The organism is Peterkaempfera bronchialis (assembly GCF_003258605.2).
In the GTDB taxonomy this organism is placed as follows: Bacteria; Actinomycetota; Actinomycetes; order Streptomycetales; family Streptomycetaceae; genus Peterkaempfera; species Peterkaempfera bronchialis.
In genome coordinates, this window is the sequence record NZ_CP031264.1 from 1,308,401 (window position 1) to 1,423,743 (window position 115,343).

The 115,343-nt window shown below is 73.4% G+C and carries 99 protein-coding genes, 1 tRNA gene and 1 pseudogene (2 of these 101 running past the window's edge); 30 read left to right on the top strand and 71 right to left on the bottom strand.

Annotation, left to right across the window (positions count from 1 at the left end):
- Together C7M71_RS05715 and rpsA are read right to left on the bottom strand one after the other, a co-directional pair.
- On the bottom strand, positions 1-734 hold the start of the coding sequence (locus C7M71_RS05715) for an MMPL family transporter (protein ID WP_111493054.1). The gene continues 1,693 nt to the left of window position 1, outside the view; the window shows 734 of its 2,427 coding nt (coding positions 1-734); it begins with the start codon at positions 732-734; its stop codon lies off the left edge, out of view.
- A gap of 219 nt (positions 735-953) precedes the next feature.
- Positions 954-2,441 carry a 30S ribosomal protein S1 gene (rpsA, locus tag C7M71_RS05720; RefSeq protein WP_111493055.1) on the bottom strand — a complete coding sequence of 496 codons (1,488 nt, stop codon included), beginning with the start codon at positions 2,439-2,441 and terminating at the stop codon, positions 954-956.
- A 443-nt stretch (positions 2,442-2,884) separates the two neighbouring features.
- Between rpsA and C7M71_RS05725 the strand changes: the two genes are divergently transcribed.
- Together C7M71_RS05725 and hrpB are read left to right on the top strand one after the other, a co-directional pair.
- Complete coding sequence (locus C7M71_RS05725) at positions 2,885-3,796, top strand: class I SAM-dependent methyltransferase (protein WP_111493056.1); 912 nt, start codon at positions 2,885-2,887, stop codon at positions 3,794-3,796.
- Positions 3,797-3,848: 52 nt separating this feature from the next.
- Positions 3,849-6,548 carry an ATP-dependent helicase HrpB gene (gene hrpB, locus C7M71_RS05730; RefSeq protein ID WP_114914208.1) on the top strand — a complete coding sequence of 900 codons (2,700 nt, stop codon included), beginning with the start codon at positions 3,849-3,851 and terminating at the stop codon, positions 6,546-6,548.
- Between the two features lie 89 nt (positions 6,549-6,637).
- Here the strand turns inward: hrpB and polA are convergent, their stop codons facing one another.
- Positions 6,638-9,391, bottom strand: a complete 2,754-nt coding sequence (polA, locus tag C7M71_RS05735) for a DNA polymerase I (RefSeq protein ID WP_114914209.1) — start codon at positions 9,389-9,391, stop codon at positions 6,638-6,640.
- A 182-nt stretch (positions 9,392-9,573) separates the two neighbouring features.
- Here polA and C7M71_RS05740 point away from each other — a divergent pair, with 182 nt between their 5' ends.
- Positions 9,574-10,068: a PaaI family thioesterase gene (locus C7M71_RS05740; RefSeq protein ID WP_111492609.1), complete on the top strand. Its 495-nt coding sequence runs from the start codon at positions 9,574-9,576 to the stop codon at positions 10,066-10,068.
- A 47-nt stretch (positions 10,069-10,115) separates the two neighbouring features.
- On the opposite strand, the gene C7M71_RS05745 is transcribed toward C7M71_RS05740, so the two are convergent.
- A complete protein-coding gene (locus C7M71_RS05745) occupies positions 10,116-10,718 on the bottom strand; it encodes a GNAT family N-acetyltransferase (RefSeq protein WP_111492608.1) in 603 nt (200 codons plus the stop codon).
- A gap of 777 nt (positions 10,719-11,495) precedes the next feature.
- On the opposite strand from C7M71_RS05745, the gene C7M71_RS05750 reads away from it, so the two are divergent.
- The 5 genes from C7M71_RS05750 (at position 11,496) to C7M71_RS05770 (ending at position 17,216) form a co-directional block, all read left to right on the top strand.
- Positions 11,496-12,734, top strand: a complete 1,239-nt coding sequence (locus C7M71_RS05750) for a branched-chain amino acid ABC transporter substrate-binding protein (protein ID WP_111492607.1) — start codon at positions 11,496-11,498, stop codon at positions 12,732-12,734.
- 105 nt (positions 12,735-12,839) lie between these two features.
- Positions 12,840-13,772, top strand: coding sequence for a branched-chain amino acid ABC transporter permease (locus tag C7M71_RS05755; RefSeq protein ID WP_111492606.1), 933 nt, complete (start codon positions 12,840-12,842; stop codon positions 13,770-13,772).
- 5 nt (positions 13,773-13,777) lie between these two features.
- Positions 13,778-15,592, top strand: a complete 1,815-nt coding sequence (locus C7M71_RS05760; RefSeq protein ID WP_111492605.1) for a branched-chain amino acid ABC transporter permease — start codon at positions 13,778-13,780, stop codon at positions 15,590-15,592.
- A 5-nt stretch (positions 15,593-15,597) separates the two neighbouring features.
- Positions 15,598-16,503, top strand: coding sequence for an ABC transporter ATP-binding protein (locus tag C7M71_RS05765; protein WP_111492610.1), 906 nt, complete (start codon positions 15,598-15,600; stop codon positions 16,501-16,503).
- Entirely contained in the window at positions 16,500-17,216 is a 717-nt protein-coding gene (locus tag C7M71_RS05770) for an ABC transporter ATP-binding protein (RefSeq protein ID WP_111492604.1), read from the top strand. Before C7M71_RS05765 ends, C7M71_RS05770 begins: the two co-directional genes overlap by 4 nt.
- Positions 17,217-17,320: 104 nt before the next feature.
- Here the strand turns inward: C7M71_RS05770 and C7M71_RS05775 are convergent, their stop codons facing one another.
- Positions 17,321-17,962, bottom strand: a complete 642-nt coding sequence (locus C7M71_RS05775; RefSeq protein WP_229758559.1) for an ANTAR domain-containing response regulator — start codon at positions 17,960-17,962, stop codon at positions 17,321-17,323.
- 93 nt (positions 17,963-18,055) lie between these two features.
- Between C7M71_RS05775 and C7M71_RS05780 the strand changes: the two genes are divergently transcribed.
- Positions 18,056-18,141, top strand: a tRNA-Leu gene (locus tag C7M71_RS05780).
- 47 nt (positions 18,142-18,188) lie between these two features.
- Here the strand turns inward: C7M71_RS05780 and pyk are convergent.
- The 3 genes from pyk to C7M71_RS05795 form a co-directional block, all read right to left on the bottom strand.
- Positions 18,189-19,631: a pyruvate kinase gene (pyk, locus tag C7M71_RS05785; RefSeq protein WP_111492602.1), complete on the bottom strand. Its 1,443-nt coding sequence runs from the start codon at positions 19,629-19,631 to the stop codon at positions 18,189-18,191.
- A 117-nt stretch (positions 19,632-19,748) separates the two neighbouring features.
- Positions 19,749-20,408 carry a hypothetical protein gene (locus tag C7M71_RS05790; RefSeq protein WP_114914210.1) on the bottom strand — a complete coding sequence of 220 codons (660 nt, stop codon included), beginning with the start codon at positions 20,406-20,408 and terminating at the stop codon, positions 19,749-19,751.
- On the bottom strand, positions 20,312-20,854 hold the full coding sequence (locus C7M71_RS05795) for an N-acetylmuramoyl-L-alanine amidase (protein WP_162824148.1): 543 nt from the start codon (positions 20,852-20,854) through the stop codon (positions 20,312-20,314). The genes C7M71_RS05790 and C7M71_RS05795 overlap by 97 nt, the downstream gene beginning before the upstream one ends.
- Before the next feature lie 182 nt (positions 20,855-21,036).
- Here C7M71_RS05795 and C7M71_RS05800 point away from each other — a divergent pair, with 182 nt between their 5' ends.
- Positions 21,037-22,851: a bifunctional metallophosphatase/5'-nucleotidase gene (locus C7M71_RS05800; protein WP_111492436.1), complete on the top strand. Its 1,815-nt coding sequence runs from the start codon at positions 21,037-21,039 to the stop codon at positions 22,849-22,851.
- Positions 22,852-22,982: 131 nt separating this feature from the next.
- Here C7M71_RS05800 and C7M71_RS05805 read toward each other — a convergent pair whose 3' ends face one another.
- The 16 genes from C7M71_RS05805 to hisI all read right to left on the bottom strand — a co-directional run bounded on the left by C7M71_RS05805 (position 22,983) and on the right by hisI (position 41,672).
- The gene (locus C7M71_RS05805; RefSeq protein ID WP_111492437.1) at positions 22,983-24,443 is read right to left on the bottom strand and encodes a glutamate synthase subunit beta; all 1,461 of its coding nucleotides are present in this window, start codon (positions 24,441-24,443) and stop codon (positions 22,983-22,985) included.
- A complete protein-coding gene (gene gltB / locus C7M71_RS05810; RefSeq protein ID WP_407675867.1) occupies positions 24,436-29,028 on the bottom strand; it encodes a glutamate synthase large subunit in 4,593 nt (1,530 codons plus the stop codon). Before gltB ends, C7M71_RS05805 begins: the two co-directional genes overlap by 8 nt.
- Before the next feature lie 416 nt (positions 29,029-29,444).
- Positions 29,445-30,182 carry a VIT1/CCC1 transporter family protein gene (locus tag C7M71_RS05815; RefSeq protein ID WP_111492439.1) on the bottom strand — a complete coding sequence of 246 codons (738 nt, stop codon included), beginning with the start codon at positions 30,180-30,182 and terminating at the stop codon, positions 29,445-29,447.
- Between the two features lie 214 nt (positions 30,183-30,396).
- Positions 30,397-31,407, bottom strand: a complete 1,011-nt coding sequence (gene lgt / locus C7M71_RS05820) for a prolipoprotein diacylglyceryl transferase (protein ID WP_111492440.1) — start codon at positions 31,405-31,407, stop codon at positions 30,397-30,399.
- A 127-nt stretch (positions 31,408-31,534) separates the two neighbouring features.
- Complete coding sequence (locus C7M71_RS05825) at positions 31,535-32,383, bottom strand: DsbA family protein (protein WP_111492442.1); 849 nt, start codon at positions 32,381-32,383, stop codon at positions 31,535-31,537.
- 117 nt (positions 32,384-32,500) lie between these two features.
- Positions 32,501-33,043 (bottom strand): MauE/DoxX family redox-associated membrane protein, encoded by a 543-nt coding sequence (locus C7M71_RS05830; protein WP_229758560.1) that lies wholly within the window; start codon positions 33,041-33,043, stop codon positions 32,501-32,503.
- 131 nt (positions 33,044-33,174) lie between these two features.
- Positions 33,175-34,089: a DsbA family protein gene (locus C7M71_RS05835; protein ID WP_114914212.1), complete on the bottom strand. Its 915-nt coding sequence runs from the start codon at positions 34,087-34,089 to the stop codon at positions 33,175-33,177.
- A gap of 242 nt (positions 34,090-34,331) precedes the next feature.
- Positions 34,332-35,156, bottom strand: coding sequence for a tryptophan synthase subunit alpha (gene trpA, locus C7M71_RS05840; protein WP_111495300.1), 825 nt, complete (start codon positions 35,154-35,156; stop codon positions 34,332-34,334).
- 2 nt (positions 35,157-35,158) lie between these two features.
- Positions 35,159-36,415, bottom strand: coding sequence for a tryptophan synthase subunit beta (trpB, locus tag C7M71_RS05845; protein ID WP_111495302.1), 1,257 nt, complete (start codon positions 36,413-36,415; stop codon positions 35,159-35,161).
- A 95-nt stretch (positions 36,416-36,510) separates the two neighbouring features.
- Positions 36,511-36,705 carry a tryptophan biosynthesis modulator TrpM gene (gene trpM, locus C7M71_RS31485; RefSeq protein WP_114914668.1) on the bottom strand — a complete coding sequence of 65 codons (195 nt, stop codon included), beginning with the start codon at positions 36,703-36,705 and terminating at the stop codon, positions 36,511-36,513.
- Between the two features lie 412 nt (positions 36,706-37,117).
- Positions 37,118-37,927, bottom strand: coding sequence for an indole-3-glycerol phosphate synthase TrpC (gene trpC / locus C7M71_RS05855; RefSeq protein ID WP_111495273.1), 810 nt, complete (start codon positions 37,925-37,927; stop codon positions 37,118-37,120).
- Positions 37,928-38,136: 209 nt separating this feature from the next.
- Entirely contained in the window at positions 38,137-38,565 is a 429-nt protein-coding gene (locus C7M71_RS05860) for a DUF2752 domain-containing protein (RefSeq protein ID WP_111495271.1), read from the bottom strand.
- Positions 38,566-38,638: 73 nt separating this feature from the next.
- Positions 38,639-38,848, bottom strand: coding sequence for an HGxxPAAW family protein (locus tag C7M71_RS05865; RefSeq protein WP_111495269.1), 210 nt, complete (start codon positions 38,846-38,848; stop codon positions 38,639-38,641).
- Positions 38,849-39,002: 154 nt separating this feature from the next.
- Positions 39,003-39,656 carry a TIGR02234 family membrane protein gene (locus tag C7M71_RS05870; protein WP_114914213.1) on the bottom strand — a complete coding sequence of 218 codons (654 nt, stop codon included), beginning with the start codon at positions 39,654-39,656 and terminating at the stop codon, positions 39,003-39,005.
- 34 nt (positions 39,657-39,690) lie between these two features.
- Positions 39,691-41,235 carry an anthranilate synthase component I gene (locus C7M71_RS05875; RefSeq protein ID WP_111495451.1) on the bottom strand — a complete coding sequence of 515 codons (1,545 nt, stop codon included), beginning with the start codon at positions 41,233-41,235 and terminating at the stop codon, positions 39,691-39,693.
- Positions 41,236-41,246: 11 nt separating this feature from the next.
- Positions 41,247-41,672, bottom strand: a complete 426-nt coding sequence (gene hisI, locus C7M71_RS05880) for a phosphoribosyl-AMP cyclohydrolase (protein ID WP_111495449.1) — start codon at positions 41,670-41,672, stop codon at positions 41,247-41,249.
- A gap of 180 nt (positions 41,673-41,852) precedes the next feature.
- Here hisI and C7M71_RS05885 point away from each other — a divergent pair, with 180 nt between their 5' ends.
- Together C7M71_RS05885 and C7M71_RS05890 are read left to right on the top strand one after the other, a co-directional pair.
- On the top strand, positions 41,853-42,467 hold the full coding sequence (locus tag C7M71_RS05885) for a septum formation family protein (RefSeq protein WP_114914214.1): 615 nt from the start codon (positions 41,853-41,855) through the stop codon (positions 42,465-42,467).
- A 32-nt stretch (positions 42,468-42,499) separates the two neighbouring features.
- Positions 42,500-43,138 (top strand): TIGR03085 family metal-binding protein, encoded by a 639-nt coding sequence (locus tag C7M71_RS05890; RefSeq protein ID WP_111492177.1) that lies wholly within the window; start codon positions 42,500-42,502, stop codon positions 43,136-43,138.
- A 147-nt stretch (positions 43,139-43,285) separates the two neighbouring features.
- On the opposite strand, the gene C7M71_RS05895 is transcribed toward C7M71_RS05890, so the two are convergent.
- Positions 43,286-43,978, bottom strand: a complete 693-nt coding sequence (locus C7M71_RS05895; protein ID WP_111492176.1) for a TetR/AcrR family transcriptional regulator — start codon at positions 43,976-43,978, stop codon at positions 43,286-43,288.
- A 53-nt stretch (positions 43,979-44,031) separates the two neighbouring features.
- Between C7M71_RS05895 and C7M71_RS05900 the strand changes: the two genes are divergently transcribed.
- A complete protein-coding gene (locus tag C7M71_RS05900; RefSeq protein ID WP_111492175.1) occupies positions 44,032-45,150 on the top strand; it encodes an FAD-dependent oxidoreductase in 1,119 nt (372 codons plus the stop codon).
- Between the two features lie 60 nt (positions 45,151-45,210).
- Here the strand turns inward: C7M71_RS05900 and hisF are convergent, their stop codons facing one another.
- From hisF to hisD, 8 genes are read right to left on the bottom strand one after another with little or no spacing between them, the layout of a single operon-like run.
- The gene (gene hisF, locus C7M71_RS05905; RefSeq protein WP_111492174.1) at positions 45,211-45,981 is read right to left on the bottom strand and encodes an imidazole glycerol phosphate synthase subunit HisF; all 771 of its coding nucleotides are present in this window, start codon (positions 45,979-45,981) and stop codon (positions 45,211-45,213) included.
- Positions 45,978-46,415: a RidA family protein gene (locus tag C7M71_RS05910; RefSeq protein ID WP_111492173.1), complete on the bottom strand. Its 438-nt coding sequence runs from the start codon at positions 46,413-46,415 to the stop codon at positions 45,978-45,980. Before C7M71_RS05910 ends, hisF begins: the two co-directional genes overlap by 4 nt.
- On the bottom strand, positions 46,412-47,143 hold the full coding sequence (gene priA, locus C7M71_RS05915; RefSeq protein ID WP_111492172.1) for a bifunctional 1-(5-phosphoribosyl)-5-((5-phosphoribosylamino)methylideneamino)imidazole-4-carboxamide isomerase/phosphoribosylanthranilate isomerase PriA: 732 nt from the start codon (positions 47,141-47,143) through the stop codon (positions 46,412-46,414). Before priA ends, C7M71_RS05910 begins: the two co-directional genes overlap by 4 nt.
- Before the next feature lie 52 nt (positions 47,144-47,195).
- Entirely contained in the window at positions 47,196-47,831 is a 636-nt protein-coding gene (hisH, locus tag C7M71_RS05920) for an imidazole glycerol phosphate synthase subunit HisH (RefSeq protein ID WP_111492171.1), read from the bottom strand.
- A gap of 21 nt (positions 47,832-47,852) precedes the next feature.
- The gene (locus C7M71_RS30985) at positions 47,853-48,005 is read right to left on the bottom strand and encodes a hypothetical protein (protein ID WP_175607640.1); all 153 of its coding nucleotides are present in this window, start codon (positions 48,003-48,005) and stop codon (positions 47,853-47,855) included.
- Positions 48,002-48,595 carry an imidazoleglycerol-phosphate dehydratase HisB gene (gene hisB, locus C7M71_RS05925; RefSeq protein ID WP_111492170.1) on the bottom strand — a complete coding sequence of 198 codons (594 nt, stop codon included), beginning with the start codon at positions 48,593-48,595 and terminating at the stop codon, positions 48,002-48,004. Before hisB ends, C7M71_RS30985 begins: the two co-directional genes overlap by 4 nt.
- A gap of 24 nt (positions 48,596-48,619) precedes the next feature.
- The gene (locus tag C7M71_RS05930) at positions 48,620-49,720 is read right to left on the bottom strand and encodes a histidinol-phosphate transaminase (RefSeq protein WP_111492179.1); all 1,101 of its coding nucleotides are present in this window, start codon (positions 49,718-49,720) and stop codon (positions 48,620-48,622) included.
- 32 nt (positions 49,721-49,752) lie between these two features.
- Complete coding sequence (hisD, locus tag C7M71_RS05935; protein WP_111492169.1) at positions 49,753-51,060, bottom strand: histidinol dehydrogenase; 1,308 nt, start codon at positions 51,058-51,060, stop codon at positions 49,753-49,755.
- A 97-nt stretch (positions 51,061-51,157) separates the two neighbouring features.
- On the opposite strand from hisD, the gene C7M71_RS05940 reads away from it, so the two are divergent.
- The gene (locus C7M71_RS05940) at positions 51,158-52,744 is read left to right on the top strand and encodes an oxidoreductase (protein WP_111492168.1); all 1,587 of its coding nucleotides are present in this window, start codon (positions 51,158-51,160) and stop codon (positions 52,742-52,744) included.
- 62 nt (positions 52,745-52,806) lie between these two features.
- Here the strand turns inward: C7M71_RS05940 and C7M71_RS05945 are convergent, their stop codons facing one another.
- Together C7M71_RS05945 and C7M71_RS05950 are read right to left on the bottom strand one after the other, a co-directional pair.
- Positions 52,807-53,394 carry a TetR/AcrR family transcriptional regulator gene (locus tag C7M71_RS05945; protein ID WP_111492167.1) on the bottom strand — a complete coding sequence of 196 codons (588 nt, stop codon included), beginning with the start codon at positions 53,392-53,394 and terminating at the stop codon, positions 52,807-52,809.
- A gap of 3 nt (positions 53,395-53,397) precedes the next feature.
- Complete coding sequence (locus tag C7M71_RS05950) at positions 53,398-53,760, bottom strand: DUF1304 domain-containing protein (protein WP_111492166.1); 363 nt, start codon at positions 53,758-53,760, stop codon at positions 53,398-53,400.
- Positions 53,761-54,069: 309 nt separating this feature from the next.
- Here C7M71_RS05950 and C7M71_RS05955 point away from each other — a divergent pair, with 309 nt between their 5' ends.
- The gene (locus C7M71_RS05955; RefSeq protein ID WP_111492165.1) at positions 54,070-54,789 is read left to right on the top strand and encodes an LON peptidase substrate-binding domain-containing protein; all 720 of its coding nucleotides are present in this window, start codon (positions 54,070-54,072) and stop codon (positions 54,787-54,789) included.
- A gap of 35 nt (positions 54,790-54,824) precedes the next feature.
- Positions 54,825-55,322 (top strand): Cys-tRNA(Pro) deacylase, encoded by a 498-nt coding sequence (gene ybaK, locus C7M71_RS05960; RefSeq protein ID WP_111492164.1) that lies wholly within the window; start codon positions 54,825-54,827, stop codon positions 55,320-55,322.
- A gap of 10 nt (positions 55,323-55,332) precedes the next feature.
- Here the strand turns inward: ybaK and C7M71_RS05965 are convergent, their stop codons facing one another.
- From C7M71_RS05965 to C7M71_RS05980, 4 genes are all read right to left on the bottom strand, one after another.
- Positions 55,333-55,950, bottom strand: coding sequence for a hypothetical protein (locus C7M71_RS05965; RefSeq protein WP_111492163.1), 618 nt, complete (start codon positions 55,948-55,950; stop codon positions 55,333-55,335).
- Between the two features lie 231 nt (positions 55,951-56,181).
- Positions 56,182-57,015: an ABC transporter permease gene (locus tag C7M71_RS05970; RefSeq protein ID WP_114914669.1), complete on the bottom strand. Its 834-nt coding sequence runs from the start codon at positions 57,013-57,015 to the stop codon at positions 56,182-56,184.
- A gap of 8 nt (positions 57,016-57,023) precedes the next feature.
- A complete protein-coding gene (locus tag C7M71_RS05975) occupies positions 57,024-57,992 on the bottom strand; it encodes an ABC transporter ATP-binding protein (protein WP_111495555.1) in 969 nt (322 codons plus the stop codon).
- Positions 57,993-58,127: 135 nt separating this feature from the next.
- On the bottom strand, positions 58,128-59,336 hold the full coding sequence (locus tag C7M71_RS05980) for an NYN domain-containing protein (protein ID WP_114914215.1): 1,209 nt from the start codon (positions 59,334-59,336) through the stop codon (positions 58,128-58,130).
- A gap of 288 nt (positions 59,337-59,624) precedes the next feature.
- Here C7M71_RS05980 and C7M71_RS05985 point away from each other — a divergent pair, with 288 nt between their 5' ends.
- Complete coding sequence (locus C7M71_RS05985) at positions 59,625-60,407, top strand: DUF5707 domain-containing protein (RefSeq protein WP_162824149.1); 783 nt, start codon at positions 59,625-59,627, stop codon at positions 60,405-60,407.
- 109 nt (positions 60,408-60,516) lie between these two features.
- Here C7M71_RS05985 and dnaE read toward each other — a convergent pair whose 3' ends face one another.
- Positions 60,517-64,050 (bottom strand): DNA polymerase III subunit alpha, encoded by a 3,534-nt coding sequence (gene dnaE, locus C7M71_RS05990; RefSeq protein ID WP_111494286.1) that lies wholly within the window; start codon positions 64,048-64,050, stop codon positions 60,517-60,519.
- A gap of 439 nt (positions 64,051-64,489) precedes the next feature.
- Between dnaE and C7M71_RS05995 the strand changes: the two genes are divergently transcribed.
- Together C7M71_RS05995 and C7M71_RS06000 are read left to right on the top strand one after the other, a co-directional pair.
- The gene (locus C7M71_RS05995) at positions 64,490-65,215 is read left to right on the top strand and encodes a hypothetical protein (RefSeq protein ID WP_229758561.1); all 726 of its coding nucleotides are present in this window, start codon (positions 64,490-64,492) and stop codon (positions 65,213-65,215) included.
- A 78-nt stretch (positions 65,216-65,293) separates the two neighbouring features.
- A complete protein-coding gene (locus C7M71_RS06000; RefSeq protein WP_111490017.1) occupies positions 65,294-66,073 on the top strand; it encodes a DsbA family protein in 780 nt (259 codons plus the stop codon).
- Here C7M71_RS06000 and C7M71_RS06005 read toward each other — a convergent pair.
- Positions 66,039-66,593 carry a hypothetical protein gene (locus C7M71_RS06005; RefSeq protein ID WP_111490018.1) on the bottom strand — a complete coding sequence of 185 codons (555 nt, stop codon included), beginning with the start codon at positions 66,591-66,593 and terminating at the stop codon, positions 66,039-66,041. The genes C7M71_RS06000 and C7M71_RS06005 overlap by 35 nt on opposite strands.
- 160 nt (positions 66,594-66,753) lie before the next feature.
- On the opposite strand from C7M71_RS06005, the gene C7M71_RS06010 reads away from it, so the two are divergent.
- A complete protein-coding gene (locus C7M71_RS06010; RefSeq protein WP_111490019.1) occupies positions 66,754-67,281 on the top strand; it encodes a hypothetical protein in 528 nt (175 codons plus the stop codon).
- A 73-nt stretch (positions 67,282-67,354) separates the two neighbouring features.
- On the opposite strand, the gene C7M71_RS06015 is transcribed toward C7M71_RS06010, so the two are convergent.
- Positions 67,355-67,975 carry a dienelactone hydrolase family protein gene (locus tag C7M71_RS06015; RefSeq protein WP_265737642.1) on the bottom strand — a complete coding sequence of 207 codons (621 nt, stop codon included), beginning with the start codon at positions 67,973-67,975 and terminating at the stop codon, positions 67,355-67,357.
- 127 nt (positions 67,976-68,102) lie between these two features.
- Here C7M71_RS06015 and C7M71_RS06020 point away from each other — a divergent pair, with 127 nt between their 5' ends.
- On the top strand, positions 68,103-69,224 hold the full coding sequence (locus tag C7M71_RS06020; protein ID WP_111490021.1) for a mechanosensitive ion channel family protein: 1,122 nt from the start codon (positions 68,103-68,105) through the stop codon (positions 69,222-69,224).
- Positions 69,225-69,231: 7 nt separating this feature from the next.
- On the opposite strand, the gene C7M71_RS06025 is transcribed toward C7M71_RS06020, so the two are convergent.
- The 6 genes from C7M71_RS06025 to C7M71_RS31490 all read right to left on the bottom strand — a co-directional run bounded on the left by C7M71_RS06025 (position 69,232) and on the right by C7M71_RS31490 (position 75,842).
- Complete coding sequence (locus C7M71_RS06025; RefSeq protein ID WP_175607775.1) at positions 69,232-70,107, bottom strand: ABC transporter permease; 876 nt, start codon at positions 70,105-70,107, stop codon at positions 69,232-69,234.
- A gap of 32 nt (positions 70,108-70,139) precedes the next feature.
- Entirely contained in the window at positions 70,140-72,941 is a 2,802-nt protein-coding gene (locus C7M71_RS06030) for a CocE/NonD family hydrolase (protein ID WP_229758563.1), read from the bottom strand.
- A gap of 231 nt (positions 72,942-73,172) precedes the next feature.
- Positions 73,173-73,385, bottom strand: a complete 213-nt coding sequence (locus C7M71_RS06035; protein ID WP_322975147.1) for a GNAT family N-acetyltransferase — start codon at positions 73,383-73,385, stop codon at positions 73,173-73,175.
- Between the two features lie 27 nt (positions 73,386-73,412).
- Positions 73,413-74,351 carry an RluA family pseudouridine synthase gene (locus C7M71_RS06040; RefSeq protein ID WP_111490765.1) on the bottom strand — a complete coding sequence of 313 codons (939 nt, stop codon included), beginning with the start codon at positions 74,349-74,351 and terminating at the stop codon, positions 73,413-73,415.
- A 69-nt stretch (positions 74,352-74,420) separates the two neighbouring features.
- Positions 74,421-75,128 (bottom strand): signal peptidase II, encoded by a 708-nt coding sequence (gene lspA, locus C7M71_RS06045; RefSeq protein WP_111490764.1) that lies wholly within the window; start codon positions 75,126-75,128, stop codon positions 74,421-74,423.
- A 105-nt stretch (positions 75,129-75,233) separates the two neighbouring features.
- A complete protein-coding gene (locus tag C7M71_RS31490; protein ID WP_407675868.1) occupies positions 75,234-75,842 on the bottom strand; it encodes a TraR/DksA family transcriptional regulator in 609 nt (202 codons plus the stop codon).
- Between the two features lie 511 nt (positions 75,843-76,353).
- Between C7M71_RS31490 and ileS the strand changes: the two genes are divergently transcribed.
- Positions 76,354-79,497 carry an isoleucine--tRNA ligase gene (gene ileS, locus C7M71_RS06055; RefSeq protein WP_111490762.1) on the top strand — a complete coding sequence of 1,048 codons (3,144 nt, stop codon included), beginning with the start codon at positions 76,354-76,356 and terminating at the stop codon, positions 79,495-79,497.
- 191 nt (positions 79,498-79,688) lie between these two features.
- Here the strand turns inward: ileS and C7M71_RS06060 are convergent, their stop codons facing one another.
- From C7M71_RS06060 to rsmH, 16 genes are all read right to left on the bottom strand, one after another.
- Complete coding sequence (locus C7M71_RS06060; protein ID WP_111490761.1) at positions 79,689-80,954, bottom strand: DivIVA domain-containing protein; 1,266 nt, start codon at positions 80,952-80,954, stop codon at positions 79,689-79,691.
- 48 nt (positions 80,955-81,002) lie between these two features.
- Complete coding sequence (locus C7M71_RS06065) at positions 81,003-81,293, bottom strand: YggT family protein (protein WP_111490760.1); 291 nt, start codon at positions 81,291-81,293, stop codon at positions 81,003-81,005.
- 66 nt (positions 81,294-81,359) lie between these two features.
- Positions 81,360-81,959: a cell division protein SepF gene (locus C7M71_RS06070; RefSeq protein WP_111490759.1), complete on the bottom strand. Its 600-nt coding sequence runs from the start codon at positions 81,957-81,959 to the stop codon at positions 81,360-81,362.
- A gap of 217 nt (positions 81,960-82,176) precedes the next feature.
- Complete coding sequence (locus tag C7M71_RS06075; RefSeq protein ID WP_111490758.1) at positions 82,177-82,980, bottom strand: YggS family pyridoxal phosphate-dependent enzyme; 804 nt, start codon at positions 82,978-82,980, stop codon at positions 82,177-82,179.
- Positions 82,981-82,983: 3 nt separating this feature from the next.
- Complete coding sequence (gene pgeF / locus C7M71_RS06080) at positions 82,984-83,724, bottom strand: peptidoglycan editing factor PgeF (protein WP_111490757.1); 741 nt, start codon at positions 83,722-83,724, stop codon at positions 82,984-82,986.
- A 34-nt stretch (positions 83,725-83,758) separates the two neighbouring features.
- Complete coding sequence (gene ftsZ / locus C7M71_RS06085; RefSeq protein ID WP_111490756.1) at positions 83,759-84,961, bottom strand: cell division protein FtsZ; 1,203 nt, start codon at positions 84,959-84,961, stop codon at positions 83,759-83,761.
- Between the two features lie 342 nt (positions 84,962-85,303).
- A complete protein-coding gene (locus tag C7M71_RS06090) occupies positions 85,304-86,077 on the bottom strand; it encodes a cell division protein FtsQ/DivIB (RefSeq protein WP_111490755.1) in 774 nt (257 codons plus the stop codon).
- On the bottom strand, positions 86,070-87,179 hold the full coding sequence (gene murG, locus C7M71_RS06095) for an undecaprenyldiphospho-muramoylpentapeptide beta-N-acetylglucosaminyltransferase (RefSeq protein ID WP_111490754.1): 1,110 nt from the start codon (positions 87,177-87,179) through the stop codon (positions 86,070-86,072). The genes C7M71_RS06090 and murG overlap by 8 nt, the downstream gene beginning before the upstream one ends.
- Before the next feature lie 6 nt (positions 87,180-87,185).
- The gene (ftsW, locus tag C7M71_RS06100) at positions 87,186-88,553 is read right to left on the bottom strand and encodes a putative lipid II flippase FtsW (RefSeq protein ID WP_111490753.1); all 1,368 of its coding nucleotides are present in this window, start codon (positions 88,551-88,553) and stop codon (positions 87,186-87,188) included.
- Between the two features lie 26 nt (positions 88,554-88,579).
- Positions 88,580-90,055 (bottom strand): UDP-N-acetylmuramoyl-L-alanine--D-glutamate ligase, encoded by a 1,476-nt coding sequence (gene murD / locus C7M71_RS06105; RefSeq protein ID WP_111490752.1) that lies wholly within the window; start codon positions 90,053-90,055, stop codon positions 88,580-88,582.
- On the bottom strand, positions 90,052-91,113 hold the full coding sequence (mraY, locus tag C7M71_RS06110; RefSeq protein WP_111490751.1) for a phospho-N-acetylmuramoyl-pentapeptide-transferase: 1,062 nt from the start codon (positions 91,111-91,113) through the stop codon (positions 90,052-90,054). Before mraY ends, murD begins: the two co-directional genes overlap by 4 nt.
- Positions 91,110-92,537 (bottom strand): UDP-N-acetylmuramoyl-tripeptide--D-alanyl-D-alanine ligase, encoded by a 1,428-nt coding sequence (locus C7M71_RS06115; protein WP_111490750.1) that lies wholly within the window; start codon positions 92,535-92,537, stop codon positions 91,110-91,112. The genes mraY and C7M71_RS06115 overlap by 4 nt, the downstream gene beginning before the upstream one ends.
- 6 nt (positions 92,538-92,543) lie before the next feature.
- A complete protein-coding gene (locus C7M71_RS06120) occupies positions 92,544-94,304 on the bottom strand; it encodes a UDP-N-acetylmuramoyl-L-alanyl-D-glutamate--2,6-diaminopimelate ligase (RefSeq protein ID WP_229758564.1) in 1,761 nt (586 codons plus the stop codon).
- A 20-nt stretch (positions 94,305-94,324) separates the two neighbouring features.
- Positions 94,325-96,385, bottom strand: a complete 2,061-nt coding sequence (locus C7M71_RS06125; protein WP_162824150.1) for a peptidoglycan D,D-transpeptidase FtsI family protein — start codon at positions 96,383-96,385, stop codon at positions 94,325-94,327.
- Positions 96,382-96,921 (bottom strand): FtsB family cell division protein, encoded by a 540-nt coding sequence (locus C7M71_RS06130; RefSeq protein ID WP_229759063.1) that lies wholly within the window; start codon positions 96,919-96,921, stop codon positions 96,382-96,384. Before C7M71_RS06130 ends, C7M71_RS06125 begins: the two co-directional genes overlap by 4 nt.
- A 58-nt stretch (positions 96,922-96,979) precedes the next feature.
- Positions 96,980-97,951: a 16S rRNA (cytosine(1402)-N(4))-methyltransferase RsmH gene (gene rsmH, locus C7M71_RS06135; RefSeq protein ID WP_265737643.1), complete on the bottom strand. Its 972-nt coding sequence runs from the start codon at positions 97,949-97,951 to the stop codon at positions 96,980-96,982.
- Positions 97,952-98,584: 633 nt separating this feature from the next.
- Here rsmH and C7M71_RS06140 point away from each other — a divergent pair.
- The 6 genes from C7M71_RS06140 to C7M71_RS31495 all read left to right on the top strand — a co-directional run bounded on the left by C7M71_RS06140 (position 98,585) and on the right by C7M71_RS31495 (position 104,943).
- Positions 98,585-99,121: a beta-class carbonic anhydrase gene (locus C7M71_RS06140; protein WP_111493807.1), complete on the top strand. Its 537-nt coding sequence runs from the start codon at positions 98,585-98,587 to the stop codon at positions 99,119-99,121.
- A 151-nt stretch (positions 99,122-99,272) separates the two neighbouring features.
- Positions 99,273-99,767, top strand: coding sequence for a CAP domain-containing protein (locus C7M71_RS06145; protein ID WP_229758565.1), 495 nt, complete (start codon positions 99,273-99,275; stop codon positions 99,765-99,767).
- 389 nt (positions 99,768-100,156) lie between these two features.
- A complete protein-coding gene (locus tag C7M71_RS06150; protein ID WP_111493809.1) occupies positions 100,157-101,128 on the top strand; it encodes an AAA family ATPase in 972 nt (323 codons plus the stop codon).
- Between the two features lies 1 nt (position 101,129).
- Positions 101,130-102,512, top strand: a complete 1,383-nt coding sequence (locus C7M71_RS06155) for a DUF58 domain-containing protein (RefSeq protein WP_111493803.1) — start codon at positions 101,130-101,132, stop codon at positions 102,510-102,512.
- Positions 102,509-104,503: a transglutaminase family protein gene (locus C7M71_RS06160; RefSeq protein ID WP_229758566.1), complete on the top strand. Its 1,995-nt coding sequence runs from the start codon at positions 102,509-102,511 to the stop codon at positions 104,501-104,503. Before C7M71_RS06155 ends, C7M71_RS06160 begins: the two co-directional genes overlap by 4 nt.
- Before the next feature lie 11 nt (positions 104,504-104,514).
- Entirely contained in the window at positions 104,515-104,943 is a 429-nt protein-coding gene (locus C7M71_RS31495) for a hypothetical protein (RefSeq protein WP_229758567.1), read from the top strand.
- Between the two features lie 111 nt (positions 104,944-105,054).
- On the opposite strand, the gene C7M71_RS06165 is transcribed toward C7M71_RS31495, so the two are convergent.
- The 7 genes and pseudogenes from C7M71_RS06165 to C7M71_RS06190 all read right to left on the bottom strand — a co-directional run bounded on the left by C7M71_RS06165 (position 105,055) and on the right by C7M71_RS06190 (position 112,721).
- On the bottom strand, positions 105,055-105,438 hold the full coding sequence (locus C7M71_RS06165) for a DUF3040 domain-containing protein (RefSeq protein WP_111494179.1): 384 nt from the start codon (positions 105,436-105,438) through the stop codon (positions 105,055-105,057).
- Between the two features lie 221 nt (positions 105,439-105,659).
- Positions 105,660-106,991 carry a DNA polymerase IV gene (gene dinB, locus C7M71_RS06170; protein ID WP_111494181.1) on the bottom strand — a complete coding sequence of 444 codons (1,332 nt, stop codon included), beginning with the start codon at positions 106,989-106,991 and terminating at the stop codon, positions 105,660-105,662.
- A gap of 162 nt (positions 106,992-107,153) precedes the next feature.
- Positions 107,154-107,906: a methyltransferase domain-containing protein gene (locus C7M71_RS06175; protein ID WP_162824151.1), complete on the bottom strand. Its 753-nt coding sequence runs from the start codon at positions 107,904-107,906 to the stop codon at positions 107,154-107,156.
- Positions 107,907-108,015: 109 nt separating this feature from the next.
- Positions 108,016-111,267 (bottom strand): DNA polymerase III subunit alpha, encoded by a 3,252-nt coding sequence (locus C7M71_RS06180; protein ID WP_407675869.1) that lies wholly within the window; start codon positions 111,265-111,267, stop codon positions 108,016-108,018.
- A 35-nt stretch (positions 111,268-111,302) separates the two neighbouring features.
- Positions 111,303-111,575: pseudogene (locus C7M71_RS33130) on the bottom strand (PHP domain-containing protein); the annotation flags it as partial.
- A gap of 67 nt (positions 111,576-111,642) precedes the next feature.
- Positions 111,643-112,281 carry an SAV_6107 family HEPN domain-containing protein gene (locus C7M71_RS06185; protein ID WP_407675972.1) on the bottom strand — a complete coding sequence of 213 codons (639 nt, stop codon included), beginning with the start codon at positions 112,279-112,281 and terminating at the stop codon, positions 111,643-111,645.
- A gap of 92 nt (positions 112,282-112,373) precedes the next feature.
- Positions 112,374-112,721: a DUF6504 family protein gene (locus C7M71_RS06190; RefSeq protein WP_111494221.1), complete on the bottom strand. Its 348-nt coding sequence runs from the start codon at positions 112,719-112,721 to the stop codon at positions 112,374-112,376.
- Positions 112,722-112,953: 232 nt separating this feature from the next.
- Between C7M71_RS06190 and C7M71_RS06195 the strand changes: the two genes are divergently transcribed.
- Positions 112,954-113,685 (top strand): ATP-binding cassette domain-containing protein, encoded by a 732-nt coding sequence (locus tag C7M71_RS06195; RefSeq protein WP_111494223.1) that lies wholly within the window; start codon positions 112,954-112,956, stop codon positions 113,683-113,685.
- A protein-coding gene (locus tag C7M71_RS06200) for a YhgE/Pip domain-containing protein (RefSeq protein ID WP_111494225.1) crosses the window boundary here: on the top strand, positions 113,672-115,343 show its 5' portion. Its footprint extends 563 nt past the window's final position; only the first 1,672 of its 2,235 coding nucleotides appear in the window; its start codon is at positions 113,672-113,674; its stop codon lies off the right edge, out of view. Before C7M71_RS06195 ends, C7M71_RS06200 begins: the two co-directional genes overlap by 14 nt.

Sequence of the window (115,343 nt, forward strand, 5' to 3'; positions counted from 1 at the left end):
AAGGTGGTGTCCTGGGCGGTCTGCTGCTTGACCTCCTGGGAGAGCACCAGGTCGCCGCCGACGGTGACCCTGGCGCCGGAGGCGGCCTGCCCGATCCCGTCCAGCCGCGCGGAGACCGCGTTGACCTCGCGGTCCACGGTGCCGTCGGCCATCCGGACGACGACCAGGCTCGCCCGGCCGTCCTGGGCACGCAGCGCGGACGCCCCGGCGGTCCCGGCCGTGGAGCCGTCGTAGGCGTCGGAGACGGAGACCACGCCGGGCAGGGCGGCGACGGCCCGGGCGGCGGAGGTGACGGCGGAGCGGACCGCCGGGTCGTCCACCCGGGGGCCGTCGACCACGGCGGTGACCGTACCGGCGGCGGGGTCGGCGGCGGCCACCAGCGCGCTGCCGCGAGCGGACTCCGACCCGGCGGCCGGGGTGCCGGTACCGGCGCTGTCGAAGACCCGTCCGCCGATCAGCACTCCGGCCACCAGCACCACGCCCCACACCGCGAGCACCCAGCGGCGGTGGCGGAAGCAGACCCGACCGACGGCGGCGAGCACGCCGCCGCACCGTGGCGGGACCCCTGCGGGCTGCGCGGTACCGGTGTCCTGCTGCTCTGGAGTGCGCTTCGGCCGGGACCGACGCAGCGAACGCCCACCGAACGCGGCGCCTCCGGCCAGGGCGAGGAGGGGGATGAGCAGGAGCAGGATGCGGCGCGGACGCGGCAGCAGCCCCAGAAGGGTGAGGAGCATAGGGGGAGACCTTGCTTCCGGGGCCGGCTGGGGCCCGTCAGGTGTCGCCCCTTCAACCTAGGCAGAACGCGCAAAGGTTCCCATACTCATCCTCTTTGAAACACATCACACCTTAAGGATGATCTTCTTACCTTCACCCCAAACAGGACAAGACCCCCGAACCGGATATCCGGTTCGGGGGTCTTGTTCAGCGCGCTACGGCGTGGTCAGCCCGTGCGATCAGCTCTGGCCGCCGGCCAGCTTCTCGCGGAGCGCGGCCAGCGCCTCGTCCGAGGCGAGAGCGCCGGAGCCCTCGTCGCTGGAGGACGAGTACGAGCCACCGGCAGCCGCGGCCACCGCGTCGCCGCCCTCGGCCGCAGCCTCGGCGTCGGCCTCGCGGCTCTTGATGACCTGGGCCTGGTGCTGCTCGAAGCGGGACTGCGCCTCGGCGTACTGGCGCTCCCACTCCTCCCGCTGCTTCTCGTAGCCGGGCAGCCAGTCGTTGGCCTCCGGGTCGAAGCCCTCGGGGTAGATGTAGTTGCCCTGGTCGTCGTAGGACGCAGCCATGCCGTACAGGGTCGGGTCGAACTCGACCGCCGACGGGTCGGCACCGAAGGACTCGTTGGCCTGCTTCAGCGAGAGGCTGATGCGGCGACGCTCCAGGTCGATGTCGATGACCTTGACGAAGATCTCGTCGCCGACCTGGACGACCTGCTCCGGGATCTCCACGTGGCGCTCGGCCAGCTCGGAGATGTGGACCAGGCCCTCGATACCCTCGTCCACCCGGACGAACGCACCGAACGGAACCAGCTTGGTGACCTTGCCGGGGACGACCTGGCCGATCTGGTGCGTCCGGGCGAACTGCTGCCACGGGTCCTCCTGGGTCGCCTTCAGCGACAGGGAGACACGCTCGCGGTCCATGTCCACGTCGAGAACCTCGACGGTGACCTCCTGGCCGACCTCGACAACCTCGGACGGGTGGTCGATGTGCTTCCAGGACAGCTCGGAGACGTGCACCAGGCCGTCGACGCCACCCAGGTCCACGAAGGCACCGAAGTTGACGATCGAGGAGACGACGCCGGAGCGCACCTGACCCTTCTGGAGGGTGGTGAGGAAGGTCTGGCGGACCTCGCTCTGGGTCTGCTCCAGCCAGGCACGGCGGGACAGGACCACGTTGTTGCGGTTCTTGTCCAGCTCGATGATCTTGGCCTCGAGCTCCTTGCCCACGTAGGGCTGAAGGTCGCGGACGCGGCGCATCTCGACCAGGGAGGCGGGGAGGAAGCCGCGAAGGCCGATGTCGAGGATGAGACCACCCTTGACGACCTCGATGACGGTACCGGTGACGATCCCGTCCTCTTCCTTGATCTTCTCGATGGTGCCCCAGGCGCGCTCGTACTGGGCGCGCTTCTTCGAGAGGATCAGGCGGCCCTCCTTGTCCTCCTTCTGGAGAACCAGGGCCTCGATGTTGTCGCCCACGGCGACGACCTCGTGCGGGTCGACGTCGTGCTTGATCGACAGCTCGCGGGAGGGGATGACACCTTCGGTCTTGTAACCGATGTCGAGCAGGACCTCGTCCCGGTCGACCTTCACGATGACGCCGTCGACGATGTCGCCGTCGTTGAAGTACTTGATCGTCTCGTCGATCGCGGCGAGGAAGTCTTCCTCGGAACCGATGTCGTTGACCGCCACCTGCGGGGTGGTGCGGGAAGAGTCGGTGCTGCTCGTCATTAGGAAAAGGGCTCCGGTACGGACATGAAGTCGTAGGTACTGCCACGCGGAGGGCCCGTATCGCTCCTACCGAGGGCCGGACAGCCAAGACGCGGAGCACCGGGGCTCCCTGAAACGAAGGGAACCGGCACCCCGGCTTGCGACCGTGGGGTCTTCGACAGATGCGAGCGCGACCTGCTCCGTCCGAGGCGCGCAGGCCCGCAGCGCAACTTGTAGCATACGGGGACAGCCAGGCACGGTCAACGCCGGATGGCGCAGGTTGGCCGAGGCCGGGATGGACCAGGCCATATCCTCCATCTGCCGCACTCCCGTAGGCACCTTCCGGTGCACGGGCGCGGCAGCCGCAGGGGCCCGCTCCCCGGATGCCGCAGCCGGCCGTGCTCGTGGACGAGCCTGACCGGCGAGTGGCGCTTTCCGCACCCCAACCCTACGCGATGGGCAGGATGACGCACCCGACCACCCCCGCAGAGAAGCCGTTCGAGGCAGATTTCGCCCTGCCGGACGACACCGACGACCACGATGACACCGACGGTTCCGACGACACCGACGACGACACCGACGCCGTCCGCCGCGCCTCCGGCATCGGCGAGAGCAGCCGGGCCAGCCGCCACTGGTGGGACCGCAACGCCGACGAGTACCAGGACGAGCACGGCGCCTTCCTCGGCGACGACCGCTTCGTCTGGGGCCCCGAGGGTCTGGACGAGGCGGCGGCGCGGCTGCTCGGCGACCCCGCCGGGCTGGCCGGGCGCCGGGTGCTGGAGATCGGCGCCGGCGCCGCCCAGTGCTCCCGCTGGCTCGCCGGGCAGGGCGCCCACCCGGTCGCCCTGGACATCTCGCTGCGCCAGCTCCAGCACTCCCGCCGGATCGACGACGCGCATGGCCGCCGCCCGGTCCCGGTGGTGCAGGCGGACGCCGCCGTACTGCCGTTCGCCGACGGCTCCTTCGACCTGGCCTGCTCGGCGTACGGCGCGGTGCCGTTCAGCGCCGACACGGCGCGGCTGATGCGCGAGGTGCACCGGGTGCTGCGGCCCGGCGGGCGGTGGGTCTTCTCGGTCACCCACCCGATCCGCTGGGCCTTCCCCGACGAGCCCGGGCCGGAGGGGCTGACCGCGATCTCGTCCTACTTCGACCGCCGCCCCTACGTCGAGCAGGACGAGCAGGGCCGCGCCGTCTATGTGGAGCACCACCGCACCCTGGGCGACCGGGTCAGGGAACTGGTCGCGGCGGGCTTCCGGCTGGTGGACCTGGTGGAGCCCGAGTGGCCGGACGGCCTGGAGCAGGAGTGGGGCGGCTGGAGCCCGCTCCGGGGGCGGCTGCTGCCGGGTACGGCGGTCTTCGTCTCGGTACGGGACTGACCCGCACCCGCCGCCCCGCAGCGGCCGGCGGCGGTCCGGGAGACTGGGCCCCATGCGACCGTCCGCCACCGACCGACGCCCGCCCGCCGGGGAGCAGCCGTGGGAGGGCCTGCCCGTGCGGCAGGCCCTCCCCGGGCTGCTCGCCGCCCTCGACCGGCGGGGGACGGCGGTGCTCGCCGCCCCGCCCGGCACCGGCAAGACCACCCTGGTGCCGCTGGCGCTGGCCGGGCTGGTGCCCATCGCCCGGGAGAGCACGCCGGACAGCGGACCGGACGGCGGACCGGGCGGGCCGCCCCGCCGGGTGGTCGTCGCCGAGCCCCGGCGGCTCGCGGTACGGGCCGCCGCCCGGCGGATGGCCTGGCTGCTGGGCGAGCAGCCGGGCGGCCGGGTGGGCTTCAGCATGCGGGGCGAGCGCCGGGCCGGACCGGGGACGCTGGTCGAGGTGGTCACCACCGGGGTGCTGCTGCAACGGCTGCAACGCGACCCGGAGCTGACCGGCGTCGACACCGTGCTGCTGGACGAGTGCCATGAACGGCACCTGGACGCGGACACCGCCCTGGCCTTCCTGCTGGACGTCCGCGCGGCGCTCCGCCCCGAGCTGCGGCTGGTGACCGCCTCCGCCACCTCGGACACCGCCGCCTGGGCGCGGCTGCTCGGCGGCGAGGACGGCCCCGCGCCGGTGGTCGAGGCACAGGGCACCGCCCATGAGGTGGCGGTGGTGTGGGCGCCGCCGCCCCGGCCGGTGCGCCCGCCGCAGGGCACCCGGGTCGACCCGGCGCTGCTGGACCATGTGGCGGCCACCGTGCGGCGGGCGCTCGCCGAGTGCGGCGGCGATGTGCTCTGCTTCCTGCCCGGCGTGGGCGAGATCGCCCGGGTGGCTGGACTGCTCGGCGGGGCGGACGGCGTCGATGTGCTCCAGGTCCACGGCGGGGCGCCGCAGGCCGTACAGGACGCGGTGCTCGCGCCCGGGGAGCGGCGCCGGGTCGTGCTGGCCACCTCGGTCGCCGAGTCCAGCCTCACCGTGCCGGGGGTGCGGGCGGTGGTCGACTGCGGGCTGGCCCGGGAACCGCGCACCGACCATGCCCGGGGCCTCTCCAGCCTGGTCACGGTACGGGCGTCGCTGGCCGCCGCCCGGCAGCGGGCGGGGCGGGCCGGGCGGGAGGCCCCCGGCACCGTGTACCGCTGCTGGCAGCAGGCCGAGGACGCCCGTACCGCGCCCTACCCGGCGCCGGAGATCGCCCTTGCCGATCTGACCTCCTTCGCACTTCAGGCGGCCTGCTGGGGCGACCCCGACGCCGCCGGGCTGGCTCTGCCGGACCCGCCGCCGTCCGGTGCGCTGGCCGCCGCCCGGGAGGCGCTGCGCGCGGTGGGCGCGGTGGACGGGTCCGGCCGGGTGACCGCGCGCGGCCGGTCGATGGCCGCCGTGGGGGTCCATCCCCGGCTGGCCAGGGCGCTGCTGGACGGCGCCGCGCGGGTCGGGGCGCGGCGGGCGGCCGAGGTGGTGGCGCTGCTCTCCGAGGAGCCGCCGCGCGCCCTGGGCGACGATCTGGCGGCGGTGTGGCGGCAGGCCCGGGCGGGCGGCGGCGGCCACCCGGGGTGGGCGGCCCGCTGGCGCGACGAGGTCGGCCGGCTGCGGCGGGGGCTGGACGGGGCGGCGGCGCCCGACGAGGGGCCCGAGGTGTCCGACGGAGCGTCCGACGCGGTGCCGGACAGGGTGTCGGACGGGGCGGCGGCCGGGCTGGTGGTGGCGCTGGCCTTCCCGGAGCGGGTGGCCCGGATGCGCGGGGACCGCACGCGCGGCGACCGGCCGGAGCCGGGCGCGGCACGGGTGCCGTATCTGATGGCGTCGGGCACCGCCGCCGAGGTGGCCGGCGGGTCGCCGCTGGCGGGCGAGCCATGGCTGGCGGTGGCTGTGGCGGACCGGCCCGCCGGGTCGCCCTCGGCCCGGGTGCTGCGGGCGGCGGCGATCGGCGAGGACGCCGCGCGGTGGGCGGCGGCGCCGCTGCTCGCGGTGCGCGAGGAGGTGGTCTGGGCGGTGCCGGACGGGGGTCGGCGCGGTGAGGTGGCGGCCCGGCGGGTGGAGGCGCTGGGCGCGGTCGAACTGGCCGCCGTACCGCTGCGGTCGCCCGAGCCGGGCCTGCTGCGGGCGGCGCTGCTGGACGGCCTGGCCCGCGAGGGGGTGTCGGCGCTGCTGACCTGGCGGGAGGCCGCGGTGGGGCTGCGCGAGCGGCTGGCGTTTCTGCACCGGGCGCTGGGCGGGCCCTGGCCGGAGGTCTCGGACGGCGCGCTGCTGGCGCGGGCCGAGGAGTGGTTGGGGCCGGAGTTGGCCCGGGCCCGGCGCCGCGCCGACCTGGAGCGGATCGACACGGCGGAGGCGCTGCGGCGGCTGCTGCCGTGGGCTGGCGGCGAGGCGCTGCGGCTGGATGCGCTCGCCCCGGAGCGGATCGAGGTGCCGAGCGGGTCGCGGATCCGGGTGGACTACTCGGGGGAGCGGCCGGTGCTGGCGGTGAAGCTCCAGGAGCTCTTCGGGTGGGATGCCGCCCCGGCGCTGGCGGGCGGGCGGGTGCCGCTCACCGTGCATCTGCTGTCGCCGGCGGGGCGGCCGGCGGCGGTCACCGGCGATCTGGCGTCCTTCTGGCGGGACGGCTACCGGGCGGTCCGCGCCGAGCTGCGCGGCCGCTACCCGCGCCACCCCTGGCCGGAGGACCCCACCAGGGCCGAGCCGACCCGCCGCACCCGGCCGCGCCGGTAGCCGACCCGACCCGACCCGGCCTGACCCGGCCCGGCGACCCGGGCGACCCGGGAGCCGCCGTCGGCCTCTCCCGGGCCGCCCGGGAGGTGTCAGTGCGCGGCGTCCTCCCAGTTGGGGCCGACGCCGACGGAGACGTCCAGCCGGGCGTCCAGCGGGTAGGCGGCGGCCATCTCGCGCCGCACCAGCTCCTCCACCCGCTCCCGCTCCCCCGGGGCCAGCTCCAGCACGATCTCGTCATGCACCTGGAGCAGCATCCGGGACCGCAGCTGCTCCTTGGCCAGCCCCTCGTCCACCCGCAGCATGGCGATCTTGACGATGTCGGCGGCGGAGCCCTGGATCGGCGCATTGAGCGCCATCCGCTCGGCCATCTCGCGGCGCTGCCGGTTGTCGCTGGTGAGGTCCGGCAGATAGCGGCGGCGGCCCAGCAGCGTCTCGGTGTAGCCGGTGACCCGGGCCTCCTCGACCACCCGGCGCAGGTAGTCCCGTACCCCGCCGAACCGCTCGAAGTAGTTCTCCATCAGCCGCCGCGCCTCGGCGGCCTCGATGCCCAGCTGCTGGGAGAGCCCGAAGGCGGAGAGGCCGTACGCCAGCCCGTAGGACATGGCCTTGATCTTGCGGCGCATCTCGGCGTCGACGGCGGTCTTCGCCACCTCGAAGACCTGCGAGGCGACCGTGGTGTGCAGGTCCTCGCCGGAGGCGAACGCCTCGATCAGCGCCTCGTCCTGGGACAGATGGGCCATGATCCGCAGCTCGATCTGCGCGTAGTCGGCGGTCAGCAGCGACTCATAGCCGTCGCCGACCACGAAGGCGCGGCGGATGGAGCGGCCCTCCTCGGTGCGGACCGGGATGTTCTGGAGGTTGGGGTCCTGGGAGGAGAGCCGGCCGGTGGCGGCCACCATCTGGTTGAAGGTGGTGTGGATGCGGCCGTCGTCGGCGACCGTCTTGATCAGGCCCTCGACGGTGGTGCGCAGCTTGGCCTGGTCGCGGTGGCGCAGCAGGATGACCGGCAGCTCGTTGTCGGTCTGAGCGGCCAGCCAGAGCAGGGCGTCCGCGTCGGTGGTGTAGCCGGTCTTGATCTTCTTGGTCTTGGGCAGGCCCAGCTCTCCGAAGAGGATCTCCTGGAGCTGCTTGGGGGAGCCCAGGTTGAAGGGGTGCCCCACCACCGCGTGGGCCTCCTCCACGGCCTGCTGCACGGCTGCGGCGAACTGCGCCTCCAGGGTGGAGAGCCAGGTCCGGTCGGCGGCGATGCCGGTCCGCTCCATCCGGGCCAGCAGGGCGGCCATCGGCAGCTCCACGTCGCGCATCAGCTCCACGGCGCCGGCGCCGGGCCCGGGGGCGGTGAGGCGGTCCTCGAAGGCCCCGGCGAGGTCCAGCACGGTGCGGGCCTGGACCATCAGGGCCTGGGCGGCGGCCTCGGCGTCGTCCTCGTCGTCGCCGGAGGTGTCGAAGGAGAGCTGGCCGCTCTCGGTCTCGGCGGCGGGTTGCAGGGAGCGGCCCAGGTACTCCTCGGCGAGGGTCTCCAGGGCGAAGGAGCGGCGGCCCGGCTTCTCCAGGTACGCCGCCAGCGCGGAGTCGGCGGTGACCCCGGCGATCTCCCAGCCGTGCTCGGCGAAGGCCCGCATCACCTGCTTGGCGATGTGCAGCGCCTTGGGCCGGGCCGGGTCGGCCAGCCAGGCCGCGAACGCCCGCTCGTCCTCCTCGGCGAGCTGCACCGGGTCGAACCAGCCGGCCGGGCCGCTGGCGGTGGCCAGCGCCACCTCGCGCACCCGGCCCGCGCCCAGCGCCCAGTCGTAGACGGCGGCCAGCCCGACCCGCTCGGCGCCGGAGGCGTGCGCGGCCAGCCAGGCCGCGACCGCGCCGGGGGCGGAGAGCACCGCGCCGTCCACCTCGACGCCGGGGCCGGCCGCAGCGGCGGCCTCCTCCTCGCCGGCGGCCGGGTCGACCGCGAAGAGCCGCTCCCGGAAGTTGGGGTTGCGGAACTCCAGCGCCTCCAGCACGGTCGCCAGCGCGTCCCGGTCGTAGGGGCCGCGCTCCAGGTCGGGGACGCCGAGCGGCAGCTCGACATCGCGTACCAGCTCGGTGAGGTCGCGGTTGCGCCGGACCGACTCCAGGTGCTCGCGCAGCTTCTCGCCGATCTTGCCCTTGACCTCGTCGACCCGCTCGACCAGGGCGTCGAAGGAGCCGAACTGGTTGATCCACTTGGCGGCGGTCTTCTCGCCGACGCCGGGGATGCCGGGCAGGTTGTCGGACGGGTCGCCGCGCAGCGCCGCCAGGTCGGGGTACTGCGTGGGGGTCACGCCGTACTTCTCGGCGACCTTCTCCGGGGTGTAGCGGGTCAGCTCGGAGACGCCCTTGGTGGGGTAGAGCACCGTGACGTGCTCGGAGACCAGTTGCAGCGCGTCCCGGTCGCCGGTGACGATCAGCACCTCGAACCCCTCGGCGGCGGCGGCCGTCGCCAGGGTGGCGATGATGTCGTCGGCCTCGAAGCCCTCCAGGGACATCCGGGAGAGCCGCATGGCGTCCAGCAGCTCGCCGATCAGGCCGACCTGGCTGCGGAACTCGTCCGGAGTGGCCGACCGGTTGGCCTTGTACTCCGGGAACCGCTCCGAGCGGAAGGTCTTCCGGGAGACGTCGAAGGCCACCGCGGCATGCGTCGGCGCCTCGTCCCGCAGGGTGTTGGCCAGCATCGAGGCGAAGCCGTACACCGCGTTGGTCGGCTGCCCGGTGGTGGTGTTGAAGTTCTCCACCGGCAGCGCGTAGAACGCCCGGTACGCCAGCGAATGCCCGTCCAGCAGCAGCAGCCGGGGCCGGCCCTTCCGACCGTCCGAACCCTTGTGCGCCACGCCTTGACCCGCCACTTGTCCGTCCGATCCTGCCGACTCCGCTGACACCCGAATCCTAGGGGTCGCCACCGACACCGGACACGGCGCGACAAAGCGGGCGCCCGCCTGCCGGGCCTCCGAGGGCCGCAAGTACGATCGCCAGCAGCCACCCCGACCACCGGGACGACGACGCAGGGAGCACCATGGCCGAGCCCGCCACCACGCCCGCCACGCCCGCCGAGCCGGCCACCCCGCAGGACGCGCGGCTGAACATCCCGCAGGACGTGGTCGACCACTTCGCCAAGCTCGGCGTGGACCCGTCCACCTTCTCCGGCGGCGATCTGGGCCGCCGGATGGGCATCCGGGTCGTGGAGGCGTCACCCGAGCGGGTCGTCGGCACCATGCCGGTGGACGGCAACCGGCAGCCGTACGGGCTGCTGCACGGCGGCGCCTCGGCCGCCCTGGCCGAGACCCTGGGCTCGGTCGGCGCCATGCTGCACGCCGGCCCCGGCCGCTACGCCGTCGGCGTCGACCTCAACGCCACCCACCACCGCTCGGCGACCTCCGGCATCGTCACCGGCGTCGCCACCGCCGTCTACCGGGGCCGCACCGCCGCCACCTATGAGATCGCCATCACCGACGACCAGGGCCGCCGCATCACCAGCTGCCGGCTGACCTGCATGCTGCGCGACACCTGAGACACCCGCGACACCCGCGACTCCCAAGACGCCTGAGCCCCACTCGGCTACCCGGCCCGCTCCGCGCCCTCGGGCAGCGGCGCGGGCCGCCGCAGCTGGAGCACCCGCCGCGCGGCCTCCCGGCGGCGTGACGTCCCCCGCCCGCCCCCGCCGTCCCCGAGCAGCATCCGCCGCAGTACCGGGGTGGGCACCGCGCGCCGCACCGAGACCGCGGCGAAGCCCCAGCGGGCGAAGAACCGGTTGGCGTCCCGCAGCCCCGGGTGGATGTTGACCGCCACCTGCGCCGCCCCGCACTCCTCGGCGTAGCTGGCGGCGGCGGCCAGCAGCGCCCGGCCCACCCCGCCGCGCCGGAAGCCGTCGCGGACGTACATATAGTCGACATGCGCCGCCCGCACCCCGTGCAGCGGCGACAGCGGACGGTACGTCAGATAGGCCATCCCGGCGATCGCTCCGCCGACCGACGCCACCAGGAAGCGGGTGTCGGGCGTGGCCTGCGCCTGACGCAGCACCACCGCCAGCTCCTCGGCCGTCGGCCCGGGCAGGCCGCGCGACCAGGGGCCCAGCACCCCGTGCACCCGGGCCCAGCTCTCCGCCAGCTCCGGCAGATCCGCCGAGCGCGCCTCGCGCACCGAGATCACGGCCCGCGCCATGGTGCACGCACCTCCCACCGCCAGCGGGCGCCCTGGAGCGCCCGGCCACCGCACCTCCACCGGTGCGGCCGACCCCGCCGACGACGCCGTACGCGGCCGTTCGCTGCGGAGCGTACGTCACCCGCCCGACGCCGGTACAGCCCTCTTCGGCGGCGGGGCGGAGGCTCCGGCGCACACCCGGGTGCGGAGCCGTTTCACCGCGGGCGTACCTGGGCATGCCCCAGCAGCGGAGGGGGACGTGCGGTGAGCGGACAGCAGGCTGCGTGGTGCGGTGCGCCGGCGCGGGCCCCGACCGCGCCCTCCCCGGTCCGGGCCATCCCCAAGGAACTCACTCCTTCCCTCATGTTTGTAACGCTGCGTAATACGCATGCAATACAGTCGGCGCACGATTCTCGGGGCACGGTATGCATACGACCCGCCCCACACCCTCCGGCAGCCCTGCGCTCCGTCCGCAGATCGGAGCGGTAAGACTCCGTGAGCGAACTGAATGCAGCGTCCGATATCCGGACACCCATGCCCCGACCTGCGGATATATGTCCAAGATCATTCCAGGACCCGGACAACGCCGCTCAACTGCGGCTGCGGCGCCACCATGCGAGACAACGACTCGGTGTGCTCATAACAAGACAATCACAGCCTGAGGACACCACTGCCCGTTCCCTCCGGGGGCCTCTAGAGTCACGGCCAGTCACCGCGCCACCGGCTGCTCACGCCCCGAACCGGCGCGCGACTCGGCACCTCGCCTGGAGGAGCCTCCTGAAGAGGAAAGGACTGAACGTGCGTCATCGTTCCCTCGTGGTGCTGAGCGCCACCGTCGCCGCAGGGGCCCTCACCCTGACCGCCTGCGGATCCCGCGGTTCGGACGGCAAATCCGGCGCGGACAGCTCCTCCGGGAGCACCGTCGTCACCATCGGCGTCGACGCCCCCATCTCCGGCGACCTCTCCGCCCTCGGTCTCGGCATCAGGAACTCGGTCGACCTCGCCGTCAGGCAGGCCAACGAGCAGAAGGTCGTCCCCGGCGTCACCTTCAAGATCAAGGCCCTGGACGACCAGGCCCAGCCCTCCTCCGGCCAGCAGAACGCCACCCAGCTCGTCGGTGACAAGACCGTGCTCGGCGTCGTCGGCCCGCTCAACTCCGGTGTGGCGCAGTCGATGCAGAAGGTCTTCGACAACGCCCACCTGGTCGAGATCTCCCCCGCCAACACCAGCCCCGACCTCACCCAGGGCGACAAGTGGGCCTCCGGGGAGAAGGTGCGCAAGTTCAAGTCCTACTTCCGCACCGCCACCACCGACGCCATCCAGGGCCCCTTCGGCGCCCAGTACGCCTACAACGACGCCAAGAAGACCAAGGTCTTCCTCGTCGACGACAAGCAGACCTACGGCGCCGGCCTGGTCGCCGCCTTCAAGGACGAGTTCACCAAGCTCGGCGGCAAGGTGGTCGGCCAGGACCACGTCAACACCAAGCAGAAGGACTTCTCCTCGGTCGTCACCAAGATCAAGTCCTCCGGCGCCGACATCGTCTACTACGGCGGCCAGTACCCCGAGAGCGGCCCGCTCAGCGGCCAGCTCAAGAAGGCCGGCGCCAAGATCCCCGTCATGGGCGGCGACGGCATCTACGACCCCAAGTACATCGAGCTGGCCACCAACCTCGCCGACGGCGACCTGGCCACCTCGGTCGGCGCCCCGGTGGAGAGCCTGGACTCCGCCAAGAAGTTCGTCGCCGACTACAAGGCCCAGGGCTACAGCGAGCCCTACGCGGCCTACGGCGGCTACTCCTACGACTCCGCCTGGGCCATCGTCGAGGCCGTCAAGGCCGTGGTCGACGCCAACGGCGGCAAGCTCCCCGCCGACGCCCGCGCCAAGGTCGTCGACGCCATGAGCACCATCTCCTTCGACGGTGTGACCGGCAAGGTCTCCTTCGACGAGTTCGGCGACGCCACCAACAAGCAGCTCACCGTGTACGTCGTCAAGGACAACGCCTGGACCGTCGCCAAGACCGGCACCTTCACCGGCTGATCCCGCACCGCCCCACCCGCGCGCGGGGGCGCCACCCAGCGCCCCCGCGCGCCGCCACATCCGTCCCCCACCCGGCACAACCGGAAGCAACACGGAGGCCCTGCGGTGCACGAACTGCCGCAACAGCTGGCCAACGGCCTGATCCTCGGCTCGATGTACGGGCTGATCGCCATCGGGTACACGATGGTCTACGGCATCGTCCAGCTCATCAACTTCGCCCACGGCGAGATCTTCATGACCGGCGGCTTCGGCGCCCTCACCACCTGGCTCGCCCTGCCCAGCGGCACCTCGATCTGGCTCGCCCTGCCGCTGATGCTGATCGGCGGCATGATCACCGCCGTACTGATCGCCATGGCGGCCGAACGGTTCGCCTACCGCCCGCTGCGCGGCGCCCCCCGCCTCGCCCCGCTGATCACCGCCATCGGGCTCTCCATCGCCCTCCAGCAGGCGGTGTGGGCCTGGTACCCCCAGGCCAAGGACGCCCGCACCTTCCCGCAGATCTCCGGCGGCCCGTTCAGCATCACCTCGTACATATCCGTGCAGCCCGCCGACCTCTTCGTGCTGCTCGCGGCGCCGCTCTGCATGCTCATCCTCGGCACCTTCGTCCGCAAGACCCGCACCGGCCGCGCCATGCAGGCCACCGCGCAGGACCCGGACACCGCCAAGCTGATGGGCATCAACACCGACCGCATCATCGTGGTCGCCTTCGCCCTCGGCGCCGTCTTCGCCGCCGTCGCCGCCGTCGCGCACGGCCTCCGCTACGGCCAGGTCGACTACCAGATGGGCTTCATCGCCGGCGTCAAGGCGTTCACCGCAGCCGTCCTCGGCGGCATCGGCAACATCTACGGAGCCATGCTCGGCGGACTCGTCCTCGGCGTCGCCGAAGCGCTGGCCACCGCCTACATCGCCGACATCCCCGGCATGCAGCAGCTCGGCAGCAACTCCTGGGCCGACGTCTGGGCCTTTGTCCTCCTCATCGTCGTCCTCCTCGTCCGGCCCCAGGGGCTGCTCGGGGAGCGCGTCGCGGATCGAGCGTGAAACCGATGACCACTCAGAACCCCGGCGCCATCGAGCGCACCCCCGTCATCCCCCTCCCGTCCGGCGCCGCCCGCCCGGCCACCGCCGTCGGGGCCCTCGCCACCGCGGCCTCCGCCTTCCTCGCCTGGACCTGGACCTCCGAGTTCCCCGGCGACCTCACCATCAGCGGCTACCCCGGCGGCCTGCAGATCCTCACCCTGGTCGGCGCGGTGCTCACGCTGCTCTTCACCGCCGCCTCCTACCGCCCCCGGGGCCTGCGCTGGCTCATCCCCACCGGCTCCGACAACGCTGTCGCGCTGCTCGCCCTCGGCACCTTCGCCACCACCTGGTTCACGCTGATCGCCATCAGCACCGAACTCGGCGGCGTCGCCAACCTCGAACCCGGCGGCTATGTCGCCGGCGCGGCCTCGCTGATCTGCCTCGCCGCCGCCCTCGGCCTGCCGCTCGACCGGCGTGCCAAGGACCACCCGCACACCAACCCGGCCGCCGTCCTGCTGCTGCGCGTCTCCTTCGCCAAGCGGCCGCTCAAGGCCCCGGCGCCGCTTCCCGGTTGGGGCGAGATCCTCATCGTCATCGCCGCCTACGCGACCGCGCTCGGCGTCTTCACATACGGCATCGACACCTCCTACGCGGAACTCTTCGCCGGGTTCCTGATCATCGCCGTCTTCGCCGTCACCGCCCTCGGCCAGGCAGGCATCCTCGCCCGGCTCTCCGCCATCGCCATCCGCCAGCGGCCGGTCGCGGTCGCCGCCGCCTTCGCCGCCGCCGCGGCGTTCCCCTTCACCCAGACCGACGACCAGTACGCCACCATCGGCGTCAACATCCTGATCTTCGCCACCGTCGCCCTCGGCCTCAATGTGGTGGTCGGCCTGGCCGGTCTGCTCGACCTCGGCTATGTCGCCTTCCTCGGCGTCGGCGCCTACGCCGCGGCGCTGGTCTCCGGCTCCGCCTCGTCCCGCTTCAGCAGCGTCCACTTCCCCTTCTGGGCCGCCATGCTGACCGGCGCCGCCGCCGCCATGGTCTTCGGCGTGCTGATCGGCGCCCCCACCCTGCGGCTGCGCGGCGACTACCTGGCCATCGTCACCCTCGGCTTCGGAGAGATCTTCCGGCTGGGCGTCCTCAACTCGGACGGCACCTCAGGGCCCAACATCACCGGCGGCCCCAACGGCATCCACGACATCCCCGACCTGAAGGTCTTCGGCTTCGACTTCGGCGACTCCCACGACCTCGGCGGCCTCAGCCTCGGCCGGTTCTCCAACTACTACCTGCTGATGCTGGTGGTCACCGCCATCGTGGTGATCGTCTTCAGCCGGGCCAGCAACTCCCGGATCGGCCGCGCCTGGATCGCCATCCGCGAGGACGAGACGGCCGCCCTCGCCATGGGCATCAACGGCTTCCGGCTCAAGCTGCTCGCCTTCGCCCTCGGCGCCGGACTCGCCGGTCTGGCCGGCACCGTCCAGGCCCATGTCACCTTCACCGTCGTCCCCGAGCAGTACCAGTTCGCCGGCCCGGTGCCGCCCAACTCGGCCTTCCTGCTCGCCGCCGTGGTCCTCGGCGGCATGGGCACCATCAGCGGCCCGCTGATCGGCGCCAGCCTGCTCTACCTCATCCCCGCCAAGTTCCAGTTCCTCCAGAACTACCAACTCCTGGGCTTCGGCGTCGCGCTGGTCCTGCTGATGCGCTTCCGGCCCGAGGGCCTGATCCCCAACCGCAGGCAGCAGCTGGAGTACCACGAGGGCGACCTTCCCGGCGACATCGGCGGCCCCACCGCCGCCACCCCCGCCAAGGACGTCGCCGGCCTCACCCAGGCAGGGGCGTGACCACCATGACCACCGACACCATCGCCACCCCCGCCGGGGCCGCCGCTCCCGCCCCCGGCACCCCGCTCCTCCAGGCCAGCGGCGTCACCATGAGGTTCGGCGGCCTCACCGCCGTCAACAATGTCGACCTCACCGTCAACACCGGTGAGATCATCGGCCTCATCGGCCCCAACGGAGCCGGCAAGACCACCTTCTTCAACTGCCTCACCGGGCTGTACGTCCCCACCGAGGGCACCGTCCGCTACCAGGGCACCGTACTGCCTGCCAAACCGTTCAAGGTCACCCAGGCCGGGATCGCCCGCACCTTCCAGAACATCCGGCTCTTCGCCAATATGACGGTGCTGGAGAACGTCATCGTCGGCCGCCACTGCCGCACCAAGCAGAACATCTTCTCCGCCCTGCTGCGCGGCCCCGGCTTCCACCGGGGCGAGCGGGAGTCCCGCGAGAAGGCCATGGAACTCCTCGCCTTCGTCGGCCTGGACGCCAAGGCCGACCACCTGGCCCGCAACCTCCCCTACGGCGAGCAGCGCAAGCTGGAGATCGCCCGCGCGCTGGCCAGCGAGCCCGGTCTGGTCCTGCTCGACGAGCCCACCGCCGGGATGAACCCCCAGGAGACCCGGGTCACCGAGGAGCTCATCTTCGCCATCCGGGACAAGGGCATCGCCGTCCTGGTCATCGAGCACGACATGCGGTTCATCTTCAACCTCTGCGACCGCACCGCCGTCCTCGTCCAGGGTCAGAAGCTGGTCGAGGGCGACTCCGCCACCGTCCAGAGCGACGAACGGGTCATCGCCGCCTACCTCGGCACCCCCTTCGAAGGCGCCCCCGGCGCCGAGGAGGCCGCCGAGGTCGAGGCGGCGGAGGAGCATGCCGCAGAGGCGCCCGAGGAGTCCGAGGAGAACGACAAGTGACCGCCCTGCTCGAAGTCGAGGACCTGCGCGTCGCCTACGGCAAGATCGAAGCCGTCAAGGGCATCAGCTTCACCGTGGACGTCGGCCAGGTGGTCACCCTGATCGGCACCAACGGCGCCGGCAAGACCACCACCCTGCGCACCCTCTCCGGACTGCTCAAGCCCATCGGCGGCCAGGTGCGGTTCGAGGGCAAGCCGCTCTCCGGAGTGCCCGCCCACCGGATCGTGTCGCTCGGACTCGCCCACTCCCCCGAGGGCCGCCATATCTTCCCCCGGATGTCCATCGAGGAGAACCTGCTCCTCGGGGCCTTCCTCCGCCGCGACAGCGCGGGCATCCAGCGGGACGTGGAGAAGGCGTACACCCTCTTCCCCATCCTCGGCGAGCGCCGCAAGCAGGCGGCCGGCACCCTCTCCGGCGGCGAGCAGCAGATGCTCGCCATGGGCAGGGCCCTGATGTCCCAGCCCAAACTGCTCATGCTGGACGAGCCCTCCATGGGCCTCTCCCCCATCATGATGCAGAAGATCATGTCCACCATCACCGAGCTGCGCGCCACCGGGACCACCATCCTGCTCGTCGAGCAGAACGCCCAGGCCGCCCTCTCCCTCGCCGACCAGGGCCACGTCATGGAGACCGGCCGGATCGTCCTCTCCGGCACCGGCCCCGACCTGCTCCACGACGAGTCCGTCCGCAAGGCGTACCTCGGCGAGGACTGACCCGCCCCACCCGTGCCGGAGGGCCCGGCCGCCCCGCTCCGGGGTGGCCGGGCCCTCCGCCGTCTCCGCCGCCGTCTCCGCCGGCCTCTCCGAGACCGTCTCCGCTACGCCTCGCCGTCCGCCTTCTTGCGGTCCTGGGCGTCGCCCTCCTCGATCACGGCCTCGGCCACCGCCCGCATCGTCATCCGCCGGTCCATCGAGGTCTTCTGTATCCAGCGGAACGCGGCCGGCTCGCTCAGCCCGAACTTGGTCTGGAGCACGCTCTTCGCCCGGTCGACCAGCTTCCGCGTCTCCAGCCGCTGGTTGAGGTCGGCGACCTCGCTCTCCAGCGCCCGCATCTCGGTGTACCGGGAGACCGCCATCTCGATCGCCGGCACCAGGTCGCTCTTGCTGAAGGGCTTCACGATGTACGCCATCGCACCGGCATCGCGGGCCCGGTCCACCAGCTCCCGCTGCGAGAACGCGGTAAGCATCAGCACCGGGGCGATATGCGCCTGGTGGATCTGCTCGGCGGCGGACAACCCGTCCAGCACCGGCATCTTCACATCCAGGATCACCAGGTCCGGCCGCAACTCCTCGGCCAGCTTCACCGCCGTCGCCCCGTCCCCGGCCTCACCGACGACGGTGTACCCCTCCTCCTCCAGCATCTCCTTGAGGTCCAGACGGATCAGCGCCTCGTCCTCCGCGATGACAATCCGGGTGATCTCGGGCGACACGGGCTCGTTCTGCTCGTCGGCGGTGCTCACAGGGCTCCTCGTTCCGGCCGGGTACTGCATGCACGAGAGTATCCAGGCACGCCCGCCGACACACACACGGTAGGCTGCTCACCGACACCCCCGGCCGGGTTGGTGGAATGGCATACACGGATGTCTCAAACACATCTGCCCGAGAGGGCTTGCGGGTTCGAATCCCGCACCCGGCACCAGATAGGCCCGGGCGCCGCCGGGATGGTGGGGCGCCCGGGCGGGTGGGTCAGTGGCGGCGGGGGGCGTCGTCCTCGCCCACATGATGGACGCGGACCAGGTTGGTGGAACCGGCCAGACCGGGCGGCGAACCGGCCGTGATGACCACCACGTCCCCCTTCTTGCAGCGGCCGATCTTCAGCAGCTGGGCGTCCACCTGCTGGACCATCTCGTCGGTGTTCGCGGCGAGCGGCCCGAGGAAGGTCTCCACTCCCCAGGTGAGCGAGAGCCGGCTGCGGACGGCGGGCTCATAGGTGAAGGCCAGCACGGGGATGGGCGAGCGGTAGCGGGTGAGGCGTCGGGCGGTGTCGCCGCTCTGGGTGAAGGCGACCAGGAACCTGGCCCCGAGGAAGTCGCCGATCTCGGCGGCGGCCCGGGCGACGGCGCCGCCCTGGGTGCGCGGCTTGCTGGTGGGGGTGAGCGGCGGGAGGCCCTTGGCGAGGACGTCCTCCTCGGCGGCGGTGATGATGCGGGCCATGGTCTTGACGGTCTCGACGGGGTGCTTGCCGACGCTGGTCTCGCCGGAGAGCATCACGGCGTCGGTACCGTCCAGGACCGCATTGGCGACGTCGCTGGCCTCGGCGCGGGTGGGCCGGGAGGCGTTGATCATCGAGTCGAGCATCTGGGTGGCGACGATCACCGGCTTGGCGTTGCGCTTGGCCAGTTGGATGACGCGCTTCTGGACGAGCGGCACCCGCTCCAGGGGCATCTCCACACCGAGGTCGCCACGGGCGACCATGAAGCCGTCGAAGGCGTCGATGATGGAGTCGAGGTTCTCGACGGCCTGCGGCTTCTCGATCTTGGCGATGATGGGGACGCGGCGGCCTTCCTCCGCCATGATGCGGCGGACGTCATCGGCGTCGCTGCCGCTGCGGACGAAGGAGAGGGCGATGATGTCGGCCCCGATGTCCAGTGCCCAGCGCAGGTCTGCGACGTCCTTGTCGGAGAGTGCGGGGACGCTGACGGCGACACCGGGGAGGTTGAGCCCCTTGTGGTCGGAGACCATGCCGCCTTCGATGACGATGCAGTGCACGCGGGGTCCGTCGACGTCGGTGACCTCCAGGGTCACCCGGCCGTCGTCCACGAGGATCCGCTCACCACGGGAGACGTCGGCGGCGAGGCCGGGGTAGGTGGTGCCGCACATGGTGCGGTCGCCCTCGGCGCCGTCCTCGGTGGTGATGGTGAAGTCGTCGCCGCGCTCCAGGAGGACGGGGCCCTCGGCGAAGGTGGCGAGGCGGATCTTGGGGCCCTGGAGGTCGACCAGGACGCCGACACTGCGTCCGGTCTCGTCGGATGCCTTGCGGACCCTGCGATAGCGCTCTTCGTGCTCCGCGTAGGAGCCGTGGCTGAGATTGAGGCGGGCCACGTCCATGCCGGCGTCGACCAGGGACTTGATCTGGTCGTAGGAGTCGGCGGCAGGCCCGAGGGTACAGACGATTTTTGCTCGGCGCATGAGTCGAGCGTAGGGATTACCGACGCGTAACACGGAAGCGCTGCCGGACCGTCACATGTCGTTCCGGAAAAGGTTCGTTGAACGTTCGGGGGGTGGTTTTCGCTGTCGTTTCGGGTGTCACGCCGGAAGCAGCTCGACGTCGGCGGCGCGGACATAGCCGATGCGGTGGCCGAGCTGGATCACCAGGTGGGGTTCGGTCGCGGTGACGGTGGTGGCGGCGTCGGTGCGGTGCACGGTGGGGGCGGGTCCGCCGCAGGCGTAGCGCTGGCCGGTGTCCAGGTGGGCGAGGGGGACGGCGGCGGGCGCTGCGGTTCCGGCGGGGTAGGCGCCGGGGTCGGGGTAGGCGCGGCCCCAGACGGGGGTGCGGTCGCGGCGGGGCCGGACGGCGGGGCCTCGGACGGGCGCGGTGGTGGGGGCGTGGCCGGGGTCGTGGAGCCAGGCCCGGCGGCCGTCGTACCAGATCGCGGTCCACTCCCCGGTGCGGCCCGCGGTGGCATAGCGCTGGCCGGCGGTGGCGCGGCCGGTGGTGTCGTGCAGGCAGCCGGGGCCGAGCAGCGGGGCCTCGGGGTCGGGGTGGGTGCGCAGCGGCAGGAAGTTGGCGGGCCGGGCGGGGGCGCCGGGGTGCCGGTCGCAGGGGGCGAGCGGCTGCGGGTTGGCCTCCCAGCCGGGGTGGATGGCGATCAGCGGGGCGCCGGGCGGGGCGGTGGCGGCCAGGGGGCGGCCGAGCAGGGTGAGCAGCCGGGCCCAGTCGTAGTAGGGGCCGGGGTCGGTGTGCATGGCGGGGGCGCGTTCGGGGAGGGCGGGTGGGACGTTGTCGTGCCCGAGGAGGTGCATCCGGTCGAGGGGATGCGGTGGCGGTGGGCGAGGTGGGCGGCGAGGGCGGCGGTGGTGCGGTAGAGGGCGTCGGTGAAGCAGTGGTGGCCGTCGGCGGCGTGGCCCTCCTGCTCGATGCCGATCGAGGTCTGGTTGAGGTACCAGTTGCCGGCGTGCCAGGCGATGTCGCTCTCGTCGGCCGTCCGGGTGAGGTGTCCGTCGTGGGAGCGGACGAGCCAGTGGGCGGAGACGCTGCGGGCGGGGTCGCCGAAGATGGCCAGGGTGGTCGGCCAGTCCTCCTCGGTGCTGTGCAGGACGAGGGAGGTGATGGGCAGGTCGCGGGGGCGGTCGGCGCGGTCGTGGTTGGCGGGGTGGGCGGGGGCGGTGTCATGGGGCGGCGGCTGGGTCACGGTGCGGTCCGTCCTCGTCCGGGTGGCGGCTGCGGCTGCGGGTGCTGCGCGGAGTTGTTGCCTGCGTGCCACCTGATCGAAACCTGGGGGGTCTATCGCTGCCGACGGCCGTCAGTGCAGAATTCTACGCGCGTTGCCCCCGCTGGGCCGACGGCTCAGTCCTGCCTTGTTCTGGAGAACGTATGCCTCTCAACCGTCGTGATTTCGTGGCCCGCTCCGCGGCGACTGCGGCCGGTGCCGCGCTGGTCGGCGGCGCGTCGGTGGCCGCCGCGCAGCCCGCTGCGGCCGTGTCCAAGCCCAAGAAGCACGCCGTCACCGAGTCCTTCACCGTGCTGGGCACCACCGACCTGCACGGCAACGCCCTGAACTGGGACTACTTCACCGACGCCGAGTACGACGACAACGACCACAACGATGTCGGCCTGGCCAAGATCTCCACGCTGGTGAACCGCATCCGCAAGGAGAAGGGCCACCACCGCACCCTGCTGATCGACGCGGGTGACACCATCCAGGGCACCCAGCTGAGCTACTACTACGCCCGCGTCGAGCCGATCGACCAGGGTGGCCGGCACGCCCCGGTGCACCCGATGGCGCTGGCCATGAACCGCATCGGGTACGACGCGGCGGCGCTGGGCAACCACGAGTTCAACTACGGCATCCCGCTGCTGCGCGCCTTCGAGAAGCAGTGCCACTTCCCGCTGCTGGGCGCCAATGCGCTGGATGTCAGGACCGAGCGCCCGGCCTTCCCGCCGTATGTCATCCGCAAGGTCAGGACCCACTGCGGCCGCCACATCAGGGTGGGCATCCTGGGCCTGACCAACCCGGGCATCGCCATCTGGGACAAGGCCAACGTCCAGGGCAAGATGACCTTCGGCGGCATCGTGGAGCAGGCCAAGGTGTGGGTGCCCAAGCTGCGCGCGGCCGGCGCCGATGTGGTGATCGTCTCCGCGCACACCGGCGCCGACCAGGTCTCCTCGTACGGCGACCAGCTGCCCTGGCCGGAGAACGCGGGCGTGGCGGTGGCCGAGCAGGTCCCGGGCATCGACGCGATGCTGATCGGCCACGCCCATGTGGAGATACCGCAGCGGATCGTGGTCAACAAGAAGACGGGCCGGAAGGTGGTCCTCGCCGAGCCGCTGAAGTGGGGCGAGCGGCTGGCCCGGTTCGACTTCGACGCGGAGCTGGTGCACGGCTGCTGGCAGGTCACCGGGGTGCGCTCCACGGTGATCAACTCCAACACGGTGCCGGAGGACCCGGCGGTGGTCTCGCTGCTCGCCGCCGAGCACAAGAAGGTCGTCGCCTATGTCAACCAGGTGATCGGCACCTGCAAGGAGGCGCTGTCGATCGCGGAGGCGCCGTTCCGGGACACCCCGATCATCGATCTGATCGGCCGGGTGCAGGTCGACACGGTCAAGGCGGCGCTGGCCGGTACGGCCTACGCCGGGCTGCCGGTGCTCTCCCAGGTGGCCCCGTTCAACCGCACCGCCGCCATCCCGGCGGGCCAGGTGAAGCTGCGGGACGCGGCGGGGCTGTACATCTACGAGAACACCCTGGAGGCCCGCAAGCTGACGGGTGCTCAGCTCCGGGACTACCTGGAGTACTCGATGCGGTACTTCGCCCAGCTGCCGGTGGGCGCACCGGTCGACAAGGCCAAGCTGACCAACGCGGACGGCATCCCCGACTACAACTTCGACTCGGTGTACGGCGTCTCCTACGACGTCGACATCTCCCAGCCGGTGGGCCGGCGGATCGTCAATCTGTCCTACAACGGCGCCCCGCTCGACCCGGCGGCCGAGTTTGTGCTCGCGGTCAACAACTACCGGGCCAACGGCGGCGGCAACTTCCCGCACATCGCCGCCGCCCCGGTGCTCTGGAGCAACTCCGAGGAGATCCGCAACACCATGATCGGCTGGGTGAAGGCCAAGGGTGCCATCGACCCGGCCGACTTCGCCTCGGTCGACTGGCGGCTGGTCCGCGAGGGCGTGCCGGTCTTCTGACCCCGCGTCCCTCCTCGGTGCTGGGGTGATGCCGCGGCGCCTGCTCCGGTGCGGTCGGGGTGGGGCAGGCGCCGCGGCGTACGCGCCCCGGCCGCGCCGCCGGGCGGCGGGCCGGGGACGTCAGGGTGCCGTCAGACCGTCAGCGGACGGTCGGTCGGGCGGATGGGGGCGGGCAGGTCGGCCGTGCCGCCGAGGTGGGCGTCGACCGCGGCGGCGGCGGAGCGGCCCTCGGCGATGGCCCAGACGATCAGCGACTGGCCGCGACCGGCGTCACCGCAGACGAAGACGCCGTCCTGGTTGGTGGCGAAGCGGCCGTCGCGGGCGATGTTGCCCCGGGCGTCGAGGTCCACGCCCAGCTGCTCGACCAGGCCGTTCTGCCGGTCGGTGCCGGTGAAGCCCATGGCCAGGGTGACCAGCTGCGCCGGGATGGCGCGCTCGGTGCCCTCGACCGGCTGGAAGCGGCCGTCCGTGAACTCCACCTCCACCAGGTGCAGTTGCTGCACATTGCCGTGCTCGTCACCGCTGAAGTGGGTGGTGTTGACCGCGTAGACGCGCTCGCCGCCCTCCTCATGGGCCGAGGTGACCTTGTAGGTCATCGGCATGGTCGGCCAGGGCTGGTGCTCGGGGCGCTGGTCGCCCGGGCGGGGCATGATCTCCAGCTGGGTGACCGAGGCCGCGCCCTGGCGGTGGGCGGTGCCGACGCAGTCGGCTCCGGTGTCGCCGCCGCCGATGACCACCACATGCTTGCCGGCTGCGGAGATCGGCGACTCCACGAAGTCGCCCTCCTGCACCTTGTTGGAGAGCGGCAGGTACTCCATGGCCTGGTGGATGCCGCGCAGCTCCCGGCCGGGGACGGGCAGGTCGCGGGCGGTGGTGGCGCCGGCGGCGATCACCACCGCGTCGAACCGCTCGCGCAGCTGCTGGCCGGTGATGTCCTCGCCGACCTGGACGCCGGTGCGGAACCGGGTGCCCTCGGCGCGCATCTGCTCCACCCGCCGGTTGACGTGCCGCTTCTCCATCTTGAACTCGGGGATGCCATAGCGCAGCAGGCCGCCGATGCGGTCGGCGCGCTCGTACACCACCACCGTGTGCCCGGCCCGGGTGAGCTGCTGGGCGGCGGCCAGTCCGGCCGGGCCGGAGCCGACCACGGCGACGGTCCGGCCGGAAAGGCGCTCCGGGATCTGCGGCCTGACGCTGCCGTTCTCCCACGCCTTGTCGATGATGGTGACCTCGACGTTCTTGATGGTCACCGGGTCCTGGTTGATACCGAGGACGCAGGCCGACTCACACGGGGCGGGGCAGAGCCGCCCGGTGAACTCCGGGAAGTTGTTGGTGGCGTGCAGCCGCTCGATGGCGGCGTTCCAGTCGTCGCGCCAGGCCAGGTCGTTCCACTCGGGGATGAGGTTCCCCAGCGGACAGCCGTTGTGGCAGAACGGGATGCCGCAGTCCATGCAGCGGCCGGCCTGCCGGGTGATGATCGGCAGCAGGCTGCGCTCGACGTAGACCTCGTTCCAGTCCCGGATGCGCACGTCGACGGGTCGCCGCTCGGCGTTCTGCTTCGGGGTGGTGAGGAAGCCCTTCGGGTCAGCCATTAGCCGCCTCCATCATCTTCGAGGTGGTCTCGGACTCGGAGAGCCCGTCGCGCTCGGCGGCGTCCTTGGCGGCGAGCACAGCCTTGTAGTCGGTGGGCATGATCTTGGAGAACCGGGAGACGCCGGCACCCCAGTCGGCGAGGAGTTCGGCGGCGACGGTGGAGCCGGTCTCCTCGTAGTGCTGCTGCACGGTCTCGCGCAGCCAGCCCCGGTCCGCGCTGTCGGGGGCCTCGATACCGACCATGCCGCCGTTGACATGGGAGGGCCGCAGGTCGAGCACATAGGCGATGCCGCCGGACATGCCGGCCGCGAAGTTGCGTCCGGTCTCGCCGAGGACGAGGACCCGGCCTCCGGTCATGTACTCGCAGCCGTGGTCGCCGACGCCCTCCACCACCAGGGTGGCCCCGGAGTTGCGGACGGCGAACCGCTCACCGGCCTTGCCGCGCAGGTGGATGCGGCCGGCGGTGGCGCCGTAGCCGATGGTGTTGCCGGCGATGACGTGGTTCTGGGCGTCGGCGCCGATGGCGGCGGCGTCCCGGGAGGGCCGGACGACCAGCACCCCGCCGGAGAGGCCCTTGCCGACGTAGTCGTTGGCGTCGCCCTCCAGCCGCAGGGTGATGCCGCGCGGTACGAAGGCGCCGAAGGACTGGCCGGCGGAGCCGGTGAAGGTCACGTCGATGGTGCCCTCGGGCAGTCCCTCGCCCCGGTACCGCCTGGTCACCTCGTGGCCGAGCATGGTGCCGACGGTGCGGTTGACATTGCGGATCGGCAGCTGGACGCGGACCGCCTCGCCATGCTCCAGGGCCTCGGAGCAGAGCGTGAGCAGCTGGTTGTCCAGCGCCTTGTCCAGGCCGTGGTCCTGTTCGACGGTGCGGTGCCGGGCCGCGCCCTCGGGCAGCGCGGGGACGTGCAGCAGCGGGGCGATGTCCAGCCCGGCGGCCTTCCAGTGGTCGACGGCCTGGGTGGCGTCGATCAGCTCGGCGCGGCCGACGGCCTCCTCGATGGAGCGGAAGCCCAGCTCGGCGAGGAGTTCGCGGACCTCCTCGGCGATGAACTCGAAGAAGTTGACCACGAACTCGGGCCTGCCGGTGAAGCGCTCGCGGAGCACCGGGTTCTGGGTGGCCACGCCGACCGGGCAGGTGTCCAGGTGGCAGACACGCATCATGACGCAGCCGGAGACCACCAGCGGGGCGGTGGCGAAGCCGAACTCCTCGGCGCCCAGCAGGGCGGCCACCACCACATCGCGGCCGGTCTTCAGCTGGCCGTCGGTCTGCACCACGATGCGGTCGCGCAGGCCGTTGAGCAGCAGTGTCTGCTGGGTCTCGGCGAGGCCCAGCTCCCAGGGGCCGCCGGCGTGCTTGAGCGAGGTCAGCGGGGAGGCGCCGGTGCCGCCGTCATGGCCGGAGACCAGCACCACATCGGCGTGCGCCTTGGAGACGCCCGCGGCGACGGTGCCGACGCCGACCTCGGAGACCAGCTTCACATGGATGCGGGCCTTCGGGTTGGCGTTCTTGAGGTCGTGGATGAGCTGGGCAAGGTCCTCGATGGAGTAGATGTCGTGGTGCGGCGGCGGGGAGATCAGGCCGACGCCGGGGGTGGAGTGCCGGGTCCTGGCGACCCAGGGGTAGACCTTGTGGCCGGGCAGCTGGCCGCCCTCGCCGGGCTTGGCGCCCTGGGCCATCTTGATCTGGATGTCGTCCGCGTTGACCAGGTACTCGCTGGTGACGCCGAAGCGGCCGGAGGCCACCTGCTTGATCGCGGAGCGGCGCTCGGGGTCGTACAGGCGCTCCGGGTCCTCGCCGCCCTCGCCGGTGTTGGACTTGCCGCCCAGGCGGTTCATGGCGATGGCGAGGGTCTGGTGGGCCTCCATGGAGATGGAGCCATAGGACATCGCGCCGGTGGAGAACCGCTTGACGATCTCGGAGACCGGCTCGACCTCGTCGATCGGCACCGGGGGCCGCTCGCCGTGCTTCAGCCGGAAGAGGCCGCGCAGCGTCATCAGCCGCTCGGACTGCTCATTCACCCGGGAGGTGTACTGCTGGAAGATGTCATAGCGGCGGGAGCGGGTGGAGTGCTGGAGCCGGAAGACGGTCTCCGGGTCGAAGAGGTGCGGTTCGCCCTCGCGGCGCCACTGGTACTCGCCGCCGATCTCCAGCGCGCGGTGCGCGGAGGGGATGCCGGAGACCGGGTACGCCTTGGCGTGGCGGGCGGCGACCTCCTTGGCGATCTGCTCCAGGCCGATGCCGCCGAGCTTGGTGGTGGTACCGGCGAAGTAGCGGTCGACCAGCTCCTGGGAGAGGCCGATGGCCTCGAAGACCTGGGCGCCCCGGTAGGAGGCGACGGTGGAGATGCCCATCTTGGACATCACCTTGAGCACGCCCTTGCCGAGCGCCTTGATCAGGTTGCGGATGGCCTTCTCGGGCTCCACGCCCTTGACGAAGACCCCGGAGCGGACCTGGTCCTCGACGGACTCCATGGCCAGGTAGGGGTTGACGGCGGCGGCGCCGTAGCCGATCAGCAGCGCGACATGGTGCACCTCGCGGACGTCGCCGGCCTCGACCAGCAGCGAGACCTGGGTGCGCTGCTTGGTGCGGATGAGGTGGTGGTGGACGGCGGAGGTGAGCAGCAGCGAGGGGATCGGGGCGTGCTCGGCGTCCGAGTGGCGGTCGGAGAGCACGATGATCCGGGCGCCGTCGGCGATGGCGGCGTCGGCCTCGGCGGCGATCTCGTCCAGCCGGGCGGCGAGGGCGGTACCGCCGCCGGAGACCCGGTAGAGGCCGGAGAGGGTGACGGCCTTGAGGCCGGGCTGGTCGCCGTCGGCGTTGATGTGGACGAGCTTGGCCAGCTCGTCGTTGTCGATCACCGGGAAGGGCATGTCGACCGTGCGGCAGGAGGCCGGCTCGGCCTTGAGCAGGTTGCCCTCGGGGCCGAGGTTGGAGCCGAGGGAGGTGACCAGCTCCTCCCGGATGGCGTCCAGCGGCGGGTTGGTGACCTGCGCGAAGAGCTGGGTGAAGTAGTCGAAGAGCAGCCGGGGCTTGTCGGAGAGGGCGGCGATGGGGGTGTCGGTGCCCATGGAGCCGATCGGCTCGGCGCCGGTGCGGGCCATCGGGGCGAGCAGGACCCGCAGCTCCTCCTCGGTGTAGCCGAAGGTCTGCTGGCGGCGGGTGACCGAGGCGTGGGTGTGCACGATGTGCTCGCGCTCGGGGAGGTTGCCCAGCTGGATCTGCCCGGCGGCCAGCCACTCCGCGTACGGGTGCTCGGCGGCGAGGGCGGACTTGATCTCGTCGTCCTCGACGATGCGGTGCTCGGCGGTGTCGACCAGGAACATCCGGCCGGGCTGGAGGCGGCCCTTGCGGACCACGTTCTCCTGGGCGATGTCGAGCACGCCGACCTCGGAGGAGAGCACCACCAGGCCGTCCTCGGTGACCCAGTAGCGGGCCGGGCGCAGGCCGTTGCGGTCCAGTACGGCGCCGATCCGGGTGCCGTCGGTGAAGGTGACGCAGGCCGGGCCGTCCCAGGGCTCCATCAGGTTGGAGTGGTACTGGTAGAAGGCGCGGCGGGCGGCGTCCATGGTGGCGTGGTTCTCCCACGCCTCCGGGATCATCATCAGCACCGCGTGCGGCAGTGAGCGGCCGCCGAGGTGCAGCAGCTCCAGCACCTCGTCGAAGGAGGCGGAGTCGGAGTGGTCCGGGGTGCAGACCGGGAAGATCCGGTCCAGCCCGCCGGGCCGGTCGCCACCGGGGATGAGGTCGGTGGCCAGCTGGGACTCCCGGGCGCGCATCCAGTTGCGGTTGCCCTTGACCGTGTTGATCTCGCCGTTGTGGGCGACAAAGCGGTACGGGTGCGCCAGCGGCCAGCTCGGAAAGGTGTTGGTGGAGAACCGGGAGTGGACCAGGCCGAGTGCGGAGGCGAAGGAGCGGTCGGAGAGGTCCGGGAAGAACGGCTCCAGCTGCCCGGTGGTGAGCATGCCCTTGTAGACGATGGTGCGGGCGGAGAGCGAGGGGAAGTAGACCCCGGCCTCGCGCTCGGCGCGCTTGCGGACCACAAAGGCGACCCGGTCGAGCGCGATGCCGGTGCGCTCACCCGTCGGGTCGGCCACAAAGAGCTGGCGGAAGCGCGGCATCACCGAGCGGGCGGTGGCGCCCAGCAGGTCGGGGGTGACCGGGACGTCGCGCCAGCCGAGGACGGTCAGGCCCTCCTCGGCGGCGATGGCCTCGATCCTGGCGACGGCGGCGGCGTCGGCCGCGTCCTCGTCGGGGAGGAAGGCGATGCCCACCGCGTAGCCGCCGGCGGCGGGGAGGTCGAAGGCGGTCTGGGCGCGCAGAAAGGCGTCGGGGATCTGGGTGAGGATGCCGGCGCCGTCGCCGGAGTCGGGCTCGGAGCCGGTGGCGCCCCGGTGTTCGAGGTTGCGCAGCACGGTGAGCGCCTGCTCGACGATGCGGTGGTCCGCGGTGCCGGTCAGCGTCGCCACAAAGCCGACGCCACAGGCGTCGTGCTCGTTGCTCGGGTCGTACAGGCCCTGCGATGCGGGGCGCGCGTCCTTCACGGCCGTATAGGGCCCGGAGCGCATGGACGCAGACAGCATCGGCTCTCCCGTCGTCGTCTTTGGCTGTATCACTGGCGCCAGAGAGACGACGTTGGCCCTCTGCGATTTCGTGCAGGTTACATGATGCCGTTTGTCCCGGGAAGTGGAATTCTGCGTCCAAATCGTGGACGCAGGCCCAGGTCAGGCGCTATTACCCACCGGTAGGGGTATCCGGGGACGACGAAGGATCACCCGCACGTCGTCGACAGTGTGCCCCTGGCGATCGATGGTGAAACCGGGTCGAAACACCTGCCTCGGGAAGCGGTCCGCGCCGCGCTGCGCTCCGACCCCGGACCCCGGTGTCCACCTGCCGCTCCTTCGATGGTAGGGGACGGCCCACCGCTACGACTGTGTGCAACGTCACGCTGCCCACCGCATGACTATGCAGTGGGCAGCGGGCGGGCAGGGGGGCCGTGTCAGCCGATACCGCCGCCGATCAACCGGCCGAGCAGGAAGGTCAGACCGGCCGCCGCACTGCCCAGCAGCAGTTGCCGCAGCCCGCTGTACCACCAGCTGCGGGCGGTCACCCGGGAGACCACCGCGCCGCAGAGGAAGAGCCCCACCAGGGCCACCAGCAGCGCCGGCACCAGGCTGGTCGCGCCCAGCAGGTACGGCAGCACCGGCAGCAGCGCCCCCACCCCGAAGGCGCCGAACGAGGAGACCGCGGCGAGCAGCGGCGACGGCAGGTCGTGCGGGTCCACGCCCAGCTCCTCGCGGGCGTGGATCTCCAGGGCCTGCTCGGGGTCGGCCGACAGCTGCCTGGCCACCTCGGCGGCCAGCTCGGGTTCCACGCCGCGCGCCACATAGAGCTGGGCCAGCTCCGCCAGCTCATCGTCGGGGTTGCGGTGCAGCTCCCGGCGCTCCACCTCCAGCTCGGCCTCGACCAGCTCGCGCTGCGAGGCCACCGAGGTGTACTCGCCGGCCGCCATCGAGAAGGCTCCGGCGGCGAGCCCGGCCAGCCCGGCCAGGATCACCGTGGTCCGGGAGGCATTGCCGCCCACCACACCGGTCATCAGCGCCACATTGGAGACCAGGCCGTCCATCGCGCCGAAGACGGCGGGCCGCAGCCAGCCGCCGTTGACATCGCGGTGGCTGTGGTGGTGCGCCTCGGCCGTGACCGGCTCTGCGGCCGGACCGATGATCGTCGATGTCATGTGCGCTCGTCCCCTCGGTGCCGCTCCCCCGCCCCCGCAGGGGCCTCTCAGTCCTCGAAGGTAGTGCGCGACAGAACTTCTTTCCAGCAAGGGAAGGCTGCCCGAACCCGCTGGTCGGGGCGGCTCCGGGGCAGTTCGGGGGCTGTTCCGGACCTGGAAGGCAGCGACCGCCCCCGCCGGTGCGGCGGGGGCGGTCGAAGAGACTGCGGGCGGTTCAGGAGCGCTTGCCGGCCTCCGGTGCCCGGTCGTGCCGCTCCTCCTCGGCGTGCACCTCGTCCTCCGCCCGGGCGGCCTCCGCCAGCGCGACGTCGGCCGCGCTCGGCCGAGGCTTCCCGGCGTCCTCGCCGCCGTCGGCCGGGGCGGGCCCGGCGCCGTCCAGCGGCCCTTCGGGGATGGCGCGGGCGGCCGGGTCGATCTCGGTCTCCCGGCCGGGGTGCCGTTTGGCCGAGAGCACCAGGTAGACCACCGCGCCCAGGAAGACCACGATCGAGGTCCAGTCGTTGAGCCGCAGGCCCAGGAGGTGGTGGGCCTCGTCGACGCGCAGGTACTCGATCCAGAACCGGCCCACGGTGTACGCCGCGACATAGAGCGCAAAGGCGCGGCCGTGCCCGAGCCGGAACCGGCGGTCGGCCCAGAGCACCAGCAGCGCGACCCCGATGCACCAGAGCGACTCATAGAGGAACGTCGGGTGGTAGGTGGCCAGCGCCTTGGTGGCGTCGGGGCGGTGGTCGTAGTCGATCTCCAGGCCCCAGGGCAGCGTGGTGGGCTTGCCGAAGAGCTCCTGGTTGAACCAGTTGCCCCAGCGCCCGCACGCCTGGGCCAGCGCGATACCGGGCGCGACGGCATCCGCCCAGGCGGGCAGCGGCACCCCGGCCCGGCGGCAGCCGACCCAGGCACCGACGGCGCCCAGCGCGATGGCGCCCCAGATGCCCAGGCCGCCGTTCCAGATCTTCAGCGCGTCCAGCGGATGCTTGCCCGCGCCGAAGTAGAGCTGGTGGTCGGTGATCACGTGGTAGAGCCGACCGCCGACCAGGCCGAAGGGCACCGCCCAGACCGCCACGTCACCCACCGTGTGGGCGGCCCCACCGCGGGCGACCCAGCGCCTGCTGCCGAGCCAGACGGCGACGACGACGCCGATGATGATGCAGAACGCGTACGCGCGCAGCGGGATCGGTCCGAGGTGGATCACGCCCCGCGACGGGCTCGGGATGAATGCAAGGTCCATGGCAAGGAAGACGCTACCGCGCCGAGCGCGGCGCGTCCGTACCGGTTGGGGCACAAACCTGCGCCGCCGCCTCCGTGTGGAGCACGACGGCGCGGCCGTGCGGGTCAGTGCGGGATCGCTGCGAGGGTCAGTGCGAGGGGGCCGGGGAGGCCGCCGGAGCGGCGCCGGGAGCGGGGCTCGCCGAGGCGGCGGTACCCAGCGGCTTGCCCTTGTTGGCGGCGTCCACCCAGGCCACCAGGTTGGCCGGGGAGATCTGCTGGTCGCCCTTCTTGGGGAAGATCGAGGTGCCGTTGAGCAGCACGGTGGGCGTCGAGGTGAAGCCGGACTTGTCGAAGTCCTGCTGGACGGCGGAGACCCAGCCGCCATAGGTGTTGTTGTTCACACACGTCCGGAAGGCGGGCGTGTCGAGCCCCGGCACCTGCTTGGCGAGCGTGAGCAGCTTGCTGCGGTCGCTCCAGGGGTCCTCGGTCTCGGGCGGCTGGTTGGCGTACAGGACATTGTGGAACGCCCGGAACCTGCCCGCGTCCTGGGCGCAGGCCAGCGCATTGGCGCCGTTCTTGGAGCCGGTGCCGTTGTCGTGCCGGTCGATGAAGGACACGATGTGGTAGTTGCCCACGATCTTGCCCTGGTTCATCAGCCGGTCGATGGTCGGCTGGAACGCCTTCTCGAAGAGCTGGCAGGCCGGGCAGCGCGGGTCCTCGTAGACGGTGAGGGTGGACGGGGCGTTGGCGGGCCCGTCCGGGATGACCAGCTTCCTGGCGCCGACCGCGCCGGCGGGGGCGGCCACCGGGGTCTCCGGCTTGCTCCGCTGGCTCTGCACCGCGACGCCCACGCCGACCGCCACCGCGAGTACGGCGATCACCGAGCCGAGTACCGCCAGCTTCTTGTTCCGCCGGGAGCGGGCCTCCTGGGCCTGCCGCTCGGCGACCAGCCGCTCACGGGCGGTGCGCTTGCTTCCTCGGTTCTTCTCACTCATCTGCATGTGCTGCCTTGCTGGTCACGGGAGGGACGGGACCGGCCCGGTGCGGCCGGCCCGGCTTCACAGGGGTCGGGTCACGGAGGTCGTGGCGGGGACGTCATCGGCGGTCGCTCCTCAGGCGGCCAGCCAGCCGTCGGCGGAGAACCGGCTGCGCGGTTTCCGGATCAGCCACCCGGCGAGCAGCAGGAAGCCGGTGTCGCGCAGGATCTCCTGGAGGTACCTGGTCTGCGAGGAGGCCACCTGACCGCCACCGCCGAAGCAGCCGCAGTCGATGGTCAGCCCGCGCGCCCAGACCGAGGCGATGCCGGCGATGAAGACCAGCAGCAGCACCCCGGAGAGGAAGGCGGCGACCCGGGTGCCCAGGCCGACCAGCAGCAGCAGGGCCAGCGCCAGCTCCAGGAACGGCAGGCCGTAGCCGACCGGCTTGACCAGCGACTCCGGCAGGATGCGGTAGGCGCGGACGGCCTGCGCGGCCTCGGCCGGGTCGGCGATCTTCGCCAGGCCCGCCCAGGCCCAGACGGCGGCCAGCCCGAGCCGGGCGACGGTGCTCGCCCAGGCTGCGGCCGGCCCTTCCAGGGCCCGCCGGAGAGCCGGGGCGGCCGGAGCGGGGCGGGGGCCGGAGTCCTCGGCGGGCATGGCGTCCTGCGGTGCGGTCATCGGTCGTCCCCCTCGGAGAACCCGGCCCGGCGAGCGGGCGCGGTGCGGTCGGCGGCAAGAAGATGCATGCCCTGGGAACCTCTCACGCCCCGGTCGGGGTTCCCCAGGGCCGCTGGTCCCGGCGTGCGGACTCAGTCACGCGCCGCCGCGAGCAGGAAGGCGCGCAGTGCTTCGGGGTCGCGGGCCAGGTCCATCCGCTTCTCCAGATCCACCACCCGGCCGTTGACCTCCATGCCCGGCGTCCCCGAGTGGACCCGCCTGTCATAGCGGTCGTAGACCCGCTGGGAGGCGCGCACCCAGGAGGCGTACCGCTGGGAGCGGACCGCGCGGTCGAAGGCCGCGCCGCGCAGCCCGGGCACCTGGGAGGCGATCTTCAGCAGCCGGGCGACGGTGTAGCCGTCCTGCCGCTCGGGCGGCTGGTTGGCGTAGAGCGCCGCGTTGTAGAGCGGAAAGCGCCCGGACGCCAGGGCGGCGCGGGCGGCGTTGGCCGCCCGCTGGGCGCCGATGCCGGGCAGCCGCACATCCAGCGAGGACTCGATGACCCGGCGGATCAGCACGGTGCCGTCCGCCACCAGCCGGGCCAGCGTCTCGCCCTGGGCCTGCTCGAAGCGGCGGCAGTCGGGGCAGCGGTAGTCCTCGTACAGGGTCACGGTGACCGGGGCGCGGCCGGAGCCGATCAGGATCGTCGCGCCGTCGCGGTCCAACCGGGCGGGCAGTCGGCGCAGGATGGCGGCGGCGGGCAGCTCCGGGCCGTGGGCCCGGTCCGCCACCGGACGGGCGCCCGGGACCGCCGGGGCCTCCGGCGGTCCGCCCACCGGCCGACCGCTGAGGGCGCCCCGCCGGGCGGCCTCGGCCCGGCTGGCCCGGCCCTCCGGTACGTCGCGGGCCTGCACCATGGCCGCCCGGGCGAGCGCCGACCGGCCCGTCTCCTCGGCCCCACGGTCCGCCAGCGCCCGGCCGACGGCCGTCTCGCCGACCACAGCCGCAGTGAGGGCGACCGCCGCCAGGGCGGCTCGCAGGACTCTGGCGTGCTGGTACCGGGGCACGGACGGATCCTCTCGCTGGACTTTCTCGCCGACCGGGCCCGCAGGGGCCCGGGGACGGCGGCGGCGCCCGGGGAGGGAGGGCGCCGCCGAACCTGCCGGTACCTCAACGAGCGGCCCGCCGAGCCGGTGGTGCGGGAGCCGCGCGAACCACCCATACGAGGGACCCCCGTCCTGCGGACGGAGACGGCCCGCCGCCCCCCGGACGGGGGGCGGCGGGCCGCAGGGCAGTGCCGGTCCGGGCCTCAGCGGCGGCGGGCTCCGGCGGCCAGCTCACCGGCGAGGGCGCGGAGGGCGGCCAGACCGGCCTCCTCGTCCCCGTCCGCGTCCAGCAGCCGCTGGACGAAGGCCGAGCCCACGATCACACCGTCGGCGAAGGCCGCGACCTCGGCCGCCTGGGCGGGGGTGGAGACGCCCAGCCCCACGCAGACCGGCAGCTCGGTGGTGGCGCGGGTGCGCTTCACCAGGTCCTCCGCGAGATGGCCGACCTGAGCCCGGGTACCGGTGACGCCCATCACCGCCGCCGCATAGACGAACCCGGTGCCCACGGCGGTGACCTGCGCCAACCGCTCGTCGCGGCTGCTGGGGGCGACCACGAAGACGGTGTCCAGACCGTGCTCCGCGGCGGCCGCCCGCCACTCCGCCGACTCCTCCACCGGCAGGTCGGGCAGGATGCAGCCGGCGCCCCCGGCGGCCGCCAGTTCGGCCGCGAACCGGGCCGGGCCGTAGTGGTCCACCGGGTTCCAGTAGGTCATCACCAGGACGGGCGCGTCCACGGCCGAGGAGACCTCGCGGACCGTGCGCAGCACGTCCGCGATCCGCACCCCGCCGCGCAGCGCGATGTCGACGGCGGTCTGGATGGTGGGGCCGTCCAGTACCGGGTCGGAGTGCGGCAGGCCGATCTCCACGGCGTCGCAGCCGCCCTCCAGCAGGGCCAGCGCGGCCTTGACGCCGCCGTCGACGGTGGGGAAGCCGGCCGGCAGATAGCCGATGAGCGCGGCCCGGCCCTCCGCCCCGGCGGCGGCGATGGTGGCACTCAGCTTGCTCTGTGTGGTGCTCAGGTTACTCATGGTCACTTTCCCGACTTGTTGTCGGCCTCGGTGGCAGCGGTGCGGTCGTCCAGCAGGCCGAAGTACTCGGCTGCGGTGTGCATGTCCTTGTCGCCACGGCCGGAGAGGTTCACCAGGATCACGGCGTCCGGGCCGAGTTCGCGGCCCAGCTCCAGCGCTCCGGCCAGGGCGTGCGCGGATTCTATGGCCGGAATGATGCCTTCGGTGCGGGAGAGCTGGAGCAGCGCCTGCATGGCCTGGTCGTCGGTGACGGGGCGGTATTCTGCCCGGCCGGTGTCCTTCAGCCAGGAGTGCTCCGGGCCGATGCCCGGGTAGTCCAGCCCGGCGGAGATCGAGTGGCTCTCTATGGTCTGGCCGTCCTCGTCCTGGAGCATGTAGCTGCGGGCGCCGTGCAGCACCCCGGGGCTGCCCTTGGTGAGGGTGGCGGCGTGGCGGGGGGTGTCCACGCCCTCGCCTGCGGCCTCGCAGCCGATCAGGCGCACCCCGGCGTCGGGGATGAACTCATGGAAGATGCCCATGGCGTTGGAGCCGCCGCCGACGCAGGCGACCACGGCGTCCGGCAGCCGGCCGGTGCGGTCCAGGACCTGGGCGCGGGCCTCGATGCCGATCACCCGATGGAAGTCCCGGACCATCATTGGGAAGGGGTGCGGGCCGGCCACCGTGCCGAAGAGGTAGTGGGTGGAGTCGACATTGGCGACCCAGTCGCGGAACGCCTCGTTGATGGCGTCCTTGAGGGTGCGGCTGCCGGACTTCACGGCCACCACCTCGGCGCCCAGCATCCGCATCCGGGCGACGTTGAGCGCCTGCCGCTCGGTGTCGACCTCGCCCATGTAGATGGTGCAGTCCAGGCCGAAGAGGGCGCAGGCGGTGGCGGTGGCCACGCCGTGCTGCCCGGCGCCGGTCTCGGCGATGACCCGGGTCTTGCCCATCCGGCGGGTGAGCAGGGCCTGGCCCAGTACGTTGTTGATCTTGTGCGAGCCGGTGTGGTTGAGGTCCTCGCGCTTGAGCAGCACGCGGGCGCCGCCGGCCAGCTCGGAGAAGCGGCGGACCTCGGTGAGCGGGCTGGGCCGGCCGGTGTAGTCCTTGAGCAGGACGTCCAGCTCGGCGGCGAAGGACGGGTCGGCCTTGGCCTTCTCGTACTCCTCGGCGACCTGCTCGACGGCGGCCACCAGCGCCTCCGGGATGTAACGCCCGCCGAAGCGGCCGAAGTAGCCTCGTGCGTCGGGAACCTGCGGTTCTGTGTGGTGGTCCGTGGACATGACGGATCCCTCCGTGTGCCTCTGTGTGATGGGCCGAATAGCTGTGGTGGTACCAGCCGCGTGCGGCCGGGGCCCGGCGGCCCCTCCCCCTCCGGTCAGAGGGTGCGCGGAAACCCGGGCGCGGCGGCCCGGGGGTCCTGCTGCCGCGTCCGGCGGCGCCATCGGCGGCCCTGCACCTGGCCCGGCTCGCACCCGATGACATAGCGGACCCGCCGGCCGTGCACCCGGCGGGCGGGGGCGCGGCAGCCGCGCGGACGGCAGCCGTCCCTGAGGGCGGCGCCGAGGCGCAGCGGAGGGTGGGGGTCCCGGGCGAGGGACGAGCGCGGGGCACCCGCCCGCAGAGGAGCCGAGGCAGAGCCCGACCCGGACGACCCGAGGGCGGCGCCGAGGCGCAGCGGAGGGTGGGGGTCCCGGGCGAGGGACGAGCGCGGGGCACCCGCCCGCAGAGGAGCCGAGGCAGAGCCCGACCCGGACGACCCGAGGGCGGCGCCGAGGCGCAGCGGAGGGTGGGGGTCCCGGGCGAGGGACGAGCGCGGGGCACCCGCCCTGGGCCCGTCCTGCCCGGGGACGGGCTGGGACGGGGCAGCCGAGGCAGTGTCTGGGCCCGGGAGGGGGTTGCCGCCGGGCAGCCGCAGGGCCGCCCGGGGCCGGGGAGATCCGGCGGGCGGTCCGTAGCGGGCGGTGGGCGGCATGGTGTGCGGGTCAGCTCCGCCCGTGGCGCAGCGCCGGGTGGGCGCCGGCGGCGACCAGGTCGGCGACGGCGGTCCTGGGGTCGCCCCCGGTGACCAGGGACTCGCCCACCAGCACCGCGTCGGCGCCCTCGTTGGCGTAGGCGATCAGGTCGTGCGGGCCGCGCACACCGGACTCGGCCACCTTGACGATGTGGTCCGGGATGGCGGGGGCGACGTTCATGAAGGTGTCGCGGTCGACCTGAAGGGTCTTGAGGTTGCGGGCGTTGACGCCGATGATCCGGGCACCGGCGTCGACGGCGCGCGCGACCTCCTCCTCGTCGTGCACCTCGACCAGCGGGCTGAGTCCGATCGACTCGGCACGCTCGATCAGCGAGACCAGGGCGGGCTGTTCGAGGGCGGCCACGATCAGCAGGGCGAGGTCGGCGCCGTATGCGCGGGCCTCCCAGAGCTGGTAGGAGGTGACGATGAAGTCCTTGCGCAGCACCGGGGTGTCCACGGCGGCGCGGACCGCTTCCAGGTCGGCCAGCGAGCCGCCGAAGCGGCGCTGCTCGGTGAGGACGCTGATCGCGGCGGCGCCGCCCGCCTCGTAGTCGCGGGCCAGTCCGGCCGGGTCGGCGATGGCGGCCAGCGCGCCCTTGGAGGGGCTGGACCGCTTCACCTCGCAGATCACCCGTACGCCCTCGCCGCGCAGCGCGGCCACGCCGTCCTTGGCGTCGCGGGCCTTGGCGGCCCGTGCCTTGAGCTCGTCCAGGGAGACCCGGGCCTGGCGCTCGGCGAGGTCCTCGCGGACTCCGTCGATGATCTCGTCGAGCACGCTCACGCGGGGCGCCCCCTTCAGTCGGACGGACGGGCTGGGCTTCGGCGGCGGGGCGGGTGCGGAGATCGGGGGATCCACCGCAGTCTCGTTCCGGCCGGTGCTTCGATGGTATCGGCAGACCGGCGCAAGGCTCGCATCAGGCCATCCGCGGTCTCGCCGGTCGGACACCGCCAGGGACGGGCGCAGGCGGTCAGGGAACGGTCAGGGAGTGGTCAGGGGGCGAGTCCGGCCCCGGCCGGCAGGTTGCGGGCGACGGTGAAAGCGGCCATCGCAACGATGATCAGACCGGCGTGTCGGCCACGCAGCGCGGGCAGCCGCACCGGCCGCGCGCCCAGCGCGGCGGTGGTCCAGCGCAGCCAGAGCAGGGCGGCCATGGCGAAGGCGACCACGGCGAGCAGGTTGTCGTGCAGGGCGTCGGTCAGGTGGCCGTGGGCGAGGGCGTGTACACAGCGCAGGCCGCCGCAGCCGGGGCACCACCAGCCGGTGGCCTGGAGGAACGGGCAGACGGGATAGCGGCCCGGGGTGTTGGGGTCCACCGCGGCGATGTACAGCACCGGGAGGGCGACCGAGGCCAGGGCGGCCAGCGGTGCGGCGAGGCGGCGGAGGGCGGAGCGGGACGCGGGGGCGGCCGGGGCGTTCACATCGGCGATTCTGCCCTGGTCGGCGCCCGCCGGGCCGTATGCGCGGCCGGGTGGGCGCCGTCGGGCCGCCGGTTCAGTGGGCGGAGGAGACGGTCTGCTTGCCGAGGCCGGCCATCTGCATCGCCTTGCCGACCACACCCGCGATCAGGGTGAGGCCGACGCCGACCCAGAAGAGCCACGGGGTGGCCGCCACGACGGCCATACCGGCCACGATGAAGCCGATGAAGGCGATGATGACGCCGGTCCACGCGGCGGGGGTGTGGCCGTGGGCTGCTGCCGACATTGCTGGTGCTCCTTGCTGCCGGTAATGGCGGTGTCCAGAGCCCGGGACCTGGCGCAGGGCGCCCCGGGCGGTTCTCGGTGCCATTCTCCCCGACCGGCCCGGATGCGGCCGACCGGGGTCCCGGCGCACCCGGCCGGGCCCGTCTGGCGGGGTGTCAGCGCGGGGTGGTGGGGTCCTCGCCCCGGTCGAGGGCGTTCCAGAGGTCGGCGGGGGTGGTCGCGCGGCGCCGGGGCGTACGGGCGCGGGCGGCGGGGGCGTCGTACTTGCTGGACATGCCCGGCCAGGCGCGGCCGCGTACCAGGGTGAGCAGCCCGGCCGCACAGAGCAGGACGCCTCCGGCGGCGGCCAGCCAGGGCCAGGCGGTGTGGGTGATGTGGTCGGCGGTGGCGGTGGTGAGGGCGAGGCTGCGGGCGGCCTTGGCGTCGACCGCCGAGGTGTCGGTGGCGCCGAGTACGGCGGCGACGGCGGCGCCCGCCCCGGCCAGGGCGACCAGGGCGCCGACGGCCAGCCGTCCGGCCCGGCGTACGGCGAAGACGGCGACCGAGGAGGCGAGGCCGACCAGGGCGAGGGCGCCGGGCAGACCGGAGATGTCGTGGCCGGTGGCGGTCAGCCGGGCCGGGCCGAGGCCGGTGGCGCCGCCCTCGGCCCAGGTGCGGCCGGTGGCCCAGAGCACCAGCACCGCCCCGGCCACGGTGAGCAGCAGCATCAGCGCGAGGCTGCGGCGGGCGGCGGCGCGGTCGGCCTGCGGCGCGGCGGGGGCTTCGGCGGTCCGGGGCTCGGCGGTCCGGGGTTCGGGCTGAGCGTTCACCGGTCCAGTGTCGCGCGGGCGCGGGCGGCGCCGGTCACCGGGGCGGGCGCAGGGTGGCGGCGGTGGCGACGGCGCGCAGCACGGCGGCGGCCTTGTTGCGGCACTCGGTGTCCTCGCTCGCCGGGTCGGAGTCGGCGACCACCCCGGCTCCGGCCTGGACGTACGCGGTGCCGTCGCGCAGCAGGGCGGTGCGGATGGCGATGGCGGTGTCGGAGTCCCCGGCGAAGTCCAGATAGCCTACGCAGCCGCCGTAGAGGCCGCGCCGGGTGGGTTCCAGCTCCTCGATGATCTGCATGGCGCGGGGCTTGGGGGCGCCGGAGAGGGTGCCGGCCGGGAAGCAGGCGGTGAGCACGTCGAAGGCGGTGCGGCCGGGGGCGACGCGGCCGGTGACGGTGGAGACGATGTGCATGACGTGGCTGTAGCGCTCGATCGACATGAAGTCGACCACCTCGACGCTGCCGGGTTCGCAGACCCGGCCGAGGTCGTTGCGGCCGAGGTCGACCAGCATCAGGTGCTCGGCTCGCTCCTTGGGGTCGGCGAGCAGCTCGGCGGCGAGGTCGGCGTCCTCCTGCGGGGTGGCGCCACGGTGCCGGGTGCCGGCGATGGGGTGCAGTACGGCCTGCCCGTCGGCGACCTTGACCAGCGCCTCGGGGCTGGAGCCGACCACGTCGAAGCCGCCCTCTGCGGTGCCGTCCGGGCCGGGGAAGCGGAAGAGGTACATATAGGGGCTGGGGTTGGTGGTCCGCAGCACCCGGTAGACGTCCAGGGCGGAGGCGGGGCAGGGCGCCTCGAACCGCTGGGAGGGGACGACCTGGAAGGCGTCACCGGCCCGGATGTGCTCCTTGACCGTCTCCACGGCCCGCTGGTAGGGCGCGCCGCCGAAGGGCGAGACGGCGTCGGCGGGCGCGGTGGGGGTGAGCACGGCGGCGCCGGTGTCGACCGGGCGGGCCAGGTCGGCGGTCATGGCGTCGAGGCGGGCGACGGCGTCGTGGTACGCCTCGTCGACGCCGGACGGCAGGTCGTTGTGGTTGACCGCGTTGGCGATCAGCAGCACGGTGCCGTCGGAGTGGTCCAGCACGGCCAGGTCGGTGGCGAGCAGCATGGTCAGCTCGGGGAGCTTCAGGTCGTCCGGCGCCAGGGTGGGGATCTTCTCCAGGCGGCGGACGATGTCGTACCCGAGGTAGCCGACCATGCCGCCGGTGAGCGGCGGCAGTTCGTCGCCCAGGTGGAGGTCGCGCGGCGTGTGCAGGGCGTCGACGGCGGCGCGGAGCACCTTCAGCGGGTCGCCTTCGACAGGGATGCCCACGGGCGGGGTGCCGTGCCAGCGGGCGTTGCCGTCGGCGTCGGCGGTGAGGGTGGCGGCGCTGCGGACGCCGACGAAGGAGTAGCGGGACCACGAGCGGCCGTTCTCCGCGGACTCCAGCAGGAAGGTGCCGGGTCGCTCGGCGGCGAGCTTGCGGTAGAGCCCGACGGGGGTGTCGCCGTCGGCCAGCAGCCGCCGGGTGACCGGGACGACCCGGCGGTCGACGGCGAGCTTGCGGAAGGCGTCCAGGTCGGGGGTGACGGTGCCCGTGGTCATGGGGGGTGAACCTATCGGTCGGCGGGTCCGGTGAGCGGCAGTTCGTCGGCGTCGAAGCAGGTGCGGTCGCCGGTGTGGCAGGCGGCCCCCTCCTGGTCGACCCTGACCAGCAGGGTGTCGCCGTCGCAGTCGAGCGCGACGGACCTGACGTGCTGGACGTGGCCCGAGGTGTCGCCCTTGACCCAGTACTCGCGGCGGCTGCGGCTCCAGTAGGTGCAGCGGCCGGTGGTGAGCGTACGGTGCAGGGCCTCGTCGTCCATCCAGCCGAGCATCAGCACCTCGCCGGTGTCGTACTGCTGGGCGATGGCCGGGAGCAGCCCGTCGGCGGTGCGCTTGAGGCGGGCGGCGACGGCCGGGTCGAGCGCGGTGGAGCCGGGGGCCGCAGGAGTGGCGGCCGTACGGGGCGGAGTGGTGCTGGACGGGGTCGTACGGGACATGGGTCCATTGTGGCAGGCCCGGCGGCGATCGGCCGGGCGGTGATCAGTGGATGGACGGCGGGTCCGCCCGCCGGACATGTCCGGATCCGTTGGCCGACCGGTCGTCAGGCGGGCGTGTTTCCACGCCTTTTGCTGCCAACTGCCGGTCGCCGGACCACCCGGATGCGGCATTCTTCCCCCATGAGCTTCACGTCGCCGCCACCGCCTCCTCCGATACCGTCGGGCCCGCCGGCCGACTCGCCCGGCGGGCCCCGGCGCGGCCCGGCCCGGGGCCGGCTGATCGCCATGGCGGCGGCGGGCACGGCGGTGCTGGCGGCGGGCGTCGCCGCGCTGTTCCTGCTGCCCGGCGGCGACCCCGCCCCGGTGGCCGCCTCGCCCAGCCCGATGCCGCCCCCGCCCACCGCGACCAGCGCCCCGCCCACCCCGAGCGACAAGCCGGACCTGCCGTATGTGGTGCTCGAACCGGGCACCTGCTTCGACCACCCCAACCTCACCAAGGGCCTGAAGAAGATCACCGTACGGCCGTGCGACAAGCCCCACGACGGCGAGGCCATCGCCAATGTCACGGTGAAGGAGGGGTTCACCCACGACAGCGAGATCGCCGCGTCGGTACGTGAGCAGTGCACCGCCGCCGGGCAGCGCACGGCGCACCGGCAGGGCGAGGGCAGCCGCTTCTACAGCTATGTGCTGACCCCCTCCGCCAAGCTGTACCGCCGCGGCTACCGGGAGGCGACCTGCACCCTGACCGCCTCCTATTCCATCGGCGGCAAAAAGCTCACCGCCAAGCTTCACTGACGTTGCGTCGGACCGCGCGTAGGGTGGGCGCCATGTCGACTCACGCTCGCGGAGAGCGCCGGCGCCTGGCCGCGCTGCTGGAGGAGGCGGGCCCGCAGGCCCCCACCCTGTGCGAGGGATGGACGGCCGCCGACCTGGCCGCCCATCTGGTGGTACGGGAGCGCCGGCCCGACGCCGCCCCGGGCATCCTCTTCCGCCCGCTGGCGGGCTGGACGGCCAAGGTCCAGGGCGAGTACGCCGCGCGCCCCTACCCGGAGCTGCTGGAACTGGTCCGCACCGGCCCTGGCCGGCGGTCGCTGTTCGCCCTGCCGGGCGCGGACGAGGCCGCCAACACGGTGGAGTTCTTCGTGCACGCCGAGGATGTGCGGCGGGCCGCGCCGGACTGGAAGCCCGAGCCGGTCGACCCCGAGCTGGCCGAGGCGCTGTGGAAGCGGCTGCCGATGCCCGCCCGGATGGAGGCGGGCCGCAGGTCCCCGGTGGGCCTGGTGCTGCGCCGCCCCGACGGCCAGACCGTGGTCGCCCGTAAGGGCGCCCCCGTGGTCACCGTCGTCGGCGAACCCGCCGAACTGCTCCTCTTCGCCTTCGGCCGGGGCGCCCACACCACCGTCACCCCCGAGGGCGACCCCGACGTGATCGCCCTGCTCTCCGCCGCCCTCCCCCTCCCCGCCTGACCCACCACCCCACCAGCCGACGGCCCCGCCCCACCCGGGCCGGGGCCGGTCTCGTTCGCTGTGTCAAAGCCCTTGCCTGATCCGCGTCATCGCGTCGAGCCTCGCGGCATGTGCGCCCGGCTCTCGCCGATCGCCAAGAGCCGAGCGTCACGCCGTCGGCCGGGGGAGTTTGGCGGCCACGGCGTCGAGGACCCAGTCCAGGCCGGTCGCGAAGGATGCCTCGGGGTCCACGTCGGTGCCGTCGTGCACGGCCTTGGTCAGCGCCGGGAAGCGGCCCGTGGCCAACATTCTCGTCACATGCGGGCCGGAGGCGCGCTGCCAGTCGCGCTTGGACAGGCCGGTGGCGCGCTCGGCCCGCAGGTTCGCGATCTCGCGCCTGATCGCGCCGGTGAAGTAGGCGCTGACGGTCTCCACGGCGCGCATGACGGTGTCGAGGTCGGCAAGGCCGTCGAGGGCGGCCAGCGTGGCCTCGGTCACGGCGAGGCCGTTCGGGCCCAGGGTCGGGCGGCCGCCGAGCAGGTCGGCCAGCCATTCGTGACGGAGAGCGGCCTGCCTGGTGCGGTGGGCGAGGATGCCCAGCGCCTCCCGCCAGTCACCGGGCTGCTCCTCGGGGAGGATCTCGGCCTGGACCTCGTCCACCATGAGGTCGAACAGCTCCTCCTTGGTGGAGATGTATCCGTACAGCCGCATCGGGCCGGCGTCCAGCCGGGCGGCGACCTTACGCAACGACACCGCCTCCAGCCCGCCCTCGTCGGCCAGCGCGATGGCGGCGGCGACGATCCGCTCCCGGTCGAGCGGCACGGGGCGAGTCGGCGGCTCCGGCCGGTCCCACACAGTCATGGTCGCATCGTACTGTTGCGATGCACCGTAGTGCGGAAATACAGTGTATCGGCATGAGACACCGCATCGCCGTGGTCGGAAGCGGTCCTGCCGGCCTTGCCTTCGCCCGCGTCCTGCACCGCCACGACTACCCCGTCACCGTCCTCGAACGCGATCCCGCCCCCGACGCCCGCCCCCCGGGCGGCACGCTGGACCTGCACAAAGGGCTGGGCCAGCTCGCGCTGGACAAGGCGGGGCTGCTGGCGGAGTTCCAGGCGCTGGCTCGTCCCGAGGGGCAGGCCATGCGCATCCTGGACCCGGACGGGACCGTCCTGCGCGACTGGCGACCCCGTCCAGATGACCGGGCCAATCCCGAGATCGACCGGGGGCAACTCCGTGACCTGCTGCTCGGCCCTCTCGACGTCCGATGGGGGCAGGGCGTGACGCAGGTGGTGCCGGGGACCCGGGATGGCGTACTGGTCCATTTCGCGGACGGGCGGCAGGAGACGTTCGACCTCGTGGTCGGCGCGGACGGCGCCTGGTCCCGGGTCCGCCCGGCAGTGTCGTCGGTGACGCCGCACTACACCGGCGTCACCTTGGTCGAGACCTCCCTGGACGACGTCGACACCCGCCACCCCGACCTCGCCCGGTTGATCGGCGACGGTTCCATGGCTGTGTACGGCGTGAACCGGGCTCTTGTCGCCCAGCGCAACAGCGGCGGCCACGTCAAGGTGTACGCCCAGTTCCGCGCGCCGCTGGACTGGCACGCGAACCTGGACCTGGCCGACGTCAAGGCCGTGCGATCGAGTCTGCTCGCTCTGTTCGACGGCTGGGCCGCTCCTGTCCTCGACCTCCTCCGCCACGGCACCGCTTTCGTCCACCGCCCCCTCTACGTCCTGCCCGCGTCCCACACCTGGGCCCATGTCTTCGGGGTGACGCTACTGGGCGACGCCGCCCATCTGATGCCCCCCTTGGGGGCGGGTGCGAACCTCGCGATGCTGGAGGGCGCCGAACTCGCCGAGTCCATCGCCACCGGCCCTGGAGATCCGGACGAGGCCGTCCGCGCCTTCGAGGAACAGATGTGGGCACGGGCCGGCAGGTGGGCGGAGATCACGATGGCCGGTCTGGAACGCCTCGTGAGCCCGGACCCCGCCGAAGCCCTCGCCCTCTTCGACCAGGTCCAGCCAGCCTGACTGCCAAGCAGGCTCACCTCGCCTGCCGTCGCGGAGCGGGGGCGGGGGCGGGGCGCGGGGTCAGCGGGTGGGGTGGCCGGCGGTGTGGAGGGCTTCCTTGACCTGGCCGATGCGCAGGTCGCCGAAGTGGAAGACGCTGGCGGCGAGGACGGCGTCGGCGCCGGCGGCGACGGCGGGGGCGAAGTCGTCGAGCTTGCCGGCGCCGCCGGAGGCGATCACCGGGACGGTGACGGTGGTGCGGACGGCGCGCAGCATCTCCAGGTCGTAGCCGTCCTTGGTGCCGTCGGCGTCCATGGAGTTGAGCAGGATCTCGCCGGCGCCCAGGTCGGCGGCCTCGGCGGCCCACTCGACGGCGTCCAGGCCGGTGCCGCGCCGGCCGCCGTGGGTGGTGACCTCGTAGCCGGACGGGGTCTCGGTGCCCTCGGGGCAGCGGCGGGCGTCCAGCGAGAGCACCAGCACCTGGCGGCCGAACCGCTGGGCGATCTCGCGGATCAGCTCGGGGCGGGTGATGGCCGCGGTGTTGACGCCGACCTTGTCGGCACCGGCCCGCAGCAGCCGGTCCACGTCCTCGGTGGTGCGGACGCCGCCGCCGACGGTGAGCGGGATGAAGACCTGCTCGGCGGTGCGGCGGACCACGTCATAGGTGGTCTCGCGGTCGCCGGAGGAGGCGGTGATGTCCAGGAAGACCAGTTCGTCCGCGCCCTCGGCGTCATAGACCTTGGCCATCTCGACGGGGTCGCCGGCGTCCCGCAGGTTCTGGAAGTTGACGCCCTTGACCACACGGCCGGCGTCGACGTCCAGGCAGGGGATGACGCGGACGGCGAGACTCATGGGGTGGTTCCTTCCTGGGAGGCGGCCAGGCGGGCGGCGAGGCCGGACTGGTGGGCGTCGACCTCCACCTCGACCATCATGCGGGAGTCGATCAGTCCGTCCACGACCACCATGGTGGCGGCGGGCCGGACGGTGCCGAAGAGCTCCTTGTGGGCGCGACCCACCTCTTCGGTGTCCCGGACGTGGGTGACGTACATCCGGGTGCGGACCACGTCCTGGACGCCCAGGCCGAACTTCTCCAGCGCCTCCAGGGCGACGGCGAAGGCGTCCAGGGCCTGGCCGTGGGGGTCCCCCTCGTGCTGGACCATGCCGTTGTACCAGGCGGTGCAGCCGGAGACGAGGACGAAGTCGCCCGCCGCGACGGCACGGGAGAACCCGATCTCGTCCTCATAGGGGGAGAATCCGGCGACGCGTCGTGCGGCGGGGTCCGTCATGAAACAGCCTCCAGGGCCTCTTCGAGGGTGAACTTCTGCTCGTAGAGGGCCTTGCCCACGATGGCGCCCTCGACACCCTCGGGCACCAGCCCGGAGATGGCGTGCAGGTCCGCGAGGGAGGAGACGCCGCCGGAGGCGACGACGGGGCGGTCGGTGGCGGCGCAGACGTCGCGCAGCAGTTGGAGGTTGGGGCCGGTGAGGGTGCCGTCCTTGTCGACGTCGGTGACGACGTAGCGGGCGCAGCCGTCGGCGTCGAGGCGGGCCAGCACCTCGTACAGGTCGCCGCCCTCGCGGGTCCAGCCGCGCCCGCGCAGGGTGGTGCCGACCACGTCCAGACCGACGGCGATCCGGTCGCCGTGCTCGGCGATGGCCTTGCGGACCCACTCGGGGGACTCCAGGGCGGCGGTGCCCAGGTTGACCCGGCGGCAGCCGGTGGCGAGGGCGGCGCGCAGCGAGTCGTCGTCGCGGATGCCGCCGGAGAGCTCGACCTTGACGTCGAGTCGGCCGACGACCTCGGCGAGCAGTTCGCGGTTGGAGCCGGTGCCGAAGGCGGCGTCCAGGTCGACCAGGTGGATCCACTCGGCGCCGGCCTGCTGCCAGGCGAGGGCGGCGGTGAGCGGCTCGCCGAAGGAGGTCTCGGTGCCGGACTCCCCCTTCACCAGGCGGACGGCCTGGCCGTCGCGGACGTCGACGGCGGGGAGGAGTTCGAGGCGGTGCTGGGTGGACATGCGCGTACGGCTCCGGGCTCGGGTGTCGGTGGTGGGCTGGTCGGTGGGGCGGCTAGAGGGAGGTGACCCAGTTGGAGAGCAGGGCGGCGCCGGCGTCGCCGGACTTCTCCGGGTGGAACTGGGTGGCGGAGAGCGGCCCGTTCTCCACGGCGGCGACAAAGGGCTCACCGTGGGTGGCCCAGGTGACCAGCGGCGCCTTGATCTTCTCGTTGGTGACGGCCAGCTCCCAGTGGCGTACGGCGTAGGAGTGGACGAAGTAGAAGCGGGTGTCGGCGTCCAGGCCCGCGAAGAGGGTGGAGCCGGCGGGCGCGTCCACGGTGTTCCAGCCCATGTGCGGGACCACCGGGGCGTGCAGCGGCTCGACGGTGCCGGGCCACTCGTCGCACCCGGCGGTCTCCTCGCCGTGCTCGACGCCGCGTGCGAAGAGGATCTGCATGCCCACGCAGATGCCCAGCACCGGCCGGCCGCCGGCCAGCCGGCGGCCGATGATCTGCTCGCCGCGCACCGCGCGCAGCCCGCGCATGCAGGCGGCGAACGCGCCGACGCCGGGGACCACCAGGCCGTCGGCGTCCAGTGCGGCCTGGAAGTCGGCGGTGACGGTGACCTCGGCCCCGGTGCGCTCCACGGCCCGCTGGGCGGAGCGGAGGTTGCCGGAGCCGTAGTCGAGCACGACCACATGCTTGCCCATGTCTGTCCTTACGTCAGGGGGTTACAGGCGCATCAGGCCGGACACCAGGCAGAGCACGGCGCCGATGGCCAGCACCGCGATGACGCCCTTGGACTGCTTCTGCTTCCAGAACGAGTACACGCCGCCGAGCAGGAAGAGGCCGGCGGCGATCAGCACGATCGCGGAGGTGCTCACAGCGCGCCCTTGGTCGAGGGGATGATCCCGGCGGCGCGCGGGTCGTGCTCGGAGGCGTAGCGCAGGGCCCGGGCCAGCGCCTTGAACTGGCACTCCACGATGTGGTGCGCATTGCGCCCGTAGGGGACGTGGACATGCAGGGCGACCTGCGCCTGGGCGACGAAGGACTCCAGGATGTGGCGGGTCATCGTGGTGTCGTACGACCCGATCATCGGGGCGATGTTCTCCGGCTCGGTGTGCACCAGGTAGGGGCGGCCGGAGAGGTCCACGGTGACCTGGGCGAGCGACTCGTCCAGCGGCACGGTGCAGTTGCCGAAGCGGTAGATGCCCTTCTTGTCGCCGAGGGCCTGCTTGAAGGCGGCGCCGAGGGCGAGGGCGGTGTCCTCGATGGTGTGATGGGTGTCGATGTGCAGGTCGCCCTCGGTCTTGACGGTGAGGTCGAAGAGGCCGTGGCGGCCGAGCTGGTCGAGCATGTGGTCGTAGAAGCCGACGCCGGTGGAGACGTCCACGGTGCCGGTGCCGTCCAGGTCGATCTCGACCAGGACGGAGGTCTCCTTCGTGGCGCGCTCGACACGGCCGATGCGGGTCATGCGGGGGTTCAGAGCTCCTTGCGGCTAATTCTGCTTGAGGGCGGTACGGACGGCCCCGAGGAAGGCGTCGTTCTCGGCGGGGGTGCCGGCGGTGACACGCAGCCAGCCGGGAACGCCGTTGTCCCGGACCAGGACGCCCCGGTCGAGCAGCGCCTGCCAGACCGCGTGGGTGTCGTCGAAGCGCCCGAACTGGATGAAGTTGGCGTCGGAGTCGACCACCTCGACTCCTTCGGCGCGCAGGGCCGCCACCACACGGTCCCGTTCGGCCTTGAGCTGTGCGACATAGCCGAGCAGGGTCTCGGTGTGCTCCAGGCAGGCCAGCGCGGTGGCCTGGGTGACCGCCGAGAGGTGGTACGGCAGCCGGACCAGCTGCACGGCGTCGACCACGGCCGGGTCGGCGGCCAGGTAGCCGAGGCGCAGCCCGGCGGCGCCGAACGCCTTGGACATGGTGCGGGAGATCACCAGGTGCGGCCGGCCGTCGATCAGCGGCAGCAGCGAGGCGTGGTGGGAGAACTCCACATACGCCTCGTCGACGACCACCATGGTGGGCCGCACGGCCTGGGCGGCGTCGTGCAGGGCGAGCACGGTCTCGGCGGAGACGGCGGTGCCGGTGGGGTTGTTGGGCGAGCAGATGAAGACCACGTCGGGGCGGTGCTCGGCGACGGCCCGCTCGGCCGCCGCGACGTCGATGGTGAAGTCGTCCCGCCGGGGGCCGGAGATCCACCGGGTGCCGGTGCCCCGGGAGATCAGCGCGTGCATCGAGTAGGAGGGCTCGAAGCCGAGGGCGGAGCGGCCGGGGCCGCCGAAGGTCTGCAGCAGCTGCTGGAGGACCTCGTTGGAGCCGTTGGCGGCCCACACCTGCGCGCCGGTGACGGCGTGGCCGGTGGTGTCGGTGAGGTAGGCGGCGAGGCGGTCGCGCAGCTCCACCGCGTCCCGGTCGGGGTAGCGGTTGAGGTGGCGGGCGGCCTCGGCGACCCGCTCGGCGATCCGGGCGACCAGCGGCTCGGGCAGCGGGTAGGGGTTCTCATTGGTGTTCAGCCGGACGGGGACGTCGAGCTGCGGCGCCCCGTACGGGGACTGGCCGCGCAGCTCGTCGCGCACGGGGAGGTCGTCGATACGGGTCACGGTGCGGCTCACGGCACGGGTCTCGGTGCGGCTCACGGGGCGGGTGTCTCCCAGTCGAAGCGGGCCCGGATGGCGTCCCCGTGGCCGGGCAGGTCCTCGGCGTTGGCGAGGGTGACCACATGGGCGGCGACCTCGGCCAGCGCCTCGCGGCTGTAGTCCACCACGTGGATGCCGCGCAGGAACGACTGCACCGAGAGGCCGGAGGAGTGGCAGGCGCAGCCGCCGGTGGGCAGCACATGGTTGGACCCGGCCGCGTAGTCGCCGAGCGAGACCGGTGCGTACGGGCCGATGAAGATCGCGCCGGCGTTGCGCACCCGGGCGGCGACGGCGTGTGCGTCGCGGGTCTGGATCTCCAGGTGCTCGGCGGCGTAGGCGTCGACCACCCGCAGGCCCTGGTCGAGGTCGTCGACCAGCACGATGCCGGACTGCCGGCCGGAGAGCGCCTCGCCGATCCGCTCGCGGTGCCGGGTGGCGGCGACCTGCGGCTCCAGCTCCTTCTCCACCCGGTCGGCGAGCTCGACGGAGTCGGTGACCAGCACGGCGGCGGCCATCGGGTCGTGCTCGGCCTGGCTGATCAGGTCGGCGGCGACATGGCGCGGGTCGGCGCTGTCGTCGGCGAGCACGGCGATCTCGGTGGGCCCGGCCTCGGCGTCGATGCCGATCCGGCCCTTGAGCAGGCGCTTGGCGGCGGCGACATAGATGTTGCCGGGGCCGGTGACCAGGTTCACCGGGCGGCACTCGTCGGTGCCGTAGGCGAACATGGCGATGGCCTGGGCGCCGCCGACGGCGTACACCTCGTCCACGCCGAGCAGCGCGCAGGCGGCCAGGATGGTGGGGTGCGGCAGGCCGTCGAAGTCACGCTGCGGCGGGGAGGTGACGGCGATGCCCTCGACCCCGGCCTCCTGGGCGGGCACCACGTTCATCACCACGGAGGACGGGTACACCGCCAGCCCGCCGGGCACATAGAGCCCCACCCGCTGCACCGGCACCCAGCGCTCGGTGACGGTGCCGCCGGGCACCACCTGGGTGGTGTGGTCGGTGCGGCGCTGCTCGCGGTGGACGATCCGGGCCCGCCGGATGGACTCCTCCAGGGCCGCCCGTACGGCCGGGTCCAGCCCGGTCAGCGCCTCGTCGATCGCCGCCTGCGGCACGCGCGTCCGCTCCAGACGCACCCCGTCGAACCGCTCGGTGATCTCGATCAGCGCCTCGGTGCCGCGATGGCGTACGTCGTCGCAGAGGGGCCGCACCTTCTCCAGGGCGGCCTCGACGTCGAACTCGGCGCGGGGCAGCAGGTCGCGCGGGTCGGAGGTGGAGCCGCGCAGGTCGATTCGAGAGATCACTCTGCCCAGTGTAGGGAGTGGTCGGAAGAGTCGGCCCGCGGTTCCAGTCCGTGATACACAACGGGGGACGTCGCGGGTACCGGGGAGGGGGTCCGGGGTGGCCGAGCCGCCGGAGGGCTGGTCGGAGCCGGAGTGCCGGCTGTGGGAGGCGTACCGCCGGGGCGAGGTGCTCGATCTGCGGGTCGGCGTACCGGAGGACGACCATCCGGTGACCGGGGGCGCATGGGGCCCGGAGCGGACGGTGCGGGCCGGGGTGCTGGCCCATCTGCTGCTGGACGGACCGCCGTCCGAACCCGGGCGTGTCGCGAGCCTCAAACTCACCGGGGCGTATGTCACCGGGGGCCTGGACCTGGCCGGCGGCGAGGTGTCCGCCTATGTGGAGCTGCGCGGCTGCCGCTTCGAGCGCAAGGTCCTGATGTCGGAGTGCCGGGCCGGCACAGTGCGGCTGGTCGGCTGCCTGATACCACGGCTTGAGGCGTCCCGGCTGGTCACCGAGGGCGATCTGCATCTGCCGCGCTCCGTGCTCACCGGCGGGCTGCGGCTGACCGACGCCAGGATCGGCACCGATCTGCTGCTCAACCAGGCCACCGTGGGCGGCGACCGCAACGGCCGGGCCATCGCGGCCGACGGGCTCACCGTCAGCCAGGACCTGGAGGCCGAGCTGATCCGCTGCACCGGCGAGATCAGCCTGCGCAGCGCCCGGATCGGCGGTCGGCTCTCGCTGCGCGGCAGCTCGCTGCGGGTCCGCTCCGGCCGACTCTGCCTGAACGCGGCGCGGATCAGCGTGGAGCACACCCTCTACCTCAGCCGCTGCTGGCTGACCGGCTGGACCGCCTCCGGCTCCGACTACGGCTCGGGGTACGGCGAGCGGCCGACCGAGCCGGCCGAGCCCAGCGCGTCCGTACCGTTCCGGGCGCGCGGCGGGGTGCGGCTGGACGACGGCCGGTTCGGCAACGCCTGCCTGATCGACCAGGCGGAGTTCCTGCTCGGGCCGGACCAGGAGCTGTCGCTGCGCCGCATCCAGACGCCCGAGCTGCGGTTCTGCCTCTCCCGCACCCCCACCGGGCGGGTCTCCCTCTCCCGCGCCCGGGTGGGCAATCTGATCGACGCCCCGGAGAGCTGGCCGGGCGGCGGGCGGGTGGGGCTGACCGGGTTCACCTATGAGTCGCTGCGCCCGGCCGCCGGCTTCCCGCTGGCGAAGCGGATCGCCTGGCTGGACAACGCCCTCGGCGAGTTCCGCCCGGAGCCGTATGAGCAACTGGCGGCGGCGCTGCGGCGGGACGGCCTGGACGAGGACGCCCGGGCGGTGCAGCTGGCCAAGCACCGCCGCCGCCGCGCCGCGCTGCCGCCGCTGGGTCGGGTCTGGGGGCGGCTCCAGGACATCACCGTCGGCTATGGCTACCGACCGGCCCGGGCGGCCCTGTGGATGGCGCTGGTCTGGGCCCTCGGGGCGGCCTGGTTCGCCGGGCACCCGCCGCAGCCGCTGAAGCCGGACGAGGCCCCGCACTGGAATGCCGCCCTGTACGCCATGGACCTGCTGCTGCCGCTGATCGACCTCGGCCAGGACAGCGCCTGGAAGCCGTCCGGGGCCGACCAGTGGGCGGCGACCGCGCTGATCCTGCTGGGCTGGGTGCTGGCCACCACCGTGGCGGCGGGCGCCACCCGGCTGCTGCGCCGGGGCTGAGCGGCGGCAGCGGTTCAGCGGCTCAGCGGCTCAGGGGCCCGGCGGTTCAGTGGTTCAGTGGTTCAGCCGAGCCGGGCCACGGCGGCGTGCACCGCGCCCAGCAGCTGCCACACCTGGACGGCCAGCGCCTCCGGCGTACCGGTCAGCCGCCCGTGCAGCCAGTCGGCGAGGACGCCGGTGAAGACCGAGGCGACCGCAGAGGCCGCCAGGTCGGCCGAGGCGGCGGTCCGGCCCCGGCGGAGCAGTTCGGCGGTGGCCCGCTCGGCGAGTTCGCGGTGCAGCAGTTCGCCGAGCGGGCCGGAGCCGCCCGGCCGGATCAGGGCGCGGTAGAGGTCGGCCCGCTGCTGGATGCGGCCCAGCAGCTCGGGCAGCGGGGGCGGCGGGTCCGGGCCCGGGACGCCCTGCCAGGCGTGCAGGGCGTCGACCGCCTGGCGGACCAGCTCGGCGCAGGTGTCCACGGCGAGCGCATCCAGGTCGCGGTAGTGCAGGTAGAACGTGGCGCGGGCGACCCCGGCGGCCCGCACCACATCGGAGACGCTCACCTGGTCCAGCGGGCGGTCGCGGCAGGCGAGGATCAGCCCCTCCCGCAGCCGGGCGAGGCTGCGGACCACCCGGGGGTCGGGCGCTGCGGTACCGCCGTCGGCCGCCACCGGTCACCCCGCGAGCAGGGCGGCGGCCAGCGCCACCGCCCCGGGCAGCGCCTGGACGACGAGGATGCGGCGGCTCGCGGTGGCGGCACCGTACAGGCCGGCAACCACGACGCAGACCAGGAAGAAGATCCGGGCGTCATGGCCCACCGGGTCGGCGGCGATCAGGCTCCAGACCAGACCGGCCGCGAGGAACCCGTTGTACAGGCCCTGGTTGGCGGCGAGCGATGCGCTCTCCCGGGCGAACTCGGCGGTGGTGCCGAAGGCCGCGCGGCCCCTCGGCGTCTGCCACAGGAACATCTCCAACACCATGATCCACACGTGCAGCGCGGCCACCAGTGCGGCGAGCACCTGTGCGGCGGTTTCCATCCTGGGTTCTCCTCGGGCAGGGCCGGATCTAATGGACAACTGTACATTTCTTCGCCTGACGTGCACAGCTGACGCAGAGTGGCGCTCGCTCGCCGACAGGTGGCGGCCGGTGGGCGGGACTGCCAGGGTGGACCTGACGGTGGGGGCGCAGAGACGCCCGTACCGGGGCGCTGCCCCGAGCGTGCCCCGGTACGGGCCAGTCCGGGCCCGCCGCCGAACACCCCGGACCGCCCCCGGTCAGCGCCCGACCCGCCCCGGCCTGCGGAGCGGGTGCGCGCGGCGCCGCCCCGGCCACGTACGCTGTGCGCCGTGACCGAACGGCTGCCGCTCTTCCCCCTGGGCTCGGTGCTCTTTCCGGGCCTGGTACTCCCCCTCCATGTCTTCGAGGAGCGCTACCGCCGCCTGGTCGCCGACCTGGAGGCGCAACCCGAGGAGCAGCCGCGCCGGTTCGGGGTGGCGGCCATCCGGGACGGCCAGGAGGTCGCCCCCACCCGGGTCTCCGAGCAGCCCGCCGGGCCGATGGACGGCCTCGGGCCCGACCCGATGGCGGCGCTGTACACGGTGGGCTGCGTCGCCGAGATCGCCTCCGCGCAGGCCCACCCGGACGGCCGCTATGAGTTGATCGCCACCGGCACCACCCGCTTCCGGCTGCTGTCGGTCGACACCAGCGGCCCCTACCTGGTCGGCGAGACCGAGCCGCTGCCGGAGCAGCCCGGCACCGGGTCCGGGGCCCTGGCGGCGGGCGTCGCCCAGGCGTTCCGGCTCTACCAGAAGCGGCTGGCCGGAGCCCACGAGAGCACCATCGCCGCCGAGCAGGAGCTGCCGGACGACCCGCAGGTGCTCTCCTACCTGGTCGCGGCGGCCTCCACGCTGGACACCGCCGACAAGCAGCGGCTGCTCGCCGCCGCCGACACCGCCGAACGGCTCGGCGCCGAACTGGCACTGCTGCGCCGCGAGGCGGCTGTGCTGTCCAAGCTGCCGTCGCTGCCGGCCCGGGGGCTGACCAGGGCCGCGATCAACCTCAACTGACACCGCGACCGAGAGCGAAGGAGGGGCCCGCACAGATGGCGAAGAAGGCGAAGAAGGGCGGCGGGGGGACACCCGCCACCGTGGCACTGGAGGCCGCCGGGGTGCCCTTCACCGTGCACGCCTACACCCATGACCCGGCCGCCGCCTCCTATGGCGGGGAGGCCGCCGACACCCTGGGGGTGCCGCCGGAACGGGTCTTCAAGACCCTGGTCGCCGAGGTCGACGGCGCCCTCACGGTCGGAATCGTCCCGGTGGCGGGGCAACTGGACCTCAAGGCGCTGGCCGCCGCAGTCGGCGGCAAGCGCGCCGCCATGGCCGACCCGGCGGCGGCCGAGCGGACCACCGGCTATGTCCGGGGCGGCATCTCCCCGCTGGGGCAGCGCCGCCCGCTGCCCACGGTGGTGGACGGCAGCGCGCTGGACCATGCCACGGTCTATGTCTCGGCCGGGCGGCGCGGCCTGGAGGTCGAACTGGCCCCGCAGGACCTGGTCGCCCTCACCACGGCCGTCACCGCCCCGATCGGCCGGAGCTGACCGGCTCCGGCTACCCGCCGGGGGGCGGCGGCAGCGGAGGCCCCGGGTTCGGGTTCTGGTTCTGGTTCTGGTTCGGTGGCGGCGGGGGCGGGGCTCCGTACCAGTAGGGCGCTGGCTGCGGCTCCCGCTTGCCGAAGGCGGCGGTCAGGCCCAGCAGCACCACCATGGCCGCCATCGGCCAGACCAGCAGCGCACCCTTGGCGCCCAGCTCCAGGGCCGCGTCGAACACCTTGCCCTCGCCCACCTGCCGGGCGTGCGCCACGATGTCGCTGGTCGGCCCCAGGGCGACCCCGAGCCGCCAGGCGGCCACCGAACCCAGCACGCCCCCCACCGCGAGGCCGACAGCCACCGCGATGCCGCCGCCACGGCGGCGGGTCGGCAGAAAGGCCGCCAGCGCGGCGACCGCCCCGGCGCCCAGGCCAAGCAGCACGAAGACACCGTCGGCCGCCGCCCGCTGCTCGCCCTCGGGGTCCTTGAGGTAGACGGCCTTGCTGTCGGCGTACAGCGGCACCTTGGGGGCCAGCCAGAGCCACAGCAGGCCCATGGCCAGCCCGAGCAGCACGCTGCCGAGGGCCACCAGCACGCCGACCTTGATCTCCGTCGCGGGGTGGCGGGGCGGCCGGTCCACGGGGGGCGGGATCAGAAAGCCTCCGGGGTACACCGGCTGCCCGTACCCATGGCCGCCGGCAGGGCCGGGCGACTGCCATCCGGCCGCGAGCTGCGATGCGGGCGGCGCCCCTGCGCCGGAAACGTGAGGCCGGCCGTGGCCCGGAGGAGTGTTCGGTGCAGTCACCGGCCCATCGTCCCACGTCTTGCGCCCGTCCGGCCCGCCAGGTCATCCAGGCGGTCCGGCTCCACCTCAGTGGTCCGCCAGCGCCGCCCGCCGATACGCCCACGTCGCCGCCCCCAACGACACCAGCCCCACCACACCGCAGACCGCCAGATCCATCCCCACCGCCGACCACTGCGGCGCCGCGTCGAAGGTGCGGGCGAATGCCTCGACGCCGTAGGTGGACGGCAGCAGGTCGCGCAGCAGCCGGATCGCCTCCGGCATCCGGTCGGCCGGGAGCACCCCGAGCAGCAGGGCGGCGGACATGCCCAGCTGCCCCAGCAGGGTCGCGATCTCCTGGCGCGGTGCGAGCAGCCCGCAGACCGCGCCCAGCCCCGAGAGCGCGGCCCCGGCGAGCGGCACCACGGCCAGCAGGATCCAGAGGTTGGCCCAGGGCAGGCCGAACATGGCCGCCCCGGCCGCCGCGGTGAGCAGGGTGCCGGGGAGAGTGAAGGAGGCGTAGGCGCCGGCCGCGCCCAGGACCACGGCGGCGGGCGGCACCGGCAGGGTGGCGTAGTGGTCCAGGCCGCCGGTGGCGCGGAGCCGGCCGAAGTACTGGGCCAGCAGGTTGAGCGCCACAAAGGCGACGACCAGCACGCTGGACCCGGCGACCACCGCCCGCGCCGAGGCGTTGTCGCCGGAGTCCACGACGCCCCGCATCATCACCAGGATGCCCAGCGACTGGAAGGTCGCCACAAAGAGCAGCGGCATCCGGGCGACCCGGGCGCGGGACAGCTGGGCCCGGTAGACGGCGCCCAGGGCGGGCAGCAGCCGGACCCGGGGGGCCAGCGGGGCGGCGGCGGGAACCGCGGCGGGCGCGGCGGCTGCCGCTGCGGCGGGCGCCTCGGGCGCGGCGGCCTCCATGGATGCGGTCACTCGGCCAGCCCTCCTTGTCGGCCGCCCAGTTCGAGGTAGGCGTCCTCAAGGCTGGGCGTGGCGAGGGTGAAGTCGTCGAGCGCGGCGAAGGCCGGCCCGGAGGTGACGGCGGCGACCAGTTCCCTGGCCTCCTCGGGGGTGGTGCGCAGGGTCCAGCGGCGGCCGGAGATCTGGGCGCGTCCGGCGGCGGCGGCGAGGGCCGGCAGGTCGGGGGCGGTCTCGGTGCGCCAGACCAGGTCCAGCCGGACGCGGCCGTCCACCAGGGCCTTGAGCTGCCCCGGGGTGTCGCAGGCGATGACCCGGCCGGCGTCGAGGACGGCGACCCGGTCGAGGACGGTCTCGGCCTCGATGACGTTGTGGGTGACCAGCAGCACGGTGGTGCCGTGCTGGCTGCGGCGGCGGTCCACGGCGGCCCAGACGGCCCGCCGGGCGACGGGGTCCATGCCGGTGGTGGGCTCGTCCAGGACCAGCAGCGGTCGCTCCCCCACCAGGGCGGCGGCGAAGCAGGCCAGCCGCCGCTGGCCGCCGGAGAGTCGGCCGATGGGGCGGCCGGCCAGCGGTTCCAGGCCGAGTTCGGCGAGCACGGCGTCGCGTTCGGCGCGGGCCTGCCGGGCGGGCAGGCCGCGCAGTCGGCCGGTGGTCTCGGCGGCGAGGGCCACGGTGAGTTCGTCCAGCGCGGTGGACTCCTGGCCGAGGTAGCCGAGCAGCCGGGAGGCGCGCTCGGGGTGGCGCACGATGTCGTGGCCGAGGATGTCGATGGCGCCGGTGTCGGGGCGCAGCAGGCCGGTCAGCTGCCGGACCAGGGTGGACTTGCCGGCGCCGTTGGGTCCGAGCAGGCCGAAGATCTCGCCGCGCCGGACGTCGAGTGAGACGGCGTCGTTGGCGCGCACCTCGGCGGCCCGGGTGCCGCGGCCGGTGCGGTAGGTCTTGACCAGGCCGCGTACGGTGCAGCACGGGTCGGCCAGGGTGCGGTCAGGGGTCTGCCGCGCCTGCTGTGGTCTCTGTGTCGTCACCCGTCACCGGCCGGGGACATGTGTGGTGCCCGTACTCACGGTTGACGACTCTACGCCGGACGGGGGGCGGAAGGGGAAACGGGTCGGTCAGTCGTCCACGGAGACGACCTCGCCGCCGGGTACCCGGGTGGCCAGTTCGCGCCAGAACCCGGCCCGGATGGCATAGCGGTCGTGTTCGTCGATCTGGTCGTCCTTGTGGGCGAGCAGGCCGAAGCGGGCGGCGTAGCGCAGCAGTTCGCCGTCGACCCGGTGCGGGATGCGCGGGTACTCGGTCCAGAGCACGGTGAGCCGCTCGGGGTCGCCGAGCCGCTCGGTCCAGCGGCGGGCGAAGACCTGGCCGACCTCGTGCGGGTCGCCGCCGATGGCGGTGATGTCCTCCTCGCGGTCGGCCCAGCGCTGCTCGGCGTTGGTGACCTGGGCGAGGGTGGGCAGGGAGTCGCCGGGCGAGGGGGCGTCGCCGGGCCGTTCGACCCAGCCCCGGTCGGAGGACCAGCGCAGCACGGCGGCGTGCGGCTGCTGGGGTTGCCCGGCGGGGGTGGCGGCCGGGGCCGCGGAGGCGGCGCGGCCGGCGAGGTCCTTGGGGGTGGGCACGGTCTTGTGGGCGGCGGGCGCCGGGGCCTCCTCGGGGCGCGGCCGGGCCGGTTCGCCCTCGGGGGTGGCGGGGGCGGCGGGCTGCTGGGCGGGCGGGGCGGAGAGGATCTTGGCGATCTCGGGGCGGGGACCGGCCGGCGGGCAGGCGGCGGCGAGATCCCGGGCGCGGACCCAGCGGGTGATCCACTCCCGGTCGAGCACCCGGCGTTCGTCGGCCTCGGCGACCAGGTCCTCGGACTGGTTGAAGTCGCCGTCGGCGGCCTGGACGGCCCAGAGGTGGACGGCGACGCCGTGCTCCTTGGCGGACATCATGCCGGGCAGCAGGTCGCCGTCGCCGGTGACCAGGACGACATCGGCGCAGGCGCGGTTGCGGGCGAGTTCGGAGAGTTCGGCGTGCATGGCGGCGTCCACGCCCTTCTGCACCCAGCGGCCGTCGGCTCTGGTGAGGGCGCCGAGCCGGACGGTGACCCGGGGCATCACCCGCAGCCGCCGGTGCTCGGGCATGGGGCGGCGGTCGGGGGCGGCGTCGAACCAGTAGATGCGCAGCAGCGGCAGCCCGGTCTCGGCCTCGGCGCGCTCGCGCAGGGAGCCGATCAGGTCGGTGTGGTCGACGGTGATCCGGGACCGGGATGCCTCTCCGGCCAGCAGGCTGGCTGCGGCGCCGAGCAGGTATCCGGCGTCCACGAGGACGACGCAGCGGTCCACTTCCACACCTCTTCCCGTTCGGCTCGGCCGGAGCCGGGCCCGCGTACGCAGGATCCGGGTGGCGCGGTCGGCGGCTCACCGTTCAGAGTCCATACCCGGGGTTCGGGCGGTGAACCGCGCCGATGGATCTTGATTCACTCGATCACGTTTGGATGACGGCCATGCGGTGATCTTGTCACCGTCCAGCGGATGGGGGACCATCGCGGCTTCGGCGTCATGTGAGGGTTCTATAAAGGTGTTCCCTGCCAAGATTCTCGGCCCTGCCGGGGGTCTCACCAATGGAGCATCATGCGTATGCGTAGCGTGGCGCCGGTTCTGATCGGCGCCCTTGCTCTGGGCGTCCTGGCCGCTCCGGCGGCCTCTGCGGCCACTGCGGCCGGCAACCCCGCCCCGAAGATCACCAAGGCCGTGGTCTCCTCGCTGGTCCTCGGCCCGAAGACCACCAAGACCTGGACGGCGTCGGTGACCGTCACCGACGAGTCCGGCATCAAGGGCGTCAAGCTCATGCCGTGGCCGGCCATGGTTCCGGACTTCGCCCCGAAGGCGTCCGATGTCGCCGACGAGGGTGCCGCCGCCACCTGCAAGGCCACCTCGGCCACCACCTCGGTCTGCACCTACAAGGAATCGATCAACTCGCACGCCGACCTCGGCGACAACCTCGGCGCCGGCCGCTGGTACGTGGCCGTCCAGGTCACCGCGAAGGACGGCGGCACGACCTTCGCCCCGAAGGCGACGTCGTTCACCTTCAAGCGCCAGGCGTCGCTCACCGCGAAGGCTTCGGCGAAGTCGGTGAAGAAGAACAGCACCATCACCGTCACCGGTCAGCTGAAGGCCGCCGACTGGAAGTCCGGCAAGGTGGTGAACTACGGCAAGCAGTCCGTGACCCTCCAGTTCCGCAAGTCCGGCACCACGGCCTGGAAGGCCGTGAAGACGGTCAAGGCCGACGCCAAGGGCGCCGTGAAGGCCACCGCCAAGGTCTCGGCTGCGGGCTCCTGGCGCTATGCGTTCGCCGGCAACGGCTCGGTCGCCGCGGTGAACTCCGCCGGGGCCACGGTCTCCCTCAAGAAGTAACCCAGCCAGGAGGCAACCGGGCGCAAGAGGCAACCGGGCACAGAGCAGGCAAGCGCGGGCGCCGCACCCCATGAGGTGCGGCGCCCGCGCCGTCGTACCGGCCCCGGCCTCAGCCGGCCAGGCAGGAGGGGCCGAGCAACTGCTTGAGGTCGCCGAAGAGCGCCGGGTCGGAGGTGACCCGGTGCCGGTCGAGCCGGAGCACGGTGGTCTTGCGGTGGCCCTCCAGACGCAGCCGGACCTCGGTGTTGCCCTTGTGGTGGGTGAGCACCTCGCCGAGCCGGGCGACCAGCGGCGGGGTGATCTTCACCATGGGGATGGAGATCACCACGGGGGCCTCGGCATGGGCGTCGGAGAGGTCGGGGACGGTCAGCTCCATGCCCATCAGCCGGGGGACGTCCTCGCGCCGGTCGAGCTTGCCCTTGACGAAGACCACCGCGTCCTCGACCAGCTGGGTGGAGACCAGCTGGTAGCTGGCGGGGAAGAACATGCAGTCGATGGAGCCGGCCAGGTCCTCGACGGTGGCGATGGCCCAGGCGTTGCCCTGCTTGGTCATCTTGCGCTGGAGGCCGGAGATGATGCCGCCGATGGTGAGGATGGACCCGTCGGGCCGCTCGGCCAGGTCCGCGACGGCGCAGTCGGCCTTGTCGGCGAGGACGTGCTCGATGCCGTGCAGCGGGTGCGAGGAGACATAGAGGCCGAGCATCTCCCGCTCCTGGGTGAGCAGGAAGGACTTCTCCCACTCGTCCTCGGAGAAGACCACGTCCAGGCCGAAGCCGGGCCCGTCGTCCTCCACCGCGTCACCGCCGAAGAGGTCGAACTGGCCCTCGGCCTCCTTGCGCTTGACCCCGACCACATTGTCGATCATCGGCTCGAACTGGGCGGTGAGGCCCTTGCGGGTGTGGCCCAGGGAGTCGAAGGCGCCGGCCTTGATCAGGGATTCGACGGTGCGCTTGTTGCAGACCACCGACTCGACCTTGTCCAGGAAGTCGGGGAAGGAGGTGTACTTGCCCTTGGCCTTGCGGGTGCGGACGACGGAGTCCACCACGTTGGCGCCGACGTTGCGGACGGCGGTGAGGCCGAACCGGACGGTGTCATTGCCGTGCGGGGTGAACTCGGCGTCGGACTCATTGACGTCCGGCGGCAGCACCTGGATGCCCATCTTGCGGCACTCGTTGAGGTAGACCGCCGACTTGTCCTTGTCGTCCTTGACCGAGGTGAGCAGCGCCGACATGTACTCGGCCGGGTAGTTGGCCTTGAGGTAGGCGGTCCAGTAGGAGACCAGGCCGTAGCCGGCGGTGTGCGCTTTGTTGAAGGCGTAGCCGGAGAAGGGGACCAGCACGTCCCAGACGGCCTGGATGGCCTCGTCGGAGTAGCCGCGCTCGCGGCAGCCCTTCTGGAAGGGGACGAACTCCGCCTCCAGGATCTCCTTCTTTTTCTTGCCCATCGCCCGGCGCAGCAGGTCGGCCTGTCCGAGCGAGTAGCCGGCCAGGATCTGGGCGGCCTTCTGCACCTGCTCCTGGTAGACGATCAGGCCGTAGGTGGGCTCCAGCACCTCCTTGAGCGGCGCCTCCAGCTCGGGGTGGATCGGGGTGATCTCCTGCTGCCCGTTCTTGCGGAGCGCGTAGTTGGTGTGCGAGTTGACGCCCATCGGGCCGGGGCGGTAGAGCGCCAGGACGGCGGAGATGTCCTCGAAGTTGTCGGGCTTCATCAGCCGCAGCAGGGACCGCATCGGCCCGCCGTCGAGCTGGAAGACGCCGAGGGTGTCGCCTCGGGCGAGCAGTTCATAGGCTGCCTTGTTGTCCAGCGGGAGCTGGAGCAGCTCGATCTTCTCGCCCTTGTTCTTCTCGATCGCCTTGACGGCGTCGTCCATGATGGTGAGGTTGCGCAGGCCGAGGAAGTCCATCTTCAGCAGTCCGAGCCCCTCGCAGGTGGGGTAGTCGAACTGGGTGATGACGGCGCCGTCGGTGTGCCTGGTCCACACCGGGATGTGGTCGGTGAGCGTCTCGGCGGACATGATGACGCCGGCCGCGTGCACGCCGGGCTGGCGGATCAGGCCCTCGATGCCGCGCGCGGTGTCGATGACCTTGCGCACGTCCGGGTCGTTCTCGTACAGGCCCCGGATCTCGCCGGCCTCGCTGTAGCGGGGGTGCGCGGAGTCGGTGATGCCGGAGAGCGGGATGCCCTTGCCCATCACGTCCGGCGGCATGGCCTTGGTGATGCGGTCGCCCATGGCGTACGGGTAGCCGAGCACCCGGGAGGCGTCCTTGATGGCGGCCTTGGCCTTGATGGTGCCGTAGGTGACGATCTGGGCGACCTTGTCGGAGCCCCACTTCTCGGTGACATAGCGGATCACGTCGCCGCGCCGGCGCTCGTCGAAGTCGATGTCGACGTCGGGCATCGAGATGCGCTCGGGGTTGAGGAAGCGCTCGAAGATCAGGCCGTGCGGGATGGGGTCGAGGTCGGTGATGCCCATGGCGAACGCGACCAGCGAGCCCGCCGCCGAGCCTCGGCCGGGGCCGACCGCGATGCCCTGGCCCTTGGCCCAGAGGATGAAGTCGGAGACCACCAGGAAGTACGCGGGGAAGCCCATCTGGCAGATGGTGTCCATCTCGTACTCGGCGAGCTTGCGGTGCTCCTCGTCGTAGCCGCCGGGGAAGCGGCGGTCCATGCCCTTCCACACCTCGGCGCGGAAGAACGCCTCCTCGCTGTCGTACCCCTCCGGGATGGGGAACCTCGGCATCAGGTTCTTGAACTCGAACATCCCGGCGGTGTCGACCTGCTGGGCGACCAGCAGCTGGCTGTTGCGGCACCCCTCCTGCCAGGCGTCGGAGGAGTCGACGGCGTACATCTCGGCGGCGGACTTGATGAAGTAGCCGGTGCCGTCGAACCGGAAGCGGTCCGGGTCGGAGAGGTTCTTGCCGGTCTGCACGCAGAGCAGCAGGTCGTGCGCGGCGGCGTCCTCCTCCCGGGTGTAGTGGGAGTCATTGGTGACGACCGGCGGGATGCCCAGCTTCTTCCCGATCTCGATCAGGCCGTCGCGGACCCGCTTCTCGATGTCCAGGCCGTGGTCCATCAGCTCCAGGAAGTAGTGGTCCTTCCCGAAGATGTCCTGGTACTCGGCGGCCGACTTCAGCGCCTCGTCGTACTGGCCGAGGCGCAGCCGGGTCTGGAGCTCGCCGGAGGGGCAGCCGGTGGAGGCCATCAGGCCGGCCGCGTGCTCGGCCAGGATCTCCTTGTCCATCCGGGGCCACTTGACCAGCCAGCCCTCGGCGTAGGAGCGCGAGGTCAGCTTGAAGAGGTTGTGCAGGCCCTGCTTGTTGCGGGCCCAGATGGTCTTGTGGAGGTAGGCGCCGGACGCGGAGACGTCGTCGCGCTTCTGGTGCGGCTGGCCCCACAGGATGCGCTTGGGGTTGGTGCGCGACTCGGGCGCGACATACGCCTCGATGCCGATGACCGGGGTGATGCCGGCGGCGGTGGCCTGCTTGTGGAACTCGGCGGCGCCGTACATATTGCCGTGGTCGGTCATCGCGACATGGGTCATGCCCTGCCGTTCGACCTCCTTGAACAGCTCCTTCAGGCGGGCGGCGCCGTCCAGCATCGAGTACTCGGTGTGGACATGCAGATGCGCGAAGGAATCGCTCACAGCAGGGCCTCCGGAGGGATCGCAGGCGGTCGGTCGGGCGGTGGACGCGCGCGGGTGACGGCCAGGCACGGAACGTGTGCGGGGGCCGGGGCGAGGTAAGGCCCGGACCGCTCAGGGCCCGGACCACGTCTCACGCGTTCACGGGAGCAGAGTCTATCCCCGCCTGCCACTCCCGGCGCCCCGCTCTCCGGGCTGCCTTCGGGGCACCGCCAGGCACCTGCGGCGTTCCTCCCGGGCGGAGGAAATTCCCGGGCGTGCCGCCGTCCCGGGAACCAATGACCGGCATGGTTCGTCCGGGAGTACGACGATCACCGACCCGACCCTGCTCCGGAGGTACCCACCATGGCGGCCCCCCTCCGCACGGCCCGCGCCGCCGGCCGCCGTGCCGTTCGCCGCGCCGACCGCCGTGCCGGGTCGGTCCCGGGGCGCTGAGGCAGCGGTGGTCCTCGGGTGGCCTGCGGGCGGCGGACGGCAGGGGCGGTACGGCCCCTCCCCCGCCCCCTCGGCGCTGCTCACCGGAGCCCGGGCGGCGGTCTTCGCCGCGCTGGTGCTGGTGCTGTCGGCCGGTTCGCACACCCTGATGTCGCAGGCGCCGCTGCCGGCGCCCACCCTGGCGGCGGCCGGTGCCGGGGCGTTCGCGCTGGTACTGCTGCTGGGGCGGCGCGAGCGCTCCTTCGGGCAGATCGCGGCGCTGGTGGTGCCGCTGGAGCTGGCCCTGGACACCCTGTTCACCACCGGCCAGGCCACCTGCTACGCCACCACCGGCGGCGGGCCGATCACGGGTCCCTGGCACTCGGTGAGTTCGCTGCTGATGTGCGGCGGCGCCTCCCCCTCGGCCGCCGGGGCGCCGCAGGTACCGGTCGCCGGGGCGCTGGCCCCCTGGCTGGTGCTCGCCGCCCATCTGCTGCTCGGGCTGGCCGCCGCCTGGTGGCTGCGGGCCGGTGAGGCCGCCGCCTTCCGGCTGCTGCGGGCGGTCGCCGCGCTGGCCGCCGCCCCGCTGCGGGCCGCGCTGGCGCTGCTCTCCGCGCTGGCCGCCACCGGCGTCCGGGCTCCGTCGCCGCCGCCCGGGGCGCCCCGGCGGACGGCCGTACCGGCCACGCCGCTGCTGCTGCACTCCGTCGTCCGCCGGGGGCCGCCGTACCGGCTCCGCACGGCCTGCCGCTGACCCCGCCGCGCCGGGGCTCCGGCCCGCCGTGCCGCCGCGCCCACTCCACGGCCCCCGACACGACAGGGACGCATCACCATGAGCTCCAGCCAGCAGAAGAACGCCGCCGCCCGCGAGCGCATCCAGGCCGCCCGCGCCGAGCAGGTGCGGCGGGACCGCCGCCGCAAGCAGCTGATCGTCGGCATAGCCGCCGTGGCGGTGGTCGCGGCGGGCACCGGCATAGGCGTCGCGGTGCAGAGCCACCGCGCCGCCTCCGACAAGCCCTATCTGGCGCCCGCGCACTCCAGCGGCACCGACGGCACGGTGGTCGTCTACGGCAAGCCCACCGCCAAGGCGACCCTCCAGGTCTACGAGGACTTCCGCTGCCCGATCTGCGCCCGGCTGGAGCACTCGGCCGGTACGGCCATCCAGTCCCTCGCCGACCAGGGCACATACAAGATCGAGTACCACTTCGGGGCGTTCCTGGACGGCAACCTGGGCGGCCATGGCTCCCGCAGCGCGCTGAACGCCGCCGGGGCGGCGCTCAATGAGAGCACGGCCAAGTTCAAGGCGTTCCACGATGTGCTCTACGCCAACCAGCCCGAGGAGACCAACGACGGCTTCGCCGACCCCGACACGCTGCTGGCACTGGCCGACAAGGTCCCGGGGCTGAAGACCGCCGCCTTCACCAAGGCGGTCCGCGACCAGAGCTTTGAGCCGTGGGCGCAGAAGGTGGCGGACGCCTTCTACAAGAGCGATGTCACCGGCACCCCGACGCTCAAGCTCAACGGCAAGACTCTGACCGTGGTCAAGCAGGACGGCTCCACCGTCACCGGGGACGAGTTCACCGCTCTGGTGGACCAGGCTCTGGCGGGGTAGCGGCCCCCGGCTGCCGGGGCGGCTCCTCCCGCTCCCGCCGGGTCCCGACCACAAAGAGCGGGACCCGGTGCAGCGGCGGCGGCTCCCCCGGCAGCCCCGCCCGGATCCAGGACGCCCGGAAGGTGGCCCGCAGCAGTCGGCGGGCCCGCAGCAGCAGGTACCCGGCCAGCGGCAGCTCCACCAGCAGCGCGAAGGCCAGGCTGGTCCAGAAGTCCCGGCTGCCGCGCGCGAGCGTCACATCGAACCAGGCGTCGCAGATCAGCAGCACGGCGGTGGCGATGGCCAGCGGGATCACCACCTGGCGGCGGCGCCACCCGAACCAGGCCGTCGCGGCCAGCGTGGAGAGCAGCACGATGTCGAAGCCGACCCAGGCGAAGCGCCACTGATCGGCGACATAGTGCACCGGCAGGGTCAGTGCCAGATAGCCGATCCAGGGGATGAGCGCCAGGCAGACGGCGACCAGGATCCGCAGGCCGAAGGTGAGCCTGCGTGCGTCCCCCGGCCGCCGCTGGACGTCCATGGGTCCATTCTCCGCCCGGGGCCGGGCGGACGGGCTGATTGGCTGGTTGGTTGGTCCCCAGGGGATCAGTGGTAACTGTTCGATCGGATTCGGGCACAACCGCCTCGCCTCCGCCGTTGATCGGTCAGAATCGCGGCGAGAGACGGGGGGTGGGCCCGGTATGGCCTCCAAGGGTGCGGGCCGGGCGAGACTGCTGGCCGCCGGCTCGCTACTCGCCGCCGTGGTCCTGATACTCGGCGCCCTGGGCCTGCTCGGCGGGCTCCAGGGCATCGCCGCCCAGCTCACGGCCGACCGCTGGCAGCCCGAGCAGCCCACCGGCCCCGACCACGTCACCGCCCGGATGCGCGCCGTACGCGCCGCGGTGACCAAGGAGTTCGCGCTCCCCTTCGGCACCGGCTGCTACCGCGAGGACGGCGGCATCGCCGGCGGCGGCGAACACCCCCTCGGCCGCGCCTGCGACTTCATGCTCGGCCCGGCCGGGGTCAAGGCCACCGGCGACCGGGCGAAGCTCGGCGACCGCATCGTCCGGTGGGTGCGCGACCACGCCGACGAGTACGGCATCTGGTACGTGATCTACCAGCAGCACATCTGGTCCAGCCGCCACCCCGAGCGGGGCTGGATGCCCATGGAGGACCGCGGCAGCATCACCGGGAACCACTTCGACCATGTGCACATCTCGGTCTACTAGCCGCGAGTGCGCGAATCGCCAGACACCGCCTAAGCGGTCGCGGCGGCGGGCGGCGGGCGGCGGGGCCAGGGGCTCAGGCGTCGAGGTCGGTGAGGAAGTCCAGGGCGGCGGCCCAGGCCAGCGCCGCCGCGTCGGCGTCGTAGTCGGGCAGGCCTGGGTCGGTGAAGAGGTGGCCGGCGCCGTGGTAGCGGTGGACCTCGACCTCGGCCCCGGCCCGGCGCATCCGCAGATACCAGGCGTTCAGCCAGTCCTCGGTCTCGAAGGGGTCGGGTTCGGCGACATGGAGCTGCACCGGGATGCCGGTGGCGGCCTCGTCCAGGATGTCCGAGGTGCCGTGGAAGAGCAGCAGGCCACGGGCGCCCTCGTCGGCGAGGGCGAGGTTCTGGGCGAGCGCGCCGCCGAGCGAGAAGCCCGCGTAGACCAGGCCGCCCGAGCCCGACCCCAGCAGCGGGACGGCGACCGCCACCGCCCGCCGGAGCAGTTCCTCGGTGCCGATCTCCTCCTTGATCGCCATGCCCTCCTCCACCGTGTCCACGACCCGCCCGTCGTAGAGGTCGGGCAGATGCACCTCGTGGCCGGCCGTACGCAGCCGGTCGGCCGCCGCCTGGACGGCGGGCCGGAGCCCATAGGCGGAGTGGAGGAGGAGGATGCGGGCCACGGGGGTGCCTTCCTGGCTGTGCGGTCGGTGGTGCACCCCCCATGATCCCGGTCGGCATGGTCCCGGTCAGCGCGGGGTCCGCCGTCACCGGCCGCCGCGCGATCCGTCAGGATGGTCCGAGTTCGCCCGAGAGACCGCGTCCCAGGAACGGAAGTCCACCACGATGTGGAGCGTGATACGCCCCCTGTCCCTGCTCTGCTGCGCGGTCGCCGTACCCGTCCTGGTCGGCTGGGTCGCCGACCGGCTGCTGCGCCGGGCGCTGGGCCGCCGCCCCGGCTCGCGGACCCTGCCGCTGCTGCGCCGCTGCCGGATGCCGCTCCAGGCGGCGGTCGCGGCGGTGTGGCTCTATGCGGCGGTACCGGCCGTCAGGCTGCCGGAGGAGCTGTACCCGGGGACCCGGCACCTCCTGCTGCTGCTGGCGCTGGCCGCCTCGGGCTGGCTGGGCGTCCGGGTGACCGGCGCGCTGGTGACCACGGCGGTGGGCCGCTATGAGAGCGCCGTGGACGACGACTCCCGGGTGCGCCGGATCCGTACCCAGGTGGGGCTGATCCGGCGGGTGACGCAGGCGGCGATCGTGCTGCTGGCCATCGCCTCGGGGCTGATGACCTTCCCCGAGGCGCGGACGGCGGGCACCAGCCTGCTGGCGTCGGCCGGAGTGATCGGCGTGGTGGCGGGCATCGCCGCGCAGTCGACGCTGGGCAACCTCTTCGCCGGGTTGCAGATCGCCTTCGGCGACATGGTGCGGATCGGTGACGTGGTGGTGGTGGACGGCGAGCGGGGCGAGGTGGAGGAGATCACCCTCACCTACCTGGTGCTGGCCACCTGGGACCAGCGCCGGGTGGTGATGCCGGTCTCGTACTTCACCGGCCGCCCGTTCGAGAACTGGTCGCGCAAGGACCCCCGGATGACCGGCACGGTGCTGCTGCACCTGGACCACGCCGCCCCGATCGCCGAGCTGCGCGCCGAGCTCAAGCGCTATCTGGACGCCAGTGCGCTCTGGGACCGGCAGGGCTGGTCGCTGCTGGTCACCGACACCACCCCGACCACGGTGCTGGTACGGGCCCTGATGACGGCCCGCGACGCGGACGACGTCTTCACGCTGCGCTGCGCCGTGCGCGAGCATCTGCTGGGGTATGTGCGGGACCACCACCCGGAGGCGCTGCCCCGGGTCGCCACCTCGGCGGCGGCGACCCTGAAGACCCTGGACCGGGCGGCCTGGTCGCCGTCCGACGCGCCCCCGCCGGCACCCCGACCCGCCGTCTCCCTGGCCAAGAAGGAATCCTGACGAGCCGTCAGGAGACCACGTCCTTGCCCCGGAAGCCACGGAAGGCGAGCGCCAGCAGCACCACGCCGTACGAGGCGGACACCGCCGTCCCCCTGATCATGCCGCCCCACTCCAGCTGCGGTTGCAGGGCGTCCGCCCAGGCGTACTGCCAGTGCGCGGGCAGCAGCTCGCGCCAGTCGCCGAGCGCGGTGACCGCGTCCAGCACACTGCCGACGATGGTGAGGAAGACCGCGCCGCCGACCGCGCCGAGCGGGGCGTCGGTGGCGGTGGAGAGCCAGAACGCCAGCCCGGCGGTGGCGAGTTGGGAGAGCAGCAGATACAGCACCACGATAGCCAGCCGGGGCAGCGCCGAGCCCGCCGCCAGGGTGCTGCCGGTGGGCAGCCGCAGATCGCCCCAGCCGTAGGCGGCGGTGCCGACGGCGAGCGCCACGGCGGGCAGCAGCACCATCGCGGCGGCGCTGAAGGCCAGCCCCACGGCGAGCTTGGCGGCCAGCAGCCGGGTGCGCGGCACCGGGGCAGCCAGCAGATAGCGCAGCGAGGACCAGCCCGCCTCCGCCGCCACCGTGTCACCGCAGAACAGCGCCACCGGGATGACCAGCAGAAAGCCGGTGGAGACAAAGAGCGCGGTGACGGCGAAGTTGGCGCCGGAGGCGGTGGCGGTGTCGATCAGGGTGGCCCGGCCCCGCTCCCCGTCGGGGCCGCCGCCGAGGGCGAACGCGGCCAGCAGCACCAGCGGCAGCCCGGCCAGCACCGCCGCCATCACCAGGGTGCGGCGGCGGCGCAGCTGCCGTACCGCCTCCACCCGGAAGGGCAGGGTGCGGCGCGGCAGATAGCCGGGGGCGTGCCCGGCGTCGGGGGCCTGCGGACGGCCCAGCGGCGGCACATGGGGGCCCGCCGGGGGCGGCGGTACGGTGCTCACGCGGGTCCTCCGATCAGGGAGAGGAAGGCGTCCTCCAGGCGGCGGTGCGGTCCGACCCGCTCCACCGGGATGCCGAGCCGCACCAGTTCGGCCAGCAGCCGGTGCGCCGGGAGGTCCCCGAGGCGGATCAGCAGGCCGCCGTCGGCGGGCTCGGCCGAGGCCACCCCGTCCAGCGCGGCGACCTTCTCGGCGGCGACCGCGCGGCCGTCGGCGTCCAGCGCGTCGGGGCCGCTCTCCGGGATGGTGACCAGCAGCAGGTCGCCCGCGCCGACGATGTCGGCGACGGCCCCGGCGGTGACCAGTCGGCCCCGGTCCATCACCACCAGATGGGTGCAGCTCTGCTCGACCTCGGAGAGCAGATGGCTGGAGACGATCACGGTCCGCCCGGTGGCGGCATAGCGGATGAGCACCTCCCGCATCTCGCGGATCTGCGGCGGGTCAAGGCCGTTGGTGGGCTCGTCCAGGATGAGCAGCTCGGGCAGGCCCAGCATGGCCTGGGCGATGGCCAGGCGCTGCCGCATGCCCTGGGAGTAGGTGCGCACCGGCCGGTCCAGCGCCTCCCCCAGACCGGCGATCTCCAGCGCCTCGGCGAGGTGCGCGTCCTCGGCGGGGCGGCCGGTGGCCTGCCAGTACAGCCGCAGATTGTCGCGGCCGGTGAGGTGCGGCAGGAAGCCTGCGCCCTCCACGAAGGCGCCGACCCGGGAGAGCACCGGCGCACCGCTGCGCACCGCGTGCCCGAAGATCCGGACGGTGCCCCGGTCGGGGCGGATGAGGCCCATCAGCATCCGCAGGGTGGTGGTCTTGCCCGCCCCGTTGGGGCCGAGCAGCCCGACGACCTGGCCCTGTTCGACGCGGAAGGTGAGGTCCTGGACGGCGTACCGGTCGGCGGCCCCGGCGTAGCGCTTGGTCAGACCGGTGATCTGGAGCGGGACCGGGGCCAGCGCCGGGTCGGGCGGCGGGGTGCGGCGCGGTCCGCCGCGACCGGTGAGCAGCAGCAGTGCGGCGAGCGCGACGGCGGCGGCGGGCAGCCCCCACACCCAGCGGGGCAGCGGGGCGGGCGCGGTGCGCAGCCCGTGGTCGGCGGGGACGGTGAGCCCGCCGCCGGCCGTCGCGATCCGGTATGTGGCGGGCTCGACCGGGGAGGCGTACGCCAGGTCGGTGGTGGAGAGCACCACCAGCATCCGGTGCCCGGCGGTGAACTCGTGGTCCACGGCCGGCAGCAGCACCTCGGCGGTACGGCCCTGCGGGGCGTCGGCGCCGGTGATCCGCAGCGGGGCGACCAACTGCTGGGGCAGGCTGCGGGTGCCGTCCGGGGCGACGTCGTAGAGCTTGGCGAAGAGCACCGCATCGGGCCGGTCGGCGCGGACCCGTACGGTGACCCGGGGTGCGCCGGTGACCCGGACGGCGGTGGCCAGCGGGGCGGAGCCGAAGGAGGCGGACTGGCCGGGCAGGTCCAGGGAGAGGCCGCCGCCCACGGCGGAGAGCTGGGAGAGCGCGGCGAGGCCGGGGACGGTGGAGACGGAGGGCGGGGAGCCGCCGGCCGGGTTGGCGGCGCTCTGCTCGCCGCCGGTGAGCGGGATGGTGCGGCTGGTGGTGCCGTCCAGACCGGGGTAGCGGTCGGCGGTGGCGCCGCGCAGCACCGGCTGGACCCCGGTGGAGTCCAGGCCGCCGGTGCGGGTGACCCGGAAGGCCGGGCCGGTGGGGGTGGTGGCGCCCTTGAGGTAGTGGTCGAACCAGTCGGCGACGCGCTGCTGCACCCGGCCGGTCTCCTGGTCGCCGCCGTCATGGCCGCCCGCGTACCAGTCGACGGCGACGGGTGCGCCATTGGCGGCGACGGCGCGGGCGATGGCGTCGCCCTGGTCGAGCGGGAAGAGCGAGTCGTGCTGGCCCTGGACGACCAGGGTGGGGACGCGGATGCGGTCCGCCACCGACGAGGGGCTGGAGCGTTCCAGCAGCTTCACGGCCGCCGGGTCGGGGCGTCCGGCGACCGCGACCCGGTTGTACATGGCGCAGAGCCGGTCGGTGAAGCGGCCGCACCCGGCGGGCGCTGCGGCGGCCGCTGCGGCGGCGGTGGGGCCGGTGGTGGGGGCGGCGGGGGCGGCGGCGGTGGAGCCGGTGGTGAAGAAGATCCCGGCCCAGAGCTTCTTGAAGACCCCGTCGGCGGCGCTGCCGCCCACGGTGCGCTGCGGGAAGAGCGCGTCGGCCAGGTTCCACCAGGTGATCTGCGGCGCGACGGCGTCGATGCGGCGGTCGTATGCGGCGGCGAGCAGCGAGACCGCGCCGCCGTACGAGGCACCGGTGATGCCGACCCGGGGGTCGCCGGGGGCGTCCAGCCGAACCTCGGGGCGCTTGGCCAGCCAGTCGACCAGCGCGCGGACGTCGCCCACCTCGCGGTCGGGGTCGTCCAGGCCGATCCTGCCGCCGGAGCGGCCGAAGCCCCGGGCGGACCAGGTCAGCACCGCATAGCCGTCCCGGGCGAGCTGCTCGGCCTGGGCCCGTACGCCGTCCTTGGAGCCGCCGAAGCCGTGTGCCAGCAGCACGGCGGGGCGGCGGCCCGGGCCGCCGGCGGTGAGGAAGGCGGTGTCGATGCGGACCCGTTCGGCGCTGCCGGGGCTCTCCGGCAGTTCCAGGAAGTGCTGCTCGACGTGGACGGCGGGCCCGCTGCCGGAGGCCGCCGCACCCCAGACGCCGACGCCCCCGGCCGTCACGGCCAGGGCGAGTACGGCGGCGGCGAGCCGCCGGGGGCCGCGCGGCCGCCCTGTCCACCACTGCCGCATACGTCGGCCGCCCAGGTCCATGGTCGGTGATCCTAGCCACCGCAGGTGACAGCGGACCGGCCCGGACCTCGCCACGCGGCGGGAGCCGGTGCCCCGCCCGCCGAGACGTGTCCGGTGGCGAGGCGTCCTGGCGCGTACAGCTGCACGGCGGCGGGCCGCCCTCGTAGCGGGTCTGCCTCGTACCGGTTCTCTGTGCGGATGGCTCGCCAACGCGGCAGCTGTCCGTGCCGGGGCGGCGGGCGAGGCACCAGCTCAGCCGGTGAGCCCCCGGGTCATGGTGCGGTGCGGAAGGCCGCCGTCCAGGTACTCGGGGCCGTGGGCGGTGTGGCCCAGGCGCTCATGGAAGCCGATCGCGGAGACCTGGGCGTGCAGCTCCAGCTCCCCGGCGCCGCGCTCCAGCCCGGCCCGTTCGATGGCGCGGACCAATGCCACACCCGGCCCGGTGCCCCGGGCGGCGGGCAGCACCGCCAGGCGGCCGGTGCGCGTCGCCGCTCAGCTCTCCGAGGCGATGATGTCCAGGGCCTTGGCCAGGTCCTCCGGGTACTCGCTGTCGAACTCCACCCACTGCCCGTCCGAGGGGTGCTCAAAGCCCAGGTGGACGGCGTGCAGCCACTGGCGGGTGAGGCGGAGGCGCTTGGCCAGGGTGGGGTCGGCGCCGTAGGTGAGGTCGCCGACGCAGGGGTGGCGCAGCGCGGACATATGCACCCGGATCTGGTGGGTGCGGCCGGTCTCCAGCTTGATGTCCAGCAGCGAGGCGGCCCGGAACGCCTCGATGAGGTCGTAGTGGGTGACCGACGGCTTGCCGGAGGCGACCACGGCCCACTTCCAGTCGGCGGTGGGGTGCCGGTCGATCGGCGCGTCCACGGTGCCGTGCATCGGGTCGGGGTGGCCCTGCACCAGGGTGTGGTAGCGCTTGTCCACGGTGCGCTCGCGGAACTGCTGCTTGAGCAGGCTGTAGGCCAGCTCGGACTTGGCGACCACCATCAGGCCGGAGGTGCCGACGTCCAGCCGGTGCACGATGCCCTGCCGCTCGGCGGCGCCCGAGGTGGAGATGCGGTACCCGGCGGCGGCGAGGCCGCCGATCACGGTGGGGCCGGTCCAGCCGGGGCTGGGGTGGGCGGCGACGCCGACCGGCTTGTCGACCACCAGGACGTGGTCGTCCTCGTGGACGATCCGCATGCCGTCGACCGGCTCGGCGACGATCTGCACCGGCGCCGCCGGGGCGGGGATCTCGACCTCCAGCCAGGCCCCGGCCATGACCCGGTCGGACTTGCCCGCGGTCGCGCCGTCCACCCGGACCTTGCCGTCGGCGGCGAGTTCGGCCGCCTTGGTGCGGGAGAAGCCGAACATGCGGGCGAGCGCGGCGTCGAGACGCTCGCCCTCAAGGCCGTCGGGTACGGGCAGGGTGCGGATCTGCGCTGCGGTGCTCACCTGAACGAGTATGCCGGACGGTCGGGCCCCCTCCGGCCACGGCCAGGGGGGACGGCCGGGGTACGGCGGTCAGCCCTGCTCGGGCTCGGCCGGGGCCTCCGGTGCGTCGGGCTCGCCCGGCTGCTCCTCGCGGTCGCGGTGGACGGTGCCGTCCGGGTTGGAGCCCCGGAAGGAGAGCAGCACCACCAGCACACCACCGCAGACGATCGCGGAGTCGGCCAGGTTGAAGACCGCGAAGTGCTGGAGCGAGACGAAGTCGACCACATGGCCGCGGAAGACGGCCGGCCCCCGGAAGAGCCGGTCGGTGAGGTTGCCCAGCGCTCCGCCGAGCAGCAGGCCCAGCGCCACCGCCCAGGGCAGGCTGTGCAGCTTGCGGGCGATCCGCCAGATGACCACGATCACCGAGGTGGCGATCAGGGTGAAGACGATGGTCAGGGCTTGGCCCATGCCGAAGGCCGCGCCCGGGTTGCGGATCACCTGGAAGGTGAGCACATCGCCGATCACCTGGATCGGGGCATGGCCTTCCAGGTCGGAGACGACCAGCAGCTTGCTGCCCAGGTCGACCAGGTAGGCGAGCAGCGCCACGGTCAGCAGCACCGCGATCCGGCGGCGGTGCACGGGAGCGGAGGCGTCGGCGGACTGCTCTCCGGGGGTGGGCTGCTCCCCGGGGGTCTGCTCCCCGGGGGCCGTCGCGGCCTCGGCGGCGCCGTCCCGGGCTGCGCCGTCCTGGGTCTGGTGGGAACCTGGCGTACTGATGATCCGCTCCGCTGCCGTCACAGGTGGGACCGGCCCCGGGGCCGGGGCGGCGCTGTCGAGGTCGAGCGTACGGCACCGGGCGGCCGGTGGCCCTGCTGGGCCGCGAGGCCCCGGCCGTGCGGGGGGTCAGCGCCGCTCCTGCTTGGCCTTGCACTGGACGCAGAGCGTGGCGCGCGGGAACGCCTGCAACCGGGCCTTGCCCACCGCTTCGCCGCAGGACTCGCAGAGCCCGAAGCCGGTCCCCCGCAGCCGGTCAAGCGCGCGCTCGGTCTGGGCGAGCATGTCCCGCGCGTTGTTGGCGAGGGCGAGCTCGTGCTCGCGGGAGATGTTCTTGGTACCGGCGTCCACCTGGTCGTCGCCGGCGCCGTCGCCGGAGTCCCGCATCATCCCGGAGATGGCCGCCTCGGCGGTGTCGATCTCCTGGCGCAGCCGCTTGGCCTCGGCGGTCAGCTCGTCGCGCAGCTCGTCGACCTCGGCCGCCGTCCAGGGCTCCTCCCCGGGGCGTACCGGCAGCTGCGCGGGGTCCAGCGGCCCCGGCTCCGGGATCGCGGCGGTGGCGGCGGCCGTACGGGTGGCGCCGGTCGCGGCGGCGTGGGTGCGGGTGGGGACCGCCGGCCGGGCGGCGGCGGTGCCGGTCTTGCGGCGCGGGGTCGCGGTGCCCTCCCCCTGGTCCGCCACGGCCCTGCGGGCCGCCCGCCTGGTGGCGGTGGTCCCGTTCTCAGCCTTCTCAGCCATGGCTACGACCCCTTCACGAATGGTGACGGCCGGCGGTTCCCGGACCGCTCGGTGCCGGAACGATAATTCGCCGCGATTCATGCCACAACCGGACATTCCGATCTGAGTCCGATGTCCACCCGGGGAGTCCCCTCCCCAGGCATGACGAGGTTGTGCCCAGAACGTGACCCGCTAACCGCTTTCCGTGGCCGCTACCGCACGGTCCGGGGAAAGCGGTGGCGCCGCCCTATACACTTGCTCCCGCAAGGCGTTGACGGGACGAGTACCGCCGTACGCAGCCAGCAGCGACCCGGGGACGGTGGGAGCCCGGGGGCGTGCGCGACGGGAAGATCACCCCTGAGCCGCCGGAAGAACGGCCCGCAGGCCCAGTAGACCCGGCAGCAGCACCCAATGAGTGGGCCACGGCGTACCGCACGCGGCCAAGGAGGGTGGTACCGCGGGACGGCGCACACCGTCTCGTCCCTCCGTCGGAAGCCGCACACGACGCATCCGCCGGAGGAAGGCCCCCGCGATGACCAACCCCGAAGAGCCCCGCTACCGGGCCGTACCCGCGCAGGTCGACCTGCCCGCCCTGGAGCACGAGGTGCTCGCCTTCTGGCGGGACGAGAAGATCTTCCAGCGCAGCCTGGAGCAGTCCGAGGGCCGCCCCGAGTGGGTCTTCTACGAGGGCCCGCCCACCGCCAACGGCATGCCCGGCGCCCACCACATCGAGGCCCGCGTCTTCAAGGACGTCTTCCCCCGCTACCGCACCATGAAGGGCTACCACGTCGGTCGCAAGGCCGGCTGGGACTGCCATGGGCTGCCGGTGGAGCTGGCCGTGGAGAAGGAGCTGGGCTTCAACGGGAAGCAGGACATCGAGGCGTACGGCATCGCCGAGTTCAACGCCCGGTGCCGCGAGTCGGTCACCCGGCACACCGACGCCTTCGCCGAGCTCACCGAGCGGATGGGCTACTGGGTCGACATGGACCAGGCCTACCGCACCATGGACCCCGACTACGTCCAGTCCGTCTGGTGGTCGCTGAAGCAGATCTTCGACAAGGGCCTGCTGGTCCAGGACCACCGGGTGGCCCCCTGGTGCCCCCGCTGCGGCACCGGCCTCTCCGACCACGAGCTGGCCCAGGGCTATGAGACCGTGGTCGACCCCTCGGTCTTCGTCCGCTTCCCGCTCACCTCCGGCCCGCTCGCCGGGGAGGCGTCGCTGCTGGTCTGGACGACCACTCCGTGGACCCTGGTCTCCAACACCGCCGTCGCCGCCCACCCCGAGGTCACCTATGTGGTGGCCACCGACGGCAGCGAGCGGCTGGTGGTCGCCGAGCCGCTGCTGGCCAAGGCGCTCGGCGAGGGCTGGACCGCCACCGGCCAGACCTTCACCGGCCGCGAGATGGAGCGCTGGGCCTACCGCCGCCCCTTCGAGCTGGTGGAGATCGAGGACGCGCACTACGTCGTCAACGACACCTATGTCACCACCGAGGACGGCACCGGACTGGTCCACCAGTCCCCCGCCTTCGGCGAGGACGACCTGCGGGTCTGCCGCGCCTACGGCCTGCCGGTGGTCAACCCGGTGCGCCCCGACGGCACCTTCGAGGCGGAGCTGCCGCTGATCGGCGGCGTCTTCTTCAAGAAGGCCGACGAGGCGCTGGTCGCCGACCTCCAGGCCCGGGGGCTGCTCTTCCGGCACCTGCCGTACGAGCACAGCTACCCGCACTGCTGGCGCTGCCACACCGCGCTGCTCTACTACGCGCAGCCGTCCTGGTACATCCGCACCACCGCCGTCAAGGACGCCCTGCTCCGCGAGAACGAGAACACCAACTGGTTCCCGGAGTCCATCAAGCACGGCCGCTACGGCGACTGGCTCGACAACAACGTCGACTGGGCGCTGAGCCGCAAGCGCTACTGGGGCACCCCGCTGCCGATCTGGACCTGCGAGCAGGGCCACCTCACCTGCGTCGGCTCGCTGGCCGAGCTGGGCGAGCTGGCCGGGCGCGACCTCTCCGCGCTGGACCCGCACCGCCCGTACATCGACGACATCACCCTCGACTGCCCGGAGTGCGGCACCACCGCCACCCGGGTCCCCGAGGTGATCGACGCCTGGTACGACTCGGGGTCGATGCCCTTCGCGCAGTGGGGCTACCCGTACCGCAACAAGGAGCTGTTCGAGAAGCGCTACCCGGCGCAGTTCATCTCCGAGGCGATCGACCAGACCCGTGGCTGGTTCTACTCGCTGATGGCCGTCGGCACCCTGGTCTTCGACCGGAACAGCTACCAGAACGTCGTCTGCCTGGGCCACATCCTGGCCGAGGACGGCCGCAAGATGTCCAAGCACCTGGGCAACATCCTCCAGCCGATCCCGCTGATGGACCAGCACGGCGCCGACGCGGTGCGCTGGTTCATGGCCGCCGGCGGCTCGCCCTGGTCGGCCCGGCGGGTCGGCCACGGCACCATCCAGGAGGTGGTCCGCAAGACCCTGCTCACCTACTGGAACACCGTCGCCTTCCAGGCCCTGTACGCCCGCACCGCCGGCTGGGCCCCCTCGGCCGCCGACCCGGCGCCGCAGGACCGGCCGCTGCTGGACCGCTGGCTCCTCTCCGAACTGGGCATCCTGGTACGGGAGGTGGACGCGGCGCTGGAGGGCTACGACACCCAGCGGGCCGGCAAGCTGCTCTCCGGCTTCGTGGACGACCTCTCCAACTGGTACGTACGCCGCTCCCGCCGCCGCTTCTGGCAGGGCGAGCCGGCCGCCCTGGCCACCCTGCACGAGGTCGTGGACACCGTCACCCGGCTGATGGCGCCGCTGGTGCCGTTCATCACCGAGCGGGTCTGGCAGGACCTGGTGGTGCCGGTGGTGCCGGACGCCCCCGCCTCGGTGCACCTGGCCTCCTGGCCGACCGCCGACGAGACGCTGATCGACACCGGCCTCTCCCGCCATATGGCGCTGGTCCGCCGCCTGGTGGAGCTGGGCCGGGCCACCCGCGCCGACTCCGGGGTGAAGACCCGTCAGCCGCTCTCCCGGGCGCTGATCGCCGCCCATGGCTGGGAGGAGCTGCCGCCCGAGCTGCGCGGCCAGATCGCCGAGGAGCTCAACGTCGCCGAGCTGGCCTCGCTGAGCGAGGTCGGCGGCTCCCTGGTGGACACCACCGCCAAGGCCAACTTCCGGGCGCTGGGCAAGCGGTTCGGCAAGGGCGTGCAGGACGTCGCCAGGGCCATCGCCGCCGCCGACGCCGCGGTGCTCTCCGCCGCGCTGCGCGCCGGGGGCACCGCCACCGTCGAGGTGTCCGGCGAGGCCGTCGCGCTTACCCCGGAGGAGGTCGTCGTCACCGAGACCCCGCGCGAGGGCTGGGCGGTGGCCAATGAGTCCGGCGCCACCGTCGCCCTGGACCTGCACATCACGCCCGAACTGCGCCGCACCGGCGCGGCCCGCGATGTGATCCGGCAGATCCAGGAGGCCCGCAAGACCAGCGGCCTGGACGTCGCCGACCGCATCGTGCTCCGCTGGACCGCCACCGACCCGGAGACCATCGCCGCACTGGCCGAGCATGCCTCACTGGTCGCCGACGAGGTGCTGGCCGTCGACTTCGCCCAGGGCGAGGCCGACTGGGAGTCGGAGCCGTTCACCGACGAGTCGCTGGGCCTCTCCTTCCGCCTCCGCCGGGCCTGACCTGCGGTCACGGCCCACCGGCCGCACCGCCAACGGAGCCGCCGACCCCGCCCGGGGTCGGCGGCTCCTGTCGTGTACACGACCGCTAGGCCATCGGCCGCAGCACGAGGGCGCCCCCGCTGCGATGCAGTGGGGGCGCCCTCGGGTGGTGCGTCCTGGATCAGGTGACGCGGATCACAGGAACCGGTGACTCAGTTGTCGTTCTCCTCATCGATGAGGAAGCCGCGCATCGGCGTGGGAGCCTGCTGAAGCGGCTGCGGGGGCTGCGGACGGACCGCAGCCATCGGCTGGGTCATACCCGCCGGGGCCATCGGGGAGCCCTGACCGCCGCCGAAGCCCTGCTGGCCGTTGCCGCCGCCGAACGACTGCTGCCCGCCGAAGCTCGGCTGACCGTTGCCGCCGAAGGACGGCTGACCGCCGAAGGTCTGCCCGCCCATGCCCGAGGGGGCACCGGCCGGGGCCATCGACGCCGCCGGGGGCAGCGACGGGGTCGCCGGAGGCAGCGAGGCGGTGGCCGGGGTGCGCGGCGGGGCGAGCGAGTCGTCCGCCTGCGACTCCAACTGCCGCAGCTGGGTCTCCAGGTACGACTTCAGACGGGTGCGGTACTCACGCTCGAAGGCCCGCAGGTCCTCGACCTTGCGCTCCAGGGTGGCCCGGGCCGACTCCAGGGACCCCATGGCGACGCGGTGCTTCTCCTGGGCGTCCCGCTCCAGCGCGTCGGCCTTGGACCGGGCGTCGCGCTCCAGACCCTCGGCACGGCTGCGCGCCTCGCCGACGATCTTGTTGGCCTCGGAGCGGGCCTCGGCGATGGCCTGGTCGGCGGTCTGCTGGGCGAGCGCCAGCACGCGGGCCGCGCTGTCGCCGCCCGGGCCCTGCTGCTGCTGCGGCATGTGCGGACCGCCGCCCGGACCCATCTGGCCACCCATGGGGCCGCCCATCTGCTGACCCATGGGACCGCCCATCGGGCCACCCATGGGACCGCCCATCGGACCACCGGGGCCCATCGGGCCGCCGGGGCCGCCACCGGGGCCCATCTGGCCGGGCATCGGGCCGCCCATCTGCTGCGGACCGGGGCCGCCGGGGCCGGCCGGAAGCTGCGGCGGGCCGCCCATCTGCTGCTGGCCGCCCGGGGGCAGGCCGAGCTGCTGGGGGCCGCCCATCTGCTGCGGCATCTGCTGCTGGCCCGGCACGGGCGGTCCGGATATGGCAGCGGGCACGGGAGCGTTGGGGCGCTGCTGCTGCTGCTCCTGCTCCTTGCGCATGTTCTGCTGGTTCTGGGCGGCGGCGCGGGTCGCCGCGGCCAGCTTGGCGCGCAGGTCCTCGTTCTCGCGGAGCAGGCGGGTCAGCTCTGCTTCCACCTCGTCGAGGAAGGCATCGACCTCGTCCTCGTCATAGCCTTCGCGGAGGCGGACGGTCGTGAACTGCTTGTTCCGAACGTCCTCGGGGGTCAATGGCATCTCTTCACCTCAACGTGATCGTCGGCACACCGGCGTCCTGTCGCGCGCTTACCACGGCAGTCTCACCACGAGCGAGATCAGGACATACACAATGATCATCAGTACGAAGAAGGACAGGTCGAGCGCCACGCCCCCGAGACGTAGCGGCGGAATGAACCGCCGCAGAAGCTTGAGCGGCGGATCCGTGACAGTGTACGTGGCCTCCAGGACCACAACCATGGCCTTGCCGGGGTGCCACGAGCGGGCGAACTGGAACACCCAGTCCATCACCAGCCGGAAGAGCAGGATGACCAGGAAGACGGTCAGTGCGTAGTAGAGCACTGCCGACACGATGCCCATCGCGCTTCCCTCTCCCTGTCCCGTTCACTCACTGTCAGCGGATCCGTACCTGGTGTCGTGGCTGGGTCAGCTCTGGTTGAAGAACCCACCCTCGGCGATACGGGCCTTGTCCTCCGCCGTGACATCGACGTTAGCAGGAGACAGCAGGAACACCTTCTGCGTCACCCGCTCGATGCTGCCGTGCAGACCGAAGACGAGTCCAGCCGCGAAGTCTACGAGGCGCTTGGCGTCGGTGTCGTCCATCTCCGTCAGATTCATGATCACGGGGGTTCCGTCGCGGAAGTGTTCCCCGATGGTGCGGGCCTCGTTGTAGGTTCGAGGATGGAGTGTGGTGATGCGGTAGGGCTCTCGCTCGTTGACGACCTTGGGCATGATCACCGGGGCGCTCTTCTCCACGTGGCGGCGGTCGGGTGTGATGGAGGACACCGGAGCCATCCGCGCCGGCTCCTGCCGGATCGGTACCGCCTGTGCCGCCGGAGCGGCGTGCGCCGCGTGGGCGGCCGCATGGGCGGCCGCGGACTGGCGGGGCACTTCCTCGGTGCGTCCGGTGCGCAGCGGCTCGGGGTCCGCGTCATAGTCGTCGTCGGGGTCGTACCCCTGGCCGTCGTACGTCTCGTCCTCCACGAGGCCGAGGTAGACCGCCATCTTGCGCATAGCGCCGGCCATACTCCTGTCCTCCGCTCTGTGGTGGATCGGCCCGTCACCGGCCAGACCCCGTCACCGGCTGCACCGGCGGTCGGGACCGCGGTCCGCTCGGTGCCCGACTGCACGTCAGGCCCGGTGCGTGGCCGCGGACATACGATCCACGATTCGCCGCCGCGATGCGGAAGCGACTAAACTTTGTCCTATTTTGTCCTGTGGTCTGATCTACTAACCGGTGACGTTACCGGAGGGGTGGCCGCGCACCGAGCACCGCCGTTCCGACGCGCACATGTGTCGCACCGGCCGCGACGGCCTGTTCGAGGTCGCCGCTCATCCCCGCCGAGACCATCGTGGCAGCCGGATGGGCCGCTCGTACGGCGGTTGCGATTTCCGCCAGACGACCGAAAGCCGCCGCCGGATCGCCCGCGTAGCGCCCGACGAGCGGTGCGACCGTCATCACACCGGCGAACCGCAGCCCGGGCGCGTCGGCAAGGGCGTCGGCGAGGGCCGCGACCTCCTCCGGAGCCACCCCGGCCCGGCCGGCGGCCTGCGCCGCCGCCGCGTCCCCCGCCTCCTTCTCCAGCGCCACCTGCACCAGGCAGGCGAGTTCCGGACGTTCTGCCCTGACCACCGCCGTGGAGAGGGCGTCGACCAGCCTCGGCCGGTCGACGGAGTGGACAAAGTCCGCGTACCGGACCACCGAGCGCACCTTGTTGGTCTGCAACTGCCCGACGAAATGCCAGTTCAGCGGCAGGTCGGCGCACTCGGCGGCCTTGGGTGCGGCGTCCTGGTCGCGGTTCTCGGCCACCTCGGTGACGCCGAGTGAGGCGAGCAACCGGGTGTCCTCGGCGGGGTAGGTCTTGGTGACCACCACCAGGGTGACCTCATGGCGCGGCCGCCCGGCGGCGGCGCAGGCGTCGGCGATGCGCTGCTCCACCGCGGCGAGGTTGGCGCGCAGCTGCTCGCGGCGGGCCCGCCCCTGCTCGGTCAGGGCATCGGGAAAGGACGGGCCGTTCGGAAACGGGCCGTCATGGTGATTCGTCATCTTCTATCGCTGTCCCCGGCCGAACCAGACATAGCCCGCGAGGCGCCCGGTGCGCTGCTCGCGGCGGTAGGAGAAGTGGTCTGCGGACTCCCGGGTGCAGACCGGTGACCGGCGGCGGTCGGTGACACCGGCCTCGGCGAGCTGGGCGTCCACTCCGCCCGGCACATCCACGGCGGGGGTGCCCCAGCCGGTGGTGGCGTACGCGGCCGGAACCGCCTCGGCGACTTCGGCCCGCAGCGCGGCGGGTACTTCATAGCAGTGGCCGCAGACGGTGGGGCCGGTGACGGCGGTGATCCGCTCGGGCCGGGCGCCGAGGCGCACCATCGCCTCGACCGCTGCGGGGACCACCCCGGCGGCGAGGCCGGGCCGCCCGGCGTGGGCGGCGGCGGCGACCCCGGCGACGGGGTCGGCGAGCAGTACGGGGGCGCAGTCGGCGGTGAGTACCGCCAGGGCCAGCCCGGGGCGGGTGGTGACCAGCGCGTCCACCTGCGGTGCCGTGCCGTCGGCCTGGCGGCCGGTCACCTCGGCGACCTCGCGGCCGTGCACCTGGTTCATCCAGACCACGTCCGCCGGGTCGAGGCCCAGCGCCTCGGCGGCGAGCGCCCGGTTGCCGCGTACGGCGGCCGGGTCGTCGCCGACCGCTCCGCCGAGGTTGAGCTCTCCGTACGGAGCGGAGCTCACCCCGCCCCACCGGTCGGTGAAGGCGAAGTGAGCCCCGTCGCGGTCGATCCGCTGCCCGATCATGCGCTGCTCCTCGGGCCGGCGGCTATCGGGCAGATCACTTGAGGAAGTCCGGGACGTCCAGCTCCTCGGCCGGCGTCTCCACATAGGGGCGCTGGATCGGGGGGATCTGCGGCGGCACCGGCGAGGTGGCCGGCGCGGGGATGTGCTCGGTACGGCTGGCGGGCAGCTCGTCGGCGGCCGGGGCGACCGCGCCCAGGGAGCCGTAGGAGGTGCGCGGGGGCGCCGGGCGGTCGCGGTCGCGGTCCTGCGGGGTGGACTTGACCACCGGCTCGCGGACGATCGCAGGCGGCTGGCCGCCGTCGAAGCCGGCCGCGATCACGGTGACCCGCACCTCGTCGCCGAGGGCGTCGTCGATGACCGCGCCGAAGATGATGTTGGCCTCGGGGTGGGCGGCCTCGCTGACCAGCTGGGCGGCCTCGTTGATCTCGAAGAGGCCGAGGTCCGAGCCGCCGGAGATGGAGAGCAGCACGCCGCGTGCGCCGTCGATGGACGCCTCCAGCAGCGGCGAGGAGATGGCCATCTCGGCCGCCGCCTTGGCGCGGTCCTCGCCACGCGCGGAACCGATCCCCATCAGCGCCGAACCGGCGTCCGACATCACGGACTTGACGTCGGCGAAGTCCAGGTTGATCAGGCCGGGGGTGGTGATCAGATCGGTGATGCCCTGGACACCGGAGAGCAGCACCTGGTCCGCGGAGCGGAAGGCATCCAGCACGCTGACCTGGCGGTCCGAGATGGACAGCAGCCGGTCGTTGGGGATCACGATGAGGGTGTCCACCTCTTCACGCAGCTGCGCGATGCCGTCCTCGGCCTGGTTGGCGCGGCGGCGGCCCTCGAAGGTGAAGGGACGGGTGACCACGCCGATGGTGAGCGCGCCCAGCGAGCGGGCGATGTTGGCGACCACGGGAGCGCCGCCGGTTCCGGTGCCGCCGCCCTCGCCGGCGGTGACGAAGACCATGTCGGCCCCCTTGAGGACCTCCTCGATCTCCTCGCGGTGGTCCTCGGCGGCCTTGCGGCCGACCTCGGGGTTGGCGCCGGCGCCGAGGCCCCGGGTGAGTTCACGGCCCACATCGAGCTTGACGTCGGCGTCGCTCATCAGGAGGGCCTGCGCATCGGTGTTGATCGCGATGAACTCGACGCCCTTGAGACCGACCTCGATCATCCGGTTGATGGCGTTGACGCCACCGCCGCCGATACCGACGACCTTGATGACTGCGAGGTAGTTCTGCGGTGCTGCCACGTCGAAGGCCTCTCGCCTCGAAATACCGGGTCGGACGGCTGCGTGGTGACTGCCGTACGACGGATGTCGATGGGTGGGGTGCCCGTTTCCGCGACACATGTCCCGGAATGCCGACCGCCGACCCGAACCCTAACCTTGAGGTTTAGGGTTACTGCTGTGCCAGTGTCTGTTACAACGTCCTGGTGACACAGGACACTAGGTCGATGCGCGGCTGCGTTCAACGAACACGCCGAGCCTCCTGCTTTTCTTTTGAGCCTATGTGATCATCCCTGGCCTCACACAGCCGGGGTGGACCACCAAGAGTCGGGCCGCGCGGGCCCGGCGTCAACAGATGAAGCGACGTCAACCGGCCGTCGCCGGCGCCTCCGGAGCGCTGACGTCATAGGTCCGGGCCTGCCGGGTGAGCAGCGCGGTGAGTACCCTCGCCTTGCGCGTGCCCCGCTCGCTGCTGCCCCAGAGCACCAAGCGTCCACCGTCCAGCCGCAGTTGGATGTCGTCGTAGGAGTGCACCTCGACGGTCGAGACCTTCTTGGCCACCAGGGCCGGCAGATCCCGGGCGACCTGCACCACCGCCGCCACCAGCTCCTTCTGCGGGAAGGCGGCGATGGCGTCCCGGGCCGCCGGGTCGGGCTTCAGCTCCACCACCGGCACTCCGGGCGGCGGCGCCGGCTCGGTGGCGAACCGCACGCCCCCGGCGTCGACCTGGGTGTAGCGGCCGCCGGACTCCTTCACCGCAGCCACCGGCCGGCGCTCGGTCACCTTGATCCGCAGGGTGTGCGGCCAGCCCCGCCAGACCTCCACCCGGTCGACCCGGCTGAGCACCGAGGTCACCCGGCGCCGTACCGCGTCGGTGTCCACCCGGGCCAGCGGCCCGCCCGGGTGCACCCCGGCGGCCTCGGCGACCTGATCGGCGGTCAGCTTCTCGGTGCCGGTGACCGCGACCGTGCGGACGGCCAGCACCGACGAGAAGAAGACCAGCCAGACGCAGCCGCCCACCAGCAGCGCGCCGAGCAAGCCCACCACCAGCAGACCGCGCCGGGAGAGCCGGAGGCGGGGCGGCGGCCCATCGGCCGCCGCCCGCTCCGTCCGCTGCTGCGGGTGGCTCGCCTCAACCACGGTGCGGGCCGTGCCCCCGGGCCGCGCCGATCGCCTCGTACACCATGCCGACCAGCAGGTCGTCGGCGTCCCGGCGGCCGAACTCGGCTGCCGCGCGGCTCATGTCCCAGAGCCGCTGCGGGTCGGTGAGCACCGGGAGGACATGGCTCAGCACCCACTCCGGGGACAGCTCGGCGTCGTCGACCAGCAGGCCGCCGCCGGCCTTGACCACCGGCTGGGCGTTGAGCCGCTGCTCGCCGTTGCCGATCGGCAGCGGGACGAAGGCGGCGGGCAGGCCCACCGCGGCCAGCTCGGCCACGGTCATCGCACCGGCCCGGCAGAGCATCATGTCGGCGGCGGCGTAGGCGAGATCCATCCGGTCCAGGTAGGAGACCACCCGGTACGGCGGCATCCCGGGGATGTCGTCGACGTGCGGCAGCTCGTTCTTGGGCCCGACGGCGTGCAGGATCTGCACCCCGTACTGCTGGAGCCGGGGGGCGATGGCCTGCACGGTCTCATTGAGCCGGCGGGCGCCCTGGGAGCCGCCGGTGACCAGCAGGGTGGGCAGCCGCTGGTCGAGGCCGAAGTAGTGGCGGGCCTCGGGGCGGGTGGCGTGCCGGTCCAGGGTGGCGATGGTGCGGCGCAGCGGGATGCCCACATAGCGGGCGCCGCGCAGCTTGCTGTCCGGGGTGGAGACCGCGACGAAGTCGGTGTAGCGGGAGCCGACCTTGTTGGCCAGGCCGGGGCGGGCGTTGGCCTCGTGGACCACGATGGGGACGCCCGCGCGCTTGGCCGCCAGATAGGCCGGCATGGCGACGTACCCGCCGAAGCCGACCACGGCGTCGGCCTTGGTGCGCTCGATGATGTCCTGGGTGGCCTTGACCGTGGCGCGCAGCCGGCCCGGGACGGTGATCAGCTCCGGGGTGGGTTTGCGTGGCAGCGGTACCGCCGGGATCAGCTCCAGGTGGTAGCCGCGCTCGGGGACCAGCCTGGTCTCCAGGCCCCGCTCCGTGCCCAGCGCCGTGATACCGACCGTCGGGTCGTGCCGGCGGAGTGCGTCGGCGAGGGCGAGCGCGGGCTCGATGTGACCGGCGGTCCCCCCGCCGGCGAGTACGACATGCACCGAAATTCACCGCTCCCTGCGCGGCTGCTGCTTGGCGGGCCGCGCTGTGGTTCGTCGTGGCAGCACCCGGTCCAGGGTCGCCCTGATCCGGGAGGTGGAGCCCCGCGCGGCCAGGGCCGCCCTGGCCCCCGGCTCGCTCCGTGCGAAGCACAGCAGCATGCCGATGGCGAACAGGGTCGGCAGCAGTGCGGACCCTCCGTAGGAGAACAGCGGGAGCGGGACTCCTGCGATGGGCAGCAGTCCCAGCACCGCACCGATGTTGATCACGGCCTGCGCCATGATCCAGGTGGTGGCACCTCCCGCCGCGTACCTGACGAAGGGGTCCTTCGTGCGTCCGGCCACGCGGATACCCGCATACCCTAGTGCCGCGAAGAGGGCGAGCACCGACAGCGTCCCTGCCAGACCCAGTTCCTCGCCGGTGACGGCGAAGATGAAGTCGGTGTGGGACTCCGGCAGTTGCCCCCATTTCTCGACCCCGGCACCCAGTCCGGAGCCGAAGAGGCCGCCCGAGGCCAGCGCGTAGAGGCCGTGCACCGCCTGCCAGCAGGGCTGGTCAGGGCCGGTTTGGGTGACGCCGACGCAGTTGATCCGGTCCAGCCGGTGCGGGACCAGGACGATCAGCGTCGCCGCCATCACCACGGCGATCCCGGCGGCTCCGGCGAAGAGCCGGAGCGGCGCCCCGGCCATCCAGAGCAGGCCGAAGAGGAGCGCGACCAGGATCATCGCGGTGCCCATGTCGCCACCGACCATGATCAGCATCACCAGGAAGACCGCGCCGGGCACCAGCGGCACCAGCAGGTGCTTCCACTGGTCCAGCATCCGGGTCTTCTGCTTGCGGGCCAGCAGGTCGGCGCCCCAGAGCACCAGCGCCAGCTTGCCGAACTCCGAGGGCTGGAGCTGGAAGAGGCCGAAGCTGATCCAGTTGCGGTTGCCGTTGATCTCGACGCCGATCCCGGGGATGGCGACCAGCGCCATCAGGAAGATCGAGCCCAGCAGCAGCGGATAGGCCAGGGCGCGGTGGACGGCGATCGGCAGCCGCGCCGCGACCAGCATCAGCCCGCAGCCGATGACCGCCGCCACCAGTTGCTTGCCGAAGAAGAAGAGCACCGGCAGGCCGTTGCGCAGCGCGGTGATCTGGGAGGCGGAGAAGACCATCACCAGGCCCAGCACCAGGATCAGCAGGCTGGAGCCGAGGATCAGGTAGTAGGCGGTGAGCGGCCGGTCCAGGGCACGCCGCAGCCGGGCGGTGAAGGCCCGCAGGGCCGCCGCCCGGCCGGCCGCCCGGAAGGTGGTGGTCGCCGAGACGAGCGGGAAGCGGGCGGCGGGGCGCTCGGCGGGCGGGGCGGCGGTCCGGCCGCGTACCTGTCCTGGCACCGCTCGCCCCTTCCCGGTCGTTCTCCTCAGCGTGGTTCCAGGCCGCGTACGGCGGCGGCGAAGAGGTCGCCGCGCTCGCCGTAGTTGGTGAACATGTCCATCGATGCGCAGGCCGGGGCGAGCAGCACGGTGTCGCCGGGCAAGGCGAGGCCGGCGGCCACCCGTACGATCGCGGCCATCGCGTCGGCGCCAGTCTGGCCCTCGGCCGCCTCGATCACCGGCACATCCGGCGCGTGTCGCGCGAGTGCGTCGCGGATCACCGCGCGGTCGGCGCCGATCAGCACCACCGCGCGCAGCCGGGCGGCGGCGGTCGCCGCCAACTCGTCGAAGGAGGCGCCCTTGGCGAGGCCGCCGGCGATCCAGACCACCGGCCGGTAGGCGGCGAGCGAGGCGGCGGCGGCGTGGGTGTTGGTGGCCTTGGAGTCGTCGATGTAGGTCACCCCGTCCACCACGGCGACCTGCGCGATGCGGTGGGCGTCGGGGCGGAAGGCCCGCAGTCCGTCCCGGACGGCGCGCGGCTCCACGCCGTAGGCGCGGGCCAGGGCGGCGGCGGCCAGGGCGTCGGCGATGTTGTGCGGGGCGGGCGGCTGGACGTCCTCCACGGAGGCCAGCTCGGCGGCGGTGCTCCGGCGGTCGGCCACAAAGGCGCGGTCGACCAGCAGGCCGTCCACGACGCCGAGTTCGGAGAGGCCGGGGGCGCCGAGGGTGAAGCCGACGGCGCGGCACCCCTCCTCGACGTCGGCGGCGCGGACCAGGTCCTCGGTGGCGCTGTCGGCGGCGTTGTAGACGCAGGCGACCCGGTTGCCCTGGTAGATGCGGCCCTTGTCGGCGGCGTACGCCTCCATGGAGCCGTGCCAGTCGAGGTGGTCCGGCGCCAGGTTGAGCACCACGGCGGAGTGCGGGCGCAGCGAGGGCGCCCAGTGCAGCTGGTAGCTGGAGAGCTCCACGGCGAGGACGTCATAGGGGTCCTCGGCCAGTACCGCGTCGAGCACGGAGACGCCGACGTTGCCGACGGCGGCGGTGCGGCGGCCCGCGGCGGTGAGGATGGAGGCGAGCATCTGCACCGTGGTGGTCTTGCCGTTGGTGCCGGTGACGGCCAGCCAGGGGGCGGGTTCGCCGGTGGCGGGGTGCGGGCGGCGCAGCCGCCAGGCCAGCTCGACATCGCCCCAGACGGGCACACCGGCCGCGTCGGCGGCGGCGAAGAGCGGGCTGGAGGGCGGCCAGCCCGGGGAGGTGACGATCAGCGCGGTGCCGTCGGGAAGGGTCTCCCCGTCGCCGAGGCGGACGGCGATGCCGTCCGCCTCCAGGCCGGCGGCGCGGTCGCGCAGCGCGGGGCCGTCGCCGCCGTCGACGACGGTGACGGCGGCGCCGAGGCCGTGCAGCGCCCGGGCGGCGCTGATGCCGGAGACGCCCAGGCCGGAGACGGTGACGGGGAGGCCCTTGAAGTCGGGGCCGGCGGGGGTTTCAGGGCCCTCGGGGCGGCTTTCGGGGGTGGACGTCATCCGGTCACCCAGCCCGCGTAGAAGAGGCCGAGGCCGACGGCCACGCAGAGGCCCTGGATGATCCAGAAGCGGACCACGATCAGGACCTCGCTCCACCCCTTGAGTTCGAAGTGGTGCTGGAGCGGTGCCATCTTGAAGACCCGCTTGCCGGTCATCCGGAAGGAGCTGACCTGGATGATCACCGACAGGGTGATCAGCACGAAGAGGCCGCCGAGCAGGGCGAGCAGCATCTCGGTGCGGGAGCAGATGGCGAGGCCGGCCAGCGCGCCGCCGAGCGCCAGGGAGCCGGTGTCGCCCATGAAGATCTTGGCGGGTGAGGTGTTCCACCACAGGAAGCCGAAGCAGGAGCCCATCAGCGCGGAGGCCACCACGGCGAGGTCGAGCGGGTCGCGTACGTCGTAGCAGTTGGCGGTGGCGGTGAGGGTGAAGGCGCAGTTCTGGCCGTGCTGCCAGACGCCGATGAAGACATAGGCACCGAAGACCATCACCGAGGCGCCGGTGGCCAGGCCGTCGAGGCCGTCGGTGAGGTTCACGCCGTTCGACATCGCGGCGATCATGAAATACGCCCAGATGACGAACAGCACGGGCCCTATCGACCAGCCGAAGTCCTGCACGAACGACAGCTTGGTGGAGGCCGGGGTGAGCCCCCGGCTGTCCTGGAACTGGAGCGCCAGCACCGCGAAGGCGAGGCCCACGGCCGACTGGCCGACCAGCTTGGCCTTGGCCCGCAGCCCGAGCGAGCGCTGCTTGACGACCTTGATGTAGTCGTCCAGGAAGCCGACCAGGCCCAGTCCGGCCATCAGGAAGAGCACCAGCAGCCCGGAGGCGGTGGGCTTCTCCATGGTGATGGCCTTGGTGGCCGCGTACGCGATCAGCGTCGCCAGGATGAAGGCGATGCCGCCCATGGTGGGCGTGCCGCGCTTGCTGTGGTGCGCGGCCGGGCCGTCGTCCCGGATCATCTGGCCGTAGCCGTGCCGCGCCAGCAGCCGGATCAGCAGCGGGGTCCCGATGAGCGTGAGGACCAGGCCGATCACTCCGGCAAAGAGGATCTGCCTCACCGGGCCACTCCGTTCACCCCGTCGGCGCCACCGGCCAGGAGGGCCTCGGCGACCCGCTCCAGACCGGCCGCCCGGGACGCCTTCACCAGCACCACGTCCCCCGGCCGTACCTGATCGAGCAGCAGATCGATCGCTGCGTCAGCGTCGGACACCAGCACCGACTCCTCACCCCACGAACCCTCGTTCTTGGCACCCATGTCGAGCCACGCCGCCTCCCGACCGCCGACCGCCACCACCTTGGTGATGTTCAGTCGGACGGCCAGGCGCCCGATGGCATCGTGCTCTGCGAGGGAGTCCTCGCCGAGCTCCCGCATCTCGCCGAGCACCGCCCAGGTGCGGCGGCGCTGCTGATCGGTGCCGGCCATCGAAGCGAGCGTCCGCAACGCGGCCCGCACCGAGTCGGGGTTCGCGTTGTAGGCGTCGTTGACGACGGTGACACCGTCGGCCCGTTCGACGACCTCCATGCGCCAGCGGGAGAGCGCATCCGCCTCGCCCAGGGCGGCGGCGGTGTCGTCGGCGGACATCCCGAACTCCGCCGCCACCGCTGCGGCGGCGAGGGCGTTCGAGACGTGGTGCTCACCGTACAGGCGAAGCGTCACCGGGGCGGAACCGGCTGGGGTGATCAGTGTGAAGGACGGTCGACCGGTGGCGTCCAGACGCACGTTCTCGGCTCTGATGTGGGCCTCCGCAGCCTCGCCGAAGAACACCACCCGGGCCCGGGTGCGGGCGGCCATGGCGCGGACCAGGGGGTCGTCGGCGTTGAGCACGGCCACGCCGTCGGCCGGCAGCGCCTCCACCAGCTCGCCCTTGGCCTCGGCGATGGCCGCCTTGCCGCCGAACTCCCCGACGTGGGCGGTGCCGACGTTGAGGACCACGCCGACCCGGGGCGGGGTGAGGCCGGTGAGGTAGGCGATGTGGCCCCTGCCTCGGGCGCCCATCTCCAGCACCAGGTGGCGGGTCTCCGGCTCGGCGCGCAGCGCGGTGAGCGGCAGCCCGATCTCATTGTTGAAGTTGCCGCTCGGGCAGACCGTCGGGCCGATCCGCCGCAGCAGTTGGCCGATCAGGTCCTTGGTGGAGGTCTTCCCGGAGGAGCCGGTCAGGCCCACCACCGCGGTGCTGGTCCGGAGCCGGTCGACCACCGCGCGGGCCAGCAGGCCCAGCGCCACGACCACGTCGTCCACCACCACGGCCGGGACGCCCACCGGGCGGGCGGCCAGCACGGCGGCTGCGCCGTCGGCGACCGCCTTGGCGGCGAAGTCGTGGCCGTCCGCGTTCTCACCCGCGACGGCGGCGAACAGCCCGCCCGGCTGCACCTCTCGGGAGTCCACGACCACCGGGCCGGTGATCCGGACCTGCGGGTCGGGGGCGTCGTGCAGCGTCCCCCCGACGGCCGTGGCGACCTCGGCGAGGGTCAGTGCGATCACTGGGGATTACTCCTTGGAGTCTGCCGCGCCGGCGCCCGCGGGTCGGGGCTCCTGTGCTGCGGCCTCTGCATCGATGGTCGGACACCGCCGCGACTCCGCCGCGTCCCGGCCGCCGTCCCCGAAGCGGCTGCGGAGGATCGCCTCGCGCAGCTCCTCCCGGTCGTCGAAGGGCCGGACCTCGTCGCGGACGTACTGGCCGAGCTCATGGCCCTTGCCCGCGACCAGGACGGAGTCGCCCGCGTGCGCGCGGTCGACGGCGGCGGCGATGGCCTCGGCCCGGTACGGGACGACCAGCACGGTGCCGCGCTCCGCCTCGGGGACCTCCACCGCGCCGCCGAGCATGGCGGCGAGGATGGCGAGCGGGTCCTCGGAGCGGGGGTTGTCGCTGGTGAGTACGGCGGTGTCGGCGAGCCGGGCGGCGATGGCGCCCATCGGCCCGCGCTTGTGCGGGTCCCGGTCGCCGCCGCAGCCGACCACCACGTGCAGGCGGCCCTTGGTGACCTGGCGCAGCGACTCCAGGACGGCTCTGAGCGCGTCCGGCTTGTGCGCGTAGTCGACCACCGCCAGATAGGGCTGGCCGGCGTCCACCCGCTCCATCCGGCCGGGCACGCCGGGTACCTCGGCGAGGCCCGCCACCGCGTCCGCCAGCGGCAGTCCGGCGGTGGCCAGGGCGGCGATGGCGGCGAGCGCGTTGGCGACGTTGAACGGGCCGGGCAGCGGCACCGAGGCGTCAGCGGCGGCGCCGTCCGGGCCGACCACGCGGAAGGTGGAGTCGGCCGGGCCCAGGTGGACGGCCTCGGCACGCCAGTCGGCGGCCGGGTCGCCGGTGGCGGAGAAGGTGACCACCGGGATGCCCGCCTCGGCGGCGAGCCGGCGCCCGTACGGGTCGTCCAGGTTGACCACGCCCCGGCGGGCGCGGCGCTCGGTGAAGAGCTGCGCCTTGGCCTGGAAGTAGTCCTCCATGTCGGGGTGGAAGTCCAGGTGCTCGGGCGAGAGGTTGAGGAAGACCGCGACGTCGTAGACGACGCCGTCGACCCGGCCGAACGCCAGCGCGTGGCTGGAGACCTCCATGGCGACCGCGTCGGCGCCCTGCTCGCGCATCACCGCGAGGATGGCGTGCAGGTCGGTGGCCTCCGGGGTGGTGTGGCGGCTCTTGATGCGCTCGGCGCCGACCCGCATCTCCACGGTGCCGATCACCCCGGGGGTGCGGCCGGCGCCGCGCAGGCCGCCTTCGAGCAGGTACGAGGTGGTGGTCTTGCCGCTGGTGCCGGTGACGCCGACGGTCAGCAGCCGCTCGGCGGGGTGGCCGTAGACGGCGGCGGCCAGCGCGCCCATCCGGGCCCGGACGTCGTCGACCACCAGCAGCGGGACGCCGCAGTCGGCCGCCAGCTCGGCGCCGGCCGGGTCGGTGAGCACCGCCACCGCGCCGCTCGCCACCGCCTGGGCGGCGAAGGCGGCGCCATGGTGGTTGGCGCCGCCGAAGGCCACATAGAGGTCTCCGGGCCGGACCGCGCGCGAGTCATGGGTGATGCCGGTGACCTCGGCCCCTGCGGTGGGCGGCGCGGCGCCCGCCGCCTCGGGGCCCAGCGCCTCGGCGACCTCGGCGAGCGGGGTCGGGCGGACTGCGGCGGGGCGTGGCGGGCCGGAGTGGTTCGGGGGCTGATCAGGTTTCGGCACGGCAGGCAGGGTATCCGGAGCGGCAGCGCCGGGGCCAAGCGAGAGGTCGGGGGCGCACCCCTCGGACTCACGGGGTGTGATCGACGTCACGGCGGCTCTCCTGTCGCTGCTCATGGGGAGGGACTCCACTCGACGGGCAGGTTGGGCGGCGCGGAGCCGCTGGGCGGCACCTGGAGGGTCTTCAGGGCGAATTCCATCACCTGTTTGAAGACCGGTCCGCACAGCTGCCCGCCGAAGTGGCCGTTCACCGGGTCCTGGATGGTGCAGGAGACGGTGAGGCGGGGCTTGTCGGCGGGGGCGAAGCCGATGAAGGAGGCGGTGTAGCCGGAGTAGCGGCCGGTCTTGGGGTCCACCCGGTTGGCGGTGCCGGTCTTGCCGGCCACCCGGTAGCCGGGGATCCGCGCCGCGTTGCCGGTGCCCTGCTCGTCGGAGACCACCGACTCCAGCATCTGCGCCAGGGTCTTCGCGGTCTGCTCGCTGACCACCCGGGTCTGCTCGGGGGCCGGGGCCGGGGAGAAGCGCCCGTCCGGCCCGGTGGTGCCCTGGACCAGGGTGGGTTCGACCCGTACGCCGCCGTTGGCGATGGTGGAGTAGACCGAGGTGGCCTGGAGGGCGTTGAGCGAGAGGCCCTGGCCGAACGGGATGGTGAACTGCTGGGAGCCCTTCCAGTCGGCGCTCTTGGCGAGGATGCCCTGGGTCTCGCCGGGGAAGCCGAGGCCGGTGGGCACGCCGATGCCGAACTTCTGCAGATAGCCGTGGAGCACCCGGTTGGACTCCTGCTGGGTCCTGCCCAGGTGCTCGGCGGCCTCGATGGTGCCGATGTTGGAGGACTTGGCCAGCACGCCGTTGAGGGTGAGGTACCAGGTGGGGTGGTCGATGTCGTCGTGGAAGAGGCGGTCGGCCCGGTGCAGGGTGTTGGGGACGGTGACATGGGTGTCCCAGGCGGCGGTGCCGGTGTCCAGTACGGCGGCCATGGTCATCAGCTTGGCGGTGGAGCCGGGCTCGTAGGCGTCCTGGAGGGCGGGGTTGCCGAGGGCGCTGGGGGCGGCCTTGGAGAGGTCGTTGGCGTCGAAGCCGGGTGAGGTGGCCATGGCCAGCACCTGACCGGTCCGCACGTCCTGGACGATGACATAGCCCTTCTCCGCACCGGCCGCCTGGACCTGGTCGGTGATGGCGCGCTGGGCCGCCCACTGGATGTCGCGGTCCAGGGTGAGCCGCAGGTCGCTGCCGGGGACGGCGGCGCGCTCATGGAAGCCCGCGGTGGGCACCAGCCGGCCGCCGGACTGGGCGTAGGTGATCCGGCCGTCGCGGCCCGCCAGCCCCGCCTGGTACTGCTGCTCCAGCCCTCCGGCGCCCAGGCCCTCGGCGTTGACGAAGCCGACCACATTGGAGGCCAGGCCGCCGGCCGGGTAGACGCGCTTGCTGGTCTCCCGGTGGAAGACCCCGGCCAGCACATTGGCGCAGCCCGCGTCGACGGCGGTCCGGCCGCCCTGGTCGGCGGGCTTGCCCACCTTCGCGGCCTGCGCCCGGCAGGTGGCGGTGCCGGCCTGGCGGGCGAAGGCCGCCTGGAGCTCCTTGACCTGGGTCCAGGTCTGCGGGGTCCGGCGGCCGGCCAGCAGGGCGTAGCGCCGGTCCGGGGCGCTGAGGGCGGCGACCAGCTTCGCCCGGTCCACGCCGAGGACGGGCGCCAGCAGCGCGGCGGCCTGCTGCGGGGCGTCGGGCACCTTGGTCTGCTCGGGGGTGAACATCGTCGGGTCGGCGGTGATGTCGTAGGCGTCGACCGTGGTGGCCAGGATCGTGCCGGAGGCGTCCGTTATGGCACCGCGGTCGGCCGGCAGCACATCGTCGACGAAGCGGTTGACGGCGGCGTCGGCGGCAAGCGCCGAGGCGTCCACCAGTTGCAGCTGGACCAGCCGCCCCATGAAGAGGGAGAGGACGGCGGCCAGCGTGACGGTGACCACCCGCAGCCGGCGGCGCGGGTCGCCGAGGCGGAGGGCGCCGGTCGGGCGCGGCGCCGGGCGTCCGGCCCGGCCGGCGGCGGCGGTGCGGGGGCGGGGCGGTCGGGGTGCCGGGCGTCCGGCGGCGGCGGGTCGGGCCGTGGAGGCGGGCCGGTCGGCGGCGGGGCGCCCGGTGGAGCCGGGGCGGCGGGGTGGCTGCCGGGGAGTGGTCACCGGGCACCGCCCCCCGTGGCGGGCGCGGCGGGGACGATCTGGATCGCGCCGTCGGCGGTGGCGGGGACGTGCGCCGGCGGCTGCGGGCTGGGCTGCGGCAGCGCCCCCGGGGCGGCGGAGGAGCCGGGCGCCGACGGCGCCGCCGAGACCTGCTCGGGCGTGCCGCGCACCGTGCCGTCGTCCTGGAGGAACGCCGGGCTGCCTCCGGGCACCATGCCCATCCGCCGGGCCCGCCGCTCCAGCGCGTCGGGGGCGGCCCACCGGTCGATCTGCTGCTCCAGGCTCTGCTGCTCATCGGTCAGCCGGGTGGTCTCCCGCTGCAACCGGGACAGTTCGAAGGAGCCCTGGTTGACGGCGGTGTTGAGCATCAGCAGGCCGATCAGTCCGGCCGCGAGCAGGATCACCACCAGCACCGCGAAGGGGGTGCGGCCGGGCGCCTGGCGGCGGCCGGCGGAGATCCTGCGGACGGCCGGGCGCGGACGCCCGCCGACCCGGCCCGGCGGCCGCCGGGCCCCTGCCGTCCCCGCTGCGGGCACGCTCAACTCCTCGCTCCTTCCCTCCCCGGCCGGCGCCCGGGGCACCGGCCCCGGGGCGTCAGGGCCTGGCAGCCTTGCGCTCCCTGATCCTCTCCGCCGCGCGCAGCCTGGCAGGGGCGGCACGCCGGTTCTCCTCGATCTCGGCTTCGGTCGGAAGTTCGGCGCCCCGGGTGAGCAGCTTCAGCCAGGGCTGGTACTCCTCCGGGACCACCGGCAGGCCGGGCGGGGCCGTGCTGGTGGCGCCGGCCGCGAACCACTGCTTGACCATGCGGTCCTCCAGCGAGTGGTACGACAGCACGGCGATGCGGCCGCCGACCGCCAGCGCGTCCAGCGCGCCGGGGACGGCCCGCTCCAGCACCGCCAGCTCGCCGTTGACCTCGATCCGCAGCGCCTGGAAGGTGCGCTTGGCCGGGTTGCCGCCGGTGCGCCGGGTGGCCGCCGGGATGGCGTTCCGCACCAGCTCCACAAGACGCGCGCTGGTGGTGAACGGTTCCCGCTCCCGCTCCCGGACGATCACGGTGGCGATCTTCTTGGCGAACCGCTCCTCCCCGTACACCTTGAGGATGCGGGCCAGCGCGCCGTGGTCGTAGGTGTTGAGCACCTCGGCGGCGCTCAGGCCCCGGGTCTGGTCCATCCGCATGTCCAGCGGGGCGTCCTGGGCGTATGCGAAGCCCCGGTCGGCCTCGTCCAGCTGCATCGAGGAGACCCCGAGGTCGAAGAGGACGCCCTGGACCCGGGGGATGCCGAGCCGCTCCAGGACGGCCGGGATCTCGTCGTAGACGGCGTGCACCAGGGTGGCGCGCTCCCCGTACGGGGCGAGGCGCCGCCCGGCGAGCTCCAGCGCCGCCGGGTCGCGGTCCACCGCGACCAGCCGGGCGTCGGGGAAGGCACGCAGCAGCGCCTCGCTGTGGCCGCCGAGGCCGAGGGTGGCATCCACCACGACGGCGCCGGGCGCGGTCAGGGCGGGGGCGAGGACGTCCAGGCAGCGCTGGAGCATCACCGGGACATGGGTGGGCCCTGATCCGGTCACCGGGACTCCCCGCTCGCCTCCGGGCGCGGCCGCCCTGCGCCGGTGTACCCGCCGGCGCGCGAGGGGGGCCGGCCTCCCCCTGCGGTGGTGCGGGCGGGGGCGATGGTGCTCATGCCGGTGGGGCCCTTCTGGTCATGCCGTCGCCCCGGGCGGGACGCCGTGCCGTCCCCATGGTGGGGGACGGCCTCCCACCCGGGTCGCGCGGGGTGTGGACGCACCGCCTGGTCCCCGCCCGCTCACTGGGGAAGTGACCCGTCTGGCACCGGGGAAGGTGCGCCAGCGGATGCGGAGCGGGAGGAGGCCGGGCGAGGCGTCCGGCGGGTGGGGGCGGGGGTCGGTCGGCGTCGCCGGCCGGTGTCGTGGGACCCGGTGGTCCGCTACCGGCCTGACGGCGTGTCGACGACCCGTGGCACTCCGCCGTCACTCTACTCCACGGCCCGCCCCGGTCAATCGCCCGCGACGGCGCACCACCCGTACTGCCCATAGCGAAAGCCCAGCTCAGCGCCGAGGTACGGGCGGCGGAGGAGAGCTGCGCGGACGCCCGGAGAGCACTCCCACGGGGGGTGCGCCGGTACCCGTGGGCTGCGTCACACCCCCTGCCGTGCGGTACGGCCTTCCCCTACCGTCGCAGAAATGACAGCGATCCCCACCCGGCCGCAGCCGCCCACGCCCGGCGACGCCCCCACGATCATCGACCGGTTCGTGGCCGCCAACCACGGCTATGCCGCCGACTACCGCGACGGCGGGATGGACGCCCGGCCGGTGCAGCGGGTCGCCGTGGTGGCCTGCATGGACGCCCGGCTGGACGTCCATGCGGCGCTGGGCCTCGCGCTGGGCGACGCCCATGTGATCCGCAACGCCGGCGGGGTGGTCACCGACGATGTCATCCGGTCGCTCACCATCAGCCAGCGGGCCCTGGGCACCCGGTCCGTCGCGCTGATCCACCACACCGGGTGCGGGCTGCTGGACCTCACCGAGGACTTCCGCCGCGAGCTGGAAGCCGAGGTCGGCCAGCGCCCCCAGTGGGCGGTGGAGGCCTTCGCCGATCTGGACAGCGACGTCCGGCAGTCCATGGCCCGGGTGCGGACCTGCCCGTTCCTGCCGTATGTCGACGACGTCCGGGGCTTTGTCTTCGACGTCCGCACCGGGCTGCTCCGCGAGATCGCCTGACGCCCTGCCGGGGCGGCGCCGCGCCACTCCAGGCGGCCGTAAAGCGTCCCCTCCTCGGGTGACGGGAGGCGCTGCTGCGGGTTGGCCCGGCCCGCCACGGGAGATCCGCTGCCGATGAGACCGTCGTCCCAGGTAGCGAATGAGGTCACCCATGCGGATGCAGCGCAGCACCGTCCACCGTCCGAGAGCGGTCGCCGCCATCGCCGCCTGCCTGCTGGTGCTGGCCGCCCCCACCGCCGCCCAGGCGCGCGGCCGCCATGGGCACGGCGCCGGTGCGGCCGTCCGGGTGCTGCGCCTGGTCAACGAGGAGCGGGAGCTGGCCGGGTGCGATCCGCTGACCCTGAACCGGCGGCTGAGCGCCTCGGCCCGGCGGCACAGCGGGGACATGGCCTTCCGCCGCTTTATGTCGCACTGGGGCTCCGACGGGTCGGCCCCGGTGGACCGGATCAGGAGGAGCGGCTACCGCCCGGCCGCCTGGGGTGAGAACGTCGCCTACGGCTACCGCACCCCCGAAGAGGTGATGGACGCCTGGATGACCAGCCCCAGCCACCGCCGCAACATCCTGGACTGCGACTACGAGGAGATGGGCCTCGGACTGGCCGAGCCTGGCGACTACTGGACGCAGGACTTCGGCACCGCCCGCTAGGCGGTCTCGCCGGTCCCCTCGGCCCCCTCGGCCCCCCGGTCTGCCAAGCCGGGGCAAACCGCGCGTGTCGCCCGGCCGGGTGACTTGTGACGCCGATGCAGGGAAGAATGCGGGCAGCAGGCCGGGTCCCCGCACCACCTGGGGCGGCCTGTCCGCGTACCCGCAGCTGAGCTGCCGATCCCGGTGCAACCGATCAGCCGGGGGGCGCGTAATTCGGGGTGGAGGGGCCGGTCCGAGGACCAGGACGGCCCACAGGACGGGCCGAGGAGCAGCGGGTGACGACCTTCAACGAGCGTGCCGGTCTCGATGGGCAGGGGCCGACCGGCGCCGCCTATCCCGGGACCGGGACGGGGGCCTCGGCATCCGAGTTCCGGCGGGGGGCCTCGGGTCTGCACGAACTCGGCGCCGTGGCGGAGCGGGTGCGGGCGTCCGTGGAGAGCGTCATCGAGGGCAAGCCGGAGGCGGTCCGCGTCGCGCTGACCGTGATGCTGGCCGAGGGCCATCTGCTGATCGAGGATGTGCCCGGGGTCGGCAAGACGATGCTGGCCAAGGCGCTGGCCCGGTCGGTGGACTGCACGGTGCGCCGCATCCAGTTCACCCCGGACCTGCTGCCGTCGGATGTCACCGGGACCAATATCTTCGACCAGAACCGCCGGGACTTCGAGTTCCGGCCGGGCGCCATCTTCGCCCAGATCGTGGTCGGCGACGAGATCAACCGCGCCTCGCCGAAGACCCAGTCGGCGCTGCTGGAGTCCATGGAGGAGCGTCAGGTCACCATCGACGGCACCAGCTATGAGCTGCCGTCGCCGTTCATGGTGATCGCCACCCAGAACCCGGTGGAGATGGAGGGCACCTACCCGCTGCCGGAGGCGCAGCGGGACCGCTTCATGGCCCGGATCTCCATCGGCTACCCGGGAGCCGAGGCCGAGTTGGCGATGCTGGACACCCACGGCGGCGCCTCCCCGCTGGACGACCTCCAGCCGGTGGCGCACGCCCATGACATCCTCAAGCTGGTCGACGCGGTGCGCGCGGTGCATGTCGCCGACACCGTGCGCCGCTACGCGGTGGACCTGGTGGCCGCCACCCGTACCTCCCCCGAACTGCGGCTCGGCGCCTCGCCCCGGGCCACCCTGCACCTGCTGCGCGCCGCCCGCGCCTCCGCCGCCCTGGAGGGGCGCGACTACGTCCTGCCGGATGACGTCCAGATGCTCGCGGTGCCGGTGCTGGCCCACCGCCTGCTGCCGACCGCCGAGACCCAGCTGAGCCGCCGCAGCAGCGAGCAGGTGGTCCGCGACCTGGTGCAGCGGCTGCCCATCCCGCGCCCGCTCGGGGACCAGAGCGCCGCGCTGCGGAGGGGCTGAGGTGGCCCCGAAGGGCCCGGACAACCCCTCGGGTCTCCGTACCGGTCTGCGCGGGCTGACCACCCGGGGCCGCTCCTTTCTCGCGGCCGGTCTCACCGCCGTGCTCTGCTCCTATCTGCTGGGGCAGGACGCCCTGCTGCGGGTCGGCATCCTGCTGGCCGTGCTGCCGGTGGCCTCCGCCGTCCTGCTGCTGCGCACCCGCTACCGGGTCGCCAGCGGCCGGCGGCTGACCCCGCACCGGGCGCCGGCCGGTCAGGAGGCGCGGGTGCATCTGCGGGTGGACAACGTCTCCCGGGTGCCCACCGGCCTGCTGATGCTGGAGGACCGGGTGCCGTATGTGCTGGGCCCGCGCCCCCGCTTCGTCCTGGACCGGGTGGAGCCGCGCGGCCACCGCGAGGTCTCCTACCGGGTCCGCTCCGACCTGCGCGGCCGCTATCCGCTGGGGCCGCTCCAGCTGCGGCTCTCCGACCCGTTCGGGATGTGCGAGCTGACCCGCGCCTTCACCACCGCCGACATCCTCACCGTGGTGCCGCAGGTGCAGCCGCTGCCGCCGGTCCGGCTGCCCGGGGAGTCCGGCGGCTACGGCGACAGCCGCTCCCGGGCGGTGGCGCTGGCCGGTGAGGACGACGTGGTGCCGCGCGGCTACCGGCACGGCGACGACCTGCGGCGGGTGCACTGGAAGTCCACCGCCCGCTACGGCGAGCTGATGGTGCGCCGCGAGGAGCAGCCGCTGCGGTCGCGCGCCACGGTGCTGCTGGACACCCGCGACATCGGGCACCGGGGTACCGGTCCGGGCTCCTCCTTCGAGTGGGCGGTCTCCGCCGCCGCCTCGGTGGCCGTGCACCTGCTGGAGCGCGGCTATGCGGTGCGGCTGCTCACCGACACCGGCCTGTCGGTGCCGGAGGCGGGCGCCGCGCACACCGGCGGTGCGGTCTCCGAGGTGTCCGGGCTGCTGCTGGACACGCTGGCGGTGGTGCAGCTGTCGGACGGCGCCGGGCTGGCCCGCGCCGAGGAGGTGCTGCGGCTCGGCGGCGAGGGGCTGCTGGTGGCCGTCCTGGGGTCGCTGGACGAGGAGCAGGCGGCCCGGCTCGGCCGACTGCGCCGCCGTACCGGCGCCGCCGTCGCCTTCCTGCTGGACACCGGGACCTGGACCGGCCTGCGGCATGTCCTGCCCGCCGTACCCGCCGCCGAGGTGGACACCGGGGAGCGGCTGCTGCGCGAGTCCGGCTGGACCGTGCTGCGGGCCGGTGCCGGGGACTCCGCCGCCACGCTGTGGCGGCTGGCCGACCGCGACGCCCAGCCGGGCCCGGGAGGAGGGGGCGGCATGCCGAGCTTCTCCGGGGGCGCGGCACCGCGGACCGAGGGAGAGGGGGGTCCGGCGTGACGGGCCGTACCCGGCTGACGCTGTGCTCGGCGGCGGCCGTACTGCTGGTGTCCTTCTGCCTGGCGCCGCTGGTCTCCCCGGCGGGCTGGCTGCTGCACGCCGCCTTCCTGGTGGGGGTGATGGCGGGGGCCGGTGCGCTCGTCCGGCGGCTGGCGCTGCCCCGCCCGCTGGTGGTCGCGGCCCAGCTGGTGGTGCTGCTGTACCTGCTGGTGCTGGGCTTTGCGCGCGGCGCGGCGCTGTACGGGCTGCTGCCCGGACCGGCCGCGCTGAACGCGCTGAGCCAGGTGCTGCGCAACGGCTTCGACGACATCAACGTCTATGGGACGCCTGCCCCGGACACCGCCGGGCTGCGGCTGGTGCTGGTCGGCTCGGTGGCCCTGATCGCGGTGGCGGTGGACGCCCTCGCCGTCACCTACCGCCGGGCGGCCCTCGCCGGGCTGCCGCTGCTGGCGCTGTACTCGGTGGGGTCCGGCCTCGGTGACCGGGGTCCGTCCTGGCTGTGGTTCCTGCTGGCCGCCGGCGGCTATCTGACGGTGCTCTTCGCCGAGGGCCAGGACCGGCTCTCCCGCTGGGGGCGGGTCTTCCACGGCCCCCGCCGCAGCGGCGCCGGGCCGACCCCGCTCACCCGCTCCGGGCACCGGATCGGCGTGGTGGCACTGGCCGTCGCGCTGCTGGTGCCGGTCTTCCTGCCCGGTCTGGGCGACGGCCTGGTCGGCGGCGGCTTCGGCCATGGGCACGGCAAGGGCGGCGGCACCATCACCGCCATCAACCCGGTGGTCTCCCTCCAGGCGGACCTCAACCGCCCGGCCAACATCGAGCAGCTGCGCTACACCACCACCTCACGGCACGCCGGGGACATGTACATCCGGGTCGCGGTGTCCGACGAGTTCAACGGCGTCGACTGGAAGCCCTCCCAGCAGAAGGTCGAGGACGTACCGTCGCCTCTGCCGAACCCGACCGGGCTCTCCGGCGCGGTCGACCGCGCCGAGGTCACCACCCGGATCGCGATCGGCAACCATCTGAGCCAGGAGTGGCTCCCCATGCCCTACCCGGCCTCCCAGGTCGACGTGGACGGCAGCTGGCGGTTCGAGCCCAACAGCCGGACCCTGGTGGGCGACAACGGGCAGAAGACCCTCGGACTGACGTATGTGGTCCGGAGCCTGGAGCTGGAGCCCAGCGCGGAGCAGCTGCGCGACGCCCCGGCGCCGCCCGACGACATCGCCCAGCGCTACCTCCGGCTGCCCGCCGACCTGCCGCCGGTGGTGCGCTCCACCGCGCTCCAGGTGACCAAGGACGCCGCCACCCCGTACGACAAGGCGGTGGCGCTCCAGGACTGGTTCGCCCACTCCGGCCAGTTCACCTATGACACCGAGGTGGAGGCCGGCACCGGCGTCAACGCCATCACCAGGTTCCTCCGCGACAAGGAGGGCTTCTGCGTGCACTTCTCCGCCACCATGGCGGCGATGGCACGGGCGCTGGGCATCCCCGCCCGGGTGGCGGTGGGCTTCACCTCGGGCAGCCTCGAATCCGGCGACACCTGGGTGGTGGGCAGCAAGGACGCCCACGCCTGGCCCGAGCTGTACTTCGAGGGGGCCGGCTGGCTGCGCTTCGAGCCCACGCCCAGCCGGGGCACCACCCCCGACTACGCCGAGGAGCAGGCCCCGGCCACGCCCGGCGGCGACCGGCAGGAGCCGGCGCCCAAGCCGTCCAGCCGGCCGTCGGCCGGACCGAGCGCCGACCCGTCGTGCGTCGGCAAGGAGCGGCAGCTGGGCGAGTGCGGCGGTGACCAGGCGGCCGTGCGGCCGGGCGCCCCGCAGCAGTCGTCCTGGCCGACCGCCGGTCTGCTGGCGGGCATCGGGCTCGGGGGCTGCTGCTGGCGCTGCTGCTCACCCCGATGGTGTGGCGGGCCCGGGTGCGCAGGGCCCGGCTGCGGCCGGGGTCCGGCAGCGGGTCCGGCGGCGGGGGCGCGGCTGTCCAGTCGGCGGAGCTGACGGACGCGCAGGTGCTCGCCGCCTGGCAGGAACTGGTGGACTCGGCCTGGGACCTGGGCATCACCCCGGACGACGCGGAGACCCCGCGCCGCACCGTCACCCGGATCGCGGCGGCGGCGCCGCTGGAGGGCGAGCCCCGGGAGGCGGCCGGGCGGGTGGCGCTGGCCACCGAGCAGGTGCTGTACGCCCGTACCGCGCAGCCCTCCCCCGAGCTGGGCCGGGATGTCCGCACGGCCAGCGAGGGCCTGCGGGTCGCGGCCGGACGGCGGGCCCGGGTGCGGGCGGTGCTGCTGCCGCCGTCGTCGGCGCGGCTGGCCTGGCGGGTCGCGGACCGGTTCGCGGCCGGGCGGGAAACGGTGCAGGAGGCCGCGTGGACGGTGCGGCGGAGAACGGCCGCCGCCGTCGGCAGGCTGCTGTGGTGGCGGCGGCGGCGCGGCTGAGAGATGGGCTTGCGCCCGCGAGGGACGTGAAGGGCATGTGAAGGCGGCGGGTGGACAGAGTGTCTCTGTCCACCCGCCGCCTTCACATCGGATCGGCGATCGCGGTGCCCGTCAGGGGCCCTGCTGCTCGTCGCGGCGCCGCTGCCAACGCTGCTCGATGCGGTCCATCATCCCGGCCCGGCGACGCGCGGCGGGTGCTGGGCGGGAGCCGTCGCCACCACCGCGCGGTACGCGCTTCCATCCGGTGACGACCAGGACGGCACACCCCAGCATCACCAGGAAGCCGATCACACTCACCGGCACGATCTGGGCGACCATGCCCCCCATCAGGAGGCCGATACCCACCACAAACCCCACGGCGGCCAGGTAGACACGCCGGCGGGTGTAGGTGCGCAGTCCGGTTCCCTCAAGCGCTGTCGCGAACTTGGGATCTTCGGCGTACAGCGCTCGCTCCATCTGCTCGAGCAGTCGCTGCTCGTGCTCCGAGAGCGGCACGGAGTCCTCCTACTCGTCGGTCGCGGGGGCGACCGCCGCCACCCCTGACGGGGTGGCGAGTCCCTTCAGGATAGGCAGGGAGTCGCCTCCGTGGAACCCACCCCAGTGCAGACAGCTACGGCGCGGATCCGGACGGTTGCGACTCCGCCATGCCATCCGGGCCCTGATGTGGTCCATATGCCCCATGCACCTGGCTGTCATGCTTCGTTGCTTTACCCAGATCATACGGTCCGCCGACCTCTTGTGAAGGCGCCGGTCGAAGGTGCGTTGGACCACTCTCCCGTGGGATCCCCCGCAGGGTGCACCGCTGACCCTCCAACGGGCGGGGCGGCCCGGGCGTGCCCGGCCTGACCGGCGGGATCGGAGCCGCCGCGGCCGAGCAGGCTTGCGGGCCGGACGGCACCGTCGCCGAACCGGCGGCTGACCGCGTCCACGGTCCGCTCCAGCTCGCGCCAGCCGTGCTCCCGCTCGCCCAGGGCGGGCTGCACGGCGAGGCCGCCGGCGGCGACCAGACCCTCGGCGCGCACCCCCACCAGGCGGATGCGGGCCCGCTGGAGATGGAGCCCCCGGTGCAGCGCGGCGGCTGCCGCGTAGAGGTCACGGGCCAGGTCGACCGGTTCGGGCAGGGTGCGGGAGCGGGTGAGCGTGCTGCTCCCCGCCCGGGTGCCGGGGGCCGTACGGGACGTGCTGAAGCGGACCTTGAGGGTGACGGTGCGGGCCGCCAGGTGCGCGGCGCGCAGCCGGGCCGCCGTGGCACCGGCCAGCGCCAGCAGGGTGCGCTCGACCGTCTCCGGGTCGTCGGTGTCGGCGGGGTAGGTGTGCTCCGCGCCCAGGCTGCGCTCGGCGCGGTGCGGCACCACCGGCCGCTCGTCGATGCCCTGGGCGAAGCGGTGCAGCTGGTCTCCGGCGGCGGCGCCCAGCATCCGCCGCAGGGTGGCGCGGGGGGTGTCGGCCAGGTCGGCGACGGTGTGCAGGCCGAAGCGGTGCAGCAGCTCGGCGGTGCGCTCGCCGACCCCGGGCAGGCCGGTGGCGGGCAGCGGGCGCAGAAAGCCGGGCACCTCGGCCGGGGGCACCGCCCGCAGGCCGTCCGGCTTGGCGGTGGTGGCGGCCAGCTTGGCGACCAGCTTGCTGGGGCCGATGCCGACGGAGGCGGTGATGCCCTGCTCGGTGGCGATCCCGGCCCGGATGCGCCGGGCCAGGTCGACCGGGCCGCCCGGGACTCCGGCCAGGTCGAGGTATGCCTCGTCCAGGGAGACCGGCTCGACCCTGCGGGCCAGGGCGTGCAGCAGCTCCATCACCCCGGCCGAGGCGAGGGCGTACTCCTCGTGGTCGGGCGGCAGCAGTACGGCCTGCGGGCAGAGTCGGCGGGCCCGGCCGACCGGCTGACCGGCGTGCACACCGCAGGCGCGGGCGTCGTAGGTCGCGGAGAGCACCACGCCGCGCGGACCGGCGGAGCCGACGACGACGGGGCGGCCGTGCAGCTCGGGGCGGCGGCGCAGCTCGACCGAGGCGTAGAAGGCGTCAAGGTCGACCAGCAGGACGGCGGCGGTCATGACGCCACCGCCGTCCGGGCTGTACCGGCTGTCCCTGGCGTACCAGCCGTCCCTGGCGTGGGGGCCGTCCCCGGCGTGGGGGCCGTCGCCGGCGTGCAGGCCGCCCCCGGCGTGGGGGCCGTGCCCGGCGGGCCCGGTGTGGGGGCTGTCCGGTGGGTGGGGCTAGCGGAGTTCGGCGAGCAGATGCAGCTGGGTGGCCACGGCGTGGAAGGCGGGCTGCTGGGCAGCGGCCTCCTCCAGCCTGAGCAGCGCCTCCAGGGCGCCGGGCTCGCTGTCGACCAGCACCCCGGGGACGAGGTCGGCGAAGACCCGGATGCCGTGGACGGAGGACACATGCAGCCCGGCGGCGTCGGCCAGTCGGCGCAGCTCGTCGGCGGTGAAGCGGCGCGGCATCGGGTCGCCTGCGCCCCAGCGGCCCGACTCGCCCTCCAGGGCGTGCCGAGCCTCGGTGAAGTGGCCGGCGATGGCGCGGGCGAGGACGGCGCCGTCGCGGTTGGCCGCGAGCAGGCTGACCAGGCCGCTCTTGCGGAGCACCGCGGTGAGGCAGCCCAGGGCCTCGGCCGGGTCGTCCACCACCTCCAGCACGCCGTGGCAGAGCACCACATCGGTGCTGCCGGGCTCGACCAGGTCGGCCAGGGTCTGGGTGTCGCCCTGCACGGCGTGGACCAGGTCGGTGACCCCGGCCTCGGCGGCGCGGCGCTCCAGCGCGAAGAGGGCGTCGGGGCTGGGGTCGACCACGGTGACGCGGTGGCCGAGGCGGGCGACGGGCACGGCGAAGTTGCCGGTGCCGCCGCCGGTGTCCAGTACATCGAGCACCGGGCGGTCCTGCTCCGCGGCCCGGCGGTCGAGGGCTTCGCGCAGCACCTCCCAGACCACGGCGGTACGCAGGGAGCTGCGGGGACGCGTCGGGTACACGGAAGGACTCCTCGGCACGGCGGGGCGGGACGGCTCCACCTTAGAACGTCCGGGCGGGCGGCGGTGCGCCACGCGGCGGCGCAGGTCAAGGGGCAGGTCGCGGCGCGGCTCATCCCGGGCTCCCGGGGCTGGAGTGCCACAGCTTGCGCGGGGCGTCCTTGACCGGTTCGCCCGGGGGCCGCAGGTCGGCGTACGGGGACTGGCGGAAGCCGCTGGGGTGGACCAGCACCCGGTGTCCGGTCGGCCCGGCCGAAGCGGTGGCGGGCTGGGGCGGGGCGGCGAGCAGATCCCGTACGGCGGCGATGCCGTGCTGCTGCCACAGCCCGTGCAGGGCGGCCAGGTCCCAGGCGGCGCTCGCGGTGAGGGAGACGCCGCGCAGGCCGGTGCGGCGGACGGTGCCCCGGGCCAGCAGCAGCCAGGAGTGGAAGACGGTGGCGGCGTACGACTGCTGGGCGCGCTCGAAGAAGGCCAGGTCGATCGGGCCGGTGGCGTCGTCCAGGGTGGCGAAGACGACCCGGGTGCCGGTGCGCACCGGCGGGGTCTGGGTGGCCACCTTCACCCCGGCGACCAGGATCTCGGCGCGGTTGCGGGTGCGCAGCAGGTCGCGGGCGCGGGTGACGCCGAGTTCGGCGAGGAAGGGCTCGTAGAGGGCGATGATGTGGCTGCTCCAGTCCAGGCCGAGGACCTCGATCTCGGCCCGGACCCGCTCCTCGTCGGTGACCGGGGGGAGGCCGCCGCGCCGTGCCCGGTCGGGGTGTTCGACACCGGTCGGGGCGCCCTCGATGGCGAGCTGGCCGGGCCCGGGGGTGCGGGCTCCGGTGCGGGGGCGGGTGCGGTCGGGCTCCATGGCGTCGAGCAGCAGGTCGCGGCGGGTGCGGCCGTCGGGGCCGGGGGTGTCGCCGGGGCCGATCCCGTGCAGCGGGTCCAGGGCGCCGACGTGCACCAGGCGCTCCAGCGTGGGCTGGGAGGGCTGGGCGCGGTGGCGGAAGTCGGCGAGCGAGGTGTAGGGGGCGCCCTCCCTGGCGGCGGTGATGCGGGCGGTCTCGGCGTCGCTGATGCCCTTGACGTCGGCGAGGCCGATGCGGATGCCCAGGGTGCCGTCGGCGGTGCGCTCCACCCGGTAGTCGGCGTGCGAGGCATTGACGTCGGGGCCCAGCACGGGGATGCCGAGCTGCCGGGCGTCGTCCAGGATCAGCCGCTTGGGGTACATCCCCGGGTCATGGGTGAGGACGCCGGCCAGGAAGGCCGCCGGGTGGTGGGCCTTGAGCCAGGCGGACTGGTAGGTGGGCAGGGCGAAGGCGGCGGCGTGCGCCTTGCAGAAGCCGAAGGAGGCGAAGGCCCGCAGCACCTCCCAGACCCGCTCCACCACGGCGCGGGGGTAGCCGCGCCGGTCGGCGGCGGTGGTGAACCAGTCGCCGACGGCGGTCTGCCCGCCGGGGCTGCCCAGGGCGCGGCGGGCCTCGTCGGCGCGGGCGAGCGAGCAGCCGGTGAGCACGGCGACGGTCCTGATGACCTGCTCGTGGAAGACGACCACGCCCTCGGTCTCGGCGAGCACGGGCTCCAGGTCGGGGTGCGGGTACTCGGCCCGCGTCCAGCCCTGGCGGGCGTTGAGGAAGGGGGTGACCATGTCGCTCTTGACCGGGCCGGGGCGGAAGAGCGAGATGTCGACGATCAGGTCCTCGAAGGTCTGCGGGCCGAACTTGCCGATCAGCTCGCGCTGCCCGGGGGATTCGATCTGGAAGCAGCCCAGGGTGCGGGTGGAGCGGATCAGCTCGAAGGCGGCGGGGTCGTCGTGGGGGACGGCGTCCAGGTCGACGTCGGTCTGCTCGGTGCGGGCTATCTCGGTGAGGGCATACGCCATGGCGGACTGCATCCGCACGCCGAGGACGTCCAGCTTGAGCAGGCCGATCTCCTCCACGTCGTCCTTGTCGAACTGGCTCATCGGGAAGCCCTGGGCGCTGATCTCGGCCGGGGTGAGGTCGCGCAGCCGCTGGTCGGAGAGGAGGATGCCGCTGGGGTGCAGGGCGATGTGGCGGGGCAGCCCGTCCAACTTCTCCACCAGGTCGAAGAGGACGGCGAACAGGCCCTCGTCCAGCCGGGAGGAGCGCAGCTCCGGCAGGTCGCGCAGGGCGGCGCGGACGTCGCGGGCGCGGAGGTGCGGGAATGCCTTGGCGGCGGCGTCGATCTCCTCGGGCGGCAGGCCGAGGGCGGCGCCGACGTCGCGTACGGCGTGCCGGGCGCGGTAGGTCTCCTGCATGGAGACGCAGAGGGTGCGGGCGGGCCCGAACCGCTCCAGCAGCCGTTGGTACACCTCGGTGCGGCGGGCGGACTCCACGTCCAGGTCGATGTCGGGCAGTGCGGTGCGCCGCTCGGAGAGGAACCGCTCCATCAGCAGGCCGTGCCGCAGGGGGTCCACGCCGGAGACGCCGAGCAGGTGGTTGACCAGGCTGCCGGCGCCGGAGCCCCGGGCGGCGCAGCGGATGCCCAGGCCCCGGACCATCTCCACGACCTCGGCGACGGTGAGGAAGTACGCCTCGTAGCCGAGGCGGCGGATGAGGGCGAGTTCGCCGTCCAGCCGGTCGCGGGCGGCCGGACCTCCGGCGGCGGAGCCGTAGCGGCGGACCAGTCCGGCCTCGCAGCGGGCGCGCAGTTCGGCGGCGGCGCGCTCCGGGGCGACCCCGAGGACGGCCGGTTCGGGCATCCGCACCGATCCGAAGCCGAGGTGGGCATAGGGGTCGAGGGCGAGGCCGGCGGCGAGGTCGGCGGTGCCGGTGAGCAGGCTGCGGGCCTCGGCGGGGCCGTATCCGGCGGCGCGGGCGACCTCCTCGGCGACCACGGCCATCTCGGCGGCGGACTTGAGGTGGCCTTCGGCGTTGGCCCGGTCGCGGTGGCGGCGGTCCAGCGGGACCAGGCGGCGGGCGGCGTCCAGGATGTCGGCGACGGGGGCGTCCTCGGGGCGGGCGTGGCGGACGGCGTTGGTGAGGACGGCGGGCAGGCCGGCCTCGGTGGCCAGGCCGAGCATCCGGGCGGCGACGGGCAGCGCATGGGGGTGGCCCGGCGGTGCCAGGTGGTGGACCACCTCGACGGCGAGGTCGGCGCCGCAGGCCCGCTCGCGCCAGCGGCGCAGCAGTGCGCGGGCCAGGTCGGGGCGGCCTGCGGCGGCGGCGCGGCCGACATCGGAGCCGGGGCCGAGCAGTACCAGCAGGTCGCCGTCCAAGGCGTCGGCGGCGGCCAGTTGACGGGTGATCGTCTCGGGGGTGATGGCGGGCCTGCGGCGGACGGCCGCCGGGTCGGCGGCGGGGCGGCCAGGTCGGCGGCGGAGGCCAGGTCGGCGCCGTGGGCGGCGCTGACCAGTCGGCACAGGGCGCCCCAGCCCGCCCGGCCGCCACGGGCCAGCACGGTGACCCTGGGCAGCCGGGGGTCGACGGCCCGGCCGCCGCGGGCGGGGGTGGTGGCGGGCGGGGGTTGGGGGCCGTCCGGCCGTACGGCGAGGTCGGCGCCGAGGACGGGGCGTATCCCGGCCCGGTCGCAGGCCCTGGCGAAGCGCACGGCGCCGTAGAGGCCGTCGCGGTCGGTGAGGGCGAGCAGCGGCATGGAGAGTTCGGCGGCGCGCTCGACCAGGACCTCGGGTGCGGAGGTCCCGTACTGGAGCGAGTGGCCGGACGCCACATGCAGATGGGTGAAGGAGTCGGTGGTGCTCAAGGGGACTCCCGTGGAGAGGGTGCGGGTCGGGGGTTCAGCCGGTCCTGGGCATCGGGGGGCCTCCTCCCTCCCCGGCGTCGCGGCTGTCGAAGTCGTCGAAGTCGTCAAAGTCGTCGAAGTCGTCGGGGTCGCCGGGGTTGTCGGGGTCCCCGAGGTCCCCGAGCGGGAGGGCGGGGGCGGGTACGGCGGGCCGCAGCGAGAGCAGCCGCTCGACGATCCGCAGGAAGAGCGCGGTGTTGCGGACCAGGTCGTCGGCGTCGCGCGGGCTGGCGGCGCCCTGGATACCGGCCTCGGCGGCGGCGCGCTTGCGGGCGCCGGCGGCGAAGTACACCGCCCACTCGGCCAGTTCGGGGGCGACCTCGGGCAGCACCTCCCAGGCGCTGCGGATGGCCTTGCGCCGCCGGGGGTTCTTCTCCGGGCGGCCGCGCACGGCGAGTACGGCGGCTGAGGTGCGCAGCGCCGCGAGGTGGGCGGCGGCATAGCGCTCCAGGGGGTCCTCGCAGGCGCGGGCCCCGGCCAGGGTGCGGTGGGCCTGGGTCAGCAGGTCCAGGGCGGCGGGCGGGGCGGCGGCCCTGCGCAGCACGGGGTGGACGTCGGACGGGCGCCGGTAGGGGACGCCATAGCCGCCGACCGGCCGACCGGACTGCTGCTGTGGCTGTGGCTGCTGCGGCAACTGCGGCTGAGGGAAGATCCCGTCGGGCGGGCCGCCGCCCAGGCGGAGGATGCGGGCATCGCCACCGGCGATCGTCATCTGCTCCGCCCCCCTCAGTCCGTGGTCCGGGTGAGGGTCCACCGGCCCGCCTCCGGGTCGCGGCTGAGCTCGTACACGCCCACCGCGAAGGCCCGGCCGGGGCTGGCCTCGACCCGCCAGACCTCCCGCTCGGTACGGATGCAGCGGCCGAGCGCCGAGGTGGGCGGCGCCTCGGCCACCGGCCGGGTGCGCCCGGCGGCGCCGGACGCGCCGATCCGCCGGGCCTCCTCCCACCATGGCCCGCTCTCCTTCCAGTGGCCGAGCACCTCCCGCACCGCGTAGACCCGGTCGCGCCAGAGGAAGTGCGTGGGCCTGTCGCCGGTGCCCCGGACCTCGACCGGGTCCGCATGCCGCCTGGTCATCGTGCCTCCTTGCTGGTCCTCGTGCCGACCTCCCTTGTTCGAACTTTCGTTCGAACATTGCCAGGGTAACCCCCTGCGCGGACTTCGCGTCAACGCCATTCCCCTCCTCGGCCTGCTGCTACGGACCCGGATGGCCCGCACCTCCCCCATGGTGAACGGCACCACTGACAACACCCCCGGAGCGGAGCTATATTTGAACTGACCAGTCAGTCTAAAAGTGAGGGAAGAGACGATGACCGACCCCGAGAGTGGTGCCGCCGTCGCGGCCCGGGCCCTCTCCCTGCGCGGCCCGCGCGGCTGGGTCTACCGAGGGGTGGACTTCACCGCCCGGCCCGGCACCCTGATCGCCGTCGAAGGCCCCGCCGGCTCCGGCCGGACCTCGCTCCTGCTCACCCTCGCCGGACGGATGCGCCCCACCGAGGGCAGCGCCACCGTGGACGGGCTGCGGCTGCCCCGGCAGGCGGCGAAGGTACGGCGGATCTCCGCCCTCGGCCCGGTACCCGGCGTCAACCAGCTGGACCCGGCGCTCACCGTCGGCGAGCACATCCGCGAGCGCCGGCAGCTGCACGCCCCGATGCTCTCCCTGCCGGGCCGCCGCGACCAGCAGGTCACCGAGGCCCTGGCCAGGACCGGCTTCGCCGTCGACCGGCTGCCGCACGGCCCGCGCACCCCCGTACGCGACCTGGACGGACTCTGGATGCTGCGGCTGGCCACCGGGCTCGCCCTCACCGGCCGCCCCCGGCTGCTCTGCGTGGACGACACCGACGACCGGCTGCACACCGCCGACCGCGCCGCCGCCTGGCAGCTGCTGCACCAGGTCGCCCGCAGCGGCGTCACCGTACTGGCCGCCACCACCGACGCCGCCGCAGCGGACGGCCTGGCCGGGCTGACGGTGCACCTGCCGGGCGCCACCGAGGAAGCAGCAGCAAAGGACGAGGGAGCAGCCACCGATGCGCGCGTTTAGCCTGGCCCGCCTGGAGCTGCGAAGGTTCGCCCGAGGGCGGCTCCCCCGCGCCGCCATGGTGGCCCTGCTGCTGCTCCCCCTGCTCTACGGCGCCCTCTACCTCTGGTCGTTCTGGGACCCGTACGGCCGCCTGGACAGGCTCCCCGTCGCCCTGGTGAACCAGGACCGCGCCGCCACCGTCCAGGGCACCCGGATCGACGCCGGGCAGCAGCTCACCGAGGAACTGAAGAAGCGTCATGTCTTCGACTGGCGGGAGACCTCCCCGCAGGAGGCCGCAGCCGGTGTCGCCTCCGGCCGCTACTACCTCTCGCTGACCATCCCGCAGGACTTCAGCCGGAACATCGGCTCCAGCGACAGCGACCACCCGGAGCACGGCTCCCTCCAGGTCAGCACCAATGACGCCAACAACTACATCGTCGGCCAGATCTCCCGGTCGGTCTTCACCGAGGTCCGCGCCGCCACCTCCGCCAAGGCGTCCGGCGGCTTCTACGACAGGATCTTCATCGGCTTCTCCGACCTGCACGACCGGACCGCCAAGGCCGCCGAGGGCGCCGACCAGCTCCACTCCGGCGCCGACCAGGCCCACCAGGGCGCGGGCAGGCTCGCCACCGGTACCGGCCAAGCCCACCAGGGCGCCGGCGAACTCGCCGCCGGCAGCAGGGACGCCCGCAGCGGCGCCGACCGGCTCGCCGCCGGCCTCGACCGGGCCAAACAGGGCAGCAGCGCCCTCGCCGGCGGCCTCGCCGACCTCGACCACGGCGCGCAGCAGCTCGCCTCCGGCAGCAAGGAGGCCGCCGCCGGGACCCAGCGCCTCGCCGATGCCGTCAACCCGCTCGCCAAGGACGTCTCACCCCTGCTGCACGAGTACCCGGACCAGATCAGCGCCTCCGCCAAGCTGATCGCCGACGCCGCGCACGAGATCTCCGGCAACCTCGCCAAACTGCCCGCCGCCGGCGCCAAGGCCCTCGCCGACGCCCGCGCCGCCGCCGACCGGCTGGACGCCCTCTACGCTCAATGTCGTACTGACGGCACCGACTGCGCCGCCCTGGCCCAGGCCGACCAGGCCGCTCACCAGGTCCTGGACACCGCCCGGCAGCTGGACGCCGCCGTCCAGCGGATGGCCCCCCGGCTGGACGAGCTGGCGGCCGACGCCACCCGGGTCGAACGGCTCGCCCGGCAGCTCTCCAGGCCCGGCCTCGCCAAGGACTTCGACACCGCCGTCGCCGACGTCAACCGCCTCAACACCGGAGTGCACCGGCTCGCCACCGGGTCCGCCGAACTCAGCAAGGGCACCGGCCAGGCCCTCAGCGGCGCCCGGACCCTCGACACCGGCCTCGCCACCCTCACCGACGGCGCCCGGTCCCTCAGCGGCGGGCTCTACCAGCTCTCCACCGGCGCCCAGCGCCTCGACTCCGGCCTCGCCACCCTGGCCGACGGCGCCCAGCAGCTGGACAGCGGCCTCGGCCGACTCTCCGACGGCTCCGGCACCCTGGCCAGCGGCCTGCACGACGGCGCCGACCAGATCCCCGCGTACGACAAGGCGCAGCGCGACGCCCGCGCCGCCGCCATGAGCGACCCCGTCCAGCTCGCCAGGAACGAGCTCAACAAGGCGCCCAACTACGGCACCGGCTTCGCCCCGTACTTCATCCCGCTCGCCC

Excerpts from the sequence above, each read along its gene's own strand:
- C7M71_RS05815 (WP_111492439.1), bottom strand. The coding sequence starts at position 30,182 with ATGACATCGACGATCATCGGTCCGGCCGCAGAGCCGGTCACGGCCGAG.
- priA (WP_111492172.1), bottom strand. The coding sequence starts at position 47,143 with ATGTCCACCCAGCACCGCCTCGAACTCCTCCCCGCCGTCGACGTCCGC.
- C7M71_RS05830 (WP_229758560.1), bottom strand. The coding sequence starts at position 33,043 with ATGACCGCACCGCAGGACGCCATGCCCGCCGAGGACTCCGGCCCCCGC.
- hrpB (WP_114914208.1), top strand. The coding sequence starts at position 3,849 with ATGCGACCGTCCGCCACCGACCGACGCCCGCCCGCCGGGGAGCAGCCG.
- hisI (WP_111495449.1), bottom strand. The coding sequence starts at position 41,672 with ATGTCCCGTACGACCCCGTCCAGCACCACTCCGCCCCGTACGGCCGCC.
- C7M71_RS05900 (WP_111492175.1), top strand. The coding sequence starts at position 44,032 with ATGAGACACCGCATCGCCGTGGTCGGAAGCGGTCCTGCCGGCCTTGCC.
- C7M71_RS06195 (WP_111494223.1), top strand. The coding sequence starts at position 112,954 with ATGACCGACCCCGAGAGTGGTGCCGCCGTCGCGGCCCGGGCCCTCTCC.
- C7M71_RS06145 (WP_229758565.1), top strand. The coding sequence starts at position 99,273 with ATGCGGATGCAGCGCAGCACCGTCCACCGTCCGAGAGCGGTCGCCGCC.
- C7M71_RS05890 (WP_111492177.1), top strand. The coding sequence starts at position 42,500 with ATGTCGACTCACGCTCGCGGAGAGCGCCGGCGCCTGGCCGCGCTGCTG.
- pgeF (WP_111490757.1), bottom strand. The coding sequence starts at position 83,724 with ATGATCGGGCAGCGGATCGACCGCGACGGGGCTCACTTCGCCTTCACC.
- C7M71_RS05985 (WP_162824149.1), top strand. The coding sequence starts at position 59,625 with ATGCGTATGCGTAGCGTGGCGCCGGTTCTGATCGGCGCCCTTGCTCTG.
- C7M71_RS05725 (WP_111493056.1), top strand. The coding sequence starts at position 2,885 with ATGACGCACCCGACCACCCCCGCAGAGAAGCCGTTCGAGGCAGATTTC.
- gltB (WP_407675867.1), bottom strand. The coding sequence starts at position 29,028 with ATGCTGTCTGCGTCCATGCGCTCCGGGCCCTATACGGCCGTGAAGGAC.
- trpA (WP_111495300.1), bottom strand. The coding sequence starts at position 35,156 with ATGAGTAACCTGAGCACCACACAGAGCAAGCTGAGTGCCACCATCGCC.
- C7M71_RS05875 (WP_111495451.1), bottom strand. The coding sequence starts at position 41,235 with ATGACCACGGGCACCGTCACCCCCGACCTGGACGCCTTCCGCAAGCTC.
- C7M71_RS06020 (WP_111490021.1), top strand. The coding sequence starts at position 68,103 with ATGTGGAGCGTGATACGCCCCCTGTCCCTGCTCTGCTGCGCGGTCGCC.
- murD (WP_111490752.1), bottom strand. The coding sequence starts at position 90,055 with ATGACGTCCACCCCCGAAAGCCGCCCCGAGGGCCCTGAAACCCCCGCC.
- trpB (WP_111495302.1), bottom strand. The coding sequence starts at position 36,415 with ATGTCCACGGACCACCACACAGAACCGCAGGTTCCCGACGCACGAGGC.
- C7M71_RS05910 (WP_111492173.1), bottom strand. The coding sequence starts at position 46,415 with ATGACGGACCCCGCCGCACGACGCGTCGCCGGATTCTCCCCCTATGAG.
- C7M71_RS05895 (WP_111492176.1), bottom strand. The coding sequence starts at position 43,978 with ATGACTGTGTGGGACCGGCCGGAGCCGCCGACTCGCCCCGTGCCGCTC.
- hisF (WP_111492174.1), bottom strand. The coding sequence starts at position 45,981 with ATGAGTCTCGCCGTCCGCGTCATCCCCTGCCTGGACGTCGACGCCGGC.
- dinB (WP_111494181.1), bottom strand. The coding sequence starts at position 106,991 with ATGACCGCCGCCGTCCTGCTGGTCGACCTTGACGCCTTCTACGCCTCG.
- C7M71_RS31490 (WP_407675868.1), bottom strand. The coding sequence starts at position 75,842 with ATGGCTGAGAAGGCTGAGAACGGGACCACCGCCACCAGGCGGGCGGCC.
- C7M71_RS06190 (WP_111494221.1), bottom strand. The coding sequence starts at position 112,721 with ATGACCAGGCGGCATGCGGACCCGGTCGAGGTCCGGGGCACCGGCGAC.
- C7M71_RS06005 (WP_111490018.1), bottom strand. The coding sequence starts at position 66,593 with ATGGACGTCCAGCGGCGGCCGGGGGACGCACGCAGGCTCACCTTCGGC.
- C7M71_RS06070 (WP_111490759.1), bottom strand. The coding sequence starts at position 81,959 with ATGGCCGGCGCTATGCGCAAGATGGCGGTCTACCTCGGCCTCGTGGAG.
- ybaK (WP_111492164.1), top strand. The coding sequence starts at position 54,825 with ATGGCGAAGAAGGCGAAGAAGGGCGGCGGGGGGACACCCGCCACCGTG.
- pyk (WP_111492602.1), bottom strand. The coding sequence starts at position 19,631 with ATGCGCCGAGCAAAAATCGTCTGTACCCTCGGGCCTGCCGCCGACTCC.
- C7M71_RS05825 (WP_111492442.1), bottom strand. The coding sequence starts at position 32,383 with ATGAGTGAGAAGAACCGAGGAAGCAAGCGCACCGCCCGTGAGCGGCTG.
- rpsA (WP_111493055.1), bottom strand. The coding sequence starts at position 2,441 with ATGACGAGCAGCACCGACTCTTCCCGCACCACCCCGCAGGTGGCGGTC.
- C7M71_RS05865 (WP_111495269.1), bottom strand. The coding sequence starts at position 38,848 with ATGTCGGCAGCAGCCCACGGCCACACCCCCGCCGCGTGGACCGGCGTC.
- ileS (WP_111490762.1), top strand. The coding sequence starts at position 76,354 with ATGACCAACCCCGAAGAGCCCCGCTACCGGGCCGTACCCGCGCAGGTC.
- C7M71_RS05885 (WP_114914214.1), top strand. The coding sequence starts at position 41,853 with ATGAGCTTCACGTCGCCGCCACCGCCTCCTCCGATACCGTCGGGCCCG.
- C7M71_RS05970 (WP_114914669.1), bottom strand. The coding sequence starts at position 57,015 with ATGGAGGCCGCCGCGCCCGAGGCGCCCGCCGCAGCGGCAGCCGCCGCG.
- C7M71_RS05790 (WP_114914210.1), bottom strand. The coding sequence starts at position 20,408 with ATGCACACCGACCCCGGCCCCTACTACGACTGGGCCCGGCTGCTCACC.
- hisB (WP_111492170.1), bottom strand. The coding sequence starts at position 48,595 with ATGACCCGCATCGGCCGTGTCGAGCGCGCCACGAAGGAGACCTCCGTC.
- C7M71_RS05950 (WP_111492166.1), bottom strand. The coding sequence starts at position 53,760 with ATGGAAACCGCCGCACAGGTGCTCGCCGCACTGGTGGCCGCGCTGCAC.
- C7M71_RS05760 (WP_111492605.1), top strand. The coding sequence starts at position 13,778 with ATGACCACTCAGAACCCCGGCGCCATCGAGCGCACCCCCGTCATCCCC.
- C7M71_RS05800 (WP_111492436.1), top strand. The coding sequence starts at position 21,037 with ATGCCTCTCAACCGTCGTGATTTCGTGGCCCGCTCCGCGGCGACTGCG.
- C7M71_RS06000 (WP_111490017.1), top strand. The coding sequence starts at position 65,294 with ATGAGCTCCAGCCAGCAGAAGAACGCCGCCGCCCGCGAGCGCATCCAG.
- C7M71_RS05745 (WP_111492608.1), bottom strand. The coding sequence starts at position 10,718 with ATGGCGCGGGCCGTGATCTCGGTGCGCGAGGCGCGCTCGGCGGATCTG.
- C7M71_RS06140 (WP_111493807.1), top strand. The coding sequence starts at position 98,585 with ATGACAGCGATCCCCACCCGGCCGCAGCCGCCCACGCCCGGCGACGCC.
- C7M71_RS05765 (WP_111492610.1), top strand. The coding sequence starts at position 15,598 with ATGACCACCGACACCATCGCCACCCCCGCCGGGGCCGCCGCTCCCGCC.
- C7M71_RS06060 (WP_111490761.1), bottom strand. The coding sequence starts at position 80,954 with ATGCCATTGACCCCCGAGGACGTTCGGAACAAGCAGTTCACGACCGTC.
- lgt (WP_111492440.1), bottom strand. The coding sequence starts at position 31,407 with ATGGACCTTGCATTCATCCCGAGCCCGTCGCGGGGCGTGATCCACCTC.
- C7M71_RS06030 (WP_229758563.1), bottom strand. The coding sequence starts at position 72,941 with ATGGACCTGGGCGGCCGACGTATGCGGCAGTGGTGGACAGGGCGGCCG.
- C7M71_RS05740 (WP_111492609.1), top strand. The coding sequence starts at position 9,574 with ATGGCCGAGCCCGCCACCACGCCCGCCACGCCCGCCGAGCCGGCCACC.
- C7M71_RS06065 (WP_111490760.1), bottom strand. The coding sequence starts at position 81,293 with ATGGGCATCGTGTCGGCAGTGCTCTACTACGCACTGACCGTCTTCCTG.
- hisH (WP_111492171.1), bottom strand. The coding sequence starts at position 47,831 with ATGGGCAAGCATGTGGTCGTGCTCGACTACGGCTCCGGCAACCTCCGC.
- C7M71_RS05805 (WP_111492437.1), bottom strand. The coding sequence starts at position 24,443 with ATGGCTGACCCGAAGGGCTTCCTCACCACCCCGAAGCAGAACGCCGAG.
- C7M71_RS06010 (WP_111490019.1), top strand. The coding sequence starts at position 66,754 with ATGGCCTCCAAGGGTGCGGGCCGGGCGAGACTGCTGGCCGCCGGCTCG.
- C7M71_RS06075 (WP_111490758.1), bottom strand. The coding sequence starts at position 82,980 with ATGACGAATCACCATGACGGCCCGTTTCCGAACGGCCCGTCCTTTCCC.